At 45.6% G+C, this 115,343-nt stretch carries 100 protein-coding genes and 1 riboswitch (2 of these 101 cut by a window edge); of the genes, 38 read left to right on the top strand and 62 right to left on the bottom strand.

What is annotated here, in order from left to right:
• The 5 genes from GJU87_RS03480 to GJU87_RS03460 form a co-directional block, all read right to left on the bottom strand.
• Window positions 1-381 carry the 5' portion of a biotin/lipoyl-containing protein gene (locus GJU87_RS03480; RefSeq protein WP_106542169.1) on the bottom strand. It extends 45 nt beyond the left edge of the window, so only the first 381 of its 426 coding nucleotides appear in the window; it begins with the start codon at window positions 379-381; the stop codon falls past the left edge of the window.
• A gap of 39 nt (window positions 382-420) precedes the next feature.
• Window positions 421-780 carry an OadG family protein gene (locus GJU87_RS03475; protein ID WP_153638222.1) on the bottom strand — a complete coding sequence of 120 codons (360 nt, stop codon included), beginning with the start codon at window positions 778-780 and terminating at the stop codon, window positions 421-423.
• Between the two features lie 10 nt (window positions 781-790).
• Entirely contained in the window at window positions 791-2,350 is a 1,560-nt protein-coding gene (locus tag GJU87_RS03470) for an acyl-CoA carboxylase subunit beta (protein WP_153638221.1), read from the bottom strand.
• Window positions 2,351-2,385: 35 nt separating this feature from the next.
• Window positions 2,386-2,787, bottom strand: coding sequence for a methylmalonyl-CoA epimerase (gene mce / locus GJU87_RS03465; protein WP_153638220.1), 402 nt, complete (start codon window positions 2,785-2,787; stop codon window positions 2,386-2,388).
• Between the two features lie 336 nt (window positions 2,788-3,123).
• The gene (locus GJU87_RS03460; RefSeq protein WP_153638219.1) at window positions 3,124-4,431 is read right to left on the bottom strand and encodes an acetyl-CoA hydrolase/transferase family protein; all 1,308 of its coding nucleotides are present in this window, start codon (window positions 4,429-4,431) and stop codon (window positions 3,124-3,126) included.
• 197 nt (window positions 4,432-4,628) lie between these two features.
• Here GJU87_RS03460 and GJU87_RS03455 point away from each other — a divergent pair, with 197 nt between their 5' ends.
• The 6 genes from GJU87_RS03455 (at window position 4,629) to GJU87_RS03430 (ending at window position 15,371) form a co-directional block, all read left to right on the top strand.
• Window positions 4,629-6,134, top strand: coding sequence for an NAD(P)/FAD-dependent oxidoreductase (locus tag GJU87_RS03455; protein WP_153638218.1), 1,506 nt, complete (start codon window positions 4,629-4,631; stop codon window positions 6,132-6,134).
• A 175-nt stretch (window positions 6,135-6,309) separates the two neighbouring features.
• On the top strand, window positions 6,310-9,996 hold the full coding sequence (gene purL / locus GJU87_RS03450; RefSeq protein ID WP_153638217.1) for a phosphoribosylformylglycinamidine synthase: 3,687 nt from the start codon (window positions 6,310-6,312) through the stop codon (window positions 9,994-9,996).
• A gap of 121 nt (window positions 9,997-10,117) precedes the next feature.
• Window positions 10,118-12,211: a tetratricopeptide repeat-containing sensor histidine kinase gene (locus GJU87_RS03445; protein ID WP_153638216.1), complete on the top strand. Its 2,094-nt coding sequence runs from the start codon at window positions 10,118-10,120 to the stop codon at window positions 12,209-12,211.
• 133 nt (window positions 12,212-12,344) lie between these two features.
• Window positions 12,345-12,617: a hypothetical protein gene (locus GJU87_RS03440; RefSeq protein WP_106542176.1), complete on the top strand. Its 273-nt coding sequence runs from the start codon at window positions 12,345-12,347 to the stop codon at window positions 12,615-12,617.
• Window positions 12,618-12,652: 35 nt separating this feature from the next.
• Entirely contained in the window at window positions 12,653-13,378 is a 726-nt protein-coding gene (locus GJU87_RS03435; protein ID WP_153638215.1) for a bifunctional 2-polyprenyl-6-hydroxyphenol methylase/3-demethylubiquinol 3-O-methyltransferase UbiG, read from the top strand.
• A 1-nt stretch (window position 13,379) separates the two neighbouring features.
• The gene (locus GJU87_RS03430) at window positions 13,380-15,371 is read left to right on the top strand and encodes a DUF4954 family protein (RefSeq protein WP_153638214.1); all 1,992 of its coding nucleotides are present in this window, start codon (window positions 13,380-13,382) and stop codon (window positions 15,369-15,371) included.
• Window positions 15,372-15,399: 28 nt separating this feature from the next.
• On the opposite strand, the gene GJU87_RS03425 is transcribed toward GJU87_RS03430, so the two are convergent.
• Window positions 15,400-17,343 carry an OmpA family protein gene (locus tag GJU87_RS03425; protein WP_153638213.1) on the bottom strand — a complete coding sequence of 648 codons (1,944 nt, stop codon included), beginning with the start codon at window positions 17,341-17,343 and terminating at the stop codon, window positions 15,400-15,402.
• Between the two features lie 389 nt (window positions 17,344-17,732).
• Between GJU87_RS03425 and GJU87_RS03420 the strand changes: the two genes are divergently transcribed.
• From GJU87_RS03420 to GJU87_RS03400, 5 genes are all read left to right on the top strand, one after another.
• On the top strand, window positions 17,733-17,945 hold the full coding sequence (locus GJU87_RS03420) for a hypothetical protein (protein ID WP_153638212.1): 213 nt from the start codon (window positions 17,733-17,735) through the stop codon (window positions 17,943-17,945).
• Between the two features lie 222 nt (window positions 17,946-18,167).
• Window positions 18,168-18,500, top strand: a complete 333-nt coding sequence (locus tag GJU87_RS03415) for an iron chaperone (protein WP_153638211.1) — start codon at window positions 18,168-18,170, stop codon at window positions 18,498-18,500.
• Between the two features lie 3 nt (window positions 18,501-18,503).
• Window positions 18,504-19,112 carry a class I SAM-dependent methyltransferase gene (locus GJU87_RS03410; RefSeq protein WP_153638210.1) on the top strand — a complete coding sequence of 203 codons (609 nt, stop codon included), beginning with the start codon at window positions 18,504-18,506 and terminating at the stop codon, window positions 19,110-19,112.
• A gap of 122 nt (window positions 19,113-19,234) precedes the next feature.
• Window positions 19,235-20,809, top strand: coding sequence for a peptide chain release factor 3 (locus GJU87_RS03405; RefSeq protein ID WP_153638209.1), 1,575 nt, complete (start codon window positions 19,235-19,237; stop codon window positions 20,807-20,809).
• Window positions 20,810-20,876: 67 nt separating this feature from the next.
• Complete coding sequence (locus GJU87_RS03400; protein WP_228491846.1) at window positions 20,877-21,452, top strand: DUF2179 domain-containing protein; 576 nt, start codon at window positions 20,877-20,879, stop codon at window positions 21,450-21,452.
• Window positions 21,453-21,512: 60 nt separating this feature from the next.
• Here GJU87_RS03400 and GJU87_RS03395 read toward each other — a convergent pair whose 3' ends face one another.
• The 8 genes from GJU87_RS03395 to rpmB form a co-directional block, all read right to left on the bottom strand.
• Window positions 21,513-21,731 carry a hypothetical protein gene (locus tag GJU87_RS03395; protein WP_153638208.1) on the bottom strand — a complete coding sequence of 73 codons (219 nt, stop codon included), beginning with the start codon at window positions 21,729-21,731 and terminating at the stop codon, window positions 21,513-21,515.
• Complete coding sequence (locus GJU87_RS03390) at window positions 21,718-22,098, bottom strand: phage holin family protein (RefSeq protein ID WP_153638207.1); 381 nt, start codon at window positions 22,096-22,098, stop codon at window positions 21,718-21,720. Before GJU87_RS03390 ends, GJU87_RS03395 begins: the two co-directional genes overlap by 14 nt.
• Before the next feature lie 27 nt (window positions 22,099-22,125).
• The gene (locus GJU87_RS03385) at window positions 22,126-22,401 is read right to left on the bottom strand and encodes a YtxH domain-containing protein (RefSeq protein ID WP_153638206.1); all 276 of its coding nucleotides are present in this window, start codon (window positions 22,399-22,401) and stop codon (window positions 22,126-22,128) included.
• Window positions 22,402-22,574: 173 nt separating this feature from the next.
• On the bottom strand, window positions 22,575-23,870 hold the full coding sequence (gene rimO / locus GJU87_RS03380) for a 30S ribosomal protein S12 methylthiotransferase RimO (RefSeq protein ID WP_228491845.1): 1,296 nt from the start codon (window positions 23,868-23,870) through the stop codon (window positions 22,575-22,577).
• An 89-nt stretch (window positions 23,871-23,959) separates the two neighbouring features.
• Window positions 23,960-24,907, bottom strand: coding sequence for a signal recognition particle-docking protein FtsY (gene ftsY, locus GJU87_RS03375; protein WP_153638204.1), 948 nt, complete (start codon window positions 24,905-24,907; stop codon window positions 23,960-23,962).
• Window positions 24,908-25,041: 134 nt separating this feature from the next.
• On the bottom strand, window positions 25,042-25,194 hold the full coding sequence (locus tag GJU87_RS03370) for a DUF4295 domain-containing protein (RefSeq protein ID WP_081782436.1): 153 nt from the start codon (window positions 25,192-25,194) through the stop codon (window positions 25,042-25,044).
• 8 nt (window positions 25,195-25,202) lie between these two features.
• Window positions 25,203-25,385, bottom strand: coding sequence for a 50S ribosomal protein L33 (gene rpmG, locus GJU87_RS03365; protein WP_106542190.1), 183 nt, complete (start codon window positions 25,383-25,385; stop codon window positions 25,203-25,205).
• Window positions 25,386-25,400: 15 nt separating this feature from the next.
• Complete coding sequence (gene rpmB / locus GJU87_RS03360) at window positions 25,401-25,643, bottom strand: 50S ribosomal protein L28 (RefSeq protein ID WP_106542191.1); 243 nt, start codon at window positions 25,641-25,643, stop codon at window positions 25,401-25,403.
• 415 nt (window positions 25,644-26,058) lie between these two features.
• On the opposite strand from rpmB, the gene GJU87_RS03355 reads away from it, so the two are divergent.
• The 4 genes from GJU87_RS03355 (at window position 26,059) to GJU87_RS03340 (ending at window position 29,973) form a co-directional block, all read left to right on the top strand.
• Window positions 26,059-26,706 (top strand): peroxiredoxin, encoded by a 648-nt coding sequence (locus GJU87_RS03355; RefSeq protein ID WP_153638203.1) that lies wholly within the window; start codon window positions 26,059-26,061, stop codon window positions 26,704-26,706.
• A gap of 118 nt (window positions 26,707-26,824) precedes the next feature.
• Window positions 26,825-27,643 (top strand): CPBP family intramembrane glutamic endopeptidase, encoded by an 819-nt coding sequence (locus GJU87_RS03350; protein ID WP_153638202.1) that lies wholly within the window; start codon window positions 26,825-26,827, stop codon window positions 27,641-27,643.
• 126 nt (window positions 27,644-27,769) lie between these two features.
• On the top strand, window positions 27,770-28,600 hold the full coding sequence (locus GJU87_RS03345) for an SMP-30/gluconolactonase/LRE family protein (protein ID WP_153638201.1): 831 nt from the start codon (window positions 27,770-27,772) through the stop codon (window positions 28,598-28,600).
• 278 nt (window positions 28,601-28,878) lie between these two features.
• Complete coding sequence (locus GJU87_RS03340) at window positions 28,879-29,973, top strand: response regulator (RefSeq protein WP_153638200.1); 1,095 nt, start codon at window positions 28,879-28,881, stop codon at window positions 29,971-29,973.
• On the opposite strand, the gene GJU87_RS03335 is transcribed toward GJU87_RS03340, so the two are convergent.
• From GJU87_RS03335 to GJU87_RS03320, 4 genes are read right to left on the bottom strand one after another with little or no spacing between them, the layout of a single operon-like run.
• Window positions 29,974-31,281 carry a glycosyltransferase gene (locus tag GJU87_RS03335; protein ID WP_153638199.1) on the bottom strand — a complete coding sequence of 436 codons (1,308 nt, stop codon included), beginning with the start codon at window positions 31,279-31,281 and terminating at the stop codon, window positions 29,974-29,976.
• A gap of 10 nt (window positions 31,282-31,291) precedes the next feature.
• Window positions 31,292-32,677: a hypothetical protein gene (locus tag GJU87_RS03330; protein ID WP_194831428.1), complete on the bottom strand. Its 1,386-nt coding sequence runs from the start codon at window positions 32,675-32,677 to the stop codon at window positions 31,292-31,294.
• Window positions 32,678-32,725: 48 nt separating this feature from the next.
• Window positions 32,726-33,823, bottom strand: coding sequence for an HlyD family secretion protein (locus GJU87_RS03325; protein WP_153638197.1), 1,098 nt, complete (start codon window positions 33,821-33,823; stop codon window positions 32,726-32,728).
• A 32-nt stretch (window positions 33,824-33,855) separates the two neighbouring features.
• Entirely contained in the window at window positions 33,856-36,273 is a 2,418-nt protein-coding gene (locus tag GJU87_RS03320) for a hypothetical protein (RefSeq protein ID WP_153638196.1), read from the bottom strand.
• Window positions 36,274-36,378: 105 nt separating this feature from the next.
• On the opposite strand from GJU87_RS03320, the gene GJU87_RS03315 reads away from it, so the two are divergent.
• The 4 genes from GJU87_RS03315 to GJU87_RS03300 all read left to right on the top strand — a co-directional run bounded on the left by GJU87_RS03315 (window position 36,379) and on the right by GJU87_RS03300 (window position 42,579).
• The gene (locus GJU87_RS03315) at window positions 36,379-37,938 is read left to right on the top strand and encodes an ATP-binding protein (RefSeq protein ID WP_153638195.1); all 1,560 of its coding nucleotides are present in this window, start codon (window positions 36,379-36,381) and stop codon (window positions 37,936-37,938) included.
• Window positions 37,939-38,005: 67 nt separating this feature from the next.
• Window positions 38,006-38,212: riboswitch (cobalamin riboswitch) on the top strand.
• A gap of 96 nt (window positions 38,213-38,308) precedes the next feature.
• Complete coding sequence (locus GJU87_RS03310; protein WP_153638194.1) at window positions 38,309-39,442, top strand: PKD-like domain-containing protein; 1,134 nt, start codon at window positions 38,309-38,311, stop codon at window positions 39,440-39,442.
• Complete coding sequence (locus GJU87_RS03305) at window positions 39,432-41,492, top strand: TonB-dependent siderophore receptor (RefSeq protein WP_153638193.1); 2,061 nt, start codon at window positions 39,432-39,434, stop codon at window positions 41,490-41,492. Before GJU87_RS03310 ends, GJU87_RS03305 begins: the two co-directional genes overlap by 11 nt.
• A gap of 10 nt (window positions 41,493-41,502) precedes the next feature.
• Window positions 41,503-42,579 carry a YncE family protein gene (locus GJU87_RS03300; protein WP_153638192.1) on the top strand — a complete coding sequence of 359 codons (1,077 nt, stop codon included), beginning with the start codon at window positions 41,503-41,505 and terminating at the stop codon, window positions 42,577-42,579.
• A 294-nt stretch (window positions 42,580-42,873) separates the two neighbouring features.
• On the opposite strand, the gene GJU87_RS03295 is transcribed toward GJU87_RS03300, so the two are convergent.
• The 7 genes from GJU87_RS03295 to GJU87_RS03265 form a co-directional block, all read right to left on the bottom strand.
• Window positions 42,874-43,731, bottom strand: coding sequence for a phosphatase PAP2 family protein (locus GJU87_RS03295; protein ID WP_194831427.1), 858 nt, complete (start codon window positions 43,729-43,731; stop codon window positions 42,874-42,876).
• Window positions 43,732-43,793: 62 nt separating this feature from the next.
• The gene (locus GJU87_RS03290) at window positions 43,794-44,786 is read right to left on the bottom strand and encodes a hypothetical protein (protein WP_153638190.1); all 993 of its coding nucleotides are present in this window, start codon (window positions 44,784-44,786) and stop codon (window positions 43,794-43,796) included.
• Between the two features lie 32 nt (window positions 44,787-44,818).
• Window positions 44,819-45,538: a hypothetical protein gene (locus GJU87_RS03285; protein WP_153638189.1), complete on the bottom strand. Its 720-nt coding sequence runs from the start codon at window positions 45,536-45,538 to the stop codon at window positions 44,819-44,821.
• A 113-nt stretch (window positions 45,539-45,651) separates the two neighbouring features.
• A complete protein-coding gene (locus tag GJU87_RS03280; RefSeq protein ID WP_153638188.1) occupies window positions 45,652-46,104 on the bottom strand; it encodes a PepSY-like domain-containing protein in 453 nt (150 codons plus the stop codon).
• Between the two features lie 172 nt (window positions 46,105-46,276).
• Entirely contained in the window at window positions 46,277-47,278 is a 1,002-nt protein-coding gene (locus GJU87_RS03275; RefSeq protein WP_153638187.1) for a hypothetical protein, read from the bottom strand.
• A 46-nt stretch (window positions 47,279-47,324) separates the two neighbouring features.
• Window positions 47,325-48,035 (bottom strand): hypothetical protein, encoded by a 711-nt coding sequence (locus GJU87_RS03270; protein ID WP_153638186.1) that lies wholly within the window; start codon window positions 48,033-48,035, stop codon window positions 47,325-47,327.
• Window positions 48,036-48,293: 258 nt separating this feature from the next.
• Window positions 48,294-49,166 (bottom strand): phosphatase PAP2 family protein, encoded by an 873-nt coding sequence (locus GJU87_RS03265; RefSeq protein WP_228491844.1) that lies wholly within the window; start codon window positions 49,164-49,166, stop codon window positions 48,294-48,296.
• Between the two features lie 341 nt (window positions 49,167-49,507).
• Here GJU87_RS03265 and GJU87_RS03260 point away from each other — a divergent pair, with 341 nt between their 5' ends.
• Together GJU87_RS03260 and GJU87_RS03255 are read left to right on the top strand one after the other, a co-directional pair.
• Window positions 49,508-50,098 carry a DUF4251 domain-containing protein gene (locus tag GJU87_RS03260; RefSeq protein ID WP_153638185.1) on the top strand — a complete coding sequence of 197 codons (591 nt, stop codon included), beginning with the start codon at window positions 49,508-49,510 and terminating at the stop codon, window positions 50,096-50,098.
• Between the two features lie 399 nt (window positions 50,099-50,497).
• The gene (locus GJU87_RS03255) at window positions 50,498-51,076 is read left to right on the top strand and encodes a DUF4251 domain-containing protein (RefSeq protein WP_153638184.1); all 579 of its coding nucleotides are present in this window, start codon (window positions 50,498-50,500) and stop codon (window positions 51,074-51,076) included.
• 140 nt (window positions 51,077-51,216) lie between these two features.
• On the opposite strand, the gene GJU87_RS03250 is transcribed toward GJU87_RS03255, so the two are convergent.
• From GJU87_RS03250 to GJU87_RS03240, 3 genes are all read right to left on the bottom strand, one after another.
• Window positions 51,217-52,902 (bottom strand): SusD/RagB family nutrient-binding outer membrane lipoprotein, encoded by a 1,686-nt coding sequence (locus GJU87_RS03250; protein ID WP_153638183.1) that lies wholly within the window; start codon window positions 52,900-52,902, stop codon window positions 51,217-51,219.
• A gap of 19 nt (window positions 52,903-52,921) precedes the next feature.
• On the bottom strand, window positions 52,922-56,020 hold the full coding sequence (locus GJU87_RS03245; protein WP_153638182.1) for a SusC/RagA family TonB-linked outer membrane protein: 3,099 nt from the start codon (window positions 56,018-56,020) through the stop codon (window positions 52,922-52,924).
• A gap of 103 nt (window positions 56,021-56,123) precedes the next feature.
• Window positions 56,124-57,359, bottom strand: a complete 1,236-nt coding sequence (locus tag GJU87_RS03240) for an ROK family transcriptional regulator (RefSeq protein ID WP_106543225.1) — start codon at window positions 57,357-57,359, stop codon at window positions 56,124-56,126.
• 472 nt (window positions 57,360-57,831) lie between these two features.
• Between GJU87_RS03240 and nhaA the strand changes: the two genes are divergently transcribed.
• Both nhaA and ung read left to right on the top strand, forming a co-directional pair.
• Complete coding sequence (nhaA, locus tag GJU87_RS03235; protein WP_228491843.1) at window positions 57,832-59,175, top strand: Na+/H+ antiporter NhaA; 1,344 nt, start codon at window positions 57,832-57,834, stop codon at window positions 59,173-59,175.
• A 125-nt stretch (window positions 59,176-59,300) separates the two neighbouring features.
• Complete coding sequence (gene ung, locus GJU87_RS03230) at window positions 59,301-59,963, top strand: uracil-DNA glycosylase (protein ID WP_153638181.1); 663 nt, start codon at window positions 59,301-59,303, stop codon at window positions 59,961-59,963.
• A gap of 209 nt (window positions 59,964-60,172) precedes the next feature.
• On the opposite strand, the gene GJU87_RS03225 is transcribed toward ung, so the two are convergent.
• The gene (locus GJU87_RS03225; RefSeq protein ID WP_153638180.1) at window positions 60,173-60,823 is read right to left on the bottom strand and encodes an HAD family hydrolase; all 651 of its coding nucleotides are present in this window, start codon (window positions 60,821-60,823) and stop codon (window positions 60,173-60,175) included.
• Window positions 60,824-61,011: 188 nt separating this feature from the next.
• Between GJU87_RS03225 and GJU87_RS03220 the strand changes: the two genes are divergently transcribed.
• Window positions 61,012-61,596, top strand: a complete 585-nt coding sequence (locus tag GJU87_RS03220; protein WP_153638179.1) for a penicillin-binding protein activator LpoB — start codon at window positions 61,012-61,014, stop codon at window positions 61,594-61,596.
• A gap of 97 nt (window positions 61,597-61,693) precedes the next feature.
• The gene (locus tag GJU87_RS03215; protein ID WP_153638178.1) at window positions 61,694-63,100 is read left to right on the top strand and encodes a COG3014 family protein; all 1,407 of its coding nucleotides are present in this window, start codon (window positions 61,694-61,696) and stop codon (window positions 63,098-63,100) included.
• A gap of 149 nt (window positions 63,101-63,249) precedes the next feature.
• Here GJU87_RS03215 and GJU87_RS03210 read toward each other — a convergent pair whose 3' ends face one another.
• Complete coding sequence (locus GJU87_RS03210; RefSeq protein ID WP_153638177.1) at window positions 63,250-63,702, bottom strand: Dps family protein; 453 nt, start codon at window positions 63,700-63,702, stop codon at window positions 63,250-63,252.
• A 100-nt stretch (window positions 63,703-63,802) separates the two neighbouring features.
• Between GJU87_RS03210 and GJU87_RS03205 the strand changes: the two genes are divergently transcribed.
• From GJU87_RS03205 to GJU87_RS03170, 8 genes are all read left to right on the top strand, one after another.
• The gene (locus tag GJU87_RS03205) at window positions 63,803-64,750 is read left to right on the top strand and encodes a LysR family transcriptional regulator (protein WP_153638176.1); all 948 of its coding nucleotides are present in this window, start codon (window positions 63,803-63,805) and stop codon (window positions 64,748-64,750) included.
• 413 nt (window positions 64,751-65,163) lie between these two features.
• Window positions 65,164-66,351: an AraC family transcriptional regulator gene (locus tag GJU87_RS03200; RefSeq protein WP_153638175.1), complete on the top strand. Its 1,188-nt coding sequence runs from the start codon at window positions 65,164-65,166 to the stop codon at window positions 66,349-66,351.
• A 154-nt stretch (window positions 66,352-66,505) separates the two neighbouring features.
• Window positions 66,506-67,087 carry an RNA polymerase sigma factor gene (locus GJU87_RS03195; protein WP_153638174.1) on the top strand — a complete coding sequence of 194 codons (582 nt, stop codon included), beginning with the start codon at window positions 66,506-66,508 and terminating at the stop codon, window positions 67,085-67,087.
• A gap of 148 nt (window positions 67,088-67,235) precedes the next feature.
• Window positions 67,236-68,291 carry a FecR family protein gene (locus GJU87_RS03190; RefSeq protein WP_153638173.1) on the top strand — a complete coding sequence of 352 codons (1,056 nt, stop codon included), beginning with the start codon at window positions 67,236-67,238 and terminating at the stop codon, window positions 68,289-68,291.
• 89 nt (window positions 68,292-68,380) lie between these two features.
• Window positions 68,381-71,752, top strand: coding sequence for a TonB-dependent receptor (locus GJU87_RS03185; RefSeq protein WP_228491842.1), 3,372 nt, complete (start codon window positions 68,381-68,383; stop codon window positions 71,750-71,752).
• A gap of 20 nt (window positions 71,753-71,772) precedes the next feature.
• The gene (locus GJU87_RS03180; RefSeq protein ID WP_153638172.1) at window positions 71,773-73,389 is read left to right on the top strand and encodes a RagB/SusD family nutrient uptake outer membrane protein; all 1,617 of its coding nucleotides are present in this window, start codon (window positions 71,773-71,775) and stop codon (window positions 73,387-73,389) included.
• Window positions 73,390-73,737: 348 nt separating this feature from the next.
• Window positions 73,738-74,736 carry an alpha/beta hydrolase gene (locus GJU87_RS03175; protein WP_228491841.1) on the top strand — a complete coding sequence of 333 codons (999 nt, stop codon included), beginning with the start codon at window positions 73,738-73,740 and terminating at the stop codon, window positions 74,734-74,736.
• 100 nt (window positions 74,737-74,836) lie between these two features.
• Complete coding sequence (locus GJU87_RS03170; protein WP_153638171.1) at window positions 74,837-76,114, top strand: MgtC/SapB family protein; 1,278 nt, start codon at window positions 74,837-74,839, stop codon at window positions 76,112-76,114.
• A 134-nt stretch (window positions 76,115-76,248) separates the two neighbouring features.
• On the opposite strand, the gene GJU87_RS03165 is transcribed toward GJU87_RS03170, so the two are convergent.
• From GJU87_RS03165 to GJU87_RS21555, 19 genes are all read right to left on the bottom strand, one after another.
• Complete coding sequence (locus tag GJU87_RS03165; protein ID WP_153638170.1) at window positions 76,249-76,713, bottom strand: cupin domain-containing protein; 465 nt, start codon at window positions 76,711-76,713, stop codon at window positions 76,249-76,251.
• Between the two features lie 186 nt (window positions 76,714-76,899).
• Window positions 76,900-77,481, bottom strand: a complete 582-nt coding sequence (locus GJU87_RS03160) for a dihydrofolate reductase family protein (RefSeq protein ID WP_153638169.1) — start codon at window positions 77,479-77,481, stop codon at window positions 76,900-76,902.
• A gap of 210 nt (window positions 77,482-77,691) precedes the next feature.
• Window positions 77,692-78,138, bottom strand: a complete 447-nt coding sequence (gene arr / locus GJU87_RS03155) for an NAD(+)--rifampin ADP-ribosyltransferase (RefSeq protein WP_153638168.1) — start codon at window positions 78,136-78,138, stop codon at window positions 77,692-77,694.
• Between the two features lie 53 nt (window positions 78,139-78,191).
• The gene (locus tag GJU87_RS03150; protein ID WP_153638167.1) at window positions 78,192-79,112 is read right to left on the bottom strand and encodes an alpha/beta fold hydrolase; all 921 of its coding nucleotides are present in this window, start codon (window positions 79,110-79,112) and stop codon (window positions 78,192-78,194) included.
• Between the two features lie 58 nt (window positions 79,113-79,170).
• Window positions 79,171-79,623, bottom strand: coding sequence for an SRPBCC domain-containing protein (locus tag GJU87_RS03145; protein ID WP_153638166.1), 453 nt, complete (start codon window positions 79,621-79,623; stop codon window positions 79,171-79,173).
• An 8-nt stretch (window positions 79,624-79,631) separates the two neighbouring features.
• Window positions 79,632-80,009: a helix-turn-helix transcriptional regulator gene (locus GJU87_RS03140; protein WP_228491840.1), complete on the bottom strand. Its 378-nt coding sequence runs from the start codon at window positions 80,007-80,009 to the stop codon at window positions 79,632-79,634.
• 336 nt (window positions 80,010-80,345) lie between these two features.
• Window positions 80,346-81,080 carry a hypothetical protein gene (locus GJU87_RS03135; protein WP_153638165.1) on the bottom strand — a complete coding sequence of 245 codons (735 nt, stop codon included), beginning with the start codon at window positions 81,078-81,080 and terminating at the stop codon, window positions 80,346-80,348.
• Between the two features lies 1 nt (window position 81,081).
• Complete coding sequence (locus GJU87_RS03130) at window positions 81,082-81,465, bottom strand: glyoxalase/bleomycin resistance/extradiol dioxygenase family protein (protein WP_153638164.1); 384 nt, start codon at window positions 81,463-81,465, stop codon at window positions 81,082-81,084.
• Between the two features lie 125 nt (window positions 81,466-81,590).
• The gene (locus tag GJU87_RS03125) at window positions 81,591-82,241 is read right to left on the bottom strand and encodes a GIY-YIG nuclease family protein (RefSeq protein ID WP_153638163.1); all 651 of its coding nucleotides are present in this window, start codon (window positions 82,239-82,241) and stop codon (window positions 81,591-81,593) included.
• 6 nt (window positions 82,242-82,247) lie between these two features.
• A complete protein-coding gene (locus tag GJU87_RS03120) occupies window positions 82,248-82,802 on the bottom strand; it encodes a hypothetical protein (RefSeq protein ID WP_153638162.1) in 555 nt (184 codons plus the stop codon).
• Window positions 82,803-82,940: 138 nt separating this feature from the next.
• A complete protein-coding gene (locus GJU87_RS03115; protein ID WP_153638161.1) occupies window positions 82,941-83,720 on the bottom strand; it encodes a hypothetical protein in 780 nt (259 codons plus the stop codon).
• A 477-nt stretch (window positions 83,721-84,197) separates the two neighbouring features.
• Complete coding sequence (locus tag GJU87_RS03110; RefSeq protein ID WP_153638160.1) at window positions 84,198-84,896, bottom strand: hypothetical protein; 699 nt, start codon at window positions 84,894-84,896, stop codon at window positions 84,198-84,200.
• A 127-nt stretch (window positions 84,897-85,023) separates the two neighbouring features.
• Window positions 85,024-85,287: a hypothetical protein gene (locus GJU87_RS03105; protein ID WP_153638159.1), complete on the bottom strand. Its 264-nt coding sequence runs from the start codon at window positions 85,285-85,287 to the stop codon at window positions 85,024-85,026.
• A 171-nt stretch (window positions 85,288-85,458) separates the two neighbouring features.
• Entirely contained in the window at window positions 85,459-85,680 is a 222-nt protein-coding gene (locus GJU87_RS03100; protein WP_153638158.1) for a hypothetical protein, read from the bottom strand.
• Window positions 85,658-85,936: a GIY-YIG nuclease family protein gene (locus tag GJU87_RS21745; RefSeq protein ID WP_153638157.1), complete on the bottom strand. Its 279-nt coding sequence runs from the start codon at window positions 85,934-85,936 to the stop codon at window positions 85,658-85,660. The genes GJU87_RS03100 and GJU87_RS21745 overlap by 23 nt, the downstream gene beginning before the upstream one ends.
• Before the next feature lie 10 nt (window positions 85,937-85,946).
• Entirely contained in the window at window positions 85,947-86,432 is a 486-nt protein-coding gene (locus GJU87_RS03090) for a hypothetical protein (protein WP_153638156.1), read from the bottom strand.
• Between the two features lie 106 nt (window positions 86,433-86,538).
• A complete protein-coding gene (locus tag GJU87_RS03085) occupies window positions 86,539-87,168 on the bottom strand; it encodes a DUF5675 family protein (protein ID WP_153638155.1) in 630 nt (209 codons plus the stop codon).
• Window positions 87,169-87,183: 15 nt separating this feature from the next.
• Complete coding sequence (locus GJU87_RS03080) at window positions 87,184-87,819, bottom strand: hypothetical protein (protein ID WP_153638154.1); 636 nt, start codon at window positions 87,817-87,819, stop codon at window positions 87,184-87,186.
• Between the two features lie 34 nt (window positions 87,820-87,853).
• The gene (locus GJU87_RS21555; RefSeq protein WP_255454161.1) at window positions 87,854-87,976 is read right to left on the bottom strand and encodes a hypothetical protein; all 123 of its coding nucleotides are present in this window, start codon (window positions 87,974-87,976) and stop codon (window positions 87,854-87,856) included.
• A 490-nt stretch (window positions 87,977-88,466) separates the two neighbouring features.
• Between GJU87_RS21555 and GJU87_RS03075 the strand changes: the two genes are divergently transcribed.
• Window positions 88,467-91,880 carry a PAS domain S-box protein gene (locus GJU87_RS03075; protein WP_153638153.1) on the top strand — a complete coding sequence of 1,138 codons (3,414 nt, stop codon included), beginning with the start codon at window positions 88,467-88,469 and terminating at the stop codon, window positions 91,878-91,880.
• A gap of 92 nt (window positions 91,881-91,972) precedes the next feature.
• Here the strand turns inward: GJU87_RS03075 and GJU87_RS03070 are convergent, their stop codons facing one another.
• Complete coding sequence (locus GJU87_RS03070; protein ID WP_153638152.1) at window positions 91,973-92,704, bottom strand: DUF169 domain-containing protein; 732 nt, start codon at window positions 92,702-92,704, stop codon at window positions 91,973-91,975.
• Between the two features lie 397 nt (window positions 92,705-93,101).
• Between GJU87_RS03070 and GJU87_RS03065 the strand changes: the two genes are divergently transcribed.
• Together GJU87_RS03065 and GJU87_RS03060 are read left to right on the top strand one after the other, a co-directional pair.
• Complete coding sequence (locus tag GJU87_RS03065; protein ID WP_153638151.1) at window positions 93,102-94,304, top strand: hypothetical protein; 1,203 nt, start codon at window positions 93,102-93,104, stop codon at window positions 94,302-94,304.
• 9 nt (window positions 94,305-94,313) lie between these two features.
• Complete coding sequence (locus tag GJU87_RS03060) at window positions 94,314-94,895, top strand: FMN-binding protein (RefSeq protein ID WP_153638150.1); 582 nt, start codon at window positions 94,314-94,316, stop codon at window positions 94,893-94,895.
• 137 nt (window positions 94,896-95,032) lie between these two features.
• Here the strand turns inward: GJU87_RS03060 and GJU87_RS03055 are convergent, their stop codons facing one another.
• The 12 genes from GJU87_RS03055 to GJU87_RS03000 form a co-directional block, all read right to left on the bottom strand.
• Complete coding sequence (locus GJU87_RS03055; RefSeq protein WP_153638149.1) at window positions 95,033-96,337, bottom strand: YdcF family protein; 1,305 nt, start codon at window positions 96,335-96,337, stop codon at window positions 95,033-95,035.
• 97 nt (window positions 96,338-96,434) lie between these two features.
• Window positions 96,435-98,078 carry a RagB/SusD family nutrient uptake outer membrane protein gene (locus GJU87_RS03050; protein WP_153638148.1) on the bottom strand — a complete coding sequence of 548 codons (1,644 nt, stop codon included), beginning with the start codon at window positions 98,076-98,078 and terminating at the stop codon, window positions 96,435-96,437.
• A 34-nt stretch (window positions 98,079-98,112) separates the two neighbouring features.
• Window positions 98,113-101,490 (bottom strand): TonB-dependent receptor, encoded by a 3,378-nt coding sequence (locus tag GJU87_RS03045; protein ID WP_228491839.1) that lies wholly within the window; start codon window positions 101,488-101,490, stop codon window positions 98,113-98,115.
• A gap of 157 nt (window positions 101,491-101,647) precedes the next feature.
• Window positions 101,648-102,682: a FecR family protein gene (locus GJU87_RS03040; RefSeq protein ID WP_153638147.1), complete on the bottom strand. Its 1,035-nt coding sequence runs from the start codon at window positions 102,680-102,682 to the stop codon at window positions 101,648-101,650.
• A 107-nt stretch (window positions 102,683-102,789) separates the two neighbouring features.
• Window positions 102,790-103,338, bottom strand: a complete 549-nt coding sequence (locus GJU87_RS03035; protein WP_153638146.1) for an RNA polymerase sigma-70 factor — start codon at window positions 103,336-103,338, stop codon at window positions 102,790-102,792.
• 320 nt (window positions 103,339-103,658) lie between these two features.
• Complete coding sequence (locus tag GJU87_RS03030; RefSeq protein WP_106543263.1) at window positions 103,659-104,117, bottom strand: V-type ATP synthase subunit K; 459 nt, start codon at window positions 104,115-104,117, stop codon at window positions 103,659-103,661.
• A 45-nt stretch (window positions 104,118-104,162) separates the two neighbouring features.
• Window positions 104,163-105,986 carry a V-type ATP synthase subunit I gene (locus GJU87_RS03025; RefSeq protein WP_153638145.1) on the bottom strand — a complete coding sequence of 608 codons (1,824 nt, stop codon included), beginning with the start codon at window positions 105,984-105,986 and terminating at the stop codon, window positions 104,163-104,165.
• Window positions 105,983-106,585 carry a V-type ATP synthase subunit D gene (locus tag GJU87_RS03020; protein ID WP_106543265.1) on the bottom strand — a complete coding sequence of 201 codons (603 nt, stop codon included), beginning with the start codon at window positions 106,583-106,585 and terminating at the stop codon, window positions 105,983-105,985. The genes GJU87_RS03025 and GJU87_RS03020 overlap by 4 nt, the downstream gene beginning before the upstream one ends.
• Window positions 106,586-106,732: 147 nt before the next feature.
• A complete protein-coding gene (locus tag GJU87_RS03015) occupies window positions 106,733-108,058 on the bottom strand; it encodes a V-type ATP synthase subunit B (protein ID WP_153638144.1) in 1,326 nt (441 codons plus the stop codon).
• The gene (locus GJU87_RS03010; RefSeq protein WP_106543267.1) at window positions 108,058-109,815 is read right to left on the bottom strand and encodes a V-type ATP synthase subunit A; all 1,758 of its coding nucleotides are present in this window, start codon (window positions 109,813-109,815) and stop codon (window positions 108,058-108,060) included. Before GJU87_RS03010 ends, GJU87_RS03015 begins: the two co-directional genes overlap by 1 nt.
• 9 nt (window positions 109,816-109,824) lie before the next feature.
• On the bottom strand, window positions 109,825-110,676 hold the full coding sequence (locus GJU87_RS03005) for a DUF2764 family protein (protein WP_106543268.1): 852 nt from the start codon (window positions 110,674-110,676) through the stop codon (window positions 109,825-109,827).
• A gap of 165 nt (window positions 110,677-110,841) precedes the next feature.
• On the bottom strand, window positions 110,842-111,456 hold the full coding sequence (locus GJU87_RS03000) for a V-type ATP synthase subunit E family protein (RefSeq protein ID WP_106543269.1): 615 nt from the start codon (window positions 111,454-111,456) through the stop codon (window positions 110,842-110,844).
• A 587-nt stretch (window positions 111,457-112,043) separates the two neighbouring features.
• Between GJU87_RS03000 and GJU87_RS02995 the strand changes: the two genes are divergently transcribed.
• Both GJU87_RS02995 and GJU87_RS02990 read left to right on the top strand, forming a co-directional pair.
• A complete protein-coding gene (locus tag GJU87_RS02995) occupies window positions 112,044-112,871 on the top strand; it encodes an HAD hydrolase family protein (protein WP_153638143.1) in 828 nt (275 codons plus the stop codon).
• 78 nt (window positions 112,872-112,949) lie between these two features.
• Window positions 112,950-115,343, top strand: partial view of a pitrilysin family protein gene (locus GJU87_RS02990; protein ID WP_153638142.1) — the 5' portion only. It continues 423 nt past the right edge of the window; only the first 2,394 of its 2,817 coding nucleotides appear in the window; the start codon lies at window positions 112,950-112,952; its stop codon lies beyond the right edge, outside the window.

Genomic DNA, 115,343 nt, shown 5'->3' with positions numbered 1-115,343 from the left:
GGCAGAAACTTTGATGGCAGCTACTGTACCATCGGCTTCCGCCATAATCGAGTTCTCCATTTTCATGGCCTCCATTACCATGAGAGTCTGTCCTTTCGTGACAGTATCCCCTTCCTTCACAGCGATACTGAGAATGGTTCCCGGCAGCGGAGCTTTAATTGCTTTGGCTTTCGAACTTCTTTTCTGGATTTCACCTTCGCCGGGCGCTTTCTGAACAGGTTTCCGAACCAGTTTAGGGGTTTTGGCGATTTTCTTCGCCTCCTGATGAATTTCCACTTTATATTGGGTACCATTCACCTCCAAATCGGCGATATTATCTTCGATATCATTGATCTGAACGTCGTACTGGTTTCCGCTTATGGTAAATTTGAACTTTTTCATTTTGCGTCAGTTATGATTTGATTTTGACAAGTTCACGGATTATCGAGCCCAGCGGTCGTATACTCCGTAAATTTTTGAACTCCATGGAGAATAACGTCTTCTTACCCGCTTAATCGTCACCACGTTACTTTCTTCGTCGTGCGCTTCATTCAGATACAAATGAATAGCCATTGCAATGGCCGCGTTAACGTTACCTTCCAATTGAACTTCTTCTTCCTCTCCGTCTCCACAATCCTCCTTCTTTCTTCGGCAAGGGCGCCGGAGTTTCATGAGTTTCGGAGCATAAAGGAATACCAGTACAAGGACAGACAAAGCAGTGATAACAATTCCAAAACCAACCAATGCAATGGTCAATCCCAGTCCCTGAACATCCGTTAGTAATATGCTTGCTATGTTCATCGTTCAGTTTTTACAATGGTATATTCGAATGTTTTTTCGGCGGATTGGTCAACTTCTTCGTTCCCAGTGCCTGTAATCCGCGAATAATGCGGAAACGTGTATTACGAGGCTCGATCACATCATCAATGTAACCATAAGCAGCTGCCTGGTAAGGATTCGCGAAGTTGGCTTTGTATTCATCCTCGTGCTTTTGGACAAATGCAGCCCGCTCTTCCGGATCGGTAATTTCAGCCAGCTTACGACCGTGCAATACCTCAACAGCACCCGATGCGCCCATCACGGCGATTTCGGCGGTAGGCCATGCATAGTTCAGGTCACCACGCAATTGCTTACATGACATCACATCGTGCGCTCCACCATACGACTTGCGCAGCGTCACGGTGATTTTCGGCACAGTAGCTTCACCATAAGCAAACATCAGTTTGGCACCGTGCGTAATGATACCGGCATATTCCTGTCCTGAACCGGGAAGGAATCCGGGCACATCCACTAACGTAATAATCGGAATGTTAAAAGCATCAAGGAAGCGAACAAAACGAGCTGCTTTACGCGAAGCATCCACGTCGAGAACACCGGCCAGGTAGTTGGGCTGGTTCGCCACAATACCAACAGGCTGTCCGTCGAACTTGGCAAAACCGGTCACGATGTTTTTCGCGTAGTTCCGGTGAACTTCGAGGAATTCACCCGAATCCACGACACCGTGAATAACATCCTTCACATCATAAGGCTGGTTCGGATTATCGGGAATAATCTCGTTCAAGCCATCTTCCAATCGGTCAATCGGGTCATAACATTCGGTGATCGGCGGTTCTTCCAGGTTGTTCTGCGGCAAGTATTCCAGCAATTTGCGAAGTAGCAAAATACCTTCCTCTTCGTTCTCTACCAGGAAGTGAGCCACACCCGATTTCTGCGCGTGCACTTTTCCACCCCCCAGGTCGTCTACCGAAATGTCCTCACCGGTAACGGTTTTCACTACTTTCGGGCCCGTCACAAACATGTACGAGTTGTCCTCGGTCATCATGATGAAGTCGGTAAGCGCCGGAGAATAAACGGCACCACCGGCACAAGGACCGAAAATGGCCGAAATCTGCGGGATAACTCCCGAAGCCAGAATGTTCCGTTCGAAAATCTCGGCATAACCAGCGAGCGAAGTTACTCCCTCCTGAATACGTGCACCTCCCGAATCGTTGATTCCGATAACCGGAGCGCCCGCTTTCATAGCCATGTCCATCACTTTGCAGATTTTCTGTGCAAAGGTTTCGGACAGTGAACCACCGAAAACGGTAAAGTCCTGCGAGAACACAAAAATGGTTCGACCGTCGATGGTTCCCCGACCGGTTACCACACCGTCACCCAGGAATTTCTTTTTCTCCATACCGAAGTTGGTACAACGGTGTGTTACGAACATGTCAAATTCCTCGAAACTACCGTCATCCAGCAGCATCTCGATGCGTTCGCGTGCAGTAAATTTGCCTTTTTTGTGCTGGGCTTCCATGCGTTTTTCACCGCCTCCCAGTTTAGCTTCAGCACGAAGGTCAATTAGTTTGTTGATTTTATCCTGATTGCTCATTGTGTTATATACTATGATAGTGAGTTAAAGAATGATTAGTCACTGCAAAGTTCGGTCAGCACGCCGAAAGTGGATTTCGGGTGTAAGAAACCGATATTCAAACCTTCGGCTCCTTTGCGTCCTTGTTTGTCAATCAAACGGATGCCGTTTTCTTCTGCCTCGGTCAGTGCGTTGTCAACATTGTCAACGGCAAAAGCAACGTGATGGATGCCCGGTCCTTTTTTCTCGATAAATTTACCAATCGGTCCTTCCGGGTCGGTTGATTCCAACAGTTCAATTTTGGTTTGTCCTACTTTGAAGAAGGCCGTTTTCACTTTCTGATCGGCAACTTCTTCCACCGCATAACATTTTGTACCCAGCAGTTTTTCATAGTAAGGAATAGTTTCTTCCAGACTCTGGACGGCAATTCCGATGTGTTCAATATGTGATACGCTCATTGTGATTAATGTTTTAGGTTACATCCTAATGGTTAAGGAATAATGATAAATTTTTGACAGAAGTCTTGTGATACCTGTCGTTTAAACTTATATGTAAATAAAAGGAAATATAATTTACTGAATAATGAGATCATTCAGAAACAGAAACGGATTTTCATGATAATTATACATGTGCGAAAACTCTCACCCAAAGGCAAGAGCACTGAGACAACACTGTCAAACAACACGTTTATGATCGGAAAGCCGATATTCCGCTCCCAATTGATCGAAATATCGAAGTTCAGGAAGAAGGCGGAACGTCAGCCCCACCTTACTTCCTTTATGAGTTGCTATTTATTATTTCGAGGAAACAAATTTGTAGTGCGATCCGAAGCGATCAAACGCAGCTTTATCGAGCTCTTCCTGATGATTCGGATGAGCGACAGAAATCAGCAAACGTGCGCGTTCCTGCAGTGTTTTCCCGTAAAGGTTCACAGCACCAAACTCGGTTACTACCCAGTGCATGTTGGCGCGGGTACTTACTACGCCCGAGCCTGGTAATAACGTCGGCGATATTTTCGACATTCCTTTGGCTGTTACCGAAGGCATGGCAATGATAGGTTTACCACCGTTGGAGTATCCTGCTCCGCGAATGAAGTCAATCTGACCACCGACACCGGAATAATGCTTGATACCAATCGAATCAGCACAAACTTGTCCTGTCAGGTCAATTGCCAAAGCAGAGTTAATAGCAGTTACCTTATCCTGCTTCCGAATAACATTCACGCTATTAGTGTGAGCCACATCCATCATGGCCACCATTGGGTTGTCGTCGATGAAATCATACAACTTTTGCGATCCCATAAGAAAGGTAGCGACCATTCGTCCCCGATCCAAGGATTTGTGTTTTCCGTTTACAATACCCTTTTCTACCAACGGAAGTATCCCATCAGAAAACATCTCGGTATGAACACCCAGATCCTTATGATTTCCCAATTGGGCCAAAACAGCATTCGGAATACCGCCAATTCCCATCTGCAGGCAGGCGCCATCTTCAACCAGTTCGGCTACATTCTTACCAATTTGGATATCAGTTTCACTCAATTCACCCAGATCATGCAGATGGAGCGGGCTGTCATCTTCCACAAAAAAATCAATGGCATCAGTTTGAATCATTGCATCACCAAAGGCACGTGGAACGTGAGGATTAACGGCAGCTATAACCACATCTGCATTCTCGATAGCAGCCAAGGTGGCGTCAACGGAAGTCCCCAACGACACATAACCGTGTTTATCGGGAGGAGAACACATCGTTAAGACTACGTTTACTTTTAAATAGCCATCGCGAATTAATTTTTGTGTTTCGCTAAGAAAAACAGGGATGTAGTCAGCGTATCCAGCTTGTGTTTGCTTACGCAAATTAGCACCCACGAAAAATTGTTCCGGGCAAAAAATGCCTTCAAATTCGGGATTAGCGTAGTCAACCTCTCCTTCAATGTGAAGGTGTTGAATCTTTACGTCGCGCAGTTCTCCTGCGCGCCCACGGTCAACCATAGCGCGAATGAGTTTGTGCGGGGTTACGGCCACACTACTCAAATGTACTCGATCACCAGATTTAATTACTTTTACAGCGTCACCTGCGGTTACATACTTGATCGATTTCATGTAGAAAAATTTTCTGTTTTCAAAATCACTGCAAATGTAAAACATATTACAGTCTGTAGGAAAGATTTATGCTCTCAACGCGCTTATTTATTAAAAATCAAAATAAATGAGTAAAATGTTTGAAACGCTTTTTATTTTGGCGGAATAAAACCATTAATCAAGTAGGCTGTTTTACCATAAGATACCAATAACAAACTATGGAAAAATACGATTTAGCGGTCATTGGAAGTGGGCCGGGAGGCTTCTCCGCTGCTGTCCGTGCCCTGGATTTTGGAAAGGATGTTTGTTTGATCGAAGCCGGACATGTAGGTGGAGCAGGCGTCATGAACGGAGCACTGACTTCGAAAACCATGTGGGAGCTGTCGCACGATTATGCTGTAGCCGCAGCAGTCGACCGGGGATACCGGGCTTCAGGGCTTCAGGTTGATTTCACGAAAGTGAAAAAGTCGGTGATGAAAGCCGCCAAAACCAAGCAATATCAGATTCTTTCACAAATCGAAACCTACTCGAAAAAACCGGGACAGAAAGGGAGTTTAACTATTAAGTACGGTTTTGCCAGTTTTAAGGACCGCAATACACTGGAAATTGACCGCGGAAAGAAAGAAGAGAACGAGACCATTGAAGCAGACTATATTATTATTGCCACTGGTTCGAGCCCGCGGGAACTTCCCGATTTGAAAGTCGACCAAAAACGCATCATCAACTCCGACGGTATACTCAACCTCAAAAAATTCCCTGAGCGAATGATGATTATCGGTTCCGGGATCATCGGTTGTGAGTTCGCCACCATCTTCTCCAATTTTGGACACACTGAGGTCCACCTACTCGACCGCGCCCACAGGGTTATTCCGTTTGCCGACAATGACGTCAGTGATTTCGTATCCGGAAACCTGCAGAAAAACGGGGTCGTCATTCACCATACTGCCAACTTGCGCACCGTTAATAAAAAGAAAGACTATCTGGAAGTCGTACTCGACTACGAGGACGGGCACAGTACAGTGATTGAAGTAGATGTCGTTCTTGTTTCTATCGGACGTGAGCCCAATACCAAAGGACTGGGACTGGAAAACGTCAATATCCAGACTACGCCGCACGGCTACCTGAAAGTAAATGAAGAGTGTGCCACCGGCGATTTCGACAACTGCAACATCTTTGCTGCGGGAGACGTCACAGGGCACAAAGCGCTCTACTGTGTGGCTGAAGAGCAGGGACGATTTATTGTCGAGGCCATCTTCGGCGAACTGGAGTATCCCACCGATTACTCGCACATGCCTACGCTCATGTTCTTCAAACCTGAAGTCGCTTCGGTGGGCGTCAACGAAAAAATTCTGCAGGAGAAGAAGATTCCCTATAAAGCAGCATTCTATTCCAACGAAATGGTCAACCGGACCATCGCCATGAGAAACACCAACGGCTTTGTGAAAGTATTGGTAAGCGACGATGGCCGTGACCGGATTTTAGGAATGCAGGCGGCAGGTCCACAGGCTTCCGCTTTCATCGTCTCCGTTTCGTACCTGATGAATTCTGAAAGCGGCATGAACGAAGTACTTCGAAGCATTCATCCCCACCCGAGTGTGACAGAAGGAATACAGGAGTGCTTCCGGGTATTTAACAAACGCTCCATCTTCAAACCCGAAGCTTTTCCCGATAAGATAAAAAGCTGGGCCTGGAAACCACTCGAATTACAAAGCGAAAAATCATAAAATACAAGCCGCAGATTGAGCAATTCTCTCTGCGGTTTTTTGTTGCCAAAAGGAATTGTGAACTTCATGGAATGACATCCGTCAGCAACATGTATCAACCGAATCCATAAAGCGAATTTCCTTATATTTGTGGCATCCGAATTATCTGATTTCGTAAACGAAAACAACCCACACAATGATCCTGTTCTTTAGAGGCAAATCCAACTTGATTGCCGTTGATGCACACGAGGAAATTAACCAGCAAAACCTCGAAAAACTAATCTGGCTCTTTGACCAGGCGCAACCTATCGAAGCCGACCATCTGGATGGCAATTTTGTTGGCCCGCGCAAAGAGATGATTACTCCCTGGAGCACCAACGCGGTCGAAATCACGCAAAACATGGGAATTAGCGGTATTACCCGCATCGAGGAGTTTTTCCCGGTCGACTCGGATTCTCCGCAATTCGACCCGATGTTGCAGGCTTTTTACAAAGGACTCGATCAACATGTATTTACCATCGACCGGAAACCTGAGCCCATTATTTACATCGACGATATTTCGCAATACAACCAGAAGGAAGGGCTGGCTCTCAGCAGTGAAGAAATTGATTATCTGGAAGGTGTAGCGAAACGAATCGGCCGAAAACTCACCGACAGTGAAGTGTTCGGATTTTCGCAGGTGAACTCGGAACATTGCCGTCACAAAATTTTTAACGGAAATTTCATAATCGACGGCAAAGAACAACCCTCCACCCTCTTCCACCTCATTAAAAAAACCACCCAAACCAATCCCAACACCATCGTTTCCGCTTACAAAGACAATTGCTCCTTCAGCAAAGGCCCCAAAGTGGAACAGTTTGCACCGGCCACACAAGACAAACCCGATTATTTTGTTGTTGAAGATATCGATACCGTGCTTTCGCTGAAAGCGGAAACGCACAACTTTCCCACTACCGTTGAGCCATTCAACGGAGCAGCCACCGGTACGGGTGGTGAGATTCGTGACCGGATTGCGGGTGGAAAAGGAAGCTACCCTATCGCTGGAACAGCAGTTTATATGACCAGCTATTCGCGTACCGAAGACGGCCGTGAATGGGAAGAAGCGATGGAAGAACGTCCCTGGTTATACCAAACACCAGAGCAGATTCTGATTAAAGCATCCAACGGGGCGTCTGATTTCGGAAACAAATTCGGACAACCTCTCATTAACGGTTCTCTACTCACTTTCGAGCATACCGAGAACTTCAAAAAATATGGTTACGACAAAGTCATCATGCTGGCCGGCGGAATTGGTTTCGGCCGCAGCGAAGACAGTCTGAAAGATACTCCTTCAACCGGCGATAAAGTAGTGCTACTCGGAGGAGATAACTACCGCATCGGAATGGGTGGTGGCGCTGTTTCATCGGTCGATACCGGTGAGTTCGAAAGCCACATTGAGCTGAACGCAGTACAGCGCGCCAACCCCGAAATGCAGAAACGTGCCTACAACACCATCCGCGCTTTAGCGGAATCGGGCAAAAACCCGATTGTCTCCATTCACGATCACGGCGCCGGCGGACACCTCAATTGCCTTTCCGAGCTGGTGGAAGAAACCGGTGGAAAAATCCATCTGGACAAACTTCCGGTTGGTGATCCAACACTTTCCGCCAAGGAAATAGTGGGAAACGAATCGCAGGAACGAATGGGACTGGTTGTCCGTGAAGAAAACCTCGAACTCATCCGTCGCATTGCCGATCGCGAACGTTCACCCATGTACGATGTTGGTGAAACCACAGGAGACCACCGGTTCACGTTCGAGGATTTCAGGACCGGTGAAAAACCCATCGACCTCGATTTGGCCGATATGTTCGGAAAACCTCCTGTTACCGTATTGGAGGACACGACCGTTGAAGAAAAATTTGCCCCGGTTTCTTACGAAAATGAAAAAATCACCAGTTACCTGGAACAAGTACTGCAATTGGAATCGGTTGGTAGCAAAGACTGGCTGACCAACAAAGTGGACCGTTCAGTAACCGGAAAAATCGCGAAGCAACAATGCGCCGGCGAACTGCAACTTCCGCTGAATAACCTGGGTGTAATTGCCATCGATTACCAGGGGAAATATGGAATTGCTACTTCCATCGGTCATGCGCCGGTAGCCGGATTGGTTGACGCCCCGAAAGGCTCTATCCTCTCCATCGCCGAGTCGCTGACTAACATCGTTTGGGCACCATTAACGCATCGTATCAAGGGGGTTTCGCTTTCCGCTAACTGGATGTGGCCGGCTCGCAACCCGGGCGAGAATGCCCGTTTGTACAACGCTGTGGAAGCCGCTTCCGACTTTGCCTGTGAACTGGGCATCAACATTCCTACCGGGAAGGATTCCCTTTCCATGACGCAGAAATACAAGGACGATGTGGTCCTTGCTCCCGGAACGGTCATCATTTCTGCTTCCGGCGAAGTTTCCGATATCCGCAAAGTAGTGGAACCAGTTCTTGTCAATGACGCATCAAAACCATTATATTATCTCGATTTATCAGGAGTTCCGAAAGCACTTGGCGGGAGCTCATTCGCTCAGATTGTGAACAAACTGGGAGATGAAGCTCCTACCGTGAAAGAACCCGCAGCTTTCGTGAAAGCATTCAATGCGGTTCAGGATGCCATCGACAGTGGTCTAGTAGCTGCCGGTCACGACATATCTGCGGGTGGTATGATTACCGCTCTGTTGGAAATGTGTTTCGCTCAAAACAAAGGAGGCATTGAAGCCGATTTGAGTGCGCTGAATGAAGCCGATTCCGTGAAGCTTCTTTTCAGTGAAAACCCGGGCTTATTGCTTCAGGTCAATGATGCAGAAAAGCTGGAAGCGCTGATGACTGAAAAAGGTGTCGGCTTGATTAAGATTGGGCAGCCTTCTGCAAAACGCGAAATCGCTGTTACCAACCAGGGAACGGAATTAAACTTCGATATCGATTCGTTGCGTGAATTGTGGTACAAACCGTCCTACCTGCTCGACCGGAAACAGAGTGGAAGCAAGCTGGCTCTGGAGCGTTATCAGAATTATAAAAAACAGGCTCTTGAGTTCGACTTCCAGTCATTCGATGGAAAATTCGCCAGTCTGGGCATTGCTCCCAAACGTCGCCAACCTTCCGGAGTAAAAGCGGCTATCATCCGCGAGAAAGGTGTAAACGGCGATCGCGAAATGGCCTGGAGTCTTTACCTCGCCGGTTTTGATGTGAAAGACGTCCACATGACTGACCTGATTAGCGGAAGAGAAACGCTGGAAGACATCGACATGATTGTCTTTGTCGGTGGCTTCTCCAACTCCGATGTACTGGGTTCGGCCAAAGGTTGGGCCGGTGCTTTCCGTTACAACGAAAAAGCACGTACTGCGCTGGAAAATTTCTACCGTCGCGAAGATACACTGAGCCTCGGTGTTTGTAACGGTTGCCAGTTAATGATCGAACTCGACCTGATTTATCCGGAGCATGCAGAGAAAGGCAAAATGCTGCACAACGAATCACATAAATTCGAATCCGGTTTCATCAATGTGGATATTCAGGAAAACGATTCAGTAATGTTGAAAAATATGGCCGGTAAACGTCTGGGAATATGGGTAGCTCACGGAGAAGGCAAGTTCAGCCTGCCGCTTGAGGAAAGCAACTACCACATTCCAATGAAATTCACACATGAAGGTTATCCCGGTAATCCGAACGGTTCTGTATTCAATACTGCTGCCGTCTGTTCTAAAAATGGTCGCCACCTGGCCATGATGCCACACCTGGAACGTGCTATTTATCCGTGGCAATGGGGAACTTATCCCTCTGCTCACAAAGACGACGAGGTGACTCCCTGGATAGAGGCATTTGTCAACGCCCGAAAATGGATTGAAAATCATCAACAATAAAATTTCAGGAGCCGGCTCAACAGTCTGGCTCCTTTTCTTTTTCCCACCATCTGATATTCCCTCAAAGTTTACTAACTTTATGATGAGTATTGACGATGTATCTCTAATCAAGCAGAGCTAAATGAGCCTCAAATCTGTTTTTGTTACTTTTATTTTCCTCTTTTTCGGCCTGACAGCGCAGAGCCAGCCGTTGTCTGTTCCCGACTCTCTGAAACAAAAGTTACAAGGTCTGTCTGAGCCGGAACAGGCCCAAACACTGATTAATAACTCTACTTCATTTCTACCCGCCAAATCCGAATTGGCACGTTTTCTCTGTAATGAAGCTCTAACGAAGCTGGAACAGATAGAAAAGGATCATCCCAAACTCATTGCCAAAGCAAATTATGTTATCGGGGAATCGTATTACTACGAAAGTGACTTCAAAACGGCTCGTCCTTATTATGAGAAGGCATGCAGTATGTATCAGACAATAGATGATACTTCGCTTTGCGCTGAAACCAAAAACTGCATTGGCCTGACTTTTTATTATACAGGAGAGTTCAACAGGGCGATTCAGGAATTTATCAATGCCTACAATCTTTATTCAGAGCTCAAACAAAAAAGCGACATGGCTGATATGCTCACCAATATCGCCATGATTCAAAAAGAGACCGGCGACAGCGCAAAGGCAATGAAAAATTATGTCGATGCATTGGCTGTGGAGGAAGAACTGGGAGACAGCGCCAGCATCGCTATTATCTCGAACGGTATTGGCTTATTAAACATGGACCGCGACAGCCTGGATCTCGCTTTCCAATACCTCAACCGGGCCAAAGACATTTTTCACCGACTGGGACAGGTTTCGCGTGAAGCTTCGGTATTGCATAACCTGGGCATGATTTTCCAAAAGAAAAACGAATACCAACGTTCACTTCCCTATCTCCGCAAGGCAAAAGAGCTGTTTAAACAGGAAGACGATATTATGGGCGAAGCTTATGTTTTGCACGGAATGGGTACAGCTATGTCCAAGCTAAAGTTGTATAATCAGGCTGAAAAAGACTACCTCGAAGCATTAAATCTTGCCAAAGAACACGATCTCCCGTTGCTCATCAGGGACACCTACAAGAACCTGTACGAGTTCCATAACGATAGAAACGAGTACAAAAAAGCGTTGAAATACCACGTGATGTACACCCAACTGAAAGACAGCCTCTTCAACAAGGAGAAAGCGGACCAGTTGGCCAAAATACAAACACAATACGAAACCGAAAAGAATGCGCGTGAAGTCCAGAACCTAAAACTCGAAAATGAGCTGAAAGAAAGCAGGCTAAAAAGAAATATCCTGGAAAACAAAATCGCCTATGGTCTGGCCGGTATTTTTCTTATCATTCTAATCATTTTACTAAATCGATTTCTGGAAAACCGACAGGCTAACCGGCTACTTGAGTCGAAGAACAAAGAGATTGAAATCCAAAAAGCTGAACTGGAGGATCTCAACCACGCCTACCGGGAAATGAATAAGGAGTTGCGTACCCTGAACTCCGAAAAAGATACGTTCTTCTCCATCATCGCTCATGATTTGAAGAATCCTTTCCACGCACTGCTGGGATTATCTTTCTTGCTAAAAGAAGACTATCCCAAATTAACAGACGTTGAACGGGTGAATTTCGCCGGCGAAATCAACCAAACCAGCATAAAGATATTCCAGATGCTCGAAAACCTATTGGCCTGGGCCCGCACACAAACCAACCAAATTGAATACAACCCGGAATACATCAATCTGAGTGAATTTGCAGAGGAGCTGTACGAGAATACCATCACACAAGCTCACCAAAAGGACATATTCCTTTCGTTTGACATCCGGCGACAGCATCAGGTTTATGCTGATGCATTGATGCTGGAAACAGTAATAAAAAACCTAATCACCAACGGAATCAAATTCACCCCTAGAGGAGGTGCTGTTCGGGTAAAATCGGAGCTGGTACCCGACAGCAACTTTATTAAAATTTCGGTATTCGATACAGGTGTTGGGCTTACGCCGGAAGAACAGGGCAAATTGTTCCGCATCGACAGACACCTGAAAAAGACGGGCACCGACAGCGAAGAAGGATCCGGACTTGGATTACTTGTTTGTCAGGAGTTTGTCAAAAAACACGGCGGAAAAATCGGTGTCACCAGTGAACCAGGCAAAGGCAGTCATTTTTGGATTACAATGCCCATTTCAGATAGAACATAATATTTTAAAATAGTCTTTCCCATTTTTCATTCGATGAACAGATCCGTACGTTCGTCAGAAAGTTTTCAACGTTTATCAACAAAACTTTTTTCTCGCTGCCCCTTTTCGTAAATTAAATTCAAATAGATCGAAAATGGAGCATTTCCGTAAAATAAATTATGCCCATATTAAGGAATACATCCTCCAGTCCTCCCGGAGTGGAAAGACTCTTCATCTCTCTGATTTTGATGCAAAATTCTGGTTACACCACGAAAAGGTGAACCTCGACCAGATTAAAGCGATTTATCGCTTGTTGGGTAATATTCAAAATGTTATCATCCCATCGGGAGATTATAAAGGATTATATTTCTTTTCGGAACGGGAGAATGTCTTCTATAAATACGAGAGCACCGCTGTTACAGTTTAGGTAATTTTCTTACTTTGCGGGGTCAATCGTATACCATGGGAGTTTTAACCAGAGAACATGATCCGATGGGAGCTGCCATATGGGATTATTACACAGCTTTCAAAGACCATCAAATTACAGTAAAGACAGACATTGCGGAAGACGAGGAGCTCTCCCCCGCCTATCTTTTCAGAGATTTCGACCAGATGCCGGATATCGAACAATTAGCACTGGATAAAGCCAGCGGCCACGTACTTGACGTAGGTGCCGGTGCCGGTTCGCATGCACTTTGGCTTCAGGAAAAGGAATTAAAAGTAACCGCCCTGGATATTTCTCCTTTTGCCTGCCAAACAATGAAAGAGAGAGGTGTTCAGGATGTTCGCTTAATCGATGTCATGCAGCTGAAGGACGAACAATTCGACACCATTTTACTGTTAATGAATGGACTGGGAATTTCTGGCACACCACAAGGACTTGATCTTTTATTAAATCATCTGGGCACATTACTCAAACCTGGCGGACAAATTTTGGCTGATTCAGCTGATTTACACCATCTGTTTACCGACGAAAACGGTGAAGCCTGGATAGATTTAAATTCAGACAAATACTATGGACAGGTTGAGTACCGTTTAAGTTACCGGGATGTAGAAGGCATTCCTTTCAATTGGCTTTTTGTTGACCAGGAAACACTCACATTGACAGCGCAAAAAAATAAATTACAGGTAGTCGATATGATAGAAGGTTCCCATCATGATTACCTTTCAGTATTAAAAAAAATTTGAAATGGCTCACACCAACAGAAAACTGACATCCGAAGAAATTGAAAAACTGGAACAACGACATTGCACGGCGGAAGACTGGAATCAGATTACTGTTCCACATGATTTCGATATCCGAAACCTCCGAAACGTGCACTTTTATGGGACCAACGTACTGGGCCGCTTCGACAAAAAAATTAAGTTTTTCAACGGAATAGAAAAACCGACCGGGATATACGATGCCTCATTGCACAACTGCACCATCGGCGATAATGTGCTCATTCGCGGCGTACAACATCTTATCGCCAATTACGACATTGAAGAAGATGTGGTCATCAAGAATACCGACCAGGTTGTAGTAACCGAATCTTCTACTTTTGGTAACGGTACGATGGTGGCTGTTCTCGATGAATCCGGCGGACGCTCAATCCCGATTTACAACCATCTTTCGGCACACCTCGCATACATGATGACACTTTACCGTCACCGACGCGACTTACAGGAAAAACTGTTTACCTGGGTAGAACAATATGCCGAGAGTCGCCGGGCGGAAAGAGGGTTCATAGGAAAAGGCACCCGGATTTTAAACTGTCACTCCATTATCAATGTATATTTTGGCCCTTACACACTGGCAGAAGGCGTTCACCGACTGGAGAATGCAACCCTAAACAGCAAAATGGAATCACCCGTTGTTTTGGGAGCCGGAGTTATTGGCCGCAATTTTATCGTCAGTTCCGGTTCTGAAATCTCCGACGGAGCCATTGTAGAAAATTGCTTCATCGGGCAGGGCTGCCAGTTAAGCAAACAATACTCGGCTGAGAACTCGTTGTTCTTTGCCAACTGTCAGGGATTTCACGGGGAAGCATGTTCCATATTTGCAGGCCCGTATACCGTAACCCATCATAAATCGACTTTGTTGATTGCCGGAATGTTCTCATTCCTGAACGCAGGTTCCGGTTCGAACCAAAGTAATCACATGTACAAACTGGGACCGATTCACCACGGTATTGTACAACGCGGTTCGAAAACAGCCAGTGATTCTTATCTCTTGTGGCCTGCCAAAATTGGTCCTTTCACGTTAGTCATGGGACGTCACTACAAGAATTCAGACACGTCGGATTTGCCGTTCTCTTATCTCATCGAGAACAAAGACGAGAGTTACCTGATGCCGGGAATCAACCTCCGAAGCGTTGGGACCATTCGTGATGCCATCAAATGGCCGCGACGAGACCGGAGAACCGACCCCGATACGCTAGACTTTATCAACTTCAACCTGCTTAGTCCGTTTACCATTCAGAAGATGTTGCGAGGCCAGCAGGTTCTCGAAGACTTACAAAATATTTCAGGAAAAATATCCCAAACTTATTCCTACAGCTCAACCATTATCAAGAACTCCTCGCTTCAAAAAGGTTGGCAATTATACAATATGGGAATCACCAAGTTCTTAGGTAACTCGGTAATTACCCGATTGAAGGATTCGGGAATAAAAACTGAAGAAGAGATGCGGCAGCGTCTCACTCCCAGCACCAAAATTGGTGAGGGAGAATGGATTGATCTGGGCGGATTGATTGCTCCCAAAAAAGAGGTTTCATCACTGATGAACAAGATTGAGGCAGGAGAAATTACGGAGTTAACAGAAGCACGTGAATGGTTTGCGCGTCTCCACAGCAATTATTACGAATATGAATGGACGTGGGCTTCTCACCTGCTGGAAGAAAGGCTTGAAAAATCGATTTCCGAAATGACCATCAGCGACATCAAGGAAATGGTAGAACGCTGGAAAGAAAGTGTTGTTTCACTCGACCGCATGCTTTACGACGATGCCAGGAAAGAATTCACCCTGAAATCGCAAACCGGCTTTGGGTCAGACGGAAACGAAGAAACCCGATCACAGGATTTTGAGGTAGTGAGAGGAACTTTCGAAAACAATCAGTTTGTTCGGGAAATTCTGGATCATATCGAACGAAAGTCCCGCCTGGCCGATGTCATCCTCGAACAGTTAAATCAACTACAATAAACGAAAGCCGGAGATTCCGGCTTTTTTATTATCGATTATCCTCGATTTTCTTCAGAAGTCGAAATTCCGTTCTACGGTTACGGGCACGTCCGTCAGCTGTGTTGTTTCCTGCGACAGGCTTGGTAGCTCCATATCCTTTGGCGACCAATCGCTGAGCAGAAATACCTTTCGTCTCCAAAAAGCTGACAACAGATTCTGCTCGTTGCTTCGACAGCTCCAGGTTATGAGCTTCTGTTCCGGTATTGTCGGTATGTCCCGAAATTTCCACCGTCCATTCCGGATTTTTCTTCATAAATGCCACAACTTGATTCAATTGAGGAAAAGACTCCGGCTTCAGCGTTGCCGAATCGGTATCGAAAAACACATTCCGCAAGGCAGTTACACTCCCGGCCTTTACAGGCTGCAAAGCAATTGCCAATTGATAGGGCTTCGATTTTTCATACGAATCCCGTAAATCAAAATGCTCGGAATAAAACAGGTAACCAGGAGTTTCTACATTCAATCCGTAATTCTTTCCTGCCGGAAGACACAAGAGGAATTTCCCGTTTAACACATCAGGCCGGGTTTCTTCGAAAACACTATCATTCTTTAAATTGATGATTTGCACCATCGGCGAAAGTGGCTGCGATGTTTCTGCGTCGAACACTTTTCCGGCAACATAGCTAACCGCATCGGGCCGCAATTCCTCCGGAAGGACAAAATGAAAAATATCCTTTCCTCCATACCCTTCCCTGTTGGAGGCAAAATAGGCATTCTCACCTGTCACATCGACAATCAGGCCTTCATCGTCTTCATTTGTATTAATCGGGTAACCCAGATTTTTTGGAACAGAAAATCCATCGCCTTCATTTCTGGAAACGAATAGATCATTTCCCCCCAGGCCAGGCCAGTAATCCGAAGCAAAGTAGAGCGTTTTTCCATCGGCATGAATAAACGGTGACGATTCATTGCCGGGCGTGTTAACCGCCTCCACGTTGGTCACCTTTCCGTAAACCGGCAGTCCCGAGGGAGTGATACTGGTACGTTCAGCTCGCCAGATATCCATTTTACCTTTTCCACCTCTACGATTGCTGGAAAAGTAAAGATAGCGGCCATCGGCTGTGACCGATGGTTGCGACTCCCATCCTTTGGTGTTTACCGGTGCCATCAGATTGAGCGGCTTCATCCATTTTCCGTTGCGCTTCATGGTAAAATAAATATCGCAGCTGCCATAGCCACCTTTTCGGTTGCAAGCGGTGAAAAACAATAGATCCCCGTTAGCTGAAATACACTGTGCTCCCTCGTTATCCGGAGTGTTTACCGGCGATCCCAATGCTTTGGCAACTGACCAACCTGTACTATCGAGATACGATGAGTAGAAATCTTCCTGTGGAAAACGCAACGGCCTTCCGGTAGAATCAACTGTTATCAAGCGCGTAAAAACCAGCTGATTGGCTTCCGCATTCAAACTGGGCCAGTATTCATTTTCCTTCGTGTTAATATTCGGACCGAGGTTTTCCGGGTGAAACGGAATCGGGTGCTTTACTGCGTAGCTGGCAAATTCGGCAGCTTTCAGCAAATGCTTCGCATCATTTTCCTTTTTCGGCGGCAGCCTGAAGTACTTTTTTAAATTGACGACAGCCGAGTCGTACACGCCCTTTTTATATTGGAGTGAAGCCAAAAAGTAAAAGCCCTGAGGATAACTGACTGAGTCTGTTTTCAAACCCGCTTTTAGATGTATCTCCTCCTGCTCCGGTTTCTTCTCCCAATGGTAGATATCAGCCAGGGCGAAATGCGCCAAGGCGAAATGCTCATCCAGCCGCAAAACATGTTGAAGCTTGTTAATAGCTTCGTTGCTTTTCCCTTGCTGAAACAGTTGTTTTGCTTCGTTAAACTCCCGCTGAAGCCGGGGATCTGCGTTTTTCTTCGATTGTCCCACCCCCGGAACAGAAAAGCACAAAGCAAAAAATAGCATAAAAAACAGGCGTCGCATATAATGTATAAAGATTCTTTTCGTTATGATAGAGAGCGTTACATTGAAATAAACGATCAATTTTTCGTTTTATGGTTGCAAACTAATTAAAAAGATTTGTATAATTACCGATAAATAAACTTAGTCGCACACAAGAATACAAAACTCTAACAACCAACAAATTAAAAATTAAAAGAAGAAATAAGCATCCACAGCCAAAAACCGCCAAACGATGAAAAGGCGATATTCCGCCAATAGCGGAATACAACCACACGATGTCCAACCGGATTGAGTTGAAGAAAAAACATACTTTTCCTTGATTTACATGTAATTTAAAATTGAAATTGATATCAAAATTTGATAGATTTATTCCAATATCGTAAACCGAAACGGATATTAATCATCACGTTATGAAAAAAAAGCATTTTAAAAAGAACCGGGATGTAATGGATGGCAGGGATGATTCGCTCCGCCCAAAAAAGATTCGCAGAAAAGAAAAAAACGCATTTCTTTTAAGCGAAGAAGAACTGAATGAGGATCTGGAAGATTGGGAAGAAATTAAAAGTTATAATCGGTATGATGATGACGAAGAAGATTTCTACGACGAGGAAGACGATGATTAATCAAACGATTCCATCATCCCAAACCATTCAAACCAACTAAAATATACAGAGGAGAGGCCACTCTCCTCTTTTTTATGCTCTTTGCCCGCCACATGAATGTCCGACAGCATACGAACTATGTTCCATTCTTATATGTTTCACAAATTAAAACAGTCACATATCATGATATTTTGTTAATTTGGTACATCGGCCACATGCAAGTCAAACGCTAACACGAACATCATGAAAACAGAAGCCATTAACGTTGATGAGTACTTAACGATGATTCCCGAAGACCGGGCCCAGGTTATTACCAAAATTCGTTCAATGATTCAAAAGTACTTTCCCGACATCGAGGAGACGATGGAGTATGGAATGCCTACTTACAAGCCGTTTTGCGCCATGGCCTCGCAAAAAAAGTACCTGACTTTTTATTTGTTCGACGGACGAAAAATTGAGAAGTACCGTGACCGTTTTGCCAATGCTAGTATCGGACGTAGTTGTATTCGTTACACACATCCGGAAGAATTTCCGCTAAACGTGCTGGAAGAAATTTTTGAAGAAATGAAATCGTGAAGAATGGAGTCGTATTGGTTTGCCCGAATTTATGATCCGCTAGTGGAACCGGTATTAACCGGTTTGAGAGAAGACTTAACAGAATCACTTGTCAACTTAAAAATCGAAAACATACTGGATGTAGGCTGCGGAACAGGCAGTCAGCTTCGCCGGCTCGCTGCGAAAGGAATCCGGTGCACAGGAGTCGACCGCTCGGACGGCATGCTGAGAGTCGCCCGTAAGAAATCGTCCGGAATCGACTACATCCAGGCCGATGCCACCGCATTGCCCTTTCGCGACCAGCAATACCAGGCAGCGATGATTTCACTGGCATTGCATGAGAAAAGCCCGGAAGAAGGTCGCCTGATTCTAAAGGAAATGCTTCGTGTGCTCAAACCGAATGGCTATTTGATCATCGTCGATTATCATTTTACCGAAAGCCGCAAATGGATTGCCGACAAAGCGGTTTCGTTCGCCGAATTCATGGTTGGTGGCGACCATTACCGTAATTTCCGATATTACAGGAAGAACGGCGAATTGACCAGTATTATCGATGGCCTCCCCATGAAACATCATTCTTCCCGGAATTTCGCAGGAGGCACCATTGCTCTCAGCTTTTTCCAACCATCATGATTCCTGAATAAGGGAACATATTATTGCCTGCGGAACAGGCTTCGGATAACCCCTTTGTTTTCATCACACATGGTTTCTCTGATGTCCGAAAAAGGCTATCTTTGCCCACTCAAAAGTTAGTTATGGGTTTTAAGGAAGAAATTAAACGCCGCAGGACCTTTGGAATTGTGAGTCACCCGGATGCTGGTAAAACCACATTGACCGAGAAGCTGTTGCTTTTTGGTGGTGCCATCCATACGGCCGGAGCGGTAAAAAGCAATAAAATCAAGAAGAGTGCTACGTCTGACTTCATGGAGATTGAACGTCAGCGTGGAATTTCGGTAGCTACCTCGGTAATGGGTTTCGAATACGAGGGGTACAAAGTCAACATTTTGGATACGCCCGGTCACCAGGATTTCCAGGAAGACACGTTCCGCACGTTGACTGCCGTCGATAGTGTTATCATTGTAATCGATGCTGCTAAAGGTGTGGAGCCGCAGACCGAAAAGCTGATGAACGTCTGCCGGATGCGCAAAACACCAGTGATTGTCTTCATTAATAAAATGGACCGCCCAACAAAAGACTCTTTTGATCTGCTGGACGAAATTGAAGAACAACTGAAAATCAAGGTTCGTCCACTGAGCTGGCCCATCAACAACGGTCCCGATTTCAAGGGAGTTTACAACATCTTTGACAAAAACCTGAAACTCTTCAACCCCAGTATTACAGAGATTGAAGAAGGCATTAGCTTTGAAGATCTCGATTCTCCGGAATTGGAAAATTACATCGGAAATGACGCCGACGTATTGCGCGAAGAGTTGGAATTAGTGGAAGGAGTTTATCCTGAGTTCAATGTGGAAGAATATCGTGCCGGTGATTTGGCACCGGTTTTCTTCGGAAGTGCTTTATATAACTTCGGTGTACATGAGCTACTGAACACATTCGTACGCATTGCTCCGCATCCACGCCCAAAAGATGCAGAAGAGCGTGATGTGGACCCCACGGAGGAAAAATTTACCGGTTTCGTATTTAAGATTCACGCCAACATCGACCCCAACCATCGTAGCCGCATCGCTTTCGTGAAAATATGCTCCGGAACCTTCCGGCGAAATACCAACTACAAACACATGCGGTTGGGGAAGAATTTCAAGTATTCCAGCCCGACTGCTTTCATGGCTTCCAAAAAAGAAATTATCGAAGAAGCGTATCCGGGTGATATTGTTGGTATTCCCGACACGGGCAATTTCATCATTGGAGATACTATTACGGAAGGCGAAGATTTGCATTTCAAAGGTATTCCATCCTTCTCACCGGAAATCTTCCGATACATCGAGAATGCAGACCCGATGAAATCCAAACAGCTAAACAAAGGTGTAGATCAGCTGATGGACGAAGGCGTTGCACAGCTTTTCACCAGTGAGTTGAACGGTCGAAAAATCATCGGAACGGTAGGTGCACTTCAGTTTGAGGTAATTGAATACCGGCTGGAACACGAATACAATGCGAAGTGTCGGTGGGAAAACCTTTCGATGTACAAAGCCTGCTGGATTGAAAGTGACGACAAAGAAAAACTAGCTGATTTCAAAAAACGGAAACACAACAAAATGGCCAAGGACAAACACGGACGTGACGTCTTCATGGCCGATTCGCCATTTATATTGGATATGGCTCAACGTGATTTTCCGGAGCTAAGCTTCCACTTTAAATCAGAGTTTTAAAGATACAGCCCGGGACAACTTCCCGGGTTTTTTCATATTTTTCCGAAAAACTAAAACTAACAAACCGATGGACGCTACCTTCATGGACTCGAACCTGTTCAACTACCTGGTTCTTCCCCTAATGATATTCTTTGCCCGGATTTTGGACGTAACCATAGGAACCATTCGCATTGTGATGGTATCGAAAGGGCAAAAGAATCTCGCACCGCTTTTGGGCTTCTTCGAGGTATTTATCTGGATATTGGCAATGAGTAAGATTGTGCAAAATCTCGACAACTGGGTTTGCTATATCTTTTACGCCGGAGGTTTTGCGGCCGGTAACTTCATCGGCTTAATGATTGAAGAAAGGCTGGCTGTTGGTATTGTCCAGCTTCAGATTATCACCCGAAAAGACTCGACGAAATTAATTAATGCGCTGAAAAATGCAGGATATGGTATCACCCATCACAATGCAGAAGGAGCCACCGGAAAGTGGGTCAGTGTTATCTACAGCATCGTTAAACGAAACGATTTAGGGAACGTAGCAGAAATCATCAAACAATACAATCCCAATGCATTTTATTCCATCAATGATGTGAAGTTTGTCAACCGGGGAATAACTGCACCTTCACATGATCTCTCCGGAATAAGAATGGGGAAATAGCAAACAAGGGAGCATCATAAAGTGCTCCCTTGCTTATCTCATGTGATAAAGAATCAAATGCTATTTATTCCGGTTTAACAACCATTGCCTAACGCCTGCGATAAGCGGAACCAAAGCCTTGGCCGCCAGGCTTCGAACAATGTTTTCAGGATTGATTTCACTACGAAGAGATAACCAACTGATATTCAGCCGATGTTCAGCCATTAATACTTCGTACTCCATCCGGAGACGTTCCATCTCTACATCTTTTAAACTTCGTATGGTTCTATTCTTCTTCATCTTCATCCTGTTGCATTTTTTTCTGAGAGAAAACCATGTTGTAAATATTAGATAAAACCGATTGTTCTATCCATTTCTTGCTTAACAAGTAAAACAGTAGTCCAAAAACCAACAGGCCTGCAGCCAGAATAAGAAATCCGAGAGCCAGATTTTGAAGCCACTGACCGATAAGAATAGCTAATCCGATAGAAGCAAAGAACAGTACCAGAATACCCAGCAGCCATACAATTGTTGTCGAGAAAAACCGCGACAATACCCGCGTGCTTTCTTCCACCAATGTCAGCTTTTGTAATTCTATTCTGGCCGAAACGTACTCTTTCAGGTTTTGGCTCAGCTTTTCGGTGTCTTCTGTCAGGCTATCTTTCATAAGCTTTAAATTTGTCTACCGGATAAGTTACTTGGCTTCAGCTGTTTTTGACTTTTTCAACAAGTCACCCAGCTGTTTCTCCAAGTCCTGAATTTTTTTGTTTAATGTCTCTTCAGCTTTTGATTCCTGCGTTTTTAGTTTTTTGCCCATGGCTTCAACTTCACCTTCCAGGTCGTTCAGTTTGTCGCCAATCCATCTGCGGGTGTCTTCACCTTTTTGCGGAGCAAACAGTAAACCTACCGACGCTCCGACGACTGCTCCAATAACAAATGTTCCGAGAAGTCCATATCCAAATTTATCCATAGCTTAAAATTTTTAGTGATTAACTCATTAAACAGAACAGCTACCCGACAAATATGTTTACTAAAAAAGCTTAAATTCTAATGCTTTAGGTCATAAGTGATAAACTAAAGGGCTAAAGACGGGAAACAAAAAAGGTATAAATATGCATATTTATACCTTTTCAATTGGGCCTCTTATTTTACAACTCCGTAGAGATCGTAATCGTTTGTGTGGGTAATTTCCACCTGGCAAAAAGTACCGACTTCCAGCTCTTTACCCTGGCTGTCGATATAAACTTCCCCGTCCACTTCGGGCGAGTCGAATTCGGTCCGACCAACATAAAAGTCATCATCTTTCCGATCAATCAGAACTTTCATTTCTGTTCCCACTTTTTCAGCGGTAATTTCAGCAGCAATTTCCTGCTGGATTTGCATCAATTCGTCTGCCCGGGCTTCTTTTACCTCCTGCGGAACATCATCCTTGTAGTTCTCTCCGGCATACGTATCTTCTTCGAAAGAATAAGGAAAAACACCCAACCGCTCAAAGCGCATTTCACGAACAAACGCCTTCAAATCTTCAAAATCCTCTTCCGTCTCGCCGGGATGTCCCACCAGCATCGTGGTGCGGATATGAATACCGGGAACCTCTTTCCGGATACGGTTTAACAATTCAATCGTCCTTTCCCGGGTAATATTCCGGCGCATAATTTTCAGCATACGGTTACTGGAATGCTGCAACGCAATATCGAGGTAGCGCGCTATATTTTTCTGCTCCCGCATGACAGGAAGAATCTTGTAAGGAAAGCCGGCTGGATAGGCATAGTGCAGTTTAATCCATTCGATACCCGGAATATCGGACAGCTTGTTCAGCAATTCGTCGAGCATACTCTTCTTGTACCGATCCATTCCGTAAAAGGACAAATCCTGCGCAATGATGAGCAACTCTTTCACACCTTTCTTAGCCAACAACGTTGCTTCTTCGATAATATCCTCCATCGGTTTGGATATATGCTTTCCGGTCATGCGCGGAATCGCACAGTAGGAACAGGTCCGGTCGCAACCTTCCGATATTTTCAGAAACGCGTAGTGAGACGGAGTCGTCAGATACCGTTCGTTGCTCAGACTCATATAATAATTAGCCTTCAAATCGCTAATCATTTTCTTTACCTCGAACTTCCCGTAAAACCCGTCCACTTCGGGAATTTCGTTAATTAACTCATCGCGGTAGCGGGCAGACAAACATCCAAAAACGAATAGCTTATCGACCATTCCTTTGTTCTTGGCATCGACAAAATTCATGATCGCCTCCACCGATTCTTCTTTCGCATCCAGAATGAACCCACACGTATTCACCGCCACAATCCGGGCATCTGTATCATTCGAATCATGCACCACATCATACCCGTTGTGCTGAAGCTGGTTCAGAAACAATTCCGAATCGACCAGATTCTTCGAGCACCCCATGGTCACCACATTCACTTTCTTCTTCATCACTATATCCTGTTTACTGAATGATTTCCCTGTATACAAAAAAAGGATGCACAACCGGCATCCAGTGTTTTTTCGATTTACCGAATCCGTTAGCTAAACAACGAATCGACAAATTCAGTTCGGTTAAATATCTGCAAATCTTCCATCCCTTCACCGATTCCGATATATTTCACCGGAATTTTGAACTGGTCGGAAATACCGATGACGACGCCACCTTTGGCGGTTCCATCCAGTTTGGTCAACGCCATGGCAGTAACTTCGGTGGCTTTGGTAAATTGTTTGGCCTGCTCAAATGCATTCTGACCGGTTGAACCATCCAGAATTAACAGAACCTCATCCGGGGCACCGGGATAAACCTTCTGCATCACTTTCTTGATTTTCGAAAGCTCGTTCATCAGGTTGATCTTGTTGTGCAAGCGTCCGGCGGTATCGATGATAACCACATCAGCCCCGTTAGATTTAGCCGACTGAAGCGTATCAAAAGCAACAGAAGCCGGATCGGAGCCCATTTTTTGTTTCACCAGGGGAACATTTACACGGTCGGCCCAAATCTGCAACTGATCGATGGCTGCTGCACGAAACGTATCAGCCGCTCCCAAATAAACTTTCTTGCCGGCAGCTTTAAACTTGTGAGCTAATTTCCCAATGGTTGTGGTTTTCCCTACACCATTCACACCAACGACCATAATCACATAAGGCTCGGGGCGCTCGGGCAACTCGAAATCTGACACATCAGTCGAATTATTTTCTTCGAGCAATGCGGCAATTTCTTCCTTCAGAAGGATATTTAGTTCGGCAACACCAAGATATTTGTCACGCGACACCCGTTCCTCGATGCGTTCGATGATCTTCAAAGTTGTATCAACGCCCACATCCGAAGTAATTAAAACTTCCTCGAGATTATCGAGAACTTCGTCATCGACCTTCGATTTGCCAACCACGGCGCGCGAGAGTTTGGAAAAAACGCTCTCTTTGGTTTTGGCGAGACCTTTATCCAGGTTCTCTTTTTTATTCCTGGTAAAATTAAATATCCCCATGGTATCAGATTATTGCAGGGCGAAGATACAAATTTGCCGTTAAAAAGCCCCGGTTCAACTTGTTGGTGTATATAAAAAGAGAAAGCCTTCATCAGTGATTGACGAAAGCTTTCTCTTTAGTACGGAAATATGATTTACTTTTTGAAGTAGTCATTAACCATATCGTTAGGAACCATTTCCTCAACGAATGTGTAAGCACCGGTTTTTTCCGATTTCACCATTTTGATTACTTTGGAATAAGATTTTCCGGCACCTTTCTGAAGTGTTGCAACTGCTTTCTTAGCCATGATTCAAATTATTTTATTTCCCGGTGAACGGTTACACGTTTAAGAATCGGGTTGTATTTTTTCAACTCCAGACGATCAGGAGTGTTTTTCCGGTTTTTAGTAGAAATATAGCGGGAAGTCCCGGGCATTCCACTTTCTTTATGTTCGGTGCACTCCAGAATTACCTGTACACGATTACCTTTCTTTGCCATTTCTCAAGCTCCTTTTTAGATGTTATCAATATAACCTTTTGCTTTCGCATCCTTCAGGGCTGCATTCAATCCTTTTTTATTGATGATGCGCAACCCGGCAGCAGAAACATTCAGGTTAATCCAACGATCATCCTCGGGAAGGTAAAACCGCTTGTGGAAGAGGTTCACTTGGAACTTTCTCTTAGTTCTGCGCTTTGAGTGAGAAACATTGTTACCCACCATCACCTTTTTTCCGGTTATCTGACAAACTCTTGACATTTCAGTATTTTTTACTTCCGTCCGTTACATTTTTCAAACAGTTCGCAAAGTAACTACTTTTTGATTAAAATATCAAACAGTTATCTGTTTTTTTACACAGGAAACCGAAAAAGGAAATACCCTTTCACAAACTACTGTACCTAAAGGTTTCAGAAACAAATAAAGTACGAAAAAACGTTTTTGTCAATAGCTGATTGAATCATTTTCGGCCTATGTAATTGACTACAAAAATTTTCTTTCCCGGTCGCATCTTGTCCTCATCCCTTTTCCTTGTTAAGCATTCATAACTATCGGTTAAATACAATTAACTAGCCAACTGGAAGTTAAGAAGTGTAAATCACCTTGACTTTTGCCGCTTATCCTCGTAATTTTAAGTTACTCGTTAAAATTCAAATTAATTTCTAAAAAATCTGTTATGGAAGAACATATTGAAAATCCCATGCCCCGCATTGGTGATAAGGCCCCTGATTTCAAAGCAACTACTACTTATGGCGATTTGGTATTCTCGGAATACAACAAAGGAAGCTGGGTTATCCTGTTTTCGCACCCCGCTGACTTTACACCGGTCTGTACCACCGAGATGAGTGGTTTTGCCACCCGCCATAAAGAATTCAAGGATATGAACTGCAAATTAATCGGATTGAGTATTGACAGTATTCACGCCCATGTTGCCTGGGTGAATAACGTAAAAAAGAATACAGGCGTACTTTTCGATTTCCCGATCATTGCCGACCTTGATATGCATGTTGCCATGAAATACGGTATGATTATGCCGGGTGAAGCAACCACTGCCGCAGTAAGAGCCGTCTTTATTATCGATCCGAATGGGATCATCAGGTTGATTATGTACTACCCGCTGAATGTGGGCCGGAATATGGACGAAATCGTTCGCGCACTGAAAGCCCTTCAGACTGCCGACAAGCACAAAGTAGCCCTGCCGCTGAACTGGCAGCCGGGCGAAAAAGTAATCGTTCCGCCTCCTACTTCGGTAGATGCAATGGAGGAACGCGAAAAGTCGGACTACGAAATGGTGGACTTTTATCTGGCGAAAAAGAACATCTAAACTTAACTATGAAATCAATGTTTTATTAGGAGGAAGCCCAAAGGCCCCTCCTTTTTTTTATGGTTAAACACATCAGATCGTACATTTTTAGTTATATTCGATTATAATTCTCCCGAATTTGAGCAAAAGGCAAACGCGATACTACCCTACTTTTTGGGCGGCAGTCCACTTGGTTGTACTGTATACTTTTATACAGACTCTGGTTGATTTTCCTCTTGCTCTATACGATTATTATCACGGTACGGACTGGTTATATGAACCTTGGGTAAAAGTCCCGGTTTTCTTTGGCTCAACGCTTTTCATTTTATATTGGGGATACCGGAAGACCGGATTGAAAATTGGCAGTGTTTTTCCCTTTAAGCTTTTCAATATTTTTGTCGTTCCCGGATTGTTACTGATGTTAGCCGCATTGCAGATTTCGCTGGGAAAAATCAATGCCGCTTTCGAAACATTGCTTCCGCCGCCAGGATGGTTTATTGAAATGTTTTCGCGGCTCTTCGACTCCGATCTAGGTGTCTGGGGAGGAATTCTCCGGGTAGTAATCATTGCTCCGATTGTGGAAGAGTTGATTTTTCGCGGGTTAATTATGCGGGGGTTCATCCGGAATTATCCAAAAGCCCTGGCCATATTCTATACCGCACTGCTCTTTGCCTTGTTTCATCTCAATCCCTGGCAATTCCCGGCAACATTCTTACTCGGACTCATTTTGGGTTGGGTACGTATCCGGACAGGTTCAATCCTGGCAGCTATCACCGGACATGCAATGCACAACGGGCTGGTATTCCTAACAGTTTACTACCTGACCAAACTGCATAAAGCCGGAATTATTCTTCCGGATTACAAACTAAACATTCCCGCAGTTGTTTTATTATTCGTAGTTGGTGTTACCATCACCTCTCTGGCAACGTTTTCGCGAAAAAAGAAGGCCGTAGCCTGACTTTTACTGAAAGCTATCGTAACTTTAAAGTTCAGTTTAGTTCATTCCACAACGAGTGCAAAAGACCAGACGACAAAGTCGGTACAGCAAACTCAATTGATATTCATAAAACCAAATTATAAAACGATGAAATCACTTCCAGGATTCTTTCTTTTTCTGCTACTAACAGCTTTTACTTCAAATGCACAAATTGTCAGTCCAATATGGCAAACCGAAAGAGTGCTCAAAGTACCGGAATCGGTGCTATACGATGCCAGTCTGAATTGTTTGTTCGTTTCGAATGTGAATGGAAATCCTTCAGAAAAGAATGGAAAAGGATTTATTTCCAAAGTATCTCCCGACGGCAAGATTATCGACTTAAAGTTTGCTACAGGGTTGAATGCCCCCAAAGGAATGGCCATCTACCAAAACAAATTGTATGTAAGTGATATCGACCGTCTCGCCGAAATATCCTTAACAAATCCGAAAAAAATCAAGTTCTACGAGGCGCCAAAAGCACAGTTCCTGAATGATGTTGCCATTAGTCAAAACGGAGTGTTGTATGTTTCCGACTCCGGAACCGGTAGAATTTACAAACTGGAAAACGGCGTTTTCGGGATTTGGGGAAAAGTAGCACCACTTGCCGGTCCCAATGGATTGTTATACGAAAAAGGTCATTTATTAATCGGCACGAACGACGGTATTTTTTCCGCCGATCCGGTTAGTGGAAAAGTTGAAAAACTGGTATCTCTTTCGGGCGGAATTGACGGTTTAAAAGCGGTTGGAAACGGTAAATACATTGTTTCCGACTGGAAAGGAAAAGTACAGGTCGTGTCGGCTACCGGCCAGTCTGTTTTATTTGATACAACCGATAAAAAGATCAATGCAGCCGACCTGGATTACATACCTTCAAAGGATGTTTTACTGGTTCCCACATTCGCCGATAACCGGGTGATGGCGTATAAAATCAAACTTTAGTTTATCTTTTGATTTTGCGACGACTAATTTCGGGTCTGTACGATGTTTTAATGAAGATTTTTTGCGTTGACAAACCGCCTTTCGCTGAAGTAAAGAAACGGTGAATTTTCGATGGATGTATTCTCAATAAATTCGCTATTTTGTCGTTAATATTAGGAAAGCGTTAATCAACTAAATCACTTAGTGTTATAAAAACATCAAACTTAACTTCCCAATGCAACACCTTGATAGTTGACTTCAGGAGTTACATCTGGCGATAAACTACAAACACAACACAGATGAAAGCGAAAATTCTGATTATCGAAGATACCGAGAGCGTACGAGAAAATATTGCAGAGATACTGGAAGCTGAGAATTTCGAGTCACATACAGCAGAGAACGGTGAGATAGGAGTGGAAATGGCCCGCAAGATTCAACCCGACTTAATTCTCTGCGACATTATGATGCCCGGAATGGATGGATACGAAGTGATTAGAAAGCTTCGGGAAAATGAAATCACAGCAACCACTCCGTTTATTTTTCTCACGGCAAAAAGCGCAGTAGAAAATATTCGCGAAGGTATGTTGCTGGGAGCCGATGATTACATTCCGAAACCGTTTACGATTGAGCAGCTTCTGGATGCAGTTAACACCCGTCTGGAGCGCATCGGCGCCATGAAGAAAAAAGCCGACGAAACGGTTAAAAATCTGACCAACCGGATTGGATTACCGTTTGCGTCTGAGCTTCAGGATCCGATGAAAGCCATTGTGGGATTTTCAGAATTAATTGCTACCGGATATCCCAATATGGAGAAACAGGAGATTGTCGATTTTGTCAACATGATATTGAAAGCCGGAATTAAACTCCGGAAAACCGTTTCCAAAACATTGGTATTCTATCGCCTCGAAGCCTTATCGAACAAAGCTGACGAGTTAAATACGCTGAAAGAATCGGCGACTCAGAATGTCTATGAAGTTATTGAGCAGGCTGCTCATTCGGTTGCCAAAGAAGCGAAGCGCGAAAGTGATTTGCGCCTGGCACTTGTTGATGCATCGGTTCGAATTCCAAGAGACCTGGTGGAGATGGCGGTCAGCGAGTTGGTTGAGAATGCATTCAAATTTTCGACCCGAAAAACGGATGTAAAACTGGTGGCAACTGTCGATGACAGTGTTTATCGTCTATCTATCGAGGATGAAGGCATTGGAATGAGTGACGAGCAAATTCTGAAAGCCGGTGCATTTGTCGATTACGAACAACGTGAAGGTAGTGAAAGCGGTTTAGGATTAGGCTTGCACAATGCCAAACGGGTTGTCGAATTGTTCGACGGTACTTTTAAGATTAACTCGGCTCCCAACCAGGGAACGATTATAAAAATTAGCCTGCCTCTGGTATAATCAGAGGTGGTGCTCTTTTGCCTGTACCGAAGATTTTCTTGGATTCCAGGCATCATCGTAAGATGAGGATGCCAACCACTCCCTGAAATAAGCGATTGTTCTGACCAGGCGAAGGTAATAACCGTCGTAGATCGACATGAACGGAATATACATCAGGAGCTTGATCTCTTGTCTTCCCCGTTCCGACATCAGACTCACCAGGATCACCTGGACAAAATTACTCATCCCGTACAGAAACATCTTCATCACAATCATCAGGAAGATGATATCCGGGTTATTAATCGCCAGCCTGATAACATAGTAAAACCAAAGGGCATCCAAAACAACATTGAAAAACAGATTTTCTACACTGGAGAAGAAATTGCGAAACTGAAAGTTCTGGTCCGGCACAAAAACGTCGGCATGTTTTCTCAAACGAAAACGGACCATTGAACGAGACCAGCGAAACCGTTGATTCGATAGTTTTTTCAAGGAAGTAGGAACATTAGTCAGCGAAACAGCGCGTGGCTCAAAAACGATGCGGTATCCCATTTTCCGGATCTTCATGGTGATATCACCATCGAGTCCCGGACCAATATCCCAGCCCCCAACGCGCTCGACCAGGTCTCTGCGAAAAGCACCAAATGCTCCGGATACAATCTTATAAATCCCCAAATACGACGCTACCATACGTCCCATGGTGATAGTCTGCAGATATTCAACAGCCTGAAAACTGGCGATGACAGCCTCTTTGGAATTTCTGACTTTTACATTTCCACCGACGGCGCCAATTTCCGAATCGGTATAAAACGGTGTCAGTATTTTCTCAATGGCATCCCGGTCAAAAGAAGTATCTGCATCAAGATGGACAATATATTTTCCTTTGGAAAAACGCAACGCCAGATTGGCTGCGCTTGCCTTTCCTCCCCTTTCTTCATTCCGAAGAAAAAGGTCAATCTTTCCCTCTTTCTCCAGCTTACGGCAGATGAAGGGAGTATTATCATCCGACCCATCGTCGACAATAATGAGCTGATAATTTTGGTACGTCTGTTCTGTCAGGCTTTGAACCAACTTCGGGATGTGTCGGCCTTCGTTTTTCCCCGGAACGATAATGGAAATCAGCGGATTTTCGGCAAACAACTGATTATTAGCGGCCTGGTAGGTATCTGAATTCCACAACCGTTTTAAGCTGAAAAGGACCACCACAACCAGGTCGAAAAGCAGATACCGGGGCACCTCCAGCAAGAAGAAATACCAGAAAAGCCTAACGATCCGTTCAGGGGGAACATTCAGCCAAAAGTCAAAAAACCGTTGCCAGAAATCAATCATTTAAAACAGGTTAGATGGTTTTCACCTGATTAATCAGTGCGTTGTATTCCGTTTCAGCGTTGAGTGTTTCATATTGGGCAGCCAGATTCCATTCCGGTTCATCTTCGAATGTATTGCTGAGCAACTTTTCGATAGATGACCTGAAATCGTTCAGTATTTTCTCCACTGCCGTAGCTCCCTTTTCGGGGAAAATCATAAAGAAAGTATTATCATTGGCAAACGAGAGAATATCGCTGGAATCGGTATTATTCCTGATAAAGTCGCTGATATCGAGCACCAATCGCTCGAATTGCTGACGATTGGAACGCAAACGGGCCGGTAAATTCAAACTGACACTTCCCATTTGACTCTCTTTACCGGAAACCTTAACACGTTCAATTTCAAAACGGAGGAAAGTCAGGAATGTGCTGAAATTCACAAAGCCGGGAATCGTAAATTCGCGCTCTTCGCCGGCTACTTTAATTCCGGTGCGCGCTGCATCGCGGCCCAAATCCGTCAGCGAATATTTGTCAAGAGTAATTTCCAGAAGTTTTTCAACCGGGGTAACCGTTTTACAATTCAAACACAAAGCAGTAATATCTGGTTCCTGAAACTCATGACGGCAATCGTGGCAGCGATAAATAACCGAAGGCTTATCGTAGTCGACGCCAATATGCCGCAGCTGTCGATTACATTTCGGGCAAACCAAGCCCTGCTTGGTGACAAAATCACCTTCCGGCCCCATATAGGCACACACAAAGTGATGAATCAGATTCTCGGATGAAATATGAGCGGAAGCACATTTCGTACAAACCTCCCTTAAATTCAGGTGACCCGAATGGCAGTTGGGACAAACATGAGTTTTGTCGACGAAAATCCCCTGAAAAAAGTCGTTTTCGGTTCCCCGCCTGAGAATCTTCAGCATTTCCATCGATTCACCCGCCGGATAATGAAGCCTGATAAGCGGATATTCATATCCCATATGAGCATGTACATCCACCTCAGGATTCAATGTTTTGTCCCGGGTGTACATGTATCGGAATAGTTTCGTCAATATCCGGTTTTCAGAACTATTGGTTTCATGCGGAGTGAAATCCTCTCTCCTCTTTTTAACCTGTCGGATCATTTTCCCGATAGGTTCTTCCTGCACAACAGACAATTCTCCATCGGAAAGCGACTTCGGTGTATCACTAACAACGCCATCCGCATTAAAAATAAATACCGGCAAGAGATAAATCGATTCAATAAATGATGCCCGGATTTCCTTCAGTAAAGCCGTAGCATGATCCGGCTGCTGCCAGTCGAGCACCAATGCATCGGCCAGAGCAAAATGCCGGATATCCTGATCCTGGTAGTCCGTAATCAGATAGATTTCGAAGTTACCCGCATTTTGTATTTTTTTCCCTCCGGGAATCATAAGCATTCGTTTTAATAGACTACTACCCGTTAGTTAGTGACTTTCCGGTTAATTCGATGATTCATTATCGACGTGCTTCTCTCTGTAGTTCAACCACCAATGGTAAAACATTTTCGGACGATAAACGGTCACCCCCATCTTATAATAAGGCTTCCATTCACTCACATTTTCTGCATTGACAGGGTCAATACGGGCCAAAACGGTCCGTGGTGTTTTCTGATAGGTTTTATGAAACTCGCTGGGTAACTCGGCAGTATTCATATAAATATTGCTAATTACGCCGAGGCTTTTCATTCCGTTTCCAAATTTTACTCCAACCGTATCGCCCACTTTAAAGTATTGAAAATACTCCTGATCGAGGTACGCCATGATGTAAACCTTGTTGAAATTGATGAGGTCCATGGCCACCTCCTGACGATAATTCACCTCATCTTTACGCGCGAATATCTGACTAACAATACCATCAATCGGAGAAATAAAAGGCACATTCCGGGGAATCACAAAAACCTGTCGGGTTACCCGGCTCATTTCTCTCTCCATTCTAAGCAACTTGGCGTAGTAAGTTCTCAGATAGCGAATCTCCTCTTGCTGCATCTTCTCGTCAGCCTTCAGATTCTGAGCTTTGCTTTCCGTTGCTGTCAATATTCCGGCTGTGTTCAGTCCAAGATATACTTCATTACGTTGACTGCTTATCTGCTGCTGAACCTCTTTAATTTCATCTTTAGTGCGCTGTAGTCCGATACGCTTCAGACTTATGCTCTTCTGCGTCGAAATCTTTTCTTTCTCAATCCAATCCGTATTGGCGTCATTTTCCTGACTTACCAATCCAAGCGTGTCTTTGGGCGGAATTTCCGGGCGAACAATCATCAGGGTATCGCCTCGTTTCACTTTCTCATTTTCATCGACCAGATAATCCACCACTTTCACGTCATCAGCAAATTTCACCTCGAACTTGCTGGTGATTACTTCCCCATAAGAAGAAACAAAGTAAGTCCGGCGAAAAATGTAAATTATCAAGCTGGCCAGAATAATGAAGAAGATGATCAGGTAAATAATCCGATCCCAGTTGACCCGGCGCTTCGGCAGAGGCTCCTCTTTGTAACCCCTGATTACTTTTTCATTCTTATTGTATCGAAACGATTTCAAGATGCTACAGATTAGTTAGTAAACACTTTTCTTCAATTCACAGACTGTCTTCCAACATCAGTCTTCACCAGGAACACACCTGAAAAACGCGGTATTTTGCGAAACTTCTTCATGACTTCGAGTCCTTTTTGCAGGCTATCGAAGGTTCGTATACAATATTTGTAATACCCGTTTTTATGAACAACGATCAGACTTTCGTCCAGATCCAGTTCTTTTTTCACTTTCTCCGGATCCAACTTGTAGTCAGCAGAAAAAACCTGGAGATGATACACCGATTTCTCTTTCGGCTTATTCGATGCCAAGTACTCTTTTACAACGTTCGTATCGCCCAAAGATTGTACATTAGCCATCAGATGTATCGCTTTTAAATCGTGAATCGCTACTCTTCTGACACGAGTCGAGTCGAGTACCTTCTCAATAACCGCTTCCATCTGCAAACGATTAACGAAATCACCCGGTCTGACAACCAAAACCGTTTTTTGCGGATCAATAGTTGTTTCCTCCGAAATTCGTCTGATAATAGTGGAAGGCCTATTAGATCCATACGCCATCAGAAAAACCTGATCGGCATTGCGATATATCTCTTTCAGATAATTTTCGGAGAAAAATACCGGAATGGAGACGGATAGCTTCAGATGCTGGGAATCAGCAAACGCGTGTGCTTTGGAATACAGATCGACCAACCGGGCCAGGTATTCTTCCTTCAACGAATCCCATTGCGGCAATGCCTGTGGTTCCACGTCAAGGTGAATTCCATCGAACCCCTTGTCAACCGCTTCCTGCAATCGTTTATTTATTTGTTCCGTCGAATCAAACAGCAACTGGTTATTCCCAATTAAATCATGCACTTCGATTCCTTCAGCCTTAGCCTGTTTCAAAAAGGCAGACAGCTTCGCATCGGGACATGATTTCCCGGGAGACAGGAGCACTTCGCGGATTTCATTCATATCCAGATCGGCAATCAACGTTTGTATATCCGTCTGGCAGAATGTTTTCGACCAGATGTAAACAGAGCGTTTGCCGGCAAACCGCTTCACATATTCATCCATTTCCATCGGTTTGGTAAAGGAGGTAACCGGCACATCGTTCAGAACCGATTGAATTTTCAGAATATCGAGATACATCTCCTTTTTCAGGTCAGTCAATTCGGTTTCAACGGCCAGCTTCTGATCAATATCTGTCAGCAACTGAACCGGGCTGAACGCAGAGCTCTTCAAGAGCAAAAAAGCCCGCTGTTTTCGAATCCGTTCCTCAATCTGGGCTCGTTTGAAATAGAACTCAAACAACTGGTATTTTTTGTACTGATGATCGTAGAAATAATTGAATAAATCGAGCTTACGCTGAGATACCTTGTTCTTCTCTTTGGCTTCGTATACCACTTCGGCAGCTTCAGATATGCGGTTGCGCGAAGGACCAAAACGAAGGGGAACTGCAGCAGACAAACCGGCCGAACCATATTTGCGCCAGTTATCATTTACGCCCTGCTGAAAATTATACCGGATAAAAGGGCGAATCGTCCAGCCCTCCAGGTTTTTATACTTAGTCCTGATGTTGGCCAGATAAACCGCATCCTTCAAGCTGTCGACCGAATGTGTTTCATACAGCGCCATCATCCTCGCCGGGTCCACATCCAAAAAAGGAAGGCTGTCTTTCTCGGCCGGAAGTTCTTCGTAAGCCGGCAACTGATGAGCCAGTTGATAATTGTAGTCGTTATAACCACGCTGAATGGCTTTCATTCGCGATTCCAAACCTCGTACTTTCAATACCTCTTCCCAGCCAACGCGCCGGATATAGAAAAGCTCCCGGTAAATTTTCTCCAACCCTTGCAATAGTTGAATCCTATCGGCGATCAAGCGAAGCTTTTCACTGTTAAAAACATAGATCAGGTAGTTATACCGGTACAGAAAGTTATCGCGCGCTACTTGCTGGGAACGATCGAACTGTTCGACCTTCAAAGCCGATTCCAGTTCTTTTGCCTGCATTTGATTAGCAAAAAAACCACCGTTTCCTAACAAGTTCCAGTCTAGTCCCAGGTAAAACCGCTGCTTATAGTAAACATCCTCCTCGTCGGCAAAGCCGGGTTTAAAACTATAGTTGTAATATCCTGAAATCCGGAAACCATAGTCCTGTTTCAACCGCTTTATCCGGAAGCTATAAAAGGAATCGAAACTTTCTTTCAGACTGTCAGATAAAAAATGAAGGGAGTAAAGTAGATTCACCTGGCTGGTATCGTATGCTTCGGTATATACATCGTGCAACTGATAATGCATAGTCAGCATGGAATCGGCATAAGCAACAATATGAGCATATCCGGGAAACCCCTTGTCGATATTGACAACAGCCGGTTCAACAAAATCAGAATCATCTGATTGCGCAGAAGATTGCTGAGAAAAACAGGCAAACAAACACAATAATGTGAATAGGATTATGTTTTTAAAGGGGTTGCTCATAGGGTCAATCAAAGTATCTATTTTTAGCTTTGGTTTCGGTTCTTGAGGAATCAACAACTTGCAAATCGTTAGTTAAATTTACAGAAAATTATAGAAGTAAAAGATATGCGGCACTCAATTCTTATCGTTGATGATGACATAATTTCGGCACGACTTTTACAAAATATTCTGCGCCAGAACGATTACGATGTTCTTCCTATAGCAAATAACGGCAAGGAAGGCATAAAAATTGCGTCAGAGCTGCATCCTGACATCATTTTCATGGACATTCAGATGCCTGGAGAGCTGGATGGAATTGATGCCGGAACATTAATCCAACAGGAATTGAACATCCCGGTGGTTTACATCACTGGCGACGACGATCAACGAACCTTTTCAAGAGCACTGCAAACCAACCCTACCGGGTATATCATCAAACCGTTCCAGGCTGACAACCTGATCATGGTCCTCGAGATGGCTATTTTCAGGCACACCATGACCGAAAAGCTGCGGATAAATGAGGAACTTCTGTCAGTTACGATGAAAAGCATCGCCGACGGCGTAGTTTCAACCGATCAAAACGGAAACATTGTTTTCTTCAATGCTGCCGCAGAAAAATTAACCGGATTGCGATTAAGCGAAGTGCAAAACATCAACTTTCGGCAGGCACTCAACCTGAGAAACGAAACAGGCGCTCCGCTTTTTCCTGAAGAAAAAGAAGGCGACCAGTTGCTGAATCCAATCTATGGAGAAGGCATTTTCATTTGTAAGAACAATAACCAACTTCCAATTTCCTACAGCCTCGCTCCCATTCGGGATGATAAGAATGAGTTTCGTGGTTACATTTTCTCCTTCCGGGATATCTCCCTTATCAAGAAAGCGGAAGATGAACTGAAAAACATGAACCGGATCCTGGAAGAAAAAGTAGCCCGGCGAACAGAAGAACTGAGACAAAAAAACATACTTCTCGAAAAAGCGCTGGAGAAAGAAAAGGAAATCAATGAGTTCCGCTCAAAGATTGTCACAACCATTTCGCACGAATTCAAAACGCCGTTAACGACGATTTTCAGTTCTACCGAACTGCTCGAGCGGTACATGGACAATGAGAAATTGCGAGCAAAAGCACCGCGCCACTTTTCACTGATAAAAGAATCGGTTAACCTTTTAAGCAGCCACTTATCCGATATACTGAAGTTCCGTGAATACGAAACACTGAACGAAACGCATCCGGAACCGACTGAAATTATTGACTTTCTGGATAAAATGGCTCAGTTCTATCAATCGGGAGTGGGCAAACATCACCGGGTTCAGTTCACTCATAACTCGTTACCGAAAGAACTGCTTATCGACCAAAAACTGCTGCGCGAAATTGCCGGTAATTTCATTTCCAATGCGATAAAGTATTCCGATAAAGGAAAGACGGTTGAATTAGCTGCTGAATATTCCGAAGGGAAACTGAAAATTTCGGTTCGCGATGAAGGTGTCGGCATCTCGAAGGGAGACCAGGAGAAACTTTTCGAGTATTTCTACCGTGCCAAAACTACCGAGAATATAGAAGGTTCGGGTGTCGGACTGGCCATTGCCCGTCAGGCGGTCAATTTGCTTAATGGAAAAATTGAGGTGGAAAGCGAGCCGGGAAAAGGTTCCACCTTCATCGTTGAATTCCCTGTAGAGCAAATAAATTGAGAGCCATTTCAAATTGAAATCACCAAAATAATACGCTCACTTTTACTTTCTGCCACTAAATTATTTACTAATTTTGCGTCGACTTGGTTCCCATATTGTTGGGGATGAAAAGGGAATCCGGTGAGAATCCGGAACAGTACCCGCTGCTGTAATTTCCGATTCTGCTTTTGCAGAATAGTAAGTTTTCGGTTAGAAAACCACTGTTTTCATGAAACGGGAAGGTAACCGAAAATCGGAATGAGTCAGAAGACCTGCCAGGTTGGTTTAAGCTTTCGGGATCAAAAGCGTGAAGACAACCATCGCAAGTTTGTTTTTCTTCCCCTTAGCTTAAAATCAATTACTCAACATCAACCAATTGATTTTAAGTTTTATGAAAAAACTAATTCTTTTAAGCTACATGCTGCTTGCAGGACTTTTTTTCCTGGTCTCCTGCAGCAAAACCGAATCTCCTCTTCTGCCGGAAATTACCATGGACATCCCAAGTCAGGGATACGAAGTTACAGCCGGAACACAACTTTCGCTGGTGGCACAGGCCAGTAATGCCGACGGAGCTACGTACAGCTGGACAAATAACGGACAAGAGGTATCTCAGCAACAGACTTACAACTTTCTTTCTGAAGTTCCAGGCGCCTATCAAATTGGATTAACCGTTAGTACAACTGATGGGCACGCTTCCACTCAATTCAAGGTTACGGTAACATCGTCACCATACATCACCAAAGTTTTCGATTATCAATATGGTCCCGGCCAGCATGCATCCATTGTCACAACCGGCGAAAGTAACAACTTCATTGGTGTTCCCTGGGCCGATGGAAAAAGCTTCGTGCACCTGGGCGGCTGGGGTGGATACATCATTGCGGGTTTCGACCACACAGTGAAAAACCGCGATGGGTATGACTTTGCCGTTTATGCTCAACCAGGAGCGTCTTCCGAGCCGGGAGTAGTTTACGTAATGAAGGATACCAATGGAAACGGCAAACCCGACGATGGCCCATGGCTGCAGCTGAAAGGCAGCGAATACAACAACACAGAAACAATTCACAACTACGAAGTGACCTATTACAAACCGGCCAACGGAGGCAATGTAACCTGGAAAGACAACCAGGGTAACAGCGGTGAACTGATTCCTAACTTCGGCGCCGATAGTTGGTGGTGGTCCGGTTACGGCGATAAAACTGAGATCGCGTTTGATGGCGAACGCCTTCCTGATGCATACGTGAATACCAGTACCGACAGCAGCACCGAAAGCTGGGCGCTGCGCAACGGTTTGTTTACCTGGGGCTATGCCGAAACCTACAACAACCAGGATTACGACACCAACCTAAAAGCAAACCGGTTCGACATTTCCGACGCGGTGAATGCAGATGGCTCGCCGGCCAATATCGATGGCATCGATTTCATCAAAGTGCAGAGCAGTGTCTTTCAGATTGCCGGTTGGCTGAACGAAGTATCCACCGAAGTGAGCGGCGCTGTCGACCTGAATATGCTGAACAATGCCAACTAAGCCGGAGCCCGACATACAGGCACCCCGTTTTTGCATCGGTTTTATGAAGCGCCTGCCGTTGTTATTGCTGCTACTCATTCCTTTTTGTCAGGAGCTGCGGGCACAATCACTCTCCGACACCCTGAAAATAAAAGAGGTCAGGGTGGTGAGCAAGCACCTGCAGAAAAAGGAAGAGGCCGGCCTGATCCGCTCAGACGTCGATTCGATTGCCATGATCAAAGCACTGAATGCCACTCTTTCGGAACTCATCTCCGAAAACACGCCCATTTTCATCAAAACCTACGGGCGGGGAGCGCTGGCAACAGCTTCCTTCCGGGGAACCGCACCATCGCACACACAGGTGGAATGGAACGGTATCAGTCTGAACTCGCCCATGCTGGGGATGGTCGATTTCTCCACCATCCCGGTTTACTTCATCGACAAAGTCAGTATTCTGCACGGTTCCGGTTCGCTCACCGAAAAAAGCGGGGCACTGGGTGGCACCATCAACCTGCAAAGCGATGTCGACTGGAGCAATCACTTCTCCGGAAGTGTCCTCTCAGGTGTTGGCAGCTACCAATCGTACGACGAATTCTTCCAGGTAAAAGCCGGAAACCGGAAAATCCAATCCAAAACCAAAGCCTTTCTCAGTCAGTCGGCCAACGATTTTACCTACCGGAATAAGTTCATCGCCACCATCGATCCCAAAACCGGGGAATACATTTACCCGAAGCAGCGCAACAAAAACGCCGATTACCGCAATTACGGCATACTGCAGGAAATCTATTTCCGCCCCAACGACAAGGACGTAATTTCGGGCCACTACTGGTACCAACACAATTCGCGCAGCATACCGCAGCTGATGACCAACGAAACATCGGGCGATGGCGGCGTCAACAGGCAAACCGACCAGATTCACCGGGCGGTGGCCGAATGGAACCACTACAGCGACAAAACCACCCTGAAGGTCAGCAGCGGGTTGAACTTTGACAAGATGAACTACTGGCTCAGGGCCAACGTCAACGGCACATCCGGGCAGGTTGTCGTCGATTCGTGGTCGAATGCCAAAAGCTGGTTCAACAAAGCCTTGTTCACCTACCGGGAAAATCAGGATTTTTCGGCCACAGCCGGAATCGATGCCGACCGGTACCAGGTAAGTTCTCAAAATTATGCCCCGCTGGCCAACAACTATGGTTACCATAAAACACGGCTCGAAAGCTCGGTCCACCTGCAAGTGAGTAAGAAATTCGGAAAACGGTTCACCTCCACCTTCCTGATAAGACAGGATTTTTACGACAGCCAGGCAGCGCCCATCATGCCGTTGCTGGGACTGGAATACAAGCTGTCGGCTAAGGGGAACCTCTACCTGAAAGGCAATGTGGCGCGCAATTACCACCAGCCCTCACTGAACGATTTGTACTACATCCCGGGAGGAAATCCCGATCTGAAGCCGGAAGAAGGTTATACCGGCGATTTGGGCCTGACCTGGGAGAAGAGTTACACGCATCTGCACCTCTACACCACCCTTTCGGCCTACACGTCCAAAATCGACAACTGGATTATCTGGTTGCCCACCAACAAAGGTTACTGGGAGCCTTCGAACATGAAGAAGGTCGACGCCAGCGGCTTGGAGTACCAGCTTTCGCTGGAAGGCAACGAAGGACCGTGGCACTGGCACCTTAACGGGAACTATGCTTACACCCGCTCCATCAATCGCGACAACCCGGTGAACTGGGCCGACCAATCCATCGGCAAGCAGCTGCCTTTTATTCCGAAACACTCAGCCAACCTGTCGGCCAATCTTTCCCGGCAAGGATACCATCTTACTTACCAGTGGAACTATTACAGCGAGCGGTATACCACTACCAGCAACGAGAAAACCACGTCGCTCGATTACCTCTACCCCTATTTTATGAACGACCTGTTTGCCGGCAAAGACTGGAACTGGAAGACGTACCGGTTAGGGGTGGAATTCAAAATTTTCAACCTCTTCAACGAGGAGTACCGGACCGTGTTGCAACGCCCCATGCCGCGACGGAATTATTCACTGTTGGTCCGGTTTGACTTTTAAAAAGCGAGAAATGAAGCAAAGCATTCTCCACATATCAGCTGTCTTTTTCCTGTTAAGTGTGTTCCTGACGGGATGCATGAACGACAATGCCTGGATAGACGCCCACCGGCAGGGACCATCTGACCAGCTGCTCTCCAATGCAGGCGTATTCATTGTAAACGAAGGAAACTTCATGTCGGGCAACGCCACCCTCTCCTTTTACGATAAAGCCACCGCCCAAACCACCAACAACCTGTTTTACTCCACCAACGGTCTTCCCCTGGGCGATGTGGGCCAATCGATGAGCATCCTCGATTCGCTTGGATACATTGCCATTAATAACTCGGGGAAAATTTATGTCATCAATACCGAAACGGGAAAATATTCCGGGAAGATCACCGGGCTCACCTCGCCGCGGTACATCCATTTCGTGAGCAAACAAAAGGCCTATGTAACCGACCTGTATGCATCGGCCATCACCATCTTCAACCCGATTACCTTTCAAATCACCGGAAACATTCCGACACCCGGCCATGCATCGACCGAACAGATGGTGCAAATTGGCCGCACACTGTATGTCACCTGTTGGTCGGCGGACCATACTCTCCTGAAAATCGATACGGAGAATGATTCCGTTACCGGGGAAATAAAGGTAGGCACGCAGCCCAAAAGCATGGTGAAAGATAAGAACAACCAGCTTTGGGTACTGTGCGACGGCAGCTTGGGCGGAACCACATCGGGCGGCCAGGCCGAACTGCAGCAGGTGAATCCGGAAACCGGGCAGATTGAGAAGTCGTTCGCACTTAACTCCGACAATATTGCTTCCGATTTGACCATCAACGCTGCGCGCGACACGCTCTGCTTCATCAACAACGATGTGTGGCAAATGCCCATCACCGCATCGCAACTTCCGGCAGCGCCGGTATTAAAAAACCCCGGGACCATCTACTACAGTCTCGGGGTCGATCCGGATAACTCAGATATTTATGTGAGCGATGCCATCGACTACCTGCAGCGCGGACTGGTGTACCGGTTAACCGCAAAAGGAGTTCCTGTCGACACACTGAAAACAGGAATCATCCCCGGCTTCTTCTGTTTTAAACAATAGCCGCTCCCACGGAGCTGCGGCAACAAAATGTCGCGTGATTTTTCCTTCCCCTCAAGCCAGGGCATGAGAGAACACCGGCGGTTTTCCGTCCCCGGGAGCCAGGGCAACAGAGAACGCCGACGATTTTTCATCCCCGGGAGCCAGGGCAACAGAGAACGCCGACGATTTTTCGTCCCCGGGAGCCAGGGCAACGGAGAACGCCGGCGGTTTTTCATCGCCCGGAGCCGGGGCAGCAGAGAACGCCGGCGTTTTTTGTGCCGCAGGGCAAATCCAATCTTGCCGAAGTATACGCCGCTAAAACGTCATCGCCATCGACACGCCACCGCCTTTTTGATACAAAGTTGGGGCGAACACCAGGTTCCGCTTCTTTCCCCAGCGGTGTTGATGCGTCAGGTAAACGAACTCCACCGAGAGAATTCCCACGCCGGCGCCGGCCAGCACATCCGAAATCCAGTGTTTGTTATTCATCATACGCAACACGCCCACACCCGTAGCCGTTGCATACCCGGCCACACTAATCCAGGGCGAAATATGCCCGTACTCCTTGGCCAGGAAGGTAGCCGACAGGAACGCCTGCGCCGTATGCCCCGACGGAAACGAGGTGAACACGCCGCCATAGGGCCGCTCCACCCGCGTAGCATGCTTAATGCCATACACCACCACCGACATCAGCAGTTCGGCTTTGGTAAAAAGCAGGCTTTGGTTCAGAAAATCGTTGCGTCCTTTTACGCCCATCGCTCCCAGTCCCAACGTCACAACAGCCGGAGCAAACTGCAGGTAGTTGTCGGCCGAGGTGTGAAATGTCGGGTTCCAGCCATGCATGGTGTCATGAATGCGGTACTTGCTGAGCACCGTTTGCCGGGGAACCGCCATGGTCACCAGTCCGGCAGCTATCAGGCCGGTAGGAAGAATGGCTTTCTTCAGAAAGTAGTGCGCTTTGGTTCGGGTAGCCGTCTGCAGGCTATCCTGGGCATGACGGGCCTGCCAGTAGCGGGCCACATCCGTGTATTGTGCCGTATGCAAATGGAAGTCGTAGGTCAACTGGCTTCCGGTTTGATCATCATCACCTAATGCCTTCCTGAAATCATTGGAAGCCTGTGCCTGACCAATGAACATGCTCAGAAGAAAAAATAACACAATTCGATTCATCATTTTAAATGGATTTATGGATGATAAGTAATTAGTACGCTTATTCGCGACGATTGGTTGCCACATCAGAATTTAAATTGCACACTCAGGTTGAACCGGCTAACAATGTGATGGGTATCGTGAACCGGATACCAGCCGCTCATATTCGGCGAAATGGTGATACCCTTTGCCGGGTGAAATTCAATCCCGGCCAGATAGAGCCGTCCGTCCGTCAGCACATCCCATCCATCCAGCGCACCATCGTTTCGTTTCGACCAGAGCTTATCGTAGCGTACAAAGAGGTTGGAATGTTTTTTCAGTTGCATGGTGGCATAGAACGAAATCCCCGAACGGTCCTGGTCGTTCACATTGGCATGCGCCAACTGGTAATTATACTCCAGGCCGGCGGTTACTTTCGAACCGGCATAGCCCAAAAATGCGGAGTAGGTATTCTGAGAGACCCCTTTCTTCATGTAGTCGAAGTAGAAGCGGGCATACAGTTTCTTCACCGGTTGAATGGTCAGCCCGGCGGTATACATCAGGGCGCTGTCCTGCTGCAGCTTTTGGTAGCCATCGCCATTCAGCACCGACGCATCGAACTGAACATAGGGCGACCATTTCCACGCAAGTGAAGCCCCCAGGTCGGCTTCCGGGCCAAAGTGATATGCATCCATAAAGGTGCGCGCCACATAGCGGTGTCCCCAGAATTGTTCCTGCAACCGAAACTGGCTGGTCGGGATAACGCCCAACCGGAACTTCAGGTTATTGTTGTGGTACTGCAGGTAAGCGTTCTTCAATACGGCATTCAACTTGATACCACTCGTATCGGGGCTGCCCGCGTCGAAAATCACCTTGCCCGAGAACCGCTGGCTGAAGGCATATTCGTATCCCAGGTAAGCCCGCGAGATGTCGAACAATGGCTTGCCTCTGAAGTTACTCAGCCGATAGGTAAAATTGCTGAAGACCTGCACGACGGCCTTTCCGTGCGGTCGAAAATCGTCCTGCTTGGCTGGTTGCGCCATAACCATTTTGCTACCGGCCAAAAGCAACACAAGCAGGCTAAATCGGATTATTTTCATCGTGAACTATTCTGTGATAAGTAAAGGGGAGATCATAACCGGAAGCGAAGTCCGAACTGCAGATTATAAAACCGGGTATCGAGGTGCGGATGCGGGCGAAGCGGGAACGGGTGCCCCGACGTGTCCACTTTCCATCCGGTAAAGGTGGATGGCGGAGCGTTGTCGGCATCGTGAGCCAGCAGGTATTTGGCCTCGGTAAAAAAGCGGACGTGGGAAGTCAGCTTAAAGGAGACGCCGTACAGCAGCTGCATGGCCAGTTTCACACTGCGGAACATACCGGGATTTGTTTCAGTTACACCGGCGCCAATTCCCGCGCCCCAGTAACCATAACTACCGTCGTCGTCCGCTCCTTTTTTGCGAAAAGGATTTCCGGTTTTGGAAAGAAAACTCAGCAGGAACAATTTCCGCGCCTGCTCCATCCTGGTAAACGGTGGAATTTCGTTGGTGAGAAAACGAACGCCGCGGCTCTTGTTTTCCCATTTCAGATAGCTAACATCAAATCCGATGTTGTGGTGCCAATAGGTTACGCTGAGGTTCGACACCGGAGACCACGAGGATATGGCCTTCGATGTCTTCAGATTTTTCATCAGAACTCCATTTTCGTAATACCTGAATTTTAGATCCTGCCTACCGGGAATTTGCAGTCCATATCCCATACTGATGCTCAATTGGCCATAACCGGCCGAAATGGTGAGCATAAAGACCACCACCGAAACCGGAAGGGCCTTTTTCCAATTCATTGTCTGTTTCATCGATCGATCGTTACGTCAACACAGGCATCGCTTTAGGTTTGGGTTATCCGGTTTCGTTAGCGACTTGTACAGGAAAAGCAAGTTCGTTTCAACAGGAAATAATGCGCCGTGGATTAATCGTTATCCTCTCCGTCTTTCAGCATTCGCTTATGTTTCAGCACACCTTCTTTGGTCACCTGTACTTCCAGGGCCTGCTCTTTCTTCCTGAGCTCAATTTCGTACCCGGAAAAAGCGGGCGAATCGATGATGGCGACCTCTCCTGTTTTATAGCCGGCAAACTGACTGTCCAACGTATTTTTCACCGCTGCCGGAAGCGAACGCCTGCTGATTTCGGTTTCGGTTTCCAGCCAGGCACCGGCAGGATTGAATGAAGCGGAGGTTTCGGTTCCGTTCAGATAGAATTCAGCTTCCCATTCATCGGCTTCTTCCTGATTCCAGCGTACTTTTTGTGCATTGGGGAATTTCTGCGAGAAAGCATCGGCAACGGCATTCGGCAACACCGCTTTTTGTGCATGCGCACAAAGACTCATCCCTAAAAAGGCGAGCAATACAAAAGTCGTTTTCATAATTTCCTGAATTTTGATTACGACTCAAACGTAATTTTCAATTCTAAAGAAATTTTGAAGTTGACCGGGATTTCGATTTTTAGTTGCCCAATTTTCCATAAAAAAGGCTGTCCGGGAAAACAACCTTTGTCCGGGTAATATTTCTTCAATGCCTACATCGTTTGAATCCCGTTCAGAATTTGAATTCGACATTCAAATTAAAGCGGGTGACAATGTGATGCGTGTCATGCACCGGATACCAACCACTCATGTTGGGCGAAATCCTCACCCCTTTCACCGGCTGATATTCGATACCGGCTGTGTAAAGCCTTCCGTCCTCAATCACATGCCAGCCATCCGGTACCCCGCCAATATGTTTCGACATGAGCTTGTCGTAACGAAAAAAAACATCTGAGTTATTTTTCATTTTCAGGGTACCGTAGAGCGAAATTCCCGACAAGTCATGGTCCGGAACATTGCCGTGCTCCTGCTGATTATTGTATTCGAATCCGGCCGTAAAATTCTTTCCACGGTAGCCTACAAATGCTGCATAGGTCATTTGCGCTTCTATTTTTTTCATGTAGTCGAAGTAAAACCGAGCATACAGCCAGTTAATAGGATGGTAGGTTACTCCGGCAGTGTACATCAGGGTACTGTCGGCTTGCAAGTGCCTGTAGCCTTCACCGTTCAAAACTGAGAAATCAAGACTTACTTTAGGAAGAGCCTGCCACTGAAACGAAGCCCCAAGGTCGGCACTGGCACCCAATGCATACTGCTCCAGAAATGATTTGAGAATATAGCGGTGCCCCCAAAAAGCTTCCTGTAAACGGAACTGATACGTTGGAATCAATCCGAAAGCAACCCGAAAATTTTTATCGGCATATCGCAGATAAGCATTTTTCAGGTAGGCGGTCATTTGTAAACTTCCTACACCCGGGTTATCAACATCGAAGTTGATTTTTCCGAAGAATTTCTGACTGAAAGCATATTCATATCCCAGATAAGCCCGGGAAATTTCAAACGCTGGCTGCCATTTGTAGTTGGTCAGGGTATAGGTAAAATTGCTGAAAACCTGCGCAAAAACTTTACCGTGCGGTTTAAACGCTACGGTATCCTCTGCCATTTGGGGCGACTGAGCTAAAGCACTGCTTCCCATCACGAGCAGAAACAATAGAATGAGTTGAATCTTCTTCATTGTAAGTGACTGTGAAAAAAAACTTGACGATAGTGATACATTGCTGTTATAAACGGAACCTTAACCCAACCTGGAGGTCATAAAACCGGGTATCCAAATGCGGATGGGGGCGTAATGGGAAGGGATGTCCCGAAGTGTCTACTTTCCAACCGGTAAAAGTTGATGGAGGTGCATTGTCGGCATCGTGGGCCAGCAGATACCGGGTTTCGGCAAAAAGACTCCACCGCTTCCGGATTTGATAATTGACCCCGTAAAGGAGCTGCATGGCAGGTTTAATGCTTTTTTCCAGCCCCGGTGTCGTTTCCGTAACACCGACTCCAACGCCAACTCCCCAGTAGCCATATAACCGCTCAGTATTGTCACTTGCTTTTTGGATAAAAGGAATCCCTGTTTTGTGCAGAAAATCGAGTAAATACAGATTTCTCGACTGCTCCATGTGTTTAAACGGGGGAACTTCCGTTGTCTGGAATGTAATGCCTTTGCCATCATTTTTCCAATAGACATAGCTAAGTGCAAAACCGATCTTTTTGTGCCAGTAGGTCAAATCCAGGCTATTAACCGGCGACCAGGACGAAATGGCTTTTGATGTTAGCAGATTTTTAACCAGGACCCCATTTTCATAATACCTGAATTTCAAATCCTGCCGGCCGGGAGCCTGTAAACCGTACCCAACGCTAACAGTAAGTTGACTAAATCCTTTGGAAATAGTCAGAACGAAAATGACCATAGTAATGGCCACCACCCTTTTTGTTTTCATTATCAGATTTTTAACCGATTTAATTCGCAATCATGCTATTACACTTCCCGGTTAGGTAATCTGAATGTGTAGGTGTAGGCAGAGCATTATTCCCAGAAGCTCACCGATGAAGACTCTCTCTCATTAAGTGAACCCGCTCTGTTTTCGAAGTATGACAGGTCATGGCCCAAACCGCTGAATGGCCTACCATTCCCTCCCCGACTTCAGAAAATCAAGTCGACAAACAAATAGTGTATTAAAACATATGTGAGAAATTACTTAGAAGGTCATCGCCAGCGACACACCGCCACCTTTGTGATACAGCGCCGGAGCAAAGACCAGATTGTTTTTCCTTCCCCAGCGGTGCTGATGTGTCAGGTAAACGAATTCGACAGAAAGAATTCCGATTCCGGCGCCGGCCAGCACGTCGGAAATCCAGTGCTTGTTATTCATCATGCGCAATACGCCAACCCCTGTAGCAGTTGTGTATGCCCCCACGCTAATCCAGGGAGAAATGTGCCCGTATTCTTTGGCAAGAAAAGTGGCCGACAGGAATGCCTGTGCCGTATGTCCGGAAGGAAACGACGTGTATACCGGACCATAAGGACGTTCCACCTTGGAAGTTCTTTTGATTCCCTGGACCACTACCGACATCAACAATTCCGACTTGGCCAGAATCAAGCTCTGGTTGAGCAGATCATTACGGCCTTTTAAACCAGCAGCACTGAGGCCCAGCGTTATGACAGCCGGTGCATATTGCAGATAATTGTCGGCCGTTGTATGAAAATTGGGATTCCAGCCATGCATTGTATCATGAATACGGTACTTGCTGAGTACCGTTTGCTTTGGAACTGCCATGGTAACAAGTCCAGCCGCTATCAATCCGGTTGGCAGAATGGCTTTCCGGAGAAAAACAGGACAGCTTCTACCCTGGTTCTGCTGAAGACTATCGGTCTCCATTTTTTGCTGCCAGTATTCGTAAATATCGTTTTGCTTGGTTAATGCAAATTTCGCGTTCTCCGTCTCCGGCATCCTGATTTTTCCATCAGTTATTCCGGCAACGCCATCATTCTGCGTGTGAAACTTACTAGCTGCGCTGACATTCCCCAGCATCATCATCAAAAACAAAATCAACAGAAATCGATTACCCATCTTCATATATTTCATTTTAATCCGATTACCGGAATAGTCAATTCACAGATTACGAAGTCGTGACAAATTTTCCAGTTGGCTAAAGAACGTTAAAAAAATCCGATACAAAAATTAGGAAACGGTTAAAATTCATTAATCCGCTTAGGGGCACACCCAGCTACCAAACTAGCATATAACATACTATACAACAATACATTAATCATTAAAAACTCTAAAAAACTCAGCGAATCAGCCAAAGGCAGGAACGATTCGTGGTTTAAGTTTTGTATTAGACCAAAAGCACTTAAGAACAAAGAATTGGAAAAACAACAAAGTATTGTCTAACATAAAAAATTAACGTCATGAAAACAAAAGCAATTATTATGATGATGAGTATCATGCTCGGATTTGGAGTCATGACACGAAGCTATGCACAGGACACGCATACAAACGTTGAAAAGAACCTGTCGCGAAAAGCAAAAAGAGAACTACGGAAGAAAGAAAGAATGGCCGCCGACCAATTTATGTTCCAAAACGCTAAAGCTGCCCTAAAAGACGGTAATTGGGTTCTGGAAGCCAACCGGCTCATCACCAAATGGGGAAATACCATACCGGTTGACAGCAACACCAATTTTGTCGAGTTGCAAAATGGTACAGCTTATATGCAATTGGCTTTTGCCGGACACAATGGCCCCAACGGAATGGGAGGAATCACACTAAAAGGCAAGCCTACCCAAATCAAAATGAGTACCGATAAAAATGGCAACGTATACTACCAAATGTCCGTAATTGGCAATGCATTGACCGCCGACATTATTGTTCGTTTAGGAAATGGGGACAATTACGCCAGTGCCGAAGTGAACGCGATAACCAGCGGCGCACGCTTGCAATTTGCCGGACAACTGGTACCCGCAAGCGATTCATCCGTTTACCGAAGTGGAATGGATTTCTAATATTTAAAACACAACACGAATGAAAGCGAGGCCAGTAACCCCGCTTTTATTTTGCAAAACCTGATATACTCCCAACCTAAAATCATTAAAGCTCCCAAGACTAACCTTCATCTCAAAAACACCCCACAAAATCCGACATTTCTTCGGGCAGTAATTAATAAAAAGTGCTAATCGGATAAACCCGATGGTTAAAAATTATTAACCATATACACAACATGTCCGGAACACCAACAGGCAAAGATCCCTGAAAACACTGGTCAAACAAATGTTGCATTTCGAGATTTTACGATTCTTTCTAAAAAGAAGAAACAAATCGTGGTCTGGGTTTTGCGATAGTAAATATGAATGTGACAAAACGAAAAAGAACAAACGAATTATATAACATAAAAATTTAACGTCATGAAAACAAAATTACTCATTATGCTGATGGGAGTCCTGCTTGGACTAGGTACCATCACACAGGTATATGCACAAAACTCCGACCCGATGATGACGCGCCAGGAGAAAAGAGCAATGAAGAAAAAACAACGGACAGCAGCTGATATGGCTCAATTCGAACAAGCCAAACAGGCGCTCGAAAACGGCGACTGGGTACTGGAGGCCAATCGTCTTTACACCAAATGGGGTCGTTTGATCAATGTTAGCGATCAAACCAACTTCGTTTCGCTGGAGAATAACACGGCTTACATGCAGCTGGCATTTAACGGTTACACAGGCCCCAACGGACTGGGTGGAATAACACTAAAAGGAAAACCAACTCAGATTAAAATGACAGAAGATAAGAACGGAAACATCACTTATCAGATGTCGGTTATCGGTAACGCTTTGACAGCCGATATAACCGTAAGACTGAGCAAAGGGAACAACTTTGCCGATGCGGAAGTAAGCGCTGCTACAACCAGCGCCCGACTCCGGTTTGCCGGTCAATTAGTTCCGCTCGACCAATCAACCACCTACCGAAGCGGAATGGACTTCTAATACAAAAAAGATATCGATACAACCAAAAAAGCGGGGCCCGAAGGTCCCGCTTTTAATATGGTTAAAGCGAGGGAGCCGAAGCTCCCCCGGCAATCTAAACTACTAGTATCTGAGATACTGAGTGAAAGGTCAAGTTAGGTTTATTTCGCCCACCACAACTTCGTGGCTTGTACATCGGCACCCTGGCGACCAATGGCCGCTTGCAGATTGTCGTTGTTCGTACTGTACGGGCTTGAACCATAGCGCATACGCTGCGGATATGCTCCGTTCAAGTCTCCCATGGCAAAAATATCCGGATCATCCACACCTGCTGCAAGTGATGCGGGATATCCCAGCTTACGGACCACTGCCCAGGCTTCGAAACCTTCGGTATAGTTAGCCAACCAACGCTGTTCAGCAACTTTTTGCATGTCTCCGGTGCCCGTTAAGTTGGCCATTGGTGAGTTGGCAAGAAAAGTATCAATATCAGTTTGATCGACACCCCAAACCAGCATCGCCTGAGTCAAACCTTCACGATAAAGCGTGTTAGCATCCCCGGAACCATATCCATCCAGTGCCGCCTGTGCCTGCATGAAATACGATTCAGCTGTCGTCAGCACGATTTCCGGAGCGATAGGTTTCCCTTCGTTCTTCGCCTGAATGACGTATTGAGCCGGCGTACTGAAGAATTGGTAAAGGGCATAATCATAGGTAAAACCATTCAAACGAACCGGTTGGCCAATATAATACTTATCCTTTTCCAGGGAAATAACGGTTTCGCCATTTCCATTGGTCCATTCGGTATAGGTAGCACCTGCATCATCCAGCGCACTGAGGATGAAATCTTTGCGCTTCTGATACATAGCATCATTATCCGAATCCGGGTGAGGGATAGTAAGCGTATCACCACCAGCAGCTGGCTGAGCATATTTAGACAAACGTGGGTCACCATTCTTCTGCAGCAAATCAATCAGCGGCTGACTAACGGTCCAGTCTGAACCGGTACCGAAGTTGTACCATACGTCACCATAGCAGGAACTGTTCCACTGACTGATAACGTTATCTTTCGGCAATAACGCATTGTCGGACTCATCAGACAACAGCGGAGCAGAGAGAGCCTCGTTGATAGCCTGATCGACAAACGACGCACCTGAAGCACCCTTCGCGCGCAACGCCACTTTCAGCTTCAGCGTATTGGCCAGTTTCTTCCATTTCTGCAAATCACCGTTATAGAACAGGTCATTGGAGCCTAAATCCAGCTGTCCATCACCGGTTTTGGTGGCATCACCAATCAGGCTCATAGCTTCATCCAGGTCATTAATAATCCCCTGGTAAATTTCAGCCTGTGTATCAAATTTCGGCTGAAGGATGTCCAGGTTTCCACTTTCAGAATACGGAACTTCACCAAAAGTATCCGTGAATTTCTGATAATACATACTCTTCATGATAAGAGCGGTAGCATAGGTCAATGGGTTTTCCAAATCACCTCCCGGCTGCGTCAGCTGCAGGAATGTATTGATGGTACTATTGTATCCCTCATAATAATCCCATGCGGCATCGGTGTAACCGGCACTATAGGTATAACCTAATCCGTCGGACCACCAGGAACCGGAAAATCCAAAACAGAACATACCGGCATAGCGGTCGGCATGAATCAACTGTGCCCGCCAGTAGGGATATCGATTCGGAGCAAAGAGATCAACCTGCGTACGGGTAATGAAGTACTTGGCAGAGATCTGGTCTCCGAGTATTGCATTGGGGTTTTTGTTGATATCCACAAAATCGGATGTACAGTAAGTCAACCCCAATACAGCAACAATTGCTAGTAGGAATTTATTTAATTTCATAATATTCAGTCATTAACGATTAGAACTTCACATTCAGGTTGAAACCGAGACTCCGGGTCGTAGGCAAGGGATAGTACACAATCCCCTGAGAGAAAGAAGAAGTACTATAAGCTGATTCCGGATCGAAGTTGTCCACTTTCTTATAAATGAAGAAGAGGTTCCGACCCACAACGCCAAGGGAAGCACTTTTTACCACGGTACTGCTCAACCAACTACTTGGCAGATTCCATACCAGCGAAAGCTCACGCAAACGCACATTGGTCTGATCGTAAACATATTCTGAAGCGATACCACTAACGGCACCCCAATATTGTTGTGCAGTAATTTGCTTGGTATTGGTTTCCCAAACCGGGTTATCAACGGTACCAGTATTCAGAACTCCGTCGACAACTACACCGCCGTCACGATATTGCAAAGTACGCTTACTGGTACCGGCGCCATCCATTCCGGCATCTGCACCAGAGAATACTTTACCACCGAAACGTGCATCAACCAATGCACTCAACCGGAAGCTTTTATACGTCAGGGTATTACTCAAACCACCGGTCCAGTCGGGCTGATAGTTACCCAGGTAAACCTTGTCGCTACTCGACTTTGGTAAACCGTCAGCATTTACTTCAATACGACCATCATCTGTTCTGGCCCAGGTTGTACCATAAATATCACCAAATCCACCGCCTACAGTTCCTTGAACGATAATGTTTCCACTATTGGTAGTAGAGAACACATAGTTATCAGTGCCGGCAATCAATGAAACCAGTTTGTTCTTATTGGTAGCAAAGTTCACCGAAACATCCCAGGTGAGATTTTGCGTGCGTACCGGTGTTGCCCCCAGCATCGCTTCAAAACCTTTATTTTCGATCTCTCCGACATTCTCAAGCAAAGTGCTGTAACCAGTAGAAGCAGAAATCGGCACACGCATGATCAAATTCTTCGATTTAATATCATAATATGACATATCGAGATGCAAACGATTATCGAAGAACCTAAATTCACCCCCGAACTCAAGAGAAGTTACCTGTTCCGGTTTCAGATTCGGGTTAAATTTGGTCGAACTTCGTGACATAGTCGTTTCACCCAAATAAGAATCGTTTACACCTGCCAGTGAATAGGTATCGTACAACTGGTAAGGATCGGTATCGTTACCTACCTGTGCCCAACTGACACGCAGTTTGGAGTAGGTCATCGCTGAATTATCCAGCTTCAGCAGATCATTAAACAGGATCGAAGCACTAATCGAAGGATAGAAATATGACCAGTTCGATTCAGGAAGTGTAGAAGACCAGTCATTACGGGCCGATCCGTCAAGATAGAACCAACGATCATACGACAGACTAACAGTTCCATATAGTGAATTGATTTTCTTCTCTTGTAATGGAGTGAAACCAGGATTCACAACATTGGCGCTCAACAATGGAGGTCCACTGGGAATACGGAACTGAGAACCGCTAACGCTATGGCCACGATAAGTGTGGTGCATTGCGTTTCCACCGAACGAAGCATTCAAATTGATTTTTTCCGTCAAATCCTTGTTTGCCGTAAAGAGGAAATCAGCATTGGTTTCCTGAGTCTGGCTTTCATTATAACTGAACTGACCAGTTGAATAGAACCAATGTCCGTACTGGTTCACCCGCTCGATATCCATCATCGTCATATCGGTACCCACGCGAACGTAGGCAGAAAGCCAATCGGTGAACGCATACTGAATCTTGACAAATCCCTGGAAACGATCTTTCCAGTCTTTATTCTGATCGTGATAAACCATCCAGTACGGGTTCGAATTCAACGAAGTTGGGCCAATCGAACTCAGGGTTACCGGATCCTGATAATTCTTCAGGTCGTTAATGTCAACGTTTCTGGGAATATTAACGAGATAAGCCATGATACCTTCCGTCCCCAGATTCGGACGGTTCTTACCATACTGCTTGAAATAAGTGGCTTTCGCATCTACCGTCAGCTTATCAGTTAGTTTAGCAAAAGCCCTGAGGTTGAAGTTATTCCTCTCAATTTTTGAGTTGGGAATGATGGAATTAATCTGCGAATTAGTATAAGAGAAACGCATATTAATTTTATCATTTCCTCCATCCAAAGCCAAGGTGTTGATGGTCGTAAAACCGGTATCGAAGAAATTCTTCACATTGTCAGGCTGCGGACTATACGGACGATTCTCGCCGGTATAATACAATTGGCTGGAACCATCCATTCTGGGTCCCCATGAACCACCACTCTGCTTCAACAGATCGACAGTAGAAGGAATCGCTCCCTGTGTTCCCTGCCCATACTGATTCTGATAATCAGGAAGCAACATCGGGTTCTCGAAAGTGGTGTTTGATGTAATACTTACGCCAATACCTTTCCGGGAAGATCCTTTCTTGGTGGTAATCATGATAACGCCATTAGCTGCACGCGAACCATAAAGTGCGGCGGCGTTAGGACCTTTCAACACCGAAATCGAAGCAATGTCATCGGGGTTGATGTCACCGATACCACTACCATAGTCCGATTTGGAATATTCTCCGGTGTTCGCTTCGTTAGCCGAACCGAAACCTGAGTTATCCATCGGCACACCATCAACCACATAAAGCGGCTGGTTATTACCGGTTAGCGAGTTGTTACCACGAATGATCACCCGGGAACTACTACCCGGTCCGAAGGAGCCTTGTGTAATGGTTACACCGGCTACACGACCTGACAGTGAGTTTATCGGGTTAGCATCCTTCACGGTCGACACTTCGTCACCTTTGACTTCGCTAACTGCATACCCCAGCGATTTCTTTTCGCGGGTAACACCAAGCGCTGTGACAACAACTTCATCAACTGCCACATCCTTGGATTTCATTGTAACATCAATGGTCGAACGACCATTCACGGGAATTTCCTGGGTTTCCATACTAACAAATGAAAACACCAAAGTAGCATCTCCCGATTGTACAGTAATGGAGTAATTACCATCGGCATCCGTAATGGTACCGTTGTTTACTCCTTTCTCAACGACCGTTAACCCGGGTATGGGTTGACCGTCGGACTCGGAAACAACTGTTCCTGTAACCGTGTGCTGGGCATATGCACTACTAATGAGTGCAAGGCACACACCAAAAGCCAAAACAATCTTTCGCATAGAGTTTGGGTGTTTTGTGGTTAGAAAACCATACTATTAAACATATAACAAATACAAATAACAGCTTTGCAATAGCAAATGACAGGACTGCTATATTGCTTATTTACTTGAGTTCATCCATTGCGTCACCAAAAACCTTTTGGAAAAGCATGGCAGCTATCCCGAGCAAACCCGAGTGCTCATCAATCTCAGAAATTTCGAGACGTACGTTACTGCAGATATTTTCCAGACAATACTGGTTTAAGGACTGTTGGATTGGTGTCATTATGTATTGGTTGGCTTGTGAAATAGGACCACTCAGGACAATCAATTCCGGGTTAAGCAATTGAATCAGAATGGAAAGTCCCTTTCCTAAAGCACTGCCTACTTGATTTAAAATAGATATAGCGAATTCATCTCCTCCACGGGCGGCACTAACCACATCTTCCGCCTGCATCTCCTCCGGATTATTCTTGAAGATCCGGGTCAGCTGTGATATCGTACCATTTTTAACGCCATTCTTCGCCAGGCTAAGTAGTTTATGAGCCGATGCCATGGTTTCGATACATCCCCGTTTGCCGCAAATACACAGTTCGCCTTCGTCCTCCAGCCTGATGTGACTAAACTCGCCGGCAAATCCTCTCGAACCGCTATAAAGCTGACCATTGAGAATCATGCCGAGTCCCAATCCCCAGCTCCAGTTCAGCACAACCGAGTTCGTGGTATTTTGCGCTTTCCCGAAAACAAATTCACCAAAGGCCTGCATTCGGGCATCGTTGTCGATGTAAACAATCTTTTGAAATTTGGCACCGAAACGCTTTTTTACATTTCGTAAAGAGGGATTCTTGATGGTATAATTGATTCCTTCCACCGAATCTATCAGCCCGGGCATATCAACGCCCACTGCCACAATCTTATCCTCCGAGATACCCGCATCACGAACCATTTCCGTTGCTGTTTCGTGAAGTTTATCGACCAACCTGGGATCGTCGATATTGGTTTCAATAAACCGGATGGGGGTTACTTCTTCGTTGTGGCAATTAAAAACGGTAGCTTTAGCTTTATAACGTCCCATATCGACGGCAACGATATAAAAAGCTTCAGCCACTAAACTGTAAAGAGCCGGTTTCCGCCCTCCGCGCGACTCGCCAATACCGCTGGTCTCAACCGCTTTCAGTGCGATTAATTCATCGAGCAATGTTTTAGTCGTAGGCAGGCTGATATGAACCTCCTTACTTAAATCAGATGCCGACAGCGAACGATGCTCATACAACAAACTTAGTATCTGCATGCGCTGACGATAGCGTTTGATACCATTCACTGTCAATCTTCGGCTTTCCTCTTTACTTATCAGAATCATTTATCGCGTTTCCAATATTTGCAGGTACTAATTAAAGATAATTTTACATTTAAGTCAAGTCATTGTTAAAATTTTTTAAAAAGATTTAAGAGTTGTGCATGTTTACACAGAAGTTCTTGTATTAACAACAATACCCGAAACAAGTACTAGTGAATCTGAACATTTTGAATTATTTGCGCATCTCAAACTTCTCTTAATTCATCTGCACGAAACAGAACAATTGTGACGAATCATCGCTAAAGCTCTTTACCAGCCTTTGCTAATTATCTACATACAAATACACTAATAGAGCGATTCAATACTTACCAACTACCGCTATATTTTTGTCAAACTTCACCGGTTATTTTTTGTTATCTTGTATCAGGTAGTCTGATCTGAAATTTTCCCGGGAGGGGGAATTTCGTACCTTAGCAGGGTTATTTCTCAGGCCGCTTGGTCAAAAATTTTCTTAACCTGACGACAATTTCACCTTATGCAGGAAATGGTTCCTAAAAGAGTTATCCAGGCGTCACGCCGGAGATTTCACCAATTTCTCGAGAATGACGCCTCGGGAGGTATTTTGCTCATCGTCTGTACCATCATTGCGCTACTTTGGGCCAACTCAGCCTTTCACTACACATACGAACACCTGTGGCATACCGAAATTGCCCTGAAAGTGGGCAGTTTCGAAGTTGGGATGCACCTGCTGCATTGGGTTAACGATGGCTTGATGGCCATTTTCTTTTTTGTAGTTGGCCTGGAAATCAAACGCGAAGTGATCGCCGGTGAATTGTCGAGCATGCGGAAAGCGGCACTTCCGGCATTGGGAGCCTTAGGAGGCATGATATTACCCGCACTGTTATTCTCGGCCCTCACATTAGGAAAAGACGGTGCACAAGGCTGGGGAATACCGATGGCAACCGATATTGCCTTTTCACTGGGAATTTTGAGTCTGCTGGGAAAACGAGTTCCGCTTTCGCTGAAAATTTTCCTGGTAGCGCTTGCCATTGTCGACGACCTTGGAGCTATCATGGTCATAGCCATATTCTACTCATCGAACCTCCAACTGGAATACCTGATGCAGGCATTGGCACTGATTTCCCTGTTGCTTATCCTCAACTGGATGAGAGTACGCAAGCCATGGGTTTACGTCGTTATCGGAACCGTTGTCTGGTATTTCTTCCTGAAATCGGGTATTCATGCCACCATTGCCGGTGTATTGGTAGCCTTTACCGTTCCGGTTCGCCGGAATCTGATGACAAATGAATTCAACGACCATGTCGACAAATTCAACATGTGCGACGATTGTGCCACATCATACACCCTTCCCGACCAGGAAATACATAAACTCGATAATCTGAAGCGACAGATAAAGATGGTTCAGAGCCCGGCTCAACGCATCGAACACATGATGCACAAAATGGTGAACTATTTCATTATGCCGGTATTTGCACTCGGTAACGCAGGTGTTGTGCTCGATGGAAGCAACATGGGACCGTACGGCTATTTGAGCCTGAGTGTGGCCCTGGCGCTATTTGTTGGAAAAGCGTTGGGTATTACACTACTTTCGTGGGGCGGTGTGAAAATTGGATTAGCCGAGTTGCCGCAAAATATCAAATGGTCGCATATGTTTGGAGTCGCTATCCTGGGAGGCTTGGGCTTCACCATGTCGCTCTTTATTTCCAACCTGGCCTACTTCGACCTTTCGATGCTAAACGCTGCAAAACTGGGTGTTTTAGGCGGTTCGCTGGTAGCCGGGGTCGTCGGCTATTTGCTGTTGTCCCGGATTCTTCCACGACCGAAAAATGAAGAATTCAGTTATCCGGTGGAACCGTGATAATAATGAACCGTGAACAATAAAAATAAACAATAAAGGCTGAAGACCAGGCTCAGGAGAAGGCAAAGGCGAAAAAAATCAGAATAAGATTAAGTCTAAAATCTTGAATCTAACATCTCTTTTTTATGGATGTCAAAATAGAAGAAAGCTGGAAGAATGTATTATACGAAGAATTCGATCAACCCTATTTTGAATCGTTGGTGAAATTTGTCAAAGATGAATATGCCCAACACACCATCTATCCTCCCGGGAAGAAAATGTTCAATGCTTTCGATTCCTGCCCGTTCGATCAGGTAAAAGTGGTGGTACTCGGACAAGATCCCTATCACGGCCCCGGCCAAGCACACGGACTTTGCTTTTCCGTTCAGGATGGAATCGCTTTTCCACCCTCTCTGCAGAACATCTTCAAAGAGTTAAACAACGATTTGAATATTCCTGCACCCCAAAGCGGTAATCTTGAGCGATGGGCACATCAGGGAGTTTTCCTGCTCAATGCCACATTAACGGTCCGGGCTCGTCAGGCCGGTTCGCATCAAAACAAAGGTTGGGAGACTTTTACTGACGCAGTGGTCCGGAAACTCGCTGATGAAAAGGAAAACCTTGTTTTCTTACTGTGGGGAGCTTACGCCCAACGCAAAGGCGAGTTCATCGATACCAATAAACATCTCGTGTTAAAAGCACCTCACCCATCACCTTTTTCAGCCGACCGCGGCTTTTTCGGCTGCCGCCACTTCAGTAAAACAAATGCCTACCTGGAACAACATGGGAAAACTCCGATCGAGTGGTAGAAGAAATGCTGAATTCCAAATGTTTCATTTTAAAATTAACTGAAAATAGAAAAGACCGTTGATTATTGTTGGTACGAACGAAGATTCCCTGGGATATGAAATCAATTCAATCCCGATTTCCCGGGAGAACATTCGGCATTCAAAGTTTTCAGCCTCTCTTGTTCACGTAATCTCCATCTATCCTCTTTGCCTTTTCCTGCCCCTCTGCCTTAATTTTCCATCAACAGATCGCCCAGCTCCTCTACCGAGTCAACCAGTTTCCAGGCTCCGTTTTCCTGAAGCTCTCCGACTGAACCGTATCCGTAGGTAACGCCAACCGCTTTTATGTTGTGTGTTGAAGCTCCTTTCATATCGTGCAGCCGATCACCAATCATTATTGATTCCTCCGGAACAATGCCATATACCTGGATAAGAAATTCAATCACTTCCGCTTTATGATTACGGGTACCATCGAGTTCCGGGCCGGAAATTCCATCGAAAAACGGCAGCAATCCAAAATGACGGAGAATTTCGGTAGCGTATACCTTGGGTTTGCTGGTGGCGAGATAGATCTTCTTTCCTGCCGCTTTAACAGATGAAAGCAATTCGGGAATTCCCTCATATAACTCATTTTCATACATTCCCTTTTCGGGAAAATAAACCCGATACAGTTCAACTGCTTCGTCAGCTTCTTCATCCGTAAGGGAAAAATGATGTTTGAACGAATCGTGCAGAGGCGGACCAATAAAAGAAAGGAGTGTCTCTTCTTTAGGCGCTTCAATATTCATTTCGCGCAAAGCATAAAGAATGGAGTTGAAAATTCCCTCTTTAGGATCGGTAAGCGTGCCATCTAAATCAAAAAGGATGTTCCGGAAGCTCATGAGTGTTTTCGGGCAAAGATAAAAAAGTAAGAAAAGCTTCTTCTATTTAGCTCCAGAGTTTTCCTTTGCGACAATTTGAACGAGTCGTGGTTAGATAACGTGGCATAATTCGAACAATCGTCTTAACTTACGGTATATATTTTGTAAAAGAGAAAACCGAAAGTAGATTGTAACCAAAAGGAATCATCATGAAAAGACAAATTCAATTATTTGGCCTGATAACTTTTGCCCTGATACTGGGCTCCTGTTCACGACAAGTAACCCGTGTAGCCACCGATCAGGCTATCGATCTGAGCGGTCGCTGGAACGATACTGACTCGCGACTCACTGCACAAGCACTCACCGAACAAGTGCTCAATCAACGCTGGCTCGACGATTTTGAACGAGCACACGGACGCAAACCTGTTGTGGTTGTAGGACTGGTTTATAACAAATCGCACGAACACATCGATACCGATACATACATTAACGACATCGAGCGGTCGTTTATCAACAGTGGGAAAGTGCGCCTTGTACAGGCTGGCGCCAAACGCGACGAGCTTCGTGCCGAACGTCAGGATCAAAACACTTATGCCTCGCCGGGCACAGCAGCCAAGTGGGGACGCGAACTGGGTGCCGACTTTATTATGCAGGGAGATATCAGCTCTATCGTCGATTCGTACAAACGCGAAAAAGTCATTTTCTACCAGGTAAACGAAGAGCTGACTAATCTCGAAACCAATGAAGTTGTTTGGATGGGCGAAAAGAAAATTAAGAAAGCCGTCCGCAACTAAAATTCGTATCAAAAAAAATAAAACAGCCCTGTTCCGGTAACCGGAAAACACGGGGCTGTTTTCCCATTTCCGCAAACTTGTCAAACCCTTTCCCGGCATGAAGAAAATATTTTTCCTTACCGGAGTGTGTCTTTTTCCGTTGTTGCTTTTCACCGGATGTGCCACCTATTACCAGAAAAATCAGGCATTTTACCAGGCATTCGAAAGTGGCAACATCGAAAATGCCGAGAAAATCATTCAGCAGTCGGAGAAAAAGGTAAAACCCAAAGACCGGTTGCTCTACCTGCTCAACCGCGGAGTTACCACACGGATGCTGGGCGATTACCGCGAAAGCATCAAGCTGTTTGGCGAGGCTGACCACATGATTGAAGACTACAGCACCAATTACGGCGCTGAAGCGCTGGCCCTGGTCACCAATCCGATGGCTACCCCTTACCGGGCGGAAGACTTCGAGAAAGTGCTCATCCACTTTTACCAGGCCCTCAACTACATCGACCTGAAGCAATACGACGATGCGCTGGTGGAATGCCGCAGAATCAACATTCAGCTGCATGAGATAAACGACAAGTATCCCGACCACAAGAACCGGTACCAGGACGATGCCTTTGCGCATCTTCTCACCGGCCTCATATACGATGCCCTGAAAGATTATAACAATGCCTTCATCTCCTACCGGAATGCTTACGATGTTTATCAAAGTAGTTACGCTAAAAATTTCGGGTTGACAGCCCCCGAACAACTGAAACATGATTTGGTCCGAACCGCAGCGCTAACCGGCTTCACCGAGGAACAACATCAATACGAAGATCAGTTTGGCTTTCAGTATCAGCCAACCGATTCCGTCGGCTCGTCAGTAATTTTCTTTTGGCTTAACGGATTGGGTCCGGTGAAAAGTGAATGGTCTGTGAACTTTGCCATGGTAAAGGGCGAGGGAGGCTGGGCAAACTTTGTGAACGACCAGTACGGACTCTCATTCCCAGTCTACATAGGCGATCTCACATCTAGTAAAAAATCAGAGCTCGACGATTTACGTATCATCCGGGTGGCCATGCCCCGCTACTCCGACCGGCGACCAGTATACAACTCTGCTACTTTAACAACGGCTTCAGGGAAAACCTATCAACTTGAATTAGCAGAAAACATCGATGCGATAGCACACAAAACATTGCACGACCGCTTGCTGCGCGAAATGGGAAAAGCGATCTTGCGACTGGCCGTCAAGAAAGGAATTGAAGCAGCTGCCAGCAAAAAGAACGACGCACTCGGCATGTTGGTCAGTCTGGCAAACGCGGTCACTGAAAAAGCAGACACCCGCAACTGGCAGACTCTGCCTTACGAGGTTGGCTACATCCGTGTTCCGCTTCATAACGGACAGAATCATCTCACTCTGCATCTGTCGCCTGCTGTTGGCAAACCAACCGAAACTTTCGATGTAGACGGACAAAGCGGTGAAACGCGATTCATCACTTACCATACATTAGAAAGCTCACCACCGCAACCATAAAGAAAAGGGCACCTGCCAAAGCAGATACCCTCGGGGTTGTTACTATCAGAATATGGGAACAGAACTTATTCCTTTAATAATCTGCTCAATAAAACTAGTTATCTTCCCATCCCATATTGTGTAGCAGTGTCTGTTTAAAAAGCTTTACTTCAAGATAAGGTAGCGTTCAGCATCCACAGCTTCTTCTCGGTAGAGGCAATAAATTCGCTAAACAACGCGACGGTTCCCTCGTCACCAATGTTCGAAGCAGCTTCCAGTATTTCGCGGTACTCGCCGAGCAAATGCTCAAAGTTTTCAACAGTTATTTTCAGTGTTTCTTTACCACGAGGCACCTCGGCAACCGGTTCGATACTGGTCTGATCGAGGTATTCGCTAAACTGGTGATACGGCACGCCGTCCAACGTAAGGATTCTTTCGGCCACGTCGTCCACCACATCAGCCAACTCGGTATAAAATCCTTCAAACATCTTATGTTGCTGGTAAAAATCGGGGCCTTTAATCAGCCAGTGCATCGCCCGCATGTTTTGATAAACGATTTGCAGGTCGGCCAGTACATTATTCAATTGCGCTACTACGTTGTTGTTTGTTCTTTTTGTTTCCATGATTCGATATTTAAATTGTTTGTTTCCGTTTTTGATATTCCAAAGGTGATATTTTCTATTTTTATAAATATTTATACATCCATAAGTAAAAGATTATACAATGACACTTTTGCAATTATCATACGTCCTGGAGTTGAGCCAACATGATTCTTTCTCGCTGGCAGCGAAAAGACTGCACATCTCACAACCGGCCCTCAGTCTGCAAATCCGTAAACTCGAGGAAGAGCTGAGCATGCAATTGTTCAAGCGCTCTCCAAACCGTATAACACTTACCGCAGAAGGAGAAATCTTTGCCGAACAGGCACGGGAACTGTTGCTATTGGCCGATAAATTGAAAGATTTGCCATTCGAGCTGGAGAAAAAGCCGGAGGGAGAACTCCGGATCGGAGTCATCTCAACACTTGCACCCTATTGGTTTACCATGTTTCTCGACCAGTTCACTCAGAAATATCCCGACATCCGGCTAACGGTAAAGGAATTAAAGACCGAAGAGATTATCACCCAACTGAAAAACGGCCTGTTGGATGCAGGCTTCATCTCCACTCCGGTGTCGGCGCCGGGAATGGTCTTCCGTCCGCTTTTCTATGAGAAATTCTACCTCTATGTATCCGAACAGCACGAGTTGTATTCAGCTGAAAGCATTGATTTAAACAACGTTGATTTGAAAGAGATGTGGTATCTGCAGGAAGGAAACTGCTTTCAAAACCAGGTCGATTCGGTATGTGTGTATGCGAAAGAACCCGGCGAGTACCAGAATATCGTCTATCTGTCCAACTCCATCGAATCGCTTTGCCGAGTGGTGGAAAACAGCGGCGGTATTACTTTCATTCCTGAAATGGCCACCCTTTCGGTAAGTCCTGAAAAAGAGCAAATGATGAAAGAAATAGCCGGAACACCACCAGTTCGTGAGATCAGTTTGGTTACCACCCGTATATCAAAAAGTAACCGCCTGATCGAGTTTCTTTTGCAGGAAGCGTTAAACGTAGTTCCCAAACGAATGCTGGCCAGTCCGGTAGAGAAGACATTGGACACCGGATTGCGTTTTTAAATTCCAATCGCGTTCATCCCTAATTCGCGTATCAACAGCATTGACGAATGGCCCGAATGAAGAAGGGTGCCCCCCCGGAACACCCTTCATGTGCAGATGGCACAAACATTTGCCTTTCACCTGAATTGTAACCTAAGCACAAAACTCAATGTGTAATGTGAACCAAGTTGCCACCTGCAGCTGTGACAGACACAAACGACAGGAGAGAGAAACAGGTGTATCTACTCCAAAAAACACCCAAAAAAATACTGTATTCATTTACCTTAATGCATTTGAAAGTATGACAAAAAGATTATTTGTATCTTGCAGAAGGTAAAAACCAATTTTCAATTGGTACATTTTTCTTCCCCCTTAGGTAGTTGATCTCATTTGGTCGCATTCAAGAATTAATTGACTTACTGCACTAACAGCTTATGATACGATATTTGGCTGTGCTCAATCCGCTTTACGCGACCCTTTTTTGGGCGATCGTGCTTACCATCGGAACGCTCCGGATAAACCGGGCCAAGTTTATGCTTGGCATGTTCATGATGGTGGCATTTTTTCTTTACCTGGGGCATGCTTTTTACTTTACCCGTAATTTTCAGATTTTCACGTGGTATGAATGGATCTACACGCTCACCAGTTTAGCTGTATTTCCGATGTATTACCACTACGTACGCTTACTGACAGTGGAAACCCGGCTAAAGCCTTCAGATCTGCTTCACTACCTTCCCGGAGTTATCGTGGCGGTCGCCAGTCTGTTTCTGATTATTTTCATGGGACCAATCAACCGACTCGCCTATATTCACCACTTAGAACATGGCTCACATTCTTTTTACCTCTCCGGCAACCCCTGGATTGATGCCTACCAAATGCTCTTCCTGCTGAGCCGACTAGTATTTGGCATTCAAATATTCGCCTACCTGATACTAAACATACGACTCATCAGACATCATAAAGAGAATATTGCTCAATATTATTCCAACCCCGAAGAGCTGAATCTCAATTGGGCGCAGCTGATGTATATTTTTCTGTTGCTTACCTCGTTGGCAGGTTTCATCTTCAATGCCCTTGGGCGTAGCACATTTCTCGACAACAGTGTGAAATTGCTCATTCCGTCATTCATTTTTTCCGTCTTACTGTTTGTTATCGGATACCTGGGAAACCGGCAAGATCAGATCGTTAGTCAGATTGTCAAACTCGACGAAATGTACCCCCAGGAAGAACGTCCGGAAAAGGAACCCAACGATGTGGTAGTTAAGTTGGAGGAATATTTTACCTCAGAAAAAGCTTACCTCAACAAAGACCTGAAAATTTGGGAAGTGTCAAAAATGATTAATAGTAACCGAACCTATGTTTCGGGCATCATCAACAAACACTACAGGATGAATTTTTGCACGTATGTTAACCATCACCGTGTGAAGGAAGCCCGACGGATGCTCGAAACCGAATCGTTCGACGGCTATACGCTGGAACATATTGGCGATCTGTCCGGATTCGGATCGTTGAATTCCTTCATCCGCGCATTTCAAAAAGAAACCGGCATTACTCCCGGCAAATACCGCGAGGATCGCAAGGTCAGGAAAAGCGACCAATCCTTTGCCCATATCAACACATAAGTACATTACTCCCTCTCGATTCGTCACAATAACAAAATGTCGGGCTATTTTCGTGTCACCTCTTTAATTGAAGATGTAATTTTTTTTTCTCACTTTTACCAATTAAAATCGCAGGTTCAGCAACCTAACACGTGCGGTTATCTTAACATAAGAGATGAACGAAACTACAGACCTGAAGCTAATATCCAGCCTAAAAAAAGGAGATCACGAGGCATTCGACGCGCTGTACGGAAGATATGCCGAAGGGTTGTACGCCTTTGTAACAAGCATCCTGAAAAATCCGTCCGACGCGGAAGAGATCGTGCAAAATGTATTCGTCAAGGTTTGGGAACGTCGTAATACCATCGAAGAAAAATTCTCGTTCAAATCTTACCTGTTTACCATTGCCTACCGGGACGTCATTACCCAGTTGAGGAAACAAAATCTGCTGGCCTCCATTCAAATAAATAACAATCAAGAGTTTCCGGTAAATGATGACAATGCAGAGCTGGAAATCGAGTTCTTCAACATCGATAAGATATACCATGACATTCTGGAAAAACTGCCGGAAAAACGAAAAGAAATATTCCTGTTAAGCCGGGAAAAAGGATTATCGAACAAAGAGATTGCCGAGCAGTTGAGCATTTCGGTAAAAACTGTCGAAAATCAGATGACCGCAGCTTTGCGTACCTTCCGGGAGAAACTGTCACAATACGGCATCCTGGGCGTGTTATTTTTCTTCCTTTTTGTTCGGTAACACCGAAAACCAAACAGACTACCAGAACAGCTAAGCCTTTACTCAGAAAAGAAAACGGAGCCCCCATCCCAAGAATGTGTTATAAAACACATTGATAGGGGTTGGGACGGTTCCTTACGTATTATCTGTGTAAAACGAATTGCTGTTGATGAATAAAGACTTGCTCTTACAATATTTAAGTGGAAAACTGGACAAGCAAGCCGCCAGGGAAGTAGTTTCGTGGATGGCCCTTCCGGAGAATGAGTTATTGGTGCGCAGCTACCTCACCGAGATTTGGGAGGAGAACCGCGTAGCCATCAAAGGTCCGGCTCCCGATTTCGATTCGATGCTGCATTCCATTCACCGCCGCATCGACCTTCTCGATGAAGAAAGTTCAGAAAAGATTTCCGGGAAGCGATCGCGTTCTCAACGATTTATCAATGGCTTCCGCAAAATTGCGGCGATACTGTTCATCCCGTTACTGTTTATCACCGGATGGTGGTCCGTTCGTCAATACCAGTCTTCCCGCTCGGAGAAACTCACCTACCGGGAAATATTCACCAAACCGGGCTGCATTACGAAAGTAGAACTGGCCGACGGAACCCAGGTCTGGCTGAACGACGGAACCCGGCTTCGTTATCCGGTAAAATTTGCAAGGAAAGAGCGCAAAGTTTTCGTCGACGGTGAGGCTTACTTCAAGGTCACACACAATACTAAACGGCCGTTCATTGTCGAAAATCCGTTGATGATCACAACCGTTACCGGTACAGAGTTCAACCTGAACGCCTATTCTCAGGACAAATATTTTGAAGCAACGTTGACCCGGGGCCATATTTCGCTGACGTCGGACCACATCGACAAGGGAGTAGATATCAAACCGGGACAACAGGCGCGTCTCAACCTCGAAAACAAAACCTTTACCATCAATAAGGTCAACCCCATGCAATATGCCGCATGGCGCGATGGCAAACTAATTTTTGTGGATGAAAAACTGGGTATCGCCGTGAAAAAGCTAAGCCGGTGGTACAATGTCAATATCATACTGGCGAACGAAGCATTGAAAGAAATGCCGATTACCGCCACCTTCCAAAAAGAACAACTGATGCAAACATTGAACCTGCTGAAAAAAGCCTTGCCCATTCGCTATGAGGTTACGGCAGAAAAACAGCAGGCCGATCAAACCTATACCAGAAAACAAATTAAAATCTATGCAACACAACGGTAAATGAAAAAGGCCGGTGAAGTTGGGCAGAACCTCGCCGGCCGAAAAAACCATATTCGTAAATATAGTTTAATTAAAAGTGTTTCAAATCTATGAAAAAAGTCTCTAAACAGGCACCTCCTTTCCTCAGGGAAATGTGGGGAGCTAAAATCTTTGTCAAAATGAGAGTGACACTACTCATGGTCTTACTGGCCACATTCAGCTCATTTGCGAACAAAACAACCGCGCAAAACGCCAATTTATCGCTGAACGTCAACAATGCAACTGTCAGGAATGTCCTGAGAACGATCGAGAAGCAAACAGGCTATTCCTTCATTTACAGCAGCGAGTTAATCGATGTCAACCGAAGAGTAAGCCTGAATGAACAGGAAACCAGCCTGCAGGATGTGCTCGATGCCTTATTCGCGGGCACACCGGTCAACTACAGCATCAACGACAATCACATTGTCCTGTCGCGCACCACTGACGATGCCACGGGGAATGCTCAACCCCAGGGACACGAAGTCTCTGGTAAGGTGACAGACGGAAGCGGGGCACCTCTTCCCGGCGTAACCGTAGTAATTAAAGGTACAACCCAAGGTACCATCACCGATGCCAATGGTATTTATCACCTGACCAATGTTCCGGAAAACGTAACCCTTCTTTACTCCTTCGTGGGAATGAAGAACAAGGAAGTTGCCTACACCGGACAAAGCACCATCAATTTAAAGATGGAAGAGGAAAGCATTGGTCTTGGTGAAGTAGTAGCCGTAGGATACGGTGTACAAAAGAAAAGCGTTGTCACCGGTGCCATTGCCAGTGTGAGTTCAAGCGATATCGGCAACACTTCGGTTTCGCAGGCGCAACAGGCGCTGCAGGGAAAAACTTCCGGTGTGCAGGTTATCAACGCATCCGGAGCTCCGGGAGCTCCTATTAAAGTGAGGATTCGGGGATACTCATCAAACAACAACTCCAATCCGATCTACATCGTCGATGGTATCAAAACCACCGATATTTCGAACCTCGATCCGGATGATATCAGTTCCATGGAGGTATTGAAAGACGCGGCCTCCACTGCCATTTACGGAGCCGAAGGTGGTAATGGTGTTGTCATCATCACCACGAAAAAAGGTAAATCAGGGAAACCAACCATCACTTACGATTTCCAATACGGCATCCAAAGTGTGGGGCATACGCCGAAGCTGATGAACACTTCACAGTACAGCACCTTCATGAACGAAGCCGGATTAATTTCGAATGTCGACCAGACCTACAACACCGACTGGCTGGGCGCCATCTTCGAAACCGCTCCCATGCAGAAGCATCATATCTCCTTCTCAGGAGGAAAAGATGGTTCCACCTACATGCTGTCGATGTCGTACCTCAATCAGGATGGTATCGTGGTAGGTCCGAAGGACAAATACAAACGCTACACGGTTCGGCTGAACTCCGATCACCAGATTCTGCCCTGGATGAAAGTCGGAAATACATTCGCCTACTCCAACAGTCAACGCGCCGCCATTAACGAATCGGGTGGTGAGTTTGGTGGAGTTATCGGTAGCGCTCTGATGATTGATCCGGCTACTCCGGTAGAATATACCGGCGATGTACCCGCACACGTTCAGACTTTCATCAACAACGGAAATCCGATTCTGAAAGCTCCGGACGGAAATTACTATGGTATTTCCAAATACGTTTTCGGAGAAATTGTCAATCCATTCGTTACGCAGGCCATCACCAAAGACCAGACCCAACAGGATCAACTGCAGGGAAATGTGTATGCTGTGCTGACGCCGCTGAAGGGATTGACCATCACCTCACGGTTCAACCTGAACCTGACCTACCAGAATTATCACACCTGGAATCCGACGTATTACTATACTGCAGAGCGGAATAACAGTGCAACCAAGGTGATTGATAACAATGATCTTTGGAAAGACTGGATGTTCGAAAACTTTGCTTCGTATAACCACAAGTTCGGCGATCATGACCTGACGTTACTGTTGGGTATGTCATCCGAAAAAGCCACACACCGCATTACCAATGCACAGGGTGGTCCGATGATTATGGAAAATCCGGTGTATGCTCAGCTCGATTTCATCTCATCACAGAAAAACGACCAGGTAAACGGTCGCATTTATGACAATCGGAAAGTAAGTTACTTCAGCCGTTTGTCATACAACTATAAAGATAAATACCTCCTCGAAGGTAGTTTACGCCGCGATGGAGCCGGCCTGTCACAATTGCCTAAGAGCGGCCGCTGGGGAATCTTCCCTGCCGTTTCTGGGGGATGGGTAATTTCCAACGAAGATTTCTTCCCGAAATCTTTCGTCACCAGTGCTAAACTTCGCGCCAGCTGGGGTCAGAACGGTAGCCTCTCCAACCTGGGGAACTACAGCTATGCTTCACTCATCTCATCGACCAGTAATGGATATGCGCTGACCTATCCGATGGCCGATGGTTCATTCGGAACAGTATTCGAACCCTCACAGCTCGAAAACCCGAACCTCCGCTGGGAAACCAGTGTTCAGACAGATGTGGGTCTTGATCTTCGTGCCTTCCGCGACCGGTTGACGTTCACCATGGACTACTACAACAAGAAAACAACCGATCTCATCACACAGAATACGCCTGCACTGGAAGCCGGAAATGCAGCATCGCCCATCAACGCCGGCGACGTAACCAATAAAGGTTTTGAGTTCGAACTGGGATACCGGAGTAAGATCCATGATTTCAATTACGGTATTCACCTGAATATGTCGACGCTGAAGAACGAAGTGACCTACCTCAACCCGACACTCGACCGTCTCTACGGTGCCCAGGTGGGTCCGGGATGGACTGCCACGGCGGTTCAAAAAGGCGAGCCGCTCTGGTTCTTCTATGGTTATAAAACCAAAGGTATCGACCCGAAAACCGGCGATCCCATCTTCCTCGACAAAAGTGGTCAGCCGACCAATAATGTAACGGAAGCCGATAAACAGTACATTGGAAGTGCCATTCCGAACCTCTATTACGGTGGAAGTCTCGACGCATCGTACAAGAACTTCGATTTCAACGTGAACTTCCAGGGAACGTCCGGTAACGATGTATTGATGGGCTGGATTCGCAACGACCGTCCGACCATCAACCGCCCCGAATATTTCTTCAAAAACCGCTGGACGGCTGATAATACCACAGCGACCGAGCCACGTGCAGGAACTGATCCCAAAGCATGGAACAGTGACCTCCTGGTATTCAACGGAGCTTTCATGCGCATCAAGCAGATTCAGTTGGGATATAACCTTCCCAAATCACTGATGCAGAACTTACATATGAAATCTGCCCGGTTCTATGTATCACTCGATGATTTCTTCACTTTCACCAATTACATTGGTATGGACCCGGAAGCCGGTACCAACAACAACAATAATAACAACATTGGTATCGACCGGGGAACGTATCCTACCGCCCGTAAAGTGATGTTCGGAACCTCCATTTCATTCTAATCAACTAAAACGCAATGAACATGCAGATCAAAAAATATAAATTCAAGGTGGCGTTACTATCCGCCATTTTCTTCCTTTCGGGCTGTTCTCAATCATTCCTGGACACCACGCCCGAAGGCTCCATCCCTGTGGACAGCTTCTATAAAACCGATGCCGACGCTAAAGGCGCCGTGCTGGGTGTTTACGACATACTTCAATCGATGTACGCCTACGACTGGGACAGCATGTGGATGATGAAAACCCTGTTGTCCGACGAAATCTATACCGGTGGAGGACACCGCGGTGACCAGCCTCCCTACGAGGAAATCAATGAATTCCGCTACAGCTCCAGCAACCCGGTAATCACCTGGTTGTTCCAGATGTCCTATTGGGGCATCTACCGCGCCAACCTGGTGATTGCGAACATCAAACCCGAATCGGACGCGAAGAAACAGGCTATTGCCGAAGCGAAATCGCTGCGTGCGATGTTGTATTTCGACCTGGTTACCCTGTGGGGACAAGTACCGCTGGTAACCGAGCCGGCATCGTCACCCGACCAGTATAACCAGCCACGCGCTAAAGTAGCCGACATCTGGGCGCAGATTGAGAAGGACCTCAACGAGGCTATCCCCGATCTTCCGCTGAAAAGCCAGCAATCGGCAGCCGACAAGGTGCGCGTTTCCAAGGGAATGGCCCAGGCTATGTTGGGTAAATCGTTGCTCTACGAGAAAAAGTACGCCGATGCAGCTGCCGAGTTCCAGAAAGTCATCGATTCGGGCGAATACGGACTGATTTCTGACTATTCTCAAATTCTCCGCAAAGGACAGGAATTCGGAAAAGAGTCATTGTTCGAAATTTCGTACTCAGCTGAGAAGAACTACGACTGGGGCAACTTCCAGTGGGGCAACAACGGCCGTAACACCGAAAGTAACATCCACTGGCAGCTTTGCGGTCCGCGTGGTGACGGCTGGTTTGACGGTGGTAATACCGGCCTGGTAGCCGGATGGGGATTTGCTTATCCGCAGAAATCGCTATGGAACGCTTACACTGCAGACAACGATACGATTCGCCGGAATGCAGCCATGCTGAGTGAAGATCAGTTAATCGCTCACGGCGGAAAACTGCGGAACCCCGATCAGGGCAATTCCTATCCATGGGGTTGTGAAGGTTACATCCGCTTAAAATACGGCTCATGGGCCGATGAGTCGAATACCAGCGAAACCAGTGTGAAAGAGCTGAACTACGCCACCAACATCCGTTTGATGCGCTATGCCGACGTTCTGCTGATGGCTGCTGAAGCATACAACCGCAGTGGTCAGGATGGTAAAGCCCTTCCGCTTATCAACCAGGTACGGGCCCGCGTAAATCTCCCTGCCCTCACCTCATCGGGTGACCAGCTTTTCGCCGACATCAAGAATGAACGCCGCCTGGAACTGTCGTTCGAAGGTGTACGCTTCCAGGACCTCGTTCGCTGGGGCGACGCGAAGAACGTACTGGCTGATCAGGGTAAAATGATTCCGGAAGGAACGTTTACCAATGGTCAGGAAGATTACATGTCCATTTCAGGTGCCGGATTCAAAGACAGAAACGTGTTACTGCCGATTCCGGAGCAAGAGATTTCCGTTAACCCGCAGAGCTCACAAAACGATGGATATTAATTCAATTCCTGAAAAGGAACGATAAAAACAAACAAATCATTCATACAGTTGGGTTTTAACCCGGGGCCATCCTGCAGCTGCAGCGGTGGCCCCTTTTCTTTTGAGAAAGTTGGTTAAGAAGAAAGATTTCAGATCTTCGATTTAGAAATTTCAGGTTACAAGTGTCAGGTTAAGCTTCGTGGTTACTGTTGTTACAATCGTTTCTGTAGTTTTTATTGTTAAGAACTTATTACGAACAGTTAACCACTGGTGGTCAAGTACTATAGCTATAAAACAACAATTAAAATGGAACGGAACTTGTCAAAATGACTTTGTTTAATAAGTTTTGTTCTTTACAAACTCAATTCCATGATACGAGCTATCCGACTTCTGCTACTACTTTTCATTATGGCCGGAACTGCTTCCGCACAAACCAATGGAGCGAAACCCATTCCGCGCGATACCTCTTACACACCTTACTCAGCCTGGGTGAAAATCAAAAAACACTATCCCGATGTCACACTCGTGAAGCCGGAGTTACCTGAAGGTGTTAAACCGGAATACAATGTAGTCTATGCAACTTTGCCTAACACGCCTTATGGCGAGCGTAAACTGCATCTCAATCTGTTTCGTCCTGAGCAGCAGGGAAAATATCCGGCAGTCATCCTGGTCTTTGGCGGAGGCTGGCGTTCCGGCAGCAAGGAGGCTCAGGTTCCGATGGCTCAGCAGATCGCATCAAAGGGGTATGTTACGACAGCGGTCGGGTACCGGTTATCTCCGGAGGCACTTTATCCGGCAGCGGTATTCGACATCAAGGCGGCCATTCGCTTTTTACGTGCCAATGCAAAGAAGTATGACATTGATCCCAACCGAATCGCTATTTCCGGAAGCTCCGCAGGCGGTCAGCTGGCTGCGTTGGTCGGTATGACCGGCGATATGAAGAAGTTTGAAGGCAATGAGGGAAACAACCAGGTTTCGTCGAAAGTACAGGCCATTATCGACATGGATGGCATCCTCGATTTCACCACGCCGGCAGAAAGTGCAAAGGATCAAATTCCCGGCAAACGCTCGGCAGGCGCTTACTGGTTGGGTGCCACGCTGAAAGAGAATCGGGCCAAATGGGTGGAAGCGTCTCCTATGATTTACGCCGGGAAGGATACACCGCCCATGCTGTTCATCAACAGTGCTCAGCCCCGTTTCCATGCCGGGCGTGACAGTGTCATTTCAGTCCTCGACAAGTACCATATTTACAACAACGTACATACTATTCCCAACAGTGTACATTCCTTTTGGCAGGTACATCCCTGGTTCGACCAAACCGTGAAGTATATGGTCACCTTCCTGGACAAGACATTGAAGAAACACTGAGTTCCCGGGAAGCCTGATACTTGGATGCCTGAAAAATAATTATGCAAAATGAACGCGAAATCCTATCTTTATTCATGGTAAACGGATAAGGAAAGAACCGATGAACTTTGTACCCAACATTCCCGATGAAATTATCCACTTCCTGCTGGTTTTGGTTTTCTCGCTACTGATCGGCCTCGAACAGCGCCGTCATCACTCCTCCAAAGAGGCCGCCGAACTCTTCGGTACCGACCGAACTTTTACCTTTATCGGGCTGCTCGGCTACCTGCTCATTGTCGTCAACGAGAAATCGTTCGTTCCCTTTCTCACAGGCTTTATCATCCTGGGTCTGCTCCTCGGCATTCACTATTATCTGAAGATAAAAGAACAGCAAAAATACGGGCTCACCAGCATCATCTTGGCACTACTCACCTACTCCATTCCGTTGCTTATCATGACGCAGCCCATCTGGCTGACGCTGTCGTTTGTGGTAGCCATCCTGGTCATTACCGAAATGAAGGACGAGTTCGTCACCATCATGCAAAAGGTATCGCAGGACGAATTTATAACACTTGCTAAGTTTATCGCTTTCGCGGGAATCATTCTTCCCTTGCTGCCGCATGAAAATATCTCCGATTCCATTCCCGTTTCGCCATATCATATCTGGCTCGCCATCGTAGTGGTTTCGGGCATCTCCTATGCCAGCTACCTGTTGAAGAAACTGGTATTCCCCAAATCGAGTCTGACGATTACCGGTATCCTGGGTGGACTGTACAGCTCAACTGCTACTACCGTGATCCTGGCCAGGAAAGAAAAGAGTGAAAGTCTGGGCGCCGAAGCCGTCTCGGCTATTATGATGGCCAACGGCATGATGTACCTGCGCATTCTCCTGCTGGCATTCCTGTTCAACACCGCCGTGGCCCTCCGGCTGGTGATACCGTTCCTCCTGTTGTTCGTGGTTTCAATGGTGCTCTCGCGCACCGCTTTGATGAAAGCTGAAAAACAGGAAATAACCGGCAAACAGGTAGAGAGTACCAGCCGGAACCCGCTCGAATTCAGGACCGCCCTGGTCTTCGGACTCCTGTTCGTATTGTTCGGACTCATTACCCATTACGTTTCGCAGGCTTACGGAAGTGCAGGTGTAACGACCCTGGCCTTTGTGGTGGGGGTCACCGATATCGACCCGTTCCTGATGAACCTGTTGCAGCAAAAGAGCACCCTCGATGTGTTTGTCGTGGCGCTGGCCATCCTGAATGCCACCAACAGCAACAACCTACTAAAAATGATGTATGCACTATCACTGAGTAGCAAAACGGTGAAAAGACGCATGAGCCTGCATTTTGGCATCCTCCTGGCAGCTGGTATTCTCTGCTCCGTCTGGTTTTACGTGATAAAATAAGAAGGGCTTCGGTGTAAGTGAAGGCCGGTTTTCCACCGGTTGAGTCCGTCCGGAGCTTCTTTTATCTTCATTCCGACAGGGGGCTGCCATGCCGCAACAAAAAGACCTGTCAGGTTAGAGTTAGCTGCAGTTTTTTACAAAAATTCTTTCCACTTGGATTCGTACACTACCCGTGAACCATCATCCGTGGTATGTTCTTCCAGGGAATTCATTTTGGACTGGACGCAGATATACACCATATCCTCATCCGACGTGTTACATAAACTTCTCACTCCCTCCGGCGCAACTCTTATTACACTACCTTCTTTAATGGGAAAACAATCATTGTTAACCTGATAAAAACCACTTCCTTTAATGATGACATACGTTTCTTCATCTTTGTTGTGAATATGGAAATATCCCAACTCGGTTTTAGGTGGCAAGGAAGTAAAGGATATTTCTGTTCCGGTGGCTTTTGTCAGTTCTTTTAAGAATACCTTTCCTTTAACCTCTTTCCCCGATTTAGGATGAATTAACGAATGATTTTTTATATCGTCCATACTGCCCAGGTTAACAGCTGTGTAATCTTTGTTTTCTGCAATCTTCTCCGATCGTTTCATTTCTTTTTTTCTTAAAGCTCTTGTTGATTTAATTCTTTTGTGTTCAAATTCTTCTTTTTCTTCAGCGTTCTACCCATTAACAATCACCACCAGTGTCGACGGTTCCGATTCAACTTGCATTAATTGATGAGTTATATGAGCAGCGACAGTCCCGAAGTATTGGGAATATTTATCGCAATCCCCGACCTATGTTCTGGCCACAGTGTAATTCAGTTCAGTTACTCCGCTGGTAAATGGCCGGGTAGTCACCAGGTTTAGTTTTGTTCTGTCTTTGATACCTGCAAACAACGGAATGCCACGCCCAAGGATAATCGGGTTAACAAACAGCCAGTAGCCGTCAATTAAGTCCAGTTGAATAAGTGAATGAGTGGCTGTTGGGCTGCCAAAAAGCAAAATCTCTTTACTCCCGCCATCGTGCGATTGTTTTATTTCATTTATCCTGGCCGTAAGGTTATCGCTAATGATGGTTGTGTCAGGCAAATCTGCATCTTTCATTGACTTCGATAAAACAATCTTATGTACTTGATTATACCACTTTGAATGTTCCACGTCGTGTTTGGAAGCTGTCGGCTTATCACCTGCTGTAGGCCAGTAATCTTCCATCATCTGGTACGTTACCCGCCCGTATAATGCTGTGTCGCCTTCGCTTATCCGCTCACCGACGTAATCAAAAATTTCTTCATCAACGTTAATCCAGTCCATTTCTCCGTTCGGCCCTGCCACAAAACCGTCAAGCGATATGTGCATAAACGAAATTATTTTTCTCATCGGATTCTGTTTTTTTTATGGTAGTTATAATTGGGTGCTGCCTTTTTACAACGACCGTTAACTGGTTTGCAAGTCCATTGTTTTTATCATTGCGGGCAAACACTCCGGTATTTTATATGGAAAAAAAACCCTGACAGGTTTCCGAAACCTGTCAGGTTGAAAATCATCCCGGGATGGTTCGATTGAAAGCAAACGAAATAGTTCCTCAACCTAGTCTTCTATTGCCTCAATACCTTGTTCTTTTGCTTTGGCTACTCCATCTTTCATTGTTTTCACTTGTTCCGGTGAGTGCCCCTGCCAAACAGCAAGCTCACCAACCACCTTAAACGGATGTTTTGACCGGTACGACATGGTTGGATTACCCGGAAACTTTTTATCCGTTAAATTAGGATCGTCCTCAATCGGACCGGTTGGCTCAACTAAATAAATTCGTTCACGAGCTCCATTTAAAGCAAGTTCGGCTCCCCAGACAGCTGCATCCAGGGTCGCTGTCAAATAGATATATTTCGCCTCTTTCCTTTGTCCAAAGTTCGAGTTCAGACCAATTTCAATGAAGTCACCCATCTTCAGGTCAGCCTTGGTACCGTGAAAGAACGTTTGAGAAAAAGGACTGGCCCCGGCTTCATTCGATTTGTTTTCACTTTTGCTTTTTTCCATGGTGTAAACTTTTATGTAAACGCTTTTTCGTAAATGAAGAGCTGTTGGTTACATTAATCGCCAGTGGTTGGCGGTTCTTTTTTGTCAAGAAAATTCTCAATCAACGGAACGGCAACAAAATCACTTTCTTTATAACCGGGTTTTAAGGTTGTTATCTCTCCAATATATTCACCATGCCCGCCAGGAATGATTGCCAGTTCCGAGTTGGCAATTAGTCTGTGCATCCCGATAGCATGCTCCGGTGTAATCAGATCTCTGTCACCAATTATAATTAATGTCGGGGCTTTAATTGCCTTTAGCTGTTCGTCCGGGATATTTTTGAAATCCAACATTCTTTTCACGTCTTTGTCATGCATAACCCGCAAGCCGGCCGTGTCCAGTGAAACTTTTAGGTAAGCTTCTTTTAGCTGATCCGGCATATTCTCCAAACGTTGTTTTTTCATGAAACCCCAAAACCACGATGGAACACCATTGCGTTTGCATAGTGCGGAAGCTGCAATGATTTTGTTGACGATTTCCGGATGCCGAATAGCGATTTGCAACGCCGTAGTACCACCATTGCTGAATCCGAAGAAGTCTGCTTTATCAACATGCAAATTGCCAAGAAGTGTTACCACATCATCTGCATCCCGCTGAAAGGAGAGATCCGTATTTCTGTCACTGGTCCTGCCGTGGGCCTGTAATTCGACGGCAATCAGTTTCCGGTGCCTGGCAAACATGGGTATCACTCTTCCGATTGTGGATTGGATGGTAGAACCGCCACCATGAATTAATACCAGCGGTTTTCCGGGGTGTTCTGCACCATAAATCTCATAATACATTTTAAGCCCGTTCACATTGGAATAACCGCTTTTAGAGCGCAGGCTGTCGGTTGTCACAGCTACCGTATCTTTCTCAGACCGACTTTGCTTATAGTTTCCGCAAGAAATAAGAACCAGGGAAACCAGTACAATGAGAAGAAGTACCTTTTTCATAAAATTTCATTGAGTCAGTTATACATTTGAACCCGGCGCGGGATCGTGCCGGATTCGTTTATTGAGTCAGGGTATTTATATAAGCTGCCAGTCTTTCGATGTTTTGTTTAAGACCTTCATCGGCTTTAAAGGTGTCGACGGCCAGTTTAAAGTCGGCAACCGTCTCAAATGTGTTCTGCCACTCCATGCGGGTCTGTTCGCCCTCGTCAAACAACCTGATTGAAATGGTGAATTTCGGATCGGCCAGGTGGTCCATCACGATTTTTTTGAGCGGTACGATTTCGCGGTAGATAAACACATTCTCATAATCGGTACCATCGGGGCCATGCATGGTAAATTCCCATTTGCCACCTTCGCTAACTTCCATGATGCGAATCGTATTAGTAAATCCGTCCGGCCCCCACCAGTCCTTGATGTAATCTGCGGTGGTCAGTACCTGCCATAGCAGGTTAATCGGTGCATTGAACATCCTCGTCACACTCAGTGACCTTTGGCTTAAATCTTCCATCATTCTCAGTTTTACTTGTTTTTTAATTCATCAAGGAGGTTATCCAGTTTTCTGAACTGACTTTCCAGTAATTCCTTGAAGGGTTCCATCCATTCATTTACTCTGTTTAGTTCTGTGACTTCAAGCTGGCACAGACGCTCACGTCCTTGCCGGCTTACTTTTATCACTCCACACTCCTGCAGGTATTTCACATGCAACGAAACAGCCTGCCGGGTCATATCGAATTGCTCCGCAAGCGAGTTAACATTTTGTTCTTTTTCCCGCAGCGACATCAAGATGGCTCTGCGGGTAGGGTCTGCTATGGCTTGAAATGCGTCTCTTTTCATTTTATGCAAGGTTTTGCTTGCAAATATATGTGCAAGTTTTTGCTTGCGCAAGTGATTTCCCATTTTTTAATGAAGATTTATGGTGGAAGAAGGCAACATGTACCGTTGTAGTTTCCACGATACCAACAGTTTCCTATACCACCGTCAGGGTTGGGCAACCACTGACGGGGAAAGGAGCTGCTACCCTGTTGGTGGTCAAAGACCCCGACAGTGGCCTGCAATACTGCAACAAAAAACCAGACAGGTTTGCACGCTGACAGGTCTGCGGGATATTCTTATGCCACCGTTAGGGTTTACAACCACTGACGGGGAATAGGCCGCTACCCTGTCGGTGGTCGGAGAACCCCGACAGTGGTCTGTGATGCTGCAACAAAAAACCTGACAGGTTTCAGAAACCTGTCAGGTTTTTTGCACTGCATTCTTTATTTTCATCGATATTTCTTCCAACTTTTCATCGGTCTCATCTATCTCCATCGATTGGGCCAAATATCCTTTAATTGATTTTTTAATTTCCTCAATTCCACCATTTCTCATCAATACTGAATAGGCCAGAAAGTTTATTTCATCGTATTCATCATCCACCACATCTGCGACTCCCAACGGGTCCCATTCATTCAAAATCTCCCTTATCTTTTTAAAGTCCTTTTTCCACTTTGGGTGTAATTCAGCGTCTCTCTTGTCCTTTAAAATTCGTCGTGATGGTCTTAATTCGGATTCATTTTGTCCTGACACCTCTTTGAGTTTGTATTCTCCTGTCTCCAAATATTCTCTCCAAAGCTTCAAATTATCTATTGTCAAATCGAAATTTAGGTCAGGATTGTCCCAATCATAAGTTGTAGTTGAAACAATGTCTCCATTCCCGGTTTCACTGTCCCAGGTAAAATACTCTGAAGCAAGAAGTGCAAAAGCTACCGTATTTAAGTCACCCGGTGTCAAGTGTCCTTTTATAGTGTCATTACATAGTTTAAGCAGATGCTTTCTGGTTACTTGATATTCTCCTTCCTCCTTTATTTGGTCAACGCAGACAGACGACGTGTCATACCCAGTCTTTTGTTGACTGTCTTTTAAATCAGTAGCCAAAGTGTCAACTGTTACTTTCTCATCGAAATAGTCTTTTAGTGTCTGCTCTTTCATATTACATATATTGAAACAACCCAATTGCTAAGCCGTTAGGGTCTTCAATCTTGAATGAGCGATGACCGTAGGAAGTGTCGGAAATCGGTTGTTTGATTTGAATACCCTGAGCTACTGCTTTGCGATACCAAGCATCTACATCATCAACCTCCATATAAAGGCCGGCTCCATGAAATGAAGGTGCTTCTCCGCTTTCTTCAACTTCTATCAGGAATTCGCTTTTGGGAAATTTGAATATGGTCCCTTTGTTGCCATGCCCCCGATCCCAGGACCTCACTTCTTCAAGCTGCATAACACTTTTGTAGAAATTGACTGTATCAGCATATCGATTCGTAAAATAGTAGAATCGAAATTCGTTGGAGTCGGTAAGTCTGTGTTGTGGCATTTATTCAATCTTTTATTAAAAATTTCTGTAACTCGTGTTTATTTGCATTTTCTCAAATTAGGGCTCCCGGTTATACAGTAAAACCAGCTGATGCTGTTTTATTCTTTTAGTTAGCATTTCAGTTTTTACAAATTCTCTATTACTTTCAATATATTATGAATTTTGATTTCATTTTTCTGCTCTACAACTTCCATAGCAGAAAATATTTCCTTAAATGTTTTCAGTTGGTACCATTCGCCACTTATTATTTTGTCTTTAAATAATTCATGGAATAACCGTTCAACTTTTCGAGGGTTTTCACATTCAATGAAGTACCACAAATCAATTACAAACGGATTAGCTGTCTTTATTTCTTTTAGTCTTCTCGATATTTTTCGTGTAATACCAATCTTAAATTTACTGGTATCTCTCATGTTTATAAAATAAACACCTTGCTTTTTGTCTAAATGTTTAATTGTCAAGGCCAGGGTCGAACCTCCTTCCTTAAACAATCTGCCATGCCCTCTTACAATTCTGGGCGAAATATCATCAATGAATTCAAATCCTAGATCAACAAGCAACTCGTGTGATGGCCAATAACCACCATTTATTGCATCGTATTCTGCTTTGTGTTTTTTCTCAATATTATCAGGTATTTCACAAACAAATTCGGCCTTTGCATCCCCCTCATCAAATCCCTCAAAACCTTCATGGCAATCGCATGCTATTTCTTTGGTTGGAGCAACTATGAACCAATCTTCAAAACTGCCTTTTGTTTTTACCCAATACAAATTCATGACGTATTATTCTACTTTGTCGATTGCTTTCAACGTCTCATTTATTTCCTTCAAATAGTATGGGATCTGCCCTATATAGCTCTCAGGTGGATTTGAATAGTTTTGTCCATAGATTTGCTTAAATGGAAGTTCGAAAATCTCTTTAAACTTTCTATCATCAGAGCTTTTATAACTGAATTCCAATCGAACAAAACCATCTTGGTCTTTTTTATATATTTCTGTTAATCTTCCAAGATAAAACTTCAACTCGTATTGAGGAGGAAAGGTGTTAAATCCATTTTTAATTACACCTATTTCAGATAACAACAGATGGCTTTTACCTAATCGTTCATAGTCTTGTAATGCTTTTATGCTTAAATCCTTCGCAACACCCTCTCCAATATTCTTAATGCATAGTTTAAGTATACTATGGTTTTCTGTAGTTTTAAGATATGCAACCATCATTGGAGTCAGTTTTTGCTTTCTTGATGCTCTACTCTCAATCCAAAGCATTAAACTTGTTGCTGTGTATATCACCGTGCTTGCAGCGATAACAGTTGATAAGATTATTTCAACAGCCATAGTTTCAATATCGTATTATCTACTAACATTTGGGTATGAAACGTAAGACTTTTCGAATTGCGTTTCTTTCTGGCAGGACAAAAAGTTGAAAAAAATTCGCACTCCAAACTACGCTCTGCCGTACCAGTTTTTGCGTTTTTATTTTATAAACTTAATAATCAGTCTTCCTATTGAATTGACGCAATCTCGGGCAAATTCAGCCAACCACTTTTCAGACTCTCCATCAAAGTGAGAGTCGCTAAAACTATTTCTAGCATTCGAAATTGCGTTTGTGATTGTCGGTATCAGATTAATTACTTGCTCCGGATATTCAATTTGGTTTGCTATGAAATGACTTCTCAAATAATCGCGAACAGCTGTTGCCATCTGATTAATCTTATCCAGATGTTTTTTATCAGGTACTTTTTCTGAAATAAATGCTTTATATAATCCTTCAAGGCAATAATAAGCATAGGTAACAGTCATATTATACTCTTTTCGCTTTATGGATGAATCCATTTTATCTAGAGCAGTTTCCAATTTATCAGCATTCCATATATTTTCAGGAATTTCTGATTTTGGAACAGGTTTGGAAAAATGGTTACCTAGTTTTGTTATATTTTCGACAACTTCCGATGGAGCTGAAAGCAATTCCAAATCCTCAATAATGTCCTTTACTTTTAAATCTTCTTTACTCCAATCGGCATATGCAACTAACAAGTCATTTGAGAAATAGAAAAAATTTGTTGAATCATTTTTATACAAATGATTCATTATTAAAGTTAATGCATCCAGAGAGTCAGAGTGATCATGATCAAATCCAGCTATAAAATATGTACGATTCTTTTGAATAAAAGTAAACGCATTTCTCCATGACTCTTCTAACCCTGCTTTTATGCAGTAACGCTTAAACGAATTTGATTTTAAAAAATCTCCCATCTTCAGACTTTTTAAATCATTAATAAGCGGTTCAATTCTCGGTAGTGGCTCTGTTTGCATTTTTCAATTTAAATGATTTCACACTCTCCATTATTACACACAACTACTGCTCGCCAACAATGTATTATTTTTCTTCTACAAAATAATGGAATGTAATTCTCTAGGAAATGTGGGTTTGTTTTCACCTAGTCCATAATTCAGTCATCCCAAGTTAACAAAACATTTCCAATCAAACACTTCGGGGTGCGTTCCTTTTCAACCTGACAGGTTAGGATGCCTTTTTAATGTCCCAATCACCACCGTCAGTGGTTGTAAACCCTGACGGGGAATAGGCCACGACCCTGTCGGTGGTCGGAGAACCCCGACAGTGGTCTGCCATGTTGCAACAATAACCCTGACAGGGTTTCGAACCCTGTCAGGGTAGTCAGCATTTTTCATTTCCCCGCCGGTGGTACCAGGCCGGCGGGAAAAGAGAGTTTAAAGGTCGTCAGACGGTTCGTCCGAGTCGCCCGTAGCACCGCTTGTGCTGGTCAGGGTATACTTGGCCAGGCGGGCCGGGTCGTTGCGATAGATGATTTGCGCGGCCTCGCTAAGGGGAACCAGCAACTGGTACACCTCGTTCAGGCGTCTCACCCGTTCCTGGGTCAATACGCCCCGCTCCTTCTTGAACTTCTCCTGCCCAATATTCGAGTCGCGCAGTTCGGTGGCTACCTCTGAGACGGTTGTAATCACATCTTCGCCGCAACCTGCGGCCACCAGCTCATCGTGATGGGCAGTGGCCTGGTCGCCCAGCGTTTCCATGAACAATACCATTTTCGCCTGGCTGTCGCGCGCCTTCTTGTAGTCGTTCAAACCAAACTGGTTCTGAACCGCCACATTTCCCTTAAACGCCTTGCGGACAAAGTAGGCCAGGTTGGAGTAGGCATCGCTGCTCTTTTTCATGGCAGCATCCACCTTCTGGGTCCATTCGCTCATCTCGTCGATGACCACATCATCCGGCTTGATTTCCTTCACCCGACCAACAGCTCCCTGAACCGTGGTCACATAATCAGCCGTCAGCGTTGAATCAAAGGCTGTAAAATCAGCGATATCATCATTCAACGACGCAGCTATCACGTCAGCTGTTTCCAGCATTTCTGCATCCGATGTCGAATACATTCGATTATTAATTCCCATTTTACTTACTTTTAAATTTCTATTTCAATTAACGATGGGGGTAAGCGGATGTAGCAGGTGTTGACCTGTCAAAGTAGCACCATTTCATCCACTTCCCCCGTTTTTATATTCAGCATCCACGCCCACGTCATGGCGGATGCCGACCACCCCCCAGCGAACAGTCCCCACTACTCAGCGAAGTCTGCCCACCACATAGCGAACGATCCCCACTACTCAGCGAAGTCTGCCCACCACTTAGCGAACGATCCCCACCACTCAGCGAAGTCCGCCCACCACTTAGCGAACAATCCTCACCACTCAGCGGGGTCTCAGCACCAGTGGTTACACCCGGGTGTGGCCCGGCCACCAACGCCATGGTACCGGTTGGCGTTATGGAAGTGGTGTGGTTCAATGTTTTTGGTTGTTTTGGTTTAATTCTTCTTTGTTTCCGACGCTGTCAGGTGCTTCGCACGCTGACAGGTCTGTGTTCTATTCTTTGACCACCGTCAGGGTCTTCGACCACTGACGGGGTGGGTTGCGAATCCCTGTCGGTGGTCGTAGACCCCGACAGTGGTCTGCTCCTCTATCCATTTATCTTCAACCATTGTTCAATCTTTTCCCGGTCGATGCTGCGCCGATGCATGGCGATGAAGTTGGCGCGGTCGTCGAACCACCCCACCACTGCTTCACGATGTAACCGGGTCGGCTTTACCGACACACATGCGGCGTAAGAGCTCCAGGGATAACCCAATGGGTGATCGCAGAAGGAATGGTTTACCCCGTCAAATAAGATTTGAACTCTCATCGTGCCAATGTTTTAATCTATTTTTTAGATACATTTTACCATAGTGAGTTTTCAAATACTTTTCCCTGTGTGTCGCATCCTGTTGATTTAAGCAGCCTTCAAAATAGATTAAAACCAAGGGCCGTCTGTTTTTCGTTGACTCTACCTTACCCTTGGTGTGTTGTTCAAATCTTAATTTTAAATTTTGGGTATATCCGGTATAGTTCATACCATCTTTTAAACTTCGTAATACATAGACATAATAGAGAGTTTCCATCGTGAAAAATTTAAAATGATTTGACAGGGTAAATCACCACTTGCCGCAGGTAGTGTTCGTCAGTTATCAACTTCCGTTTGAAAGGACGTTCGAACAGCGCTCCGTGGCGGGCGTGACGTTTGTTGAAGGCCTTTGTGTATGCGTTGAATAAATGAGCGAAATGACGTTTCGGGTCAGGAGTCCTGACGCTGTCAGGTGTTTCACACGCTGACAGGTCAATCGTTTCCCACTTCATATTGTCAAACCTGACAGCGTCGTTAGACCTGTCAGCGTTAGAATACCGATAAGCTACATTCTCCTTTATCCGCACCAACAAATGAAAATGGTTCGGCATTAACACCCACGCATACGTATCGGCAATGGGATGAATGTATTTATCGTACAACCGCAAAAAATGGAGATAATTATCTTCTTCCGTAAACAGATTTTCTCCGTTGATGCCGCGGTTGTAGATGTGATAAAAACGGTCGGAGATGATGGGTTCGATTTTTTGCATTGCTCATTTATTTTTCCGACGCTGTCAGGTGCTTTGCACGCTGACAGGTCTACGGTTGTTTTAACCTGACAGCGTCGTCAGACCTGTCAGCGTTAAGGGTTAGACTTTACCCCAAATACTTACCGCTCACCCATCCTTCGACGTGGATGCGGGACCAGCCGTCGCGGTGTTCGATGGTTTCGACGCCGGTGTTTTCGAACAACACCCCCATCCGGTTACCGCCCGGCGAGGTGCGGAAGTTGAGCTGGTCGGCCACCACCGTTTGGTCCGCTTCTGCGGGTTCGGACTTGCCGTTCAGGCTGTCCCGGTAGGCTATCCACACCTCCTCGCCCAGCTCCAGCACGTTGGCTATCATCGGGTAGATGCGTTGATAGGCTTTCCGGCTTTCGCCAATAAAACCATCCCGCTCAATGTTCACCTGCGAGGTATCGCCCACCAACAGGCAACCGTCGGTGTCGTCATCGGTATTCCCGGTATGAATAAGAATACCTTCGAAGCCAGGCACACCCACGATGTGCAACATTCCCTTGTGGAAATCGGCACCATACCGTTCCAGGTACTTCGTATGCAGACGGCCCTGTTCGTATAACTCCACGCGGTAGCGTCCGGCCGGAATGCCGGTTTTACCGTTCACCTTGGTTGACCGTGGTCGGTCTTCGAGGGTATAACAGGCAAAAGTGCCGTTGATGAGCAGCATCCCCAGCGCCGATTCGCCGGAGGTACTGTACCGTATCACTTGCAGTTCCATGGGCTATCCTTTTGCGTTGGTAAAGGGTTCGTTTGTCGTGGGCATAACCGTCGGCTGCGTCCGGAAGCGCTGTTCCATCAGGTTCGTTTTGTCGGCACTGCCTTTGCTGGAGCCGAAGAAGTACGAGAGTACCATGGTGAAGCCGGCCACCAGGGCACCAAACAGCTGGTTAATGGCTCCGTTGGTGGAGAAGGTCTTCCCGTTGAACGAACCGATGACGGCCATCATCACCAACGTAAAGAAACCGACCACCACAATAATGGCTAATGCCAGGAAAAGCCAGTCGCGACGTCCGGTAGCATTGGTTACCTGGATTTCACGCCGGCGGGCATCCTGCACATCACCCAGGTACGATTGTGTTTCTTCCAGTTCGATGCGGGCCGATTGCAGCAACAGCTCCTGCAACTGCACCTTGTTGGTGGCTTCCAGCTCTTTCAGTTTCACCAGCAGCTCCGGATGGTCGCTCAGCTGTTTCTCGATAGCTTCCGGGTCATCGTCGAGGATGCCGGTCGCGCCTTTAACGAGGTTAATAATCCGGTCGGATGCTCCGCCGGTAACAATGCTCCCTAACAGGGGAAGGCCTTTTTTGAGCAAGGTTTCGCCCAACTTTCGCAGGCCGCTTTTCTTGTCTTTTTTCATGTGTATAGGATTGGTAGGTAAACGATTGATCAGCTTAATCTCTCCTGCCCGGAGTAAGCAGGATATTTTTCTCATTGATAGGATAAACACGGGAACCGGTTACCTCCGGAGTGAGGTTTCCCAGTAGGGTTAAAAGGTTGTTCGTCGGTCGTTTCATCAGTCTCAGTTTAAGGTTATACTTGTCACTTTCAGCCGGGAATCACCTGTTGATTCCGGTTGTTTTCTTTTTTTCCCCCGTAAAACTGATGCTATTGTTTTCTGTCTGTGGCTAGCCGGGCGATCGCCCGGTTGAACCAAAATGATAGCCTAACTTAATCATTATATCGTTAAGAGTCAATCTAAACAAGAGTTAATCTGACTATATACGAGTTCTACCCTGTAAAACAAGCGACCCGTAACCGCCATCATTCTTTCATAACAACGGCTTTTCATTTTTTCCAATCTGCGACAGTTATATACATTGCGCCATATTATTTAAATCCATTATAAATTAAAAAGCAAATAACTAAGTCCTTCCCTATATATCAACCCCTTACAAACATCAGCATCAAAAGGTGTTCCCTTCTCTTTCTCCCCGGTAATATTTTATTTTCACATTTCGTTCTATATAAAAAGGGCGTAGCTCCAAAGCTTTTTATAGTTTAACTATGAGGATTATTCGCACGCTGGATATACAATATTTGCTGATACTACTGTTCGTTCCATTATTCATACAACCTAATGGAATTTTCGGCAGGAATATGCCGGTTCATCACCTTTCTGCTATCAGTGACATAAAAACAGATAAGGATAATAACTTCAAACCCGACCGGTTAGGCGACACGGTTGCTGTTGCGGGACGGGTAACTGTTTCAACCAGCATATTTGACATACGGGACCGGATGTTTGCCATCCAGGATGAAACCGGGGGAATATTTGTTCTGGAAGACAGCACGCAGCAACTCAATGTGAAAGAGGGAGACAGTGTTAAAGTAACCGGAGTTATCGCTCAATACAAAGGTCTTACCAGGCTGACCCATCCTCAAATCGACCTGCTTGATACCCTGAACAGGTATGTACCACCTCCCCGTCAACTTTTAGGGCAGAACCCTGAGTCATTCGAAGGCGAACTGGTTACAGTGACAGGCATCATTACCAACACAGGTCGCAACAGTGCAGGACATTATTTATTGGTAGCCCCTGAAGCAGGAAGCGATACTGCCATTTATGTCTTTAACTCAGCGTGGCAAAAATATCCTGATTTGTTTGATGATTATGTCATTGGGGAGAGTGTTGAAGTGACGGGAATTCTCGCTCAATACGACAGTCGCGAAATTCCTAACGGAATTTATCAAATCTGGCCCCGAAATGCGGGCGATCTGAGGCAAGTAAAACGAACGCCGCTGTTTTATGTCCGTCTTACCATATTCGTCACCGGAATTGCACTAATCATACTCATTTTCAACATCATTCTTCGTTTTAAAGTAAAACGGCATTTCCAGGAGTTAACTGAATCCGAAAAACGATTTGCAGACCTGGCGGGCACAACTTCATCAATTATCCTAATCTTTCAGCATGGAAAATTTGTGTACCAAAACACGGCACTAAAAAGGTCGGTAAAAGATTCGGTGGCCACCCTTCTGTTGCATCAACTGGCTGATGAAATAAGAAGTTTCGTTGAGAAGAATCCCAGGGTAATTGCGTTAGACGAAAAGAGGCATAAAGAATTCCATTACCACTCAGGCGGCGATGACGATATATGGCTCGATTATACACTGGGCCCCATTACCTGGAAAGGAAATAATGCCGTTATTTTAACAGCGACCGACGTAACAGCAAGAAAGAAGGCCGAGGAGGAGGTCAGACGCAACGAAAAGCTCTTCTATACCATGGCTAAATCAGCCCCGGTGGGAATTTTCCGTACCCGCCCCGATGGTTATATCACGTATGTCAATCCCAAATGGTCGGAGTTATCCGGAATACCGGACAGTGTTGCCAAAGGTCATACCTGGATAACAGCGGTTCACCCGAGGGACCGCCAATGGCTGATGGATATGTGGCAACACGACAGCAATCAACATCGGTCGTCGGTAACCCAGTACCGCTTTCTCCATCCGGATGGCCGCGTTGTTTGGGTATTGGGCCAGGCAACTCCCGAATTCAACGAAAACGATAAGCTAATTGGTTATGTGGGAACCATAACCGATATAACCGAACAAAAAACGACGGAAGAACTGGTCAGACTCAGCGAAGAAAAGTATCGGTACCTGTTTCAAAACAATCCGCAAATCATGTGGATATATTCCCCTGAAACGCTTCGTTTTTTGGAGGTAAACGATACAGCGCTGAAGCATTACGGCTACACCCGAAAAGAATTTCAGCAGATGACATTGGTAGATATCCGTCCCCGGGAAGACGTGGATAAATTCAAGGAAGATATTTCCAATGGGAACCCTCTCTCCAGAGCAAATATCTGGCGCCATATCAAAAAGAATGGTGAGATCATCAATGTGGAAATAACTTCGCATCTTTTCGAATTTGACGGTAAAACTGCCCGGTTGGTATTGGTCAACGATATTACAGAACGACTAAAAGTACAGGAAGCCCTGGTCAATAGCGAATTATCCCTGAATGAATCGCAGGAAATCGCTCAAATGGGTTCATGGGAATTCGATTTGGTCAATCACAAATCGTACTGGTCTGAAAACTGCTTCCGCCTCTTCGGGCTGGAGCCGAATGAAACAGAACCGACTTATGAGTATTTCCGGAGCCGTATCCATCCCGATGATCTGCATCTGGTCGATGACTATTATCAATTGATTCTTGAAAAAAAGGCTCCGCAGGAGATGGAGCTCCGTATTGTCTTCCCTGACGGGCAGTTCAAGTGGATCCACAATAAGATCATCCCTGTTTTCAGTGACAATAAATTGATGATTCTTAAGGGAATCAATGTTGATATTTCAGAGAAAAAAGAAACGGAGTCCCGCCTCGCTGTACTAAATCAAGCGGTAGAACAAAGTCAGGTCAGTGTTTTGATATTGAATGCTACCGGGCGTATCCAATACGTAAATCCCAACTTTACAAGGGTTACCGGATATTCGCAGGAAGAGGTCATTGGAGAGACCCCGTTCATCATGCGCTCAGGAGAACATCCCGATGAATTCTTTGAAGATATGGTGAATACCATTCGAAGCGGAAAAATCTGGAATGGAGAAATTCTGAACAAGAAAAAAAACGGGGAAGTGTTGTGGGAAACTGTCATCATCACCCCCATTCAGCAAAAGTCGGGAAAAATAAGTCATTATGTCGTTCTGCAGGAAGACATCAGCGAGAAGAAAAAGCTTTTCGATGAACTGGTGGAAGCCAAGGAAAAGGCGGAGGAAAGCAGCCGGCTGAAATCAGCTTTTCTGGCCAATATCAGCCATGAAATTCGTACGCCCATGAATGGCATTATGGGATTTATCGAGTTAATCCGGTCTACTGAGCTCACCAATGATGAAAAAGAAGAGTTCACTGCACTCATCGAACAGAGCGGACAACGCATGCTCGATACCATTATGAAAATTGTTGAGATTTCCCGCATCGACTCAGGCCAGGAGCAGGTGATAGTAGATGAAGTGAATTTAAACCAACTACTTGATAAACTCCATAGTAAATACCAGGGGAAGGCTGAATTTAGCAATCTGGATCTCACATTCTCTAAAGGAGCATCCGACGGAGAGGCAACCATAGTTTCCGATGCCGGCAAGCTGGAACAAATCCTCCTTTATCTCCTCGACAACGCGATGAAATTCACTTCTGAGGGAATCGTGCAATGTGGCTATACCATGGCTGACCACACCATCAACTTCTACGTTAATGATACCGGCATTGGAATGACGCCTGAACAATGTCAGGCGATTTTCCAACCTTTTGTTCAAACATCACTTTCGCTGAACAGACAGTACGAGGGAATAGGCTTAGGGCTTTCTATTGCCAAATCATATGTAGAAATGTTGGGCGGAACGATGAAGGTAAAAACGGAAAAAAACAAAGGAAGTCACTTCAGTTTCTCGCTCCCATACAACCCGGTCATAACATAGAATATTCATTGAATTCATATCTGTTGGATACCCGATGAAAGCGAGAGGACATTTTTACTTTTCGCATCACAACGCTCCCGCGAACCTACCAATCAATTAATTCTCGATGTAATCTGTCCCCACGTTCCTTTGGACAGGAAGCTCTCTTCAACCTGTTCTTCCAACTCTAAAAAGCGCTGATATGGAAGGGCGAATGAAAGCGTATCTTTGTCAACCAGCTTTCGCACAGAAATATCTGTCAGCCCGACAAAGCACGTTGCCCCTCCTTTTTCGGCCTCCGCCAGCGGATACAATATGGTTTGCTGGCATCCTGCTGCGAAGTCTATTTTCACGTTGTCCTGCGTCTCTTTATCGTAATTGGCGAGCGTTATCAGCGCAGAAAGCTGATCGGCATTAGCCAGGAAAATAACCACTTCCGGGGTTTCGTCTTCTTTCATCTCCAACAGTGGTTTAAACACCATGTACTTCTCAGTCACAATCTCAGGTAATCCGTTGGCAAATTTTTCGGCCAAATCTCTATTCTTCAGATAGAACTCGCCTTCCCGTCCATCGGGCCAACCGTCCGACAAAAGATGGGTAATGAAATCCATGTTGTAACAGCCGAGGCCCAGACCAACCTGACCACCCATGCAAGGGGTCGATTTTTCATCGAATACCGCTGTTTTCCCTTTCGTTGCGGCGTTTAACAACGAAATGACACAGCCCCATCGTCCCTCTTTAAACTGGGTGGCATTACCGGGTTTAACATTGGAACGGAACGCGGCAACCGGGTGATTTTTCAACCCGATAGCCTCTGCAATCTTACTTTTGGTAATCACACTCATGATTTCTCTTCACTAATTATTCCTTTTGTTTATCCATAGCTCTTTTCAGAGATATGACTTTCGTTTAAAGATATCGTTCTAAACGATTCGCCCTTATCTCAAGCGTCTTTGAATGAATTTAAATTGGGAAGCCCATACGCAAAGCCATGACAGGGTTTGGAACCTCATCCTTTCATTCCCGACGCTGTTTTATACCACCGTCAGGGTTAGACAACCACTGACGGGGAATGGACCGCTACCCTGTCGGTGCTCGAAGCCCCGACGTTTTTTTAACCGTTTTGATACCGACAACATGTGAGCCGGCAACCTCCAAATCATCACAAATAGGTATTTCAAACCATCCTCTCAGCCTGTAGTTTTGCCATCATAATAAGTTAACCTAAATGACAATAGCACAATGCGAACTCTACTTTTATTGATTCTGGCGGGCATTTTTTCAGGGGTAAATGCCCAGACAAACGACAGCTTATCCAATGTTTATCTGAACAGCGCCGATAATCAAATGCTAAATACAAGCCGGCTGACAATCGGAGGCTACGGAGAAATCCATTACAACCAGCCGTTAAATTCCGGTATCCGCAATAACGGTTCTCTGGATGTACACCGAATGGTACTGATGTTTGGCTATAAATTCAACGATCGGGCGCAGTTTGTCTCCGAAATTGAATTCGAACATATTGGTGAAGTAGCCGTCGAACAGGCGTTCCTGCAATATAAAATCAACAACTACATCAACTTCCGGGGAGGTCTATTGCTAACCCCAATGGGAATTATCAACGAATACCACGAACCAACAACATTCAACGGGGTGGAACGCCCGTTCGTGGACAAATACATCAGCCCGACTACCTGGCGCGAAGTGGGAGCCGGTTTCTCCGGAACATACCTTCCGGCGTCTCTGAAATACCAGGTATACGTCGTCAATGGCTTCAAAAGCTTCGATGGTTCGGGTACCCTGAATGGTAAATACGGCCTGCGGAAAGGGCGGCAAAAAGGGGCTGAGTCGTTTATGAGCGCTCCTAATGTGACCGGAAAAATCGAATACTTCGGTGTCCGCGGATTGAACGTAGGCTTATCCGGATATTTCGGTAAAACACAAAGCACGTTATACGATGGTGTTGACAAGAATGACCACACGGCAATCGCTCATGCCGACTCTTCTGTCGTCGGCGTATCGATGGTAGGTGTCGATGCCCGTTATACCACAGGGGGATGGCAGTTGAGAGGTCAATACTATTATGCCGGTCTTTCCAACACCGGGGCATATAACCGATTCACTGCGGCTAACGGAACGCCAAATGATTTGGGTAGTTCTTTGATGGGGTATTATGCAGAAGCCGGCTACAATGTTTTTCGTGGATTGGAAAAAGAATACGGGGAGCTGATTCCGTTTGCCCGCTATGCATATCTCAATACGCAGAATACCGTAGCAGCCGGTATCTCCCGCAACAGCAACAATGAGAAAAAAATCATCACCACCGGTTTAACCTGGAAGATAACTCCCGGGGCCGTTATCAAAGCCGATATGCAATTTATGAAATCGGAAGCTGACAACGCCTGGTCAAAAACATTGAATACAGGTATCGGCATCATGTTTTAACCGACCAATATGAAGAAAATTCTACTTCTTTTGAGTTGGCTGCTGGTAAGTACGGGAACGTTCGCAGATAAGGGAATTGATTTTGCCAGCAAGCCGTTCATCCGGGCTATCGAAAAAGAGGATCTGAATGGAGTCTCCGACCTGGAAGAACTACAATTTTCTGATGACGTACCGACAGAGAACATACATGGTAAGTTCTTCCAAACACGCGACGAGAATCGCCAGAGCCCGGTGCGGTATGCATACGTTGGCAGGGTAAACAGCTGTCGTACCGGAGGATGTGCCGCACCCGGTAATATAACGGGTGAAATTGGATACGAGTATTTCGATTATTTCATTTTGTTTGATGCCCGTGGAAGTATCCTTCAAACCAAAGTATTCAATTACCAGGCTACACACGGACAGGAAATTACCGCACGCGGGTGGTTGAAACAGTTTGATGGCTACAGCGGAAAGAACGATCTTCGCGTAGGACATGGAATCGATGCGATTTCCGGTGCTACCATATCGGTTTATGCCATTACAAGGGACGTAAAGGAAAAGACTCAGATGTTACAACAATGGCTAAGAACAAGTATTTCCCAAAAATAAACTCAAGTACAACTACGCGATGTTCAACTTCAATTCGAAGAAGACAATATTAACCAGAGATATGGAAAAGCCCCTGACCAGGTAATAAAAAAGCCCGACTGATACCAGTCGGGCCCATCTAATCCAACCTATGCGAATTACGGATCCAGCGGATCCATTGGATCAATAGTCAACGATTCAAGACGTGGTGTGAACTCGGTATCGTTCCGACTTAACCGTTTGCCGGGCACATAAGGCATGTAGCCAAACGCTTCCACACAGCGCTTCTCAAATCCCATATTCGTGATGTAGTAACTCTGTCCTTTCGTGGTAGTGCAAAGCGCCTTTTTATGGATGGGTATTCCGTAATGAATCATCAACCGGGCTGCATTGCGGTAGTTCGTTGTGGTATGCCGCGCATGGGGCTCGATGATGATAGCGCTTTCCGGGACACCGTATTGCTCCATCAATTCTTTTTTCATCTCGACAGCTTCGCAAAATGGCGTTTGGTCGGGATGCACATAGCCACCGGAAGCGATGATAAACGGTGCTTTCTTTTCGAAATACCGCTCGGCAGCTAGTTTGCAACGCAGCATGCCGGCCGGGCTCAAATCGACACCTTTCTTTTCCGGGCCGTATCCGGGCAACAAGATAGACGTATAAGGATATTCGTCGAAGTTGGTTTTCTGCACCTGCTCCCACGCTTTGGCATTCTCGCCGGTCGCCATGGGTTCAAAACGGGCCGCTTCATCGCGATGGTTCATCTTCAATAGCCACAGCGAAAAGGAAAGAGAGGGCTGAAAGAACAAGCTCATGTCCTTCGTATCGTCACCCACATTGCTCGCCAGCATATTAACCAGCATTCGGTAATACTGTGAATTTACGTCGTAGCTCACCGAATCGATTTTCGGGTAGAGCGGCTTTTCGCCCAAAGCGTAAGTCCGGATAATTCCGTTGATTCCTTTGGCGGAAATCTTCCAGGCTTGCGCCAGCAATGCGGCATCATCTAATTTGGCAAAATGTTCGTAGGCTCCACTGGGGCGAATCTGTTCATTCACCAACGCTTGCAATGCAGCATTCGATTGATATATTTTCTTCAGCTCATCGCCCACTTTTTCAATTTCGTCATTGCTTAGCAGGAATAGTTCGGCCCAATGGGAAGTTTTGTCCCGCATCGATTCCATCGACTGATTCGGTAAGTCATAACCGGTAGCCTCTTTGATGTTTTTCACCCGCTCGGACAACAGCGATTTTAACACCGGATCGGCTGCCAGCGCCTCTTGTACCGCCGGTATTTTCTCCATCAGGGTCAACAGGTAAAAGTTTTTATCCTGCACATAATTGCCTGATAAGGTCCATCGGTATCCCGGCTGGTAATCCACTTTCGCGGAAGCAGTTTGTGCTTTTCCCACCAGAGTGAACAATACCAGGACAACCAACAATACTATTTTTCGATTGCTCATAAGTTGAAATTATTTTCTGTTAAAAAAAAACCGGCCCCCGTCAATACAATTCTGGGGGCCGGGTACTTTGGTGTTATCTAATAGAGAATGTATGAACTTAGTAGCCCGGGTTCTGCGTAATCATGCCTTTGCCCAGGTCGACCATTGCCTGCGGAATAGGGTCGTACTCATTCTTACCAGCCGTAAAGTGGGCATTAGACAAGTGGGTACGACGGGTTTTCTCTACCTCGAAGTAGTTATTCATCACACTGTCGGCAATCCCCCAGCGAACCAAATCGAAGAAGCGGTGTCCTTCGAGCGCAAATTCCAACCGGCGCTCGGTACGCAAAGCCGTAGTTGCTTCTGCCTTATCGGCGAACGGTGTATTGTACGTATCGATGCTGTAGTTGGCTGCCGGTGTTCCGTCGTCGAATTTCACGACTTCGCTGTTCTTAGCCCGTCCGCGAACCATGTTGATATAGGTACGTCCGGTTTCCAGGTCGCCGGTCTCGATGGCAGCTTCTGCTCTCCACAACAATACATCGGCATAACGAATGATGTAATAGTTCATCGACGTAACATAAGGCCAAACCTGAAGATAAGCCGGAGAGTTTTTCGAAACCTGGCGTTTCTTTTGGATGAATTCGCCATAAGTTACCGGGTCACGAGGTTCCCAGTCGTAGATCCCCATATCGAGGTACGGAATTCCGTGACGACCAACCGTATGATCGAGACGCGGATCGACATAATCATTATCCGTTACGTTAACGTTATCGTCAACGGGCATACCCGATGCATCGGTTTTAAATGAATTGACCAGGTTCTGCGAAGGACGCAGAAAGCCGTAGTTCGGATAAGGACCTCCGGGAGTCAACAAACGGTCGCCAATGGAACCATTGTAGTTATTGGGCGAACCATCGTTGATGGAGTTCTGCACGGCAAAAACAACCTCGGGACCATTGTCGTTATCCGGAAGGAAAACATCGCGGAAGTTGTCCATCAGATGGTATTTGCCTGAATTGATCACATCGTCGGCCGCGGTAATGGCATCGTTCCAATCCTGCATGAAGATGTAACACTTCGCCATGTAAGCACGGGCAGCCCATTTGGTCGGGCGGGCCGGCTCTGCTGACTGATCGGCCGGCAACACCTTGTACGCCGCATCGAAATCGTCCAGAATTTTCTGCCAAAGCTGGTCAGATGTTAATTCAGTATTCGATTTATAGTACGAGTCGGTGGTTTCATCGGTCTCGTCAATCCACGGAATGTGGTTATAAATCTTCTTCAGCTCGAAATAGTAGTGACCACGCAGGAAACGCATTTCTGCAATACGCTGCTTTTTCAGCTCCGGGTCGAACGTCTCCGATTTATTCAACTCGCGGATGGCAAGATTAGCCCGTTTCACCCCTTCGTAAAGGGCCAGCCATTTCCGGTCCACATCGATAATGGACGGATTGGTTTGGAAAATCTCCATCAGATGAATCTGGTTCTGGTCACCGGTACCACCACCCCCTTTATAAGCATCGTCCGAAACTACATCACCGAAGCTCCAGTTCGAAGCCGGCGAGTTAAAGGCATTCGACGCCTCGTCGAACTGACCGTTCAAAACCGAATAGGCTGAAACGACGAGCCCTTCCAGGTTATCAGGCGTCTGAACCTGGGTTTCCGATAATTCCCCGATGGGAGTATCGTTGAGAAAGCTTTTGCTACAGGAAGAAAAAGCAAAGCCGATTATGATGATAAATAAATATATACGTCTCATTTTTCTATTCATTTTATACACTCCGTTTTACCTTTTAAAATTCCAGATTCACACCCAGTGTATAGGTACGTGCTGCAGGATAAATACCGCGGTCGACACCGATATCCAGGTTTTTGTGAGCTGAACTGTAGTTCTGCAATCCGACTTCCGGATCCAAACCTTTGTAATTGGTAATAGTGAACAGGTTTTGTGCCTGTACATAGAGGTAGAACCGCTTGCTGTGCAGTTTTCCTGCCGGAAGGGTATATCCCAGCTTCACATTCTGCAGGCGGACATAATCGGCGTCCTGAACATAGTAGCTCGAAGGACGAATATTATTGTTCGGGTCGTCAAGAGACAAACGCGGAACAGTAGCATTCGGGTTGTCGGTTGTCCAGGCATTCAGCGTACGCGACTGCTTGTTGTATGCCGACAAATCGAAGAAATCGCCGTAGTAACGGGTCAGGTCGTAAATCTGGGCACCCACGCTTCCTCGTGCGAACAAGGAAAAGTCCCAGCTACGGTAGTTCAGACTGAAATTCAGGCCAAACGACATATCAGGATGCGGACTTCCGATGAAAGTACGGTCGTTAGCATCAATCACACCGTCGTTATTCAGGTCAGCAAACTTGATATCACCTGGCTGAGCATTGGGTTGTTTCCCCCATGCATCCACTTCGGCCTGCGTTTTAAACAGGCCCAGCGCCTTATAGCCATAGAAAGAAGAAATGGGTTCACCAACAGCTGAACGCGATGTCTCCTGGTCGAAGTTCACACTGTGCAGATACGACCCTGGCAAACCGATATAGTCGATATCTTCCGGCAACGAAGTCAATTCATTCTTCACATGCGACAGGTTTAGCCCAAGATTCCATTGCAGGTCGTTTACCTTTTTACTGTGGTAATTCAGAGTAATCTCGAAACCTTTGTTCTGCATTTCACCGGCATTGGTCCACACCGTTTGTGTAGTACCACCAATGGTCGGAGGCAGCGGCCGCTCCATCAACAGGTCTTTGGTGGTCTTGATGAAATAGTCACCGGTAAATTCGATGCGGTTTTTCACCAGTCCTAAATCGACACCAAAGTTCGTCTGAGTAGTAGTTTCCCATTTCAAATCGGGGTTACCGTTTCTACTCGGAGTAAAACCGGTATATACCGATGTCTGCGCACCGTCCATGGCATAGTTGGAATAGTACGGGTTGCTGTAGTAAGAAGAAATGGTACTATAAGCCGGGACATCCTGGTTACCGTTCTGTCCCCAACCGAAGCGTAACTTCAGGTTCGTAATGGCATCCACGTTGAAGAATTTCTCTTCACTGACGCGCCATCCGGCAGAGATAGCCGGGAAGTTTCCCCATTTGTTGTTACCCAGTTTCGAAGAACCGTCACGACGGAAGGTAGCCGACAACAGGTACCGATTATCATAGCTATAGTCTACTTTACTGATGTAGGAAATCATGCTCCACTCAGTTCCTGTTCCTGTGTTTTTCTGCGAACCACCGTCTCCGGCGTCCAGGTAGCGGAAGTTGGGATCGTCGTAAGCAAATCCTTCACGGAAACCGGTAAATCCTTCCATTTGCGATTTCAGCGTTTCCATACCAGCCAACACGTTAATCGAGTGTTTACCAAACTGATGAACGTAATTCAATGTATTCGTCCAAACCCAGTCAAACTTCCAGTTATTACTGGTTTTCAACGAACTCAGGTTTTGTTGAGTGTATGTTTCAACGTATTTGGGACTGTAATTGCGCTCATAGAAGTTGGTGTAATCGATACCAAAATTTGTCTTGGCGGTCAGGCCTTCAATAATTTTGTATTCAATGTAACCGTTACCAAACAGTTTGAGCGTTTTACCCTTATTATCCTTATTCCGGTACAGTTTACCCATTGGGTTCTGAATATCGTTCAGCGGAGAACTGGCATATTCGCCGTTCAGGTTTTTTACCGGTGCAATCGACGGCATTTTATAGGCCTCGTAAACAACTCCACCCAATGCTGAGTTATTTTCGGCTACGTTGCTCCATGTATGGGAAAGACCAATATTCTCCCCAACTTTCAGTTTCTTGTCGAAGAAGTTATATTCCGAATTCAACCGACCGGAGATACGTTCGAAACCAGTGTATTTAATAATACCGTCCTGGTTGAAATAACCGAGTGACCAGGCTTGTCTCGACTTGTCGTCACCTTTCGAAAAAGAGACATTATACGATTGTACCGGAGCTGTCCGAAAAATTTCGTCCACCCAGTTGGTATTGGCTGACGGTTCTGTTTGAGCAGCATCGAGATATTGCGGGATAACCGGTGTTGCTCCGTTACCATAAATTTCGTTCGCCGGTGTAGCGCCGTCGTTTTTAATAGCCTGCCAAAGCATGTCACCATACTGCTGTGCATTCAGCATGGTTAACTTATTGGCTGCCTGCTGCAAACCAACGTAAGCATCAACGCGAAGAGACGGTTCTTTTGATTTTCCCTGACGGGTAGTGATAATCACAACACCGTTCGCCGCACGTGCACCATAGATAGAAGCAGAAGAAGCATCCTTCAGTACCTGAATCGATGCGATGTCGTTCGGGTTAACCATATTGATTCCTTCTGAAACCGGAACTCCGTCGATAATGTAAAGTGGTTCGTTATTACGAATGGTACTGTAACCACGCACACGAACAGCTACACCACCACCCGGTGAATTATCAGCAACCACATCCACGCCGGCCATACGTCCCTGCAACATCTTGTCGACACTTTCGGTCGGCTGGCTCTCTATTTCGCTCGATTTAACGATACCCACAGCACCTGTTAAATCTTTCTTTTTCACGGTTCCATAACCAATGGCCACCACTTCATCCAACCCAACAGTTTCAGGCCGCATATTGACCGTATAACTGGCACGTCCGTCAAGAGTGATATCCTGGCTCTGCATACCAATAAATGTAACCGACAGTGCAGTGGCATTGGCCGGTGCTGTCAGTGAAAACGTACCATCAGGACCGGTTATGGTACCGGTTGTTGTTCCTTTTACCACCACCGTTGCACCGGGAAGCGGCTGTCCGTTGTCGTCGAGCACTTTTCCTTTGATGGTTTTGGTATCCTGCTTCCCTTTGGTATCGCCGGGCTTCAGAATAATGTTGTTGTTCAGAATGTTTACTTTCAGTTGGAAGGTTTTCGCCAGTCTTTCTGTTGCTTTGTCAACAGTTTCATCCCGCATAGGAATGCTGGCTTTTGTTTCCATTGGCAGTTCTGCTGCCTGGTAGGTAAAGTCATAACCCGACTGATCAGTAATCATGTTAATAAACTGACCCAGAGTATATGAGCCTTCATCGATGTTTATCCGCCTGGATAAATCACTGGCCGAAGCCGGCGTGTTTAAGAACAACAGACTGGGCAGGACAAACAATCCCAGCCTGAAAATTGTCAGGAACAATTTTTTTTTCATAATTTTGTAACAGTTTTGAATTAATTACTAATTCTCTCCAGAGTAAAAGTGACGGTCGCCAAACTTCATTTTTACTCTTTTTTTGTGTTCAATTGTTGGTGATTTTCGGGGGAATCCCGAATAGATAGACTAAGTAGATTAAACCATATATTCCATTTTAGTTTTCATTTCTCTTTTTATCACTATTGTTTTTTACAGCTAATATGCTGTCCCCTTTATCGATAAATTCAACACCCACTGCATACGAGAGCACTTCCAACACCTGATTCAACGACTTTTGTTTGAATTGCGTCGTCAGAACGATTTGATTCAATGCACTGTCGCGGAATACGATGGGCTTTCCATAATGCCGGGAGAGTTTTTCCAAAACCACAGGAAGCGGTTTATTATGGAAAATCAGAAGCTGATCTTTCCAACCGGTCAATTCTGCCACATTAAAGGAATTAACTTCCTGGCTGTTATCACTCGCGTGGTAAGTAAGTTTTTGGTTAGGTTTTAATTGCAGATGTCGGGCTACCGGCGAACTTACGTCAATGGAACCATCGACTAGTGCCACGGTAATAACCGAATCTTCTGCATAAGCATCGATATTAAATCGTGTTCCCAAATCGCGTGTCACTACATGACCGGTCACTACTTCAAATTCCTTTTTATCGTTATGCTTGACAGTGAAGAAAGCTTCGCCGCTTAGGTACACCTTTCGCACCGATTGAGAAGCGTAATTGGATGCGTACCGAAGTTGACTGTTTCCGTTCAAAATCACCTGGGTTCCATCCGAAAGAAGCACACGAACCTGTTGTCCGGCCGGCGCTGATTTTTTAAGCCAGGCCACTTTTTCGGATTTGGATTGGATATCTTCTTTTCCGGAATGATATTTCAGGGTTCCCAAGGCAATTACAGCAGCAACAGATGCTGCTACCAAACCACGAAGAAGCACTTTGCTCCTTCCCTTCTTCCTGACGGGAACCTGTTTTTCATCGTGCGAAATACCACTACGAAGGCGATTCAAACTCCTTTCAATATCATATTGTTGGGATTTTTTTTCTTCAGAAGAAAATGAGGAGGCAAGTTTCTGATAAAGTTGACGGTATTCACTTTTCTGAAGGAACTTCTCCAGTTTCCTCCAGTCGTGGTCCGTGCCTTCATTTGTCAGGCACCGAATAGCTAGTTCATAGAAATCCGTCGTATTCATTAGGTTGTGTTTCTCATATCTGAGACACCAATCAACAAGTCGACCTACTATTCTTCAATGTTAATTATTTGTTAACCGACAAATAAAAATTATCTTCTGACAGGTAATCAGAGGAATACATTAAATTGAGACATAAATCTTTTTGCCTCACTCATCTGATTTTGTACGGTATTCACCGAAATAGAAAGGCGATCGGCAATCTCGTTATACTTTAGACCTTCCAATTTATGCATCCGGAAAATCTGCTGACGCTTTTTCGGCATCTTATCGATGATGCCCTCCACCTGTTCCAACAGCTCGTAATATTCAAGGCCGGCATCTACCCCATCGACAAAACCGGGTTCGACAGTTTGTTCGTGCAGGTAAACAATCTTTCCTTTGGTATTTCCGCGAAGATGATTGAGGGCAGTATTGCGGGCAGTGGCAAAAAGGTAAGCCCGTACTGAGGTATGGATGAAAAGCTCCTTACGTTTGGTCCAAATCCCCAAAAATATATCGGCAACCAACTCTTCTGTCGTCATAGGATTCTCGACAAAAGAATCGGTAAAACGGCATAAAGGAGCAAAATACTTTCTAAACAACGACTCCAAAGCTTTTTTGTCATCCCGGACAATCTGTTTCCACAAAACGTCATCCGGATTCGTCTGTTGCTTCATTTTAAGTCAGGCTTATATTTGGTCTAAATAAGTAATTATTTAAACAGGCCTCAACGATTTCATAAATTAATTTGTTAAGCCAGTGTTAACTGAATGTTCCCCACATAAATGTAACTAATTATATTTCAATTCGTAACAACAACGAAACATTTTTTTTGGTTGAAGCAGATGTTCAAGAACATCAACTCACCTTAGAAGGGTTATTAATTATAATAATATCGAACCTTTTCTACTTACAGCCTACGTCAGTATCATTAAAAACGAAAGAACATAAAAAAACCCGGACCAAGGGCCCGGGCATATATCAACAAATATTTTGCTTATTGAATAGCGCCGTTGATAAGGAAGGCAGACGCAAACGCTACAATAGCGTAAAGCTCCGGGAATACGGCAAGAATCAGTGTATTACCGAATACGTCATAACCAGCACCGATGGCAGCAATACCATTGGCACCTACCTGTCCCTGACGGATTGCGGAGAACAAACCAACTACACCCAGCGCCAAACCAGCGCCGAAGATAGCGGCAGCCTGCAACATGGTGATGTCCGGGCTAAGAGCAGTTCCGAAGTTGGCAAATACGAAGTAACCGGCAAAACCGTAGAGTCCCTGGGTACCGGGAAGAGCCGAAAGAATCATATAACTACCGAATGCATCAGGATTCTTTTTCATTGCACCGATGGCGGCATTACCACCGATGGTTACGCCAAACGCACTACCGATACCGGACAGGCCAATCATCAGTCCAATTCCAATGTAAGCTAATGTAATAGGTTCCATTTCTTGATTATTTATACAGGTTAATAACTTTAATTATTTACTTATTTATGAAATTCTTTTTTTGAAAGGCGTGTAGCGCAAACCACCGCCGGCAAAACCGGAATTCTTGTAAAATTCCACAAAGGTCAAACGCATCGGGTGAACGAATGCTCCCAGCGTCGACATGAAAATCGTGATACCATGGCCAATGAGCAAAATGACTATCATCACCAAAATCTTCACCACCGGAATATCGGGTGACAACTGCATGGCCAGACTATTAAATACGTATCCAAGAATCGCACTGGAAACCCCCAGGGCAAACAAACGGATGTAGGACAACAAGTCACCCATCACGCCGGTCACCATATTATAGGCATCCCACAAACCAACTCCGAAATTGGTAAACACGTTTCTCTCGGGGTTATTGAACAGGAATGCGCCGAGAAAACCGACTCCGATTACGACATACATCACAATATTGACTACAGATGGATTGACTCCCAGCTGACTCATCAGGTACACGATCAAGCCACCGACAATCAATACCAGCCAACCTATTGTTCCATAGGCATATTTCCAGCCGAACTGGTGCTTTTCATTGGCCGCTTTGATGAACATACCAAACAAAATCTGGATAGCTCCCAGCGCCAGGGCCATGGTAAAGAGTTCGTCGTTGATAGTTTTTCCTTTGGCGGCCATACGATCAGCCAGCGTGCCGTAGAAGGAGAACTTCATTTCGTACAAACTCATTCCGAAAACCGTACCACTGATGAGACCAAAAATAATGGTCGCCAGTCCCAGCGTTCCCAACAATTTCATCGGGCCTTTCATATCCGGTTTTACACGACCAGCCATGATGAATCCTATCAAAGCCAGCACAAGACCGTAACCGGCATCTCCCAAACAAAATCCGAAGAAGATCCAATAAAACGGTGCATAGTAAGGCGTCAAATCCAACTCTTTGTAATTGGGAAGTGCATACAGGTCGCCAATGGTTTCGAACATCCGGGTGAACCAGTTATTTTTCAATAATACCGGCACCTTCTCTTTCAAATCAGGATAAGTAGCCTCGTAGTAGACTCCTTGCGTTTCCAGGAACTGATCGAAATCTTTCGATTCATTTTCAGGAATATATCCCTCCAGCACGACGACTTTGTCTTCAGCTGAACGCGGAGAGTTGAGTACCACCTTATCAAAGTCGAACTCCTGCTGAACTTTCAGTTGCAACTGTTCCAGCTCAGGAATGTATTTAGCTGCATACTCATCGTACGCTGCGTCAATCTCCGCTATCTTCTCCCCGAGTTTCCCCATTTCACTTCGAACATAGCTCAGCGAATGCTCTGGCAAGCGAACCGGGTCAGCATCAATATTAACCTTTTCACCTTCCGGGGTAACCGTTACGAAAAAGGTTGTTGTGCCCGTCTCGGAAATGATAAAGGCGTTGTATTTCTCGGGCCAGTCTTTCTCCCAGCGGCGCGATGATGTAGAGAAGAAGTTCATCTCCCAGCCATCTTCTGCAAGGCGCTCAACTGACTCCCAGGAAAAATCGCCCCAGGGCTCCAGCTGATGAACGTCCTTTTGCAGCGTCTGCAACTCCTGTTCAGCAACTTCCCGTTCGCGGCGCATAGCCTCGAAATCATGAAGCACTTTCATCGCGTCAATGTCGCCGGCAGTTTCTACCAGTTCCGCTTCGCGATGATGCAGAAATTGGACCGCATCCCGGATGCGCTTCAGCAGCTGCATCTTCTCACGCAGGGCAGCGTCTTCGACCTCTCCACCTTTCCGTTCTTTCACGTGAAGTAATCCCCGCTCCCGGACAGCGTCCAGAAACATTTCATACTCCCGGTGATATACCAGAAAGGTGTATTTTTTCATTCGTATAATCATGATTCCACCTCCCTTGTTTCCTGACGGGATTTCACAATCTTCTGGGCCGACTTGGAGAGGTTCTCCTTATCTTCCAGGAATCGTTTGATTTTTCGAATGGCATCTTCGTATCCCGGAATCTGTACCTTTTCGAAGAGATTCACCTTTTGAGTGGTCTTCTTACGGGCATGATCCAACAGTATCATTTTCTGGTTGAAAAACTCCTGCTCGATCCCGATTTCGGCCAATTCCTTCACTACTTTGATGCCATCGAGGAACCATTTGGGTTTACTGAAAACGCTGAACTGAGCTATTTCGAATTCCACACCGTCGAGGATAGGTGTCTGGACACCGGCAATCTTTTTCACCGACATCTTCACATCCTTTACCCTAACGAGTGAAACGTCGAACTCGCCCCAAAGTGCCATCATCGAATCGTATTCTTCGATGGTCTCTTCGAGGAGCTTGTTCAGCCTTTTCACCTCATCTTTAGCCCTCTTTACTTCGACCCGCAGCGCCGACTCTTTGTTCTTAATGGTAGGCAAAGCCTTCACCCGAACCTTGAGTTGCTTCTCGAGTCCCTGTAAAGCGGTTTTATTGTATTGAAAATTTATTGCCATATTCTTTACAATTGAAAATGGAGAATGGAGAATTGAAAATTAAGACTTCCCAATACCTTTTGAAGTACGGATAATGGAAGTAAGAGTATTCAACCTCAGTTACTTCATTCATACTCAATTATCAATTCTCAATTTTCAATTTATTATTTATGCCTCTTTCGGCCAGTACTTATTCATCAGCTCCTGCTTGATACCAACCTCTTCAGGTTTGAAGTGTCTGCCGAGAAGTTTCCAGCCCGTGTCCAGCATATCGTCCGTACCGATGTTGACGTCAATAGCCAGCAAATCATTGGAGTACTCTTTGGCAAAATCCAGTGTACGCTGGTCATATTCCGTCAGGTCGAAACCGTTTTCCAGTTTCGTTTTAGCGCTGGCAGCATCGGCAAACAGACGGATGGCTGCGTTCATTACCTGCGGGTGATCCTCACGGGTCTTATCCCCGATAACCAACTGTTTTAGTCGCGACAGCGAACGGAACGGATCGACAATTACTTTGCCGACATCCGAATCACGGCGCAGGAACAACTGTCCTTCGGTAATGTAACCGGTGTTATCAGGAATAGCGTGGGTAATATCACCACCCGACAACGTAGTTACCGCGATAATGGTAATAGAACCACCACTCGGGAACTGAACTGCTTTCTCATAAATCTTAGCAAGGTCGGAATAGAGCGAACCCGGCATCGAGTCTTTCGACGGAATCTGGTCCATACGGTTCGATACAATCGAGAGCGCATCCGCGTACAGCGTCATATCGGTCAGCAGTACCAGCACGCTTTCGTTTTTTTCTACCGCGAAATATTCGGCTGCTGTCAGTGCCATATCAGGTACCAACAGACGTTCCACCGGTGGATTCTCCGTTGTATTCACAAACGATACGATACGGTCGAGCGCACCGGCATTATCGAATACATTGCGGAAAAAGAGGTAGTCGTCGTTCGTCAGTCCCATACCACCAAGAATAATCTTGTCGGCTTTTGCACGAAGTGCTACCATCGCCATTACCTGGTTGAACGGCTGATCCGGGTCGGCGAAGAACGGAATCTTCTGTCCCGATACCAGCGTGTTGTTCAGGTCGATACCGGCAATACCGGTTGCAATCAACTCGGACGGTTGCTTACGACGTACCGGGTTTACCGACGGTCCGCCAATTGCAATCTCCTGTCCTTCGATGGCAGGTCCACCATCAATCGGGTCGCCAAAAGCGTTGAAAAAGCGTCCGGCAAGCTGGTCACTCACTTTCAGCGAAGGCGATTTTCCCAGGAAAGTTACCTCTGCATTGGTCGGGATACCTTCTGTACCACCAAACACCTGCAGGGTCACATCGTCACCAATGATTTTCACCACCTGTGCCAGCCGGCCGTTAATCTCGGCCAGTTCATCGTAGCCAATCCCTTCAGCTCTCAGGGTACAGGTTGCTTTCGTAATCTGTGTGACTTTGGTATATATTTTCTGAAAAGCTTTCGTTGCCATTATGCTACTTTTCTTTCGTTAATGATCTGATTCAATTCTTCTTCAAACTTCTTGAACTCGTCAGTTTCAAACTCCGAGTAGTTCATTTGGCGCAGGTTGTTGATCACTCGTTTGAAGTAGCTCCCCACTTCAGTGAACGATTCAAACTGAAAATCGGTATGGCAAATGCCCATCACCTTATTCAACATATATTCCTGACGTTCGAGCGGAGTATTCATATCGACCTTATCGAATGCATCCTGCTGAAGAATCACAAAGTCGATAACTTCCGACTTCCAGAAACGGATGTGATATTCCACCGGTACACCATCATCACCAAGAATATTGATCTGCTCACTAACTTCCTGTCCACGAAGTAGGATCGTTTTCAGTTCATTAATGGAAGCGATCCACTTGTCGCCAATACGCTTCGCAATATATTCTTCGAACTCGGGATATTCCAGGTATTTGGAATACGATTCGATTGGGTTGATGGCCGGGTAACGTTTTCCGTCGGCGCGGCTCTGCTGCAATGCATAGAAACAACGGGCCACTTTTTTGGTCGACTCAGTTACCGGCTCTTTCAGGTTACCACCGGCAGGCGATACCGTACCGATAAAGGTTACAGAACCTGATTCACCGTTATTCAGGTAAACAAAACCTGCACGGGCGTAGAAGTTGGCAATAACGGCCGAAAGGTCCATCGGGAATGCATCCTGTCCGGGCAGCTCTTCCAAACGGTTCGACATCTCACGCAAGGCCTGAGCCCAACGGGAAGTAGAGTCGGCCATCATCAGCACCTTCAGTCCCATGGAACGATAATATTCCGAAAGGGTCATCGCGGTGTAAACCGACGCTTCACGGGCAGCAACCGGCATGTTCGAGGTGTTTGCCACGATGATGGTACGTTCCATCAGTTTCCGACCCGTGTGCGGGTCATCCAGTTCGGGAAACTCGGTAAAGATTTCCACTACCTCGTTGGCACGCTCACCACAAGCAGCAATCACCACGATATCAGCTTCCGCCTGCTTCGAGATAGCGTGCTGCAATACGGTTTTACCTGTACCGAAAGGTCCGGGAATAAATCCTGTACCACCTTCTACAATCGGGTTAATGGTATCGATGGTACGAACACCGGTTTCGAGCAGTTTGAACGGACGGGGTTTTTCCCGGTAGGCAGTAATGGCTTTTTTCACCGGCCACTTCTGTACCATGGTCACGTTGTGTTCTTTGCCGTCGGCATCCACCAAGACAGCAATGGTGTCGTTTATTTTATATTCGCCTGCTTCGACAACCGATTTAACGGTGTATTTACCTTCAAACACAAATGGCACCATAATTCGGTGAGGTTTACCATTCTCGTTTACCTCACCCAGCCAGCTGGCAGCTTCCACTTCGTCGCCTGCCTTGGCCAGCGGCTTAAAGTTCCAGAGAGTGTCATCATCCAGCGGATTGGTATAATCTCCCCTTTTCAGGAAGACACCATCCATTTTGTCGAGGTCGTTTTGCAGACCATCGTAGTTTTTGGAGAGGATGCCTGGCCCGAGCGTTACTTCGAGCATATGTCCGGTGAACCGCACAGGATCACCGATTTTCAGTCCCCTGGTGCTTTCGAAAACCTGGACAAAGGCGTTGGCTCCATTGACCTTAATCACCTCAGCCATCAGGTCGGTACCGCGGGTCTGGAGGTAGCAGATTTCGTTCTGCGCTACCGGACCATCGGCTTCCACTGTCACCAGGTTGGCAATAATTCCTTTGACTTTACCTTGCGTAGACATATTCGTTGTTTACTTGTTTAATTTAAATTCTTCGGGGAACTCGAACGAGTGTTGCAGTTCCTGAACAAAATCGCGGAAAATCTTCAGGCCGGTTTCCTGGCTCAGTTTCACCCATCGTTCAATCATTTCGAGTTGCAGCAGATAGGCAAAGACTTTCTCTACCGTGAAATACTTGAAGAATGCATTTTCTTCGAGCCACTTCCAACGGAGTGCATCAATGCGACGTTCACGTTCATAAAGATTGGCCTCTTCAGAAATATGCAGCACGTCATCCAGGTAAGGGAAGATGGCTGCCAGACCAAAATCTTTCGAGTTGCTTTCGCGAATGGTATTGGCGATTTCGCTGTTTCCAACGATAGCCGGCCCCAGATCCAGGTCATAGTTCCGGCAGTTGATAGCGGTCAGGATATTCTGCACATTCAGATTGAAGGCAAACCAGCTGCTAAAGAATTCATTCCGGCATTTCAGGGCATCGTCGTAATAGAGCGTTGCCAGCTGATCTTCCCACGCCATATCGGGGAACAGCGGTTTTTCTTCGAGCCAGGCAGGAATAAACTCTTTAAAGTACACCGGAATTCGCTCATCTTTCGGATTTTCTTCCTCCTTCACCATCCGAAGGATTTCAGTGAAGTCATCCTGAGTTAGATTTCCCCGGTCGTCAAGTTTAGCCTCGGCATCTTTCAGGTATGCTATCAGGTTCAGGTTGTCGAATTTCCGGTAGAAGAGTTTGATCAACTCAAAATCGCCTTCCGACAAGTTGGCACGCAACTCCTCCTTGAACTCCTTCAAATCGAAGTTCTGTTTGTTGTCATCTATGCGAATTTCGGGAAGCCCGGCAACCAGACAGTAATATTTTTTCATTCGAAATGGTTTTCCAAAACAAACAGCCTGCCGGATTCAGTAAAAATGATTTTTATTCCTTGATTTGCTGAGCAAAAGTATGGAACAGGAATCCTGGCCCGGTTGGTTGTCTCATTCGTAAAAGGTTCTCATCCAAAAGCACTGGGTACTAACCCTGTGTTCTTATTACTTTTCGAAAAGAAGTTCAACGATTTTCGGACGCAAGAACTCTTTGAAGAAGTTGATGAAATCCTCATCAGTAAAGCTAACCTTGTAGCTTCCGTCGGCCGGAGCCACCTGGAAACCAGCTTTCAGGTCATTTACTGTTTCGATAGAAAAACCTTTATCGAGCACGCCTTTTGCAGTACCGGCAAAGTAATCGCTGATGGCTTTTTCGTCCTCTTTGGGGATGAGAACCTGCATGTCGATGGTTTCATCGTTATGTACAGCCCAGTTTTTCACAGCAGTTTCGATGGCTTTCTGGATAAACTTGGTATCCCCCATCGCTGCTTTTACTTCGGAAGTAGTAATGGTACCGTTAATGATACCGACGAGTTCTTGCTTCAGGGCATCAACTGCCTGGCGGGAAGCCAGCTTGAGTTCGGATTTGGTGTTTTGATCGAATTCGGCTGATTTTTTCTCGGCATCAGAAACGATATTCTCAGCTTTCTTCTTTGCTTCAGCCAAAATTTTCTCTGCCTCCGCACGGGCATCGGACACAATTTTTTCGGCCTCCTCGTTTCCTTTCGAGATTCCTTCCTGATAAATCTTATCAGTCAGCTCTTGAAGTCTGTTGTCCATATCTATTAGTTATTTGTTGTATGCATTGATTTTGGTTGTCTACACGCCAAAAATTTGAATTCGAAAGATACAATTCCCCTGACAAAAAAAAGAAGAGAAAATACAGGTTGTAATGTCATCAACGAACCGAACAACATCCCTTAAAATCTATATGCTCCGAGCCTTCTTCGGTCAAATACCATCGCCACGGTAACCCCGGCCCGATCGCTCACCGACAAAGAAATGATAAAACACGGTAACTTAATTTCTTCCGGCGCCCGAATTTAACAATTTTTTAACAACCCGGAAACATATTTCACCCTAAAAGACTCCCCTTCTTTAACGGCTAAATCTTTCAAATTATGTTATATAATCAAACCTCTGTTAAAATTTTAAAGTTTCACTTTTAAACCTTCTTCAGGAATTGTAACTTCAACCATTCTGCCGGCAAAATTATTTTTTCGGCACGTTGTTTGCTGGCTGCTTGACGCAGGCTGGCGTCAGATAAACATTCGGAAAGACTATTGGTTTTGGGAAATTTTAACTTTTCAGGCCCAAAATTCTTAACCCATTGATTATCTAATATAATTTCGATTATTTTTTTTCAAATGACAGAAATAAAAATGGTGATAACCGACCTGGACGGCACGCTGTTGCAGGCAGATCATTCCATCAGTAAAGCAGACTACGCAACACTGGTAGAGTTGGGAAAATTGGGAATATGCCGGGTAGCAGCCACCGGAAGAAATCTGATGAAGGTAAAACAGGTACTTACGCCCGATATGCCGTTTGATTTTGTCATCTTCAGCTCTGGTGCAGGTTTGATTAACTGGAAACAACAAAAGTTGCTGATGGCCATGAGTATTCCGGCCGATGAAGCAGGAGAAATTATTCAGTTTCTGATGGCCGAAAAACTCAACTTCAAAGTTTCGCGCGAAATTCCGGACAATCACCATTTTGCCTGGTGGAGAAGTAACCCCTGTGAAGAATTTGAACGTTACCTCAATTACCACAAGGTGTTGGGAGACGCGGTTCAATTAAAAGAAAACGATGCTTTTCCCATTTCCCAGGTTTTAATATTTCTTCCGCGCGACGCAGAACATTTTGACGTCATCAAGCAAAAAGTACTGAAGCAATTTCCGCACGTTAGTGTTATACGGGCCACTTCGCCGCTACATCCCGATTTCACCTGGATGGAAATCTTCCCGGAAGGAGTTACCAAAGCACACGGTGTGGAAGCGGTCTGCCAGTTAACAGGTATTCCCAAAGAAAATACGCTGGGTATCGGAAACGATTTTAACGATATGGAATTGCTCGATTACACCCGGCTTTCGTATGTTGTCGACAATGCACCAGACGAATTGAAGTTTCGTTACCGGAACAGCCGGGCTCACCATGAAGACGGATTTTCGTATGCTGTTCGACAACATTTGTAACGAATTAGCCAAACACTATACCAATTGTGAAACACCCACAAAAATCATATTAATTATTTATTCCAAGACAAATTGCTTATGAAAAAGTTAATCCTTGGTCTGTTGACCATTTTTTTGGCGATGGGTTCTTATGCCCAGGTGCCGGATTTAAAAGCTAAAATTCCTTTTGATCCGAAGACGGACAAAGGTGTATTGAAAAACGGACTAACCTATTATGTTCGGGCCAACCACACCCCGAAAAACCGTGCAGAATTGATGCTGGTTGTATCAGCCGGCTCCATTCTCGAAGATGACGACCAACAGGGACTCGCCCACTTTTGCGAGCACATGAGCTTCAACGGGACCAAAAATTTCCCCAAAAATGAGCTCGTGAATTATTTCGAATCCATCGGTATGGAATTCGGACCGGAAATCAATGCTTACACCGGCTTCGACCAGACTGTGTACATGTTGAAAGTACCACTCGACAGCGCTAAATATATGAACAAAGGCCTGCAGGTTCTTTACGACTGGGCTTCCCAGGTGACCGATTCGAACGACGAAATTAACAAAGAACGTGGTGTCATTCACGAAGAGTGGCGCGGCGGACAAGGTGCACAGCAGCGCATGATGAAACAGTGGCTGCCGGTGTTCTTCAAAGATTCACATTATGCCGACCGTTTACCTATCGGGAAAATGTCGGTCGTCGACAGTTGTCCTCCGTCAGCTGTTCGTCGTTTCCGCAACGACTGGTATCGTCCCGATCTGCAAGCTGTCATTGTTGTGGGCGATTTCGACCAGAAAAAAATGGTTCAGGAGGTAAAAGAGAAATTCTCTCAAATTCCGATTCACAAAAACGAACGCAAAAAGCCTTCATACGATGTTCCTTTCCAAAAAGGTACCCTCATCAAAGTCGTCACCGACCCCGAAGCAACCTATTCTTCAGCTAATTTGTACATCAAGCATCCCATGGAGCTCGACACAACCGTTGGTGGCTACCGCGAAATGATGATGCACAGCCTGTACAACAGCATGATCAATGCTCGTTTGTCGGAAATTGCGCAAAAAGAAAATCCTCCGTTTGTATTTGCACGCTCCAGCTATGGCGGCTTGGTCGGCCCGGTGGATGTTTATTCCTCCATGGTCGTTACCCATCCGGGAAAAATTCCGGAAGGATTGAAAGCCGTGCTTATCGAGAACCAGCGAGTGAAAGATTATGGCTTTACCGAAAGTGAATTGAAGCGTGCAAAAGCGTCGATGATGAGCTCGATGGAAACCGCTTACAACGATCGTGACAAACGCCAATCTATCAGTATTGCCAACGAATACAGCCGCAACTTTCTGGAGCGGAAAGAGCCCGTTCCGGGACTTGACAAGGAGTATCAGTATTATAAGGAATTGATGCCAACCATTACCCTGGCTGACGTGGACGCCCTTGCGAAAAAATGGTTGACACCGGATAACCGCGTGGTAATTATCACCGCTCCGGACGTGAAAGGCGTTCCGGTTCCGACCAACGACGATGTCAAAAAGCTTCTGGCGGAAGTAGACACGGCTAAAATCAAGCCATATAAAGATCAGGTTTCCGATGCACCGCTGATGCCTGAACAACCAACTCCTGGTAAGATTGTCAGCGAGAAGAAAATTCCGGAAGTAAATGCAGAAGAGTGGACACTTTCCAATGGTGCCAAAGTCATTCTGAAGAAAACGGATTTCAAAGATGACGAAATTCTTTTCTCAGCTTACGGACCGGGTGGATATTCGGTTTACTCGCCATCGGACGACGTTTCCACTGATTTTGCAGCTACCATCATGCAGATGAGCGGACTTTCTGACTTTACGGCTCCCGAGCTGGACAAAAAACTGGCCGGCAAAGTAGCAAATGTCGATCCGTTTATCCGCCAGATTACTCAAGGGTTCCAGGGGTCTTCTTCGAAAAAGGATGTTGAAACGCTGATGAAACTGGTGAACCTCTATTTCACTCATCCGCGCGTTGACCAATCGGCCTTCAACTCTTTCATGACCCGGATGGAGAGTCAGCTCGACAACCGGAAAGCTTCTCCGGAAGCGGCCTTCTCCGATACCTTCCGCGTGGTTGCCAGCAATTACAGTCCGTGGGTTCGTCCTTTGACAAAACAAACCCTGAAAGAGGCGAATTTCGATCGCATCAAGGCTATCGATAAAGACCGGTTTTCCAATGCAGGCGATTTCAAATTCATCTTTGTTGGTAACATCGACTTCGACAAAATGAAACCGCTGGTAGAAACTTACCTGGCTTCGTTGCCTACAACCGGTAAAACCGATCACTGGAAGGATTTGGGTATCCGTCCACCAAAAGGTGCTGTCGAAAAGAAAGTATATAAAGGAACCGAACCGAAAAGTATTCAGTACATCCAATTCCATGGTAAGCTGAACTACGATACGAAAGACATCGTTGAACTCGACGCATTGGCTAAAATTCTCACCACCCGTTTGCTGGAAAGCATTCGCGAG

Source organism: Prolixibacter sp. NT017 (assembly GCF_009617875.1).
Lineage (GTDB): Bacteria > Bacteroidota > Bacteroidia > Bacteroidales > Prolixibacteraceae > Prolixibacter.
The sequence above is the reverse complement of the archived record's forward strand: the minus strand, read 5'-3'. Positions and strand labels throughout refer to the sequence as shown.

Excerpts from the sequence above, each read along its gene's own strand:
- GJU87_RS03475 (WP_153638222.1), bottom strand. The coding sequence starts at position 780 with ATGAACATAGCAAGCATATTACTAACGGATGTTCAGGGACTGGGATTG.
- GJU87_RS03470 (WP_153638221.1), bottom strand. The coding sequence starts at position 2,350 with ATGAGCAATCAGGATAAAATCAACAAACTAATTGACCTTCGTGCTGAA.
- mce (WP_153638220.1), bottom strand. The coding sequence starts at position 2,787 with ATGAGCGTATCACATATTGAACACATCGGAATTGCCGTCCAGAGTCTG.
- GJU87_RS03460 (WP_153638219.1), bottom strand. The coding sequence starts at position 4,431 with ATGAAATCGATCAAGTATGTAACCGCAGGTGACGCTGTAAAAGTAATT.
- GJU87_RS03455 (WP_153638218.1), top strand. The coding sequence starts at position 4,629 with ATGGAAAAATACGATTTAGCGGTCATTGGAAGTGGGCCGGGAGGCTTC.
- purL (WP_153638217.1), top strand. The coding sequence starts at position 6,310 with ATGATCCTGTTCTTTAGAGGCAAATCCAACTTGATTGCCGTTGATGCA.
- GJU87_RS03445 (WP_153638216.1), top strand. The coding sequence starts at position 10,118 with ATGAGCCTCAAATCTGTTTTTGTTACTTTTATTTTCCTCTTTTTCGGC.
- GJU87_RS03440 (WP_106542176.1), top strand. The coding sequence starts at position 12,345 with ATGGAGCATTTCCGTAAAATAAATTATGCCCATATTAAGGAATACATC.
- GJU87_RS03435 (WP_153638215.1), top strand. The coding sequence starts at position 12,653 with ATGGGAGTTTTAACCAGAGAACATGATCCGATGGGAGCTGCCATATGG.
- GJU87_RS03430 (WP_153638214.1), top strand. The coding sequence starts at position 13,380 with ATGGCTCACACCAACAGAAAACTGACATCCGAAGAAATTGAAAAACTG.
- GJU87_RS03425 (WP_153638213.1), bottom strand. The coding sequence starts at position 17,343 with ATGCGACGCCTGTTTTTTATGCTATTTTTTGCTTTGTGCTTTTCTGTT.
- GJU87_RS03420 (WP_153638212.1), top strand. The coding sequence starts at position 17,733 with ATGAAAAAAAAGCATTTTAAAAAGAACCGGGATGTAATGGATGGCAGG.
- GJU87_RS03415 (WP_153638211.1), top strand. The coding sequence starts at position 18,168 with ATGAAAACAGAAGCCATTAACGTTGATGAGTACTTAACGATGATTCCC.
- GJU87_RS03410 (WP_153638210.1), top strand. The coding sequence starts at position 18,504 with ATGGAGTCGTATTGGTTTGCCCGAATTTATGATCCGCTAGTGGAACCG.
- GJU87_RS03405 (WP_153638209.1), top strand. The coding sequence starts at position 19,235 with ATGGGTTTTAAGGAAGAAATTAAACGCCGCAGGACCTTTGGAATTGTG.
- GJU87_RS03400 (WP_228491846.1), top strand. The coding sequence starts at position 20,877 with ATGGACGCTACCTTCATGGACTCGAACCTGTTCAACTACCTGGTTCTT.
- GJU87_RS03395 (WP_153638208.1), bottom strand. The coding sequence starts at position 21,731 with ATGAAGAAGAATAGAACCATACGAAGTTTAAAAGATGTAGAGATGGAA.
- GJU87_RS03390 (WP_153638207.1), bottom strand. The coding sequence starts at position 22,098 with ATGAAAGATAGCCTGACAGAAGACACCGAAAAGCTGAGCCAAAACCTG.
- GJU87_RS03385 (WP_153638206.1), bottom strand. The coding sequence starts at position 22,401 with ATGGATAAATTTGGATATGGACTTCTCGGAACATTTGTTATTGGAGCA.
- rimO (WP_228491845.1), bottom strand. The coding sequence starts at position 23,870 with ATGAAGAAGAAAGTGAATGTGGTGACCATGGGGTGCTCGAAGAATCTG.
- ftsY (WP_153638204.1), bottom strand. The coding sequence starts at position 24,907 with ATGGGGATATTTAATTTTACCAGGAATAAAAAAGAGAACCTGGATAAA.
- GJU87_RS03370 (WP_081782436.1), bottom strand. The coding sequence starts at position 25,194 with ATGGCTAAGAAAGCAGTTGCAACACTTCAGAAAGGTGCCGGAAAATCT.
- rpmG (WP_106542190.1), bottom strand. The coding sequence starts at position 25,385 with ATGGCAAAGAAAGGTAATCGTGTACAGGTAATTCTGGAGTGCACCGAA.
- rpmB (WP_106542191.1), bottom strand. The coding sequence starts at position 25,643 with ATGTCAAGAGTTTGTCAGATAACCGGAAAAAAGGTGATGGTGGGTAAC.
- GJU87_RS03355 (WP_153638203.1), top strand. The coding sequence starts at position 26,059 with ATGGAAGAACATATTGAAAATCCCATGCCCCGCATTGGTGATAAGGCC.
- GJU87_RS03345 (WP_153638201.1), top strand. The coding sequence starts at position 27,770 with ATGAAATCACTTCCAGGATTCTTTCTTTTTCTGCTACTAACAGCTTTT.
- GJU87_RS03340 (WP_153638200.1), top strand. The coding sequence starts at position 28,879 with ATGAAAGCGAAAATTCTGATTATCGAAGATACCGAGAGCGTACGAGAA.
- GJU87_RS03335 (WP_153638199.1), bottom strand. The coding sequence starts at position 31,281 with ATGATTGATTTCTGGCAACGGTTTTTTGACTTTTGGCTGAATGTTCCC.
- GJU87_RS03330 (WP_194831428.1), bottom strand. The coding sequence starts at position 32,677 with ATGATTCCCGGAGGGAAAAAAATACAAAATGCGGGTAACTTCGAAATC.
- GJU87_RS03320 (WP_153638196.1), bottom strand. The coding sequence starts at position 36,273 with ATGAGCAACCCCTTTAAAAACATAATCCTATTCACATTATTGTGTTTG.
- GJU87_RS03315 (WP_153638195.1), top strand. The coding sequence starts at position 36,379 with ATGCGGCACTCAATTCTTATCGTTGATGATGACATAATTTCGGCACGA.
- GJU87_RS03310 (WP_153638194.1), top strand. The coding sequence starts at position 38,309 with ATGAAAAAACTAATTCTTTTAAGCTACATGCTGCTTGCAGGACTTTTT.
- GJU87_RS03305 (WP_153638193.1), top strand. The coding sequence starts at position 39,432 with ATGCCAACTAAGCCGGAGCCCGACATACAGGCACCCCGTTTTTGCATC.
- GJU87_RS03300 (WP_153638192.1), top strand. The coding sequence starts at position 41,503 with ATGAAGCAAAGCATTCTCCACATATCAGCTGTCTTTTTCCTGTTAAGT.
- GJU87_RS03295 (WP_194831427.1), bottom strand. The coding sequence starts at position 43,731 with ATGATGAATCGAATTGTGTTATTTTTTCTTCTGAGCATGTTCATTGGT.
- GJU87_RS03290 (WP_153638190.1), bottom strand. The coding sequence starts at position 44,786 with ATGAAAATAATCCGATTTAGCCTGCTTGTGTTGCTTTTGGCCGGTAGC.
- GJU87_RS03285 (WP_153638189.1), bottom strand. The coding sequence starts at position 45,538 with ATGAAACAGACAATGAATTGGAAAAAGGCCCTTCCGGTTTCGGTGGTG.
- GJU87_RS03280 (WP_153638188.1), bottom strand. The coding sequence starts at position 46,104 with ATGAAAACGACTTTTGTATTGCTCGCCTTTTTAGGGATGAGTCTTTGT.
- GJU87_RS03275 (WP_153638187.1), bottom strand. The coding sequence starts at position 47,278 with ATGAAGAAGATTCAACTCATTCTATTGTTTCTGCTCGTGATGGGAAGC.
- GJU87_RS03270 (WP_153638186.1), bottom strand. The coding sequence starts at position 48,035 with ATGAAAACAAAAAGGGTGGTGGCCATTACTATGGTCATTTTCGTTCTG.
- GJU87_RS03265 (WP_228491844.1), bottom strand. The coding sequence starts at position 49,166 with ATGGGTAATCGATTTCTGTTGATTTTGTTTTTGATGATGATGCTGGGG.
- GJU87_RS03260 (WP_153638185.1), top strand. The coding sequence starts at position 49,508 with ATGAAAACAAAAGCAATTATTATGATGATGAGTATCATGCTCGGATTT.
- GJU87_RS03255 (WP_153638184.1), top strand. The coding sequence starts at position 50,498 with ATGAAAACAAAATTACTCATTATGCTGATGGGAGTCCTGCTTGGACTA.
- GJU87_RS03250 (WP_153638183.1), bottom strand. The coding sequence starts at position 52,902 with ATGAAATTAAATAAATTCCTACTAGCAATTGTTGCTGTATTGGGGTTG.
- GJU87_RS03245 (WP_153638182.1), bottom strand. The coding sequence starts at position 56,020 with ATGCGAAAGATTGTTTTGGCTTTTGGTGTGTGCCTTGCACTCATTAGT.
- GJU87_RS03240 (WP_106543225.1), bottom strand. The coding sequence starts at position 57,359 with ATGATTCTGATAAGTAAAGAGGAAAGCCGAAGATTGACAGTGAATGGT.
- nhaA (WP_228491843.1), top strand. The coding sequence starts at position 57,832 with ATGCAGGAAATGGTTCCTAAAAGAGTTATCCAGGCGTCACGCCGGAGA.
- ung (WP_153638181.1), top strand. The coding sequence starts at position 59,301 with ATGGATGTCAAAATAGAAGAAAGCTGGAAGAATGTATTATACGAAGAA.
- GJU87_RS03225 (WP_153638180.1), bottom strand. The coding sequence starts at position 60,823 with ATGAGCTTCCGGAACATCCTTTTTGATTTAGATGGCACGCTTACCGAT.
- GJU87_RS03220 (WP_153638179.1), top strand. The coding sequence starts at position 61,012 with ATGAAAAGACAAATTCAATTATTTGGCCTGATAACTTTTGCCCTGATA.
- GJU87_RS03215 (WP_153638178.1), top strand. The coding sequence starts at position 61,694 with ATGAAGAAAATATTTTTCCTTACCGGAGTGTGTCTTTTTCCGTTGTTG.
- GJU87_RS03210 (WP_153638177.1), bottom strand. The coding sequence starts at position 63,702 with ATGGAAACAAAAAGAACAAACAACAACGTAGTAGCGCAATTGAATAAT.
- GJU87_RS03205 (WP_153638176.1), top strand. The coding sequence starts at position 63,803 with ATGACACTTTTGCAATTATCATACGTCCTGGAGTTGAGCCAACATGAT.
- GJU87_RS03200 (WP_153638175.1), top strand. The coding sequence starts at position 65,164 with ATGATACGATATTTGGCTGTGCTCAATCCGCTTTACGCGACCCTTTTT.
- GJU87_RS03195 (WP_153638174.1), top strand. The coding sequence starts at position 66,506 with ATGAACGAAACTACAGACCTGAAGCTAATATCCAGCCTAAAAAAAGGA.
- GJU87_RS03190 (WP_153638173.1), top strand. The coding sequence starts at position 67,236 with ATGAATAAAGACTTGCTCTTACAATATTTAAGTGGAAAACTGGACAAG.
- GJU87_RS03185 (WP_228491842.1), top strand. The coding sequence starts at position 68,381 with ATGAAAAAAGTCTCTAAACAGGCACCTCCTTTCCTCAGGGAAATGTGG.
- GJU87_RS03180 (WP_153638172.1), top strand. The coding sequence starts at position 71,773 with ATGCAGATCAAAAAATATAAATTCAAGGTGGCGTTACTATCCGCCATT.
- GJU87_RS03175 (WP_228491841.1), top strand. The coding sequence starts at position 73,738 with ATGATACGAGCTATCCGACTTCTGCTACTACTTTTCATTATGGCCGGA.
- GJU87_RS03170 (WP_153638171.1), top strand. The coding sequence starts at position 74,837 with ATGAACTTTGTACCCAACATTCCCGATGAAATTATCCACTTCCTGCTG.
- GJU87_RS03165 (WP_153638170.1), bottom strand. The coding sequence starts at position 76,713 with ATGAAACGATCGGAGAAGATTGCAGAAAACAAAGATTACACAGCTGTT.
- GJU87_RS03160 (WP_153638169.1), bottom strand. The coding sequence starts at position 77,481 with ATGAGAAAAATAATTTCGTTTATGCACATATCGCTTGACGGTTTTGTG.
- arr (WP_153638168.1), bottom strand. The coding sequence starts at position 78,138 with ATGGAAAAAAGCAAAAGTGAAAACAAATCGAATGAAGCCGGGGCCAGT.
- GJU87_RS03150 (WP_153638167.1), bottom strand. The coding sequence starts at position 79,112 with ATGAAAAAGGTACTTCTTCTCATTGTACTGGTTTCCCTGGTTCTTATT.
- GJU87_RS03145 (WP_153638166.1), bottom strand. The coding sequence starts at position 79,623 with ATGATGGAAGATTTAAGCCAAAGGTCACTGAGTGTGACGAGGATGTTC.
- GJU87_RS03140 (WP_228491840.1), bottom strand. The coding sequence starts at position 80,009 with ATGGGAAATCACTTGCGCAAGCAAAAACTTGCACATATATTTGCAAGC.
- GJU87_RS03135 (WP_153638165.1), bottom strand. The coding sequence starts at position 81,080 with ATGAAAGAGCAGACACTAAAAGACTATTTCGATGAGAAAGTAACAGTT.
- GJU87_RS03130 (WP_153638164.1), bottom strand. The coding sequence starts at position 81,465 with ATGCCACAACACAGACTTACCGACTCCAACGAATTTCGATTCTACTAT.
- GJU87_RS03125 (WP_153638163.1), bottom strand. The coding sequence starts at position 82,241 with ATGAATTTGTATTGGGTAAAAACAAAAGGCAGTTTTGAAGATTGGTTC.
- GJU87_RS03120 (WP_153638162.1), bottom strand. The coding sequence starts at position 82,802 with ATGGCTGTTGAAATAATCTTATCAACTGTTATCGCTGCAAGCACGGTG.
- GJU87_RS03115 (WP_153638161.1), bottom strand. The coding sequence starts at position 83,720 with ATGGGAGATTTTTTAAAATCAAATTCGTTTAAGCGTTACTGCATAAAA.
- GJU87_RS03110 (WP_153638160.1), bottom strand. The coding sequence starts at position 84,896 with ATGGGAATTAATAATCGAATGTATTCGACATCGGATGCAGAAATGCTG.
- GJU87_RS03100 (WP_153638158.1), bottom strand. The coding sequence starts at position 85,680 with ATGAGAGTTCAAATCTTATTTGACGGGGTAAACCATTCCTTCTGCGAT.
- GJU87_RS21745 (WP_153638157.1), bottom strand. The coding sequence starts at position 85,936 with ATGGAAACTCTCTATTATGTCTATGTATTACGAAGTTTAAAAGATGGT.
- GJU87_RS03090 (WP_153638156.1), bottom strand. The coding sequence starts at position 86,432 with ATGCAAAAAATCGAACCCATCATCTCCGACCGTTTTTATCACATCTAC.
- GJU87_RS03080 (WP_153638154.1), bottom strand. The coding sequence starts at position 87,819 with ATGAAAAAAGACAAGAAAAGCGGCCTGCGAAAGTTGGGCGAAACCTTG.
- GJU87_RS21555 (WP_255454161.1), bottom strand. The coding sequence starts at position 87,976 with ATGAAACGACCGACGAACAACCTTTTAACCCTACTGGGAAACCTCACT.
- GJU87_RS03075 (WP_153638153.1), top strand. The coding sequence starts at position 88,467 with ATGAGGATTATTCGCACGCTGGATATACAATATTTGCTGATACTACTG.
- GJU87_RS03070 (WP_153638152.1), bottom strand. The coding sequence starts at position 92,704 with ATGAGTGTGATTACCAAAAGTAAGATTGCAGAGGCTATCGGGTTGAAA.
- GJU87_RS03065 (WP_153638151.1), top strand. The coding sequence starts at position 93,102 with ATGCGAACTCTACTTTTATTGATTCTGGCGGGCATTTTTTCAGGGGTA.
- GJU87_RS03060 (WP_153638150.1), top strand. The coding sequence starts at position 94,314 with ATGAAGAAAATTCTACTTCTTTTGAGTTGGCTGCTGGTAAGTACGGGA.
- GJU87_RS03055 (WP_153638149.1), bottom strand. The coding sequence starts at position 96,337 with ATGAGCAATCGAAAAATAGTATTGTTGGTTGTCCTGGTATTGTTCACT.
- GJU87_RS03050 (WP_153638148.1), bottom strand. The coding sequence starts at position 98,078 with ATGAGACGTATATATTTATTTATCATCATAATCGGCTTTGCTTTTTCT.
- GJU87_RS03045 (WP_228491839.1), bottom strand. The coding sequence starts at position 101,490 with ATGAAAAAAAAATTGTTCCTGACAATTTTCAGGCTGGGATTGTTTGTC.
- GJU87_RS03040 (WP_153638147.1), bottom strand. The coding sequence starts at position 102,682 with ATGAATACGACGGATTTCTATGAACTAGCTATTCGGTGCCTGACAAAT.
- GJU87_RS03035 (WP_153638146.1), bottom strand. The coding sequence starts at position 103,338 with ATGAAGCAACAGACGAATCCGGATGACGTTTTGTGGAAACAGATTGTC.
- GJU87_RS03030 (WP_106543263.1), bottom strand. The coding sequence starts at position 104,117 with ATGGAACCTATTACATTAGCTTACATTGGAATTGGACTGATGATTGGC.
- GJU87_RS03025 (WP_153638145.1), bottom strand. The coding sequence starts at position 105,986 with ATGATTATACGAATGAAAAAATACACCTTTCTGGTATATCACCGGGAG.
- GJU87_RS03020 (WP_106543265.1), bottom strand. The coding sequence starts at position 106,585 with ATGGCAATAAATTTTCAATACAATAAAACCGCTTTACAGGGACTCGAG.
- GJU87_RS03015 (WP_153638144.1), bottom strand. The coding sequence starts at position 108,058 with ATGGCAACGAAAGCTTTTCAGAAAATATATACCAAAGTCACACAGATT.
- GJU87_RS03010 (WP_106543267.1), bottom strand. The coding sequence starts at position 109,815 with ATGTCTACGCAAGGTAAAGTCAAAGGAATTATTGCCAACCTGGTGACA.
- GJU87_RS03005 (WP_106543268.1), bottom strand. The coding sequence starts at position 110,676 with ATGAAAAAATATTACTGTCTGGTTGCCGGGCTTCCCGAAATTCGCATA.
- GJU87_RS03000 (WP_106543269.1), bottom strand. The coding sequence starts at position 111,456 with ATGGACAACAGACTTCAAGAGCTGACTGATAAGATTTATCAGGAAGGA.
- GJU87_RS02995 (WP_153638143.1), top strand. The coding sequence starts at position 112,044 with ATGACAGAAATAAAAATGGTGATAACCGACCTGGACGGCACGCTGTTG.